102 protein-coding genes are annotated in these 101,990 nt (G+C 61.0%); 50 read left to right on the top strand and 52 right to left on the bottom strand.

The window, feature by feature from the left end; all coding sequences use genetic code 11:
- The 4 genes from BMX62_RS04450 to BMX62_RS04465 form a co-directional block, all read right to left on the bottom strand.
- On the bottom strand, window positions 1–419 hold a 419-nt coding region (locus BMX62_RS04450), incomplete at its 3' end, for an RNA-guided endonuclease InsQ/TnpB family protein (protein ID WP_143339658.1).
- Window positions 420–694: 275 nt separating this feature from the next.
- Window positions 695–1,018, bottom strand: coding sequence for a type II toxin-antitoxin system HicB family antitoxin (locus BMX62_RS04455; protein WP_090204884.1), 324 nt, complete (start codon window positions 1,016–1,018; stop codon window positions 695–697).
- Window positions 1,015–1,263 (bottom strand): toxin HicA, encoded by a 249-nt coding sequence (locus BMX62_RS04460; RefSeq protein WP_090205170.1) that lies wholly within the window; start codon window positions 1,261–1,263, stop codon window positions 1,015–1,017. The genes BMX62_RS04455 and BMX62_RS04460 overlap by 4 nt, the downstream gene beginning before the upstream one ends.
- Before the next feature lie 122 nt (window positions 1,264–1,385).
- Window positions 1,386–2,516: a transposase gene (locus BMX62_RS04465; protein WP_090204887.1), complete on the bottom strand. Its 1,131-nt coding sequence runs from the start codon at window positions 2,514–2,516 to the stop codon at window positions 1,386–1,388.
- Window positions 2,517–2,611: 95 nt separating this feature from the next.
- On the opposite strand from BMX62_RS04465, the gene BMX62_RS04470 reads away from it, so the two are divergent.
- Entirely contained in the window at window positions 2,612–3,088 is a 477-nt protein-coding gene (locus tag BMX62_RS04470; protein ID WP_090204891.1) for a zinc ribbon domain-containing protein, read from the top strand.
- Between the two features lie 19 nt (window positions 3,089–3,107).
- On the opposite strand, the gene BMX62_RS04475 is transcribed toward BMX62_RS04470, so the two are convergent.
- Window positions 3,108–3,959 (bottom strand): universal stress protein, encoded by an 852-nt coding sequence (locus tag BMX62_RS04475; RefSeq protein ID WP_090204895.1) that lies wholly within the window; start codon window positions 3,957–3,959, stop codon window positions 3,108–3,110.
- 19 nt (window positions 3,960–3,978) lie between these two features.
- Window positions 3,979–5,472: a SulP family inorganic anion transporter gene (locus BMX62_RS04480; RefSeq protein ID WP_090204899.1), complete on the bottom strand. Its 1,494-nt coding sequence runs from the start codon at window positions 5,470–5,472 to the stop codon at window positions 3,979–3,981.
- Window positions 5,473–5,800: 328 nt separating this feature from the next.
- Here BMX62_RS04480 and BMX62_RS04485 point away from each other — a divergent pair, with 328 nt between their 5' ends.
- The 6 genes from BMX62_RS04485 to BMX62_RS04515 all read left to right on the top strand — a co-directional run bounded on the left by BMX62_RS04485 (window position 5,801) and on the right by BMX62_RS04515 (window position 13,662).
- Window positions 5,801–6,088 (top strand): transposase, encoded by a 288-nt coding sequence (locus BMX62_RS04485; protein WP_238375850.1) that lies wholly within the window; start codon window positions 5,801–5,803, stop codon window positions 6,086–6,088.
- 263 nt (window positions 6,089–6,351) lie between these two features.
- Window positions 6,352–6,726 carry a type IV pilin protein gene (locus tag BMX62_RS13235; RefSeq protein WP_090204903.1) on the top strand — a complete coding sequence of 125 codons (375 nt, stop codon included), beginning with the start codon at window positions 6,352–6,354 and terminating at the stop codon, window positions 6,724–6,726.
- 148 nt (window positions 6,727–6,874) lie between these two features.
- Window positions 6,875–7,402 (top strand): type IV pilus modification protein PilV, encoded by a 528-nt coding sequence (gene pilV / locus BMX62_RS04500; protein ID WP_238375851.1) that lies wholly within the window; start codon window positions 6,875–6,877, stop codon window positions 7,400–7,402.
- Window positions 7,403–7,431: 29 nt separating this feature from the next.
- The gene (locus tag BMX62_RS04505; protein WP_090204906.1) at window positions 7,432–8,493 is read left to right on the top strand and encodes a PilW family protein; all 1,062 of its coding nucleotides are present in this window, start codon (window positions 7,432–7,434) and stop codon (window positions 8,491–8,493) included.
- A gap of 15 nt (window positions 8,494–8,508) precedes the next feature.
- The gene (locus BMX62_RS04510) at window positions 8,509–9,021 is read left to right on the top strand and encodes a pilus assembly PilX family protein (protein WP_238375853.1); all 513 of its coding nucleotides are present in this window, start codon (window positions 8,509–8,511) and stop codon (window positions 9,019–9,021) included.
- Between the two features lie 54 nt (window positions 9,022–9,075).
- The gene (locus tag BMX62_RS04515) at window positions 9,076–13,662 is read left to right on the top strand and encodes a pilus assembly protein (protein WP_090204913.1); all 4,587 of its coding nucleotides are present in this window, start codon (window positions 9,076–9,078) and stop codon (window positions 13,660–13,662) included.
- A gap of 55 nt (window positions 13,663–13,717) precedes the next feature.
- Here the strand turns inward: BMX62_RS04515 and BMX62_RS04520 are convergent, their stop codons facing one another.
- From BMX62_RS04520 to BMX62_RS04545, 6 genes are all read right to left on the bottom strand, one after another.
- Window positions 13,718–14,266 (bottom strand): GspH/FimT family pseudopilin, encoded by a 549-nt coding sequence (locus tag BMX62_RS04520; protein WP_090204916.1) that lies wholly within the window; start codon window positions 14,264–14,266, stop codon window positions 13,718–13,720.
- Between the two features lie 69 nt (window positions 14,267–14,335).
- Entirely contained in the window at window positions 14,336–16,516 is a 2,181-nt protein-coding gene (locus BMX62_RS04525; RefSeq protein WP_090204921.1) for a type IV pilus secretin PilQ, read from the bottom strand.
- Window positions 16,517–16,534: 18 nt separating this feature from the next.
- The gene (locus tag BMX62_RS04530) at window positions 16,535–17,083 is read right to left on the bottom strand and encodes a pilus assembly protein PilP (RefSeq protein ID WP_090204926.1); all 549 of its coding nucleotides are present in this window, start codon (window positions 17,081–17,083) and stop codon (window positions 16,535–16,537) included.
- Window positions 17,076–17,678, bottom strand: coding sequence for a type IV pilus inner membrane component PilO (locus tag BMX62_RS04535; RefSeq protein WP_090204929.1), 603 nt, complete (start codon window positions 17,676–17,678; stop codon window positions 17,076–17,078). Before BMX62_RS04535 ends, BMX62_RS04530 begins: the two co-directional genes overlap by 8 nt.
- On the bottom strand, window positions 17,675–18,244 hold the full coding sequence (locus tag BMX62_RS04540) for a PilN domain-containing protein (RefSeq protein ID WP_090204932.1): 570 nt from the start codon (window positions 18,242–18,244) through the stop codon (window positions 17,675–17,677). The genes BMX62_RS04535 and BMX62_RS04540 overlap by 4 nt, the downstream gene beginning before the upstream one ends.
- A complete protein-coding gene (locus BMX62_RS04545) occupies window positions 18,244–19,305 on the bottom strand; it encodes a pilus assembly protein PilM (RefSeq protein WP_090204935.1) in 1,062 nt (353 codons plus the stop codon). The genes BMX62_RS04540 and BMX62_RS04545 overlap by 1 nt, the downstream gene beginning before the upstream one ends.
- Before the next feature lie 191 nt (window positions 19,306–19,496).
- Between BMX62_RS04545 and BMX62_RS04550 the strand changes: the two genes are divergently transcribed.
- Both BMX62_RS04550 and BMX62_RS04555 read left to right on the top strand, forming a co-directional pair.
- A complete protein-coding gene (locus BMX62_RS04550; protein WP_090204940.1) occupies window positions 19,497–21,851 on the top strand; it encodes a penicillin-binding protein 1A in 2,355 nt (784 codons plus the stop codon).
- A gap of 47 nt (window positions 21,852–21,898) precedes the next feature.
- The gene (locus BMX62_RS04555; RefSeq protein ID WP_338011470.1) at window positions 21,899–22,471 is read left to right on the top strand and encodes a hypothetical protein; all 573 of its coding nucleotides are present in this window, start codon (window positions 21,899–21,901) and stop codon (window positions 22,469–22,471) included.
- Window positions 22,472–22,503: 32 nt separating this feature from the next.
- Here the strand turns inward: BMX62_RS04555 and hemE are convergent, their stop codons facing one another.
- Both hemE and rpsU read right to left on the bottom strand, forming a co-directional pair.
- Entirely contained in the window at window positions 22,504–23,571 is a 1,068-nt protein-coding gene (gene hemE, locus BMX62_RS04560) for a uroporphyrinogen decarboxylase (RefSeq protein ID WP_090204943.1), read from the bottom strand.
- Between the two features lie 351 nt (window positions 23,572–23,922).
- The gene (gene rpsU / locus BMX62_RS04570; protein ID WP_008931893.1) at window positions 23,923–24,138 is read right to left on the bottom strand and encodes a 30S ribosomal protein S21; all 216 of its coding nucleotides are present in this window, start codon (window positions 24,136–24,138) and stop codon (window positions 23,923–23,925) included.
- A 157-nt stretch (window positions 24,139–24,295) separates the two neighbouring features.
- Here rpsU and tsaD point away from each other — a divergent pair, with 157 nt between their 5' ends.
- Window positions 24,296–25,309: a tRNA (adenosine(37)-N6)-threonylcarbamoyltransferase complex transferase subunit TsaD gene (tsaD, locus tag BMX62_RS04575; protein WP_090205182.1), complete on the top strand. Its 1,014-nt coding sequence runs from the start codon at window positions 24,296–24,298 to the stop codon at window positions 25,307–25,309.
- Window positions 25,310–25,332: 23 nt separating this feature from the next.
- On the opposite strand, the gene plsY is transcribed toward tsaD, so the two are convergent.
- Entirely contained in the window at window positions 25,333–25,932 is a 600-nt protein-coding gene (gene plsY, locus BMX62_RS04580) for a glycerol-3-phosphate 1-O-acyltransferase PlsY (RefSeq protein WP_090204951.1), read from the bottom strand.
- A gap of 140 nt (window positions 25,933–26,072) precedes the next feature.
- Here plsY and bioH point away from each other — a divergent pair, with 140 nt between their 5' ends.
- The 3 genes from bioH to rpoH all read left to right on the top strand — a co-directional run bounded on the left by bioH (window position 26,073) and on the right by rpoH (window position 28,706).
- The gene (gene bioH, locus BMX62_RS04585; protein ID WP_238375854.1) at window positions 26,073–26,846 is read left to right on the top strand and encodes a pimeloyl-ACP methyl ester esterase BioH; all 774 of its coding nucleotides are present in this window, start codon (window positions 26,073–26,075) and stop codon (window positions 26,844–26,846) included.
- The gene (bioC, locus tag BMX62_RS04590) at window positions 26,839–27,705 is read left to right on the top strand and encodes a malonyl-ACP O-methyltransferase BioC (RefSeq protein WP_090204957.1); all 867 of its coding nucleotides are present in this window, start codon (window positions 26,839–26,841) and stop codon (window positions 27,703–27,705) included. The genes bioH and bioC overlap by 8 nt, the downstream gene beginning before the upstream one ends.
- Window positions 27,706–27,848: 143 nt before the next feature.
- Window positions 27,849–28,706, top strand: coding sequence for an RNA polymerase sigma factor RpoH (rpoH, locus tag BMX62_RS04595; protein WP_090204961.1), 858 nt, complete (start codon window positions 27,849–27,851; stop codon window positions 28,704–28,706).
- A 17-nt stretch (window positions 28,707–28,723) separates the two neighbouring features.
- On the opposite strand, the gene ftsX is transcribed toward rpoH, so the two are convergent.
- The 3 genes from ftsX to ftsY are packed head-to-tail and all read right to left on the bottom strand — an operon-like array spanning window position 28,724 to window position 31,340.
- Window positions 28,724–29,683 carry a permease-like cell division protein FtsX gene (gene ftsX / locus BMX62_RS04600; RefSeq protein WP_090204964.1) on the bottom strand — a complete coding sequence of 320 codons (960 nt, stop codon included), beginning with the start codon at window positions 29,681–29,683 and terminating at the stop codon, window positions 28,724–28,726.
- Complete coding sequence (ftsE, locus tag BMX62_RS04605) at window positions 29,680–30,348, bottom strand: cell division ATP-binding protein FtsE (protein WP_090204967.1); 669 nt, start codon at window positions 30,346–30,348, stop codon at window positions 29,680–29,682. Before ftsE ends, ftsX begins: the two co-directional genes overlap by 4 nt.
- A gap of 8 nt (window positions 30,349–30,356) precedes the next feature.
- Entirely contained in the window at window positions 30,357–31,340 is a 984-nt protein-coding gene (ftsY, locus tag BMX62_RS04610; RefSeq protein WP_238375862.1) for a signal recognition particle-docking protein FtsY, read from the bottom strand.
- 440 nt (window positions 31,341–31,780) lie between these two features.
- On the opposite strand from ftsY, the gene BMX62_RS04615 reads away from it, so the two are divergent.
- The 4 genes from BMX62_RS04615 to BMX62_RS04630 are packed head-to-tail and all read left to right on the top strand — an operon-like array spanning window position 31,781 to window position 35,987.
- Window positions 31,781–33,160, top strand: coding sequence for a M16 family metallopeptidase (locus BMX62_RS04615; RefSeq protein ID WP_090204973.1), 1,380 nt, complete (start codon window positions 31,781–31,783; stop codon window positions 33,158–33,160).
- Window positions 33,161–33,199: 39 nt separating this feature from the next.
- Window positions 33,200–34,525: a M16 family metallopeptidase gene (locus tag BMX62_RS04620; RefSeq protein ID WP_090205185.1), complete on the top strand. Its 1,326-nt coding sequence runs from the start codon at window positions 33,200–33,202 to the stop codon at window positions 34,523–34,525.
- A complete protein-coding gene (gene rsmD / locus BMX62_RS04625) occupies window positions 34,525–35,109 on the top strand; it encodes a 16S rRNA (guanine(966)-N(2))-methyltransferase RsmD (protein ID WP_090204976.1) in 585 nt (194 codons plus the stop codon). Before BMX62_RS04620 ends, rsmD begins: the two co-directional genes overlap by 1 nt.
- Window positions 35,106–35,987, top strand: a complete 882-nt coding sequence (locus tag BMX62_RS04630) for a fructosamine kinase family protein (protein WP_090204979.1) — start codon at window positions 35,106–35,108, stop codon at window positions 35,985–35,987. Before rsmD ends, BMX62_RS04630 begins: the two co-directional genes overlap by 4 nt.
- Here BMX62_RS04630 and fis read toward each other — a convergent pair whose 3' ends face one another.
- From fis to uvrD, 12 genes are all read right to left on the bottom strand, one after another.
- On the bottom strand, window positions 35,988–36,242 hold the full coding sequence (gene fis, locus BMX62_RS04635; protein ID WP_090204983.1) for a DNA-binding transcriptional regulator Fis: 255 nt from the start codon (window positions 36,240–36,242) through the stop codon (window positions 35,988–35,990).
- Window positions 36,239–37,228 carry a tRNA dihydrouridine synthase DusB gene (gene dusB, locus BMX62_RS04640; RefSeq protein ID WP_090204987.1) on the bottom strand — a complete coding sequence of 330 codons (990 nt, stop codon included), beginning with the start codon at window positions 37,226–37,228 and terminating at the stop codon, window positions 36,239–36,241. Before dusB ends, fis begins: the two co-directional genes overlap by 4 nt.
- 74 nt (window positions 37,229–37,302) lie before the next feature.
- Window positions 37,303–37,935: a DUF3426 domain-containing protein gene (locus BMX62_RS04645; RefSeq protein ID WP_162273492.1), complete on the bottom strand. Its 633-nt coding sequence runs from the start codon at window positions 37,933–37,935 to the stop codon at window positions 37,303–37,305.
- A 163-nt stretch (window positions 37,936–38,098) separates the two neighbouring features.
- Window positions 38,099–38,986, bottom strand: coding sequence for a 50S ribosomal protein L11 methyltransferase (gene prmA, locus BMX62_RS04650; protein ID WP_090204993.1), 888 nt, complete (start codon window positions 38,984–38,986; stop codon window positions 38,099–38,101).
- Window positions 38,986–40,332: an acetyl-CoA carboxylase biotin carboxylase subunit gene (accC, locus tag BMX62_RS04655; protein ID WP_090204996.1), complete on the bottom strand. Its 1,347-nt coding sequence runs from the start codon at window positions 40,330–40,332 to the stop codon at window positions 38,986–38,988. Before accC ends, prmA begins: the two co-directional genes overlap by 1 nt.
- Before the next feature lie 26 nt (window positions 40,333–40,358).
- The gene (gene accB / locus BMX62_RS04660; protein WP_090204999.1) at window positions 40,359–40,838 is read right to left on the bottom strand and encodes an acetyl-CoA carboxylase biotin carboxyl carrier protein; all 480 of its coding nucleotides are present in this window, start codon (window positions 40,836–40,838) and stop codon (window positions 40,359–40,361) included.
- 6 nt (window positions 40,839–40,844) lie between these two features.
- Window positions 40,845–41,288 carry a type II 3-dehydroquinate dehydratase gene (aroQ, locus tag BMX62_RS04665; RefSeq protein WP_090205002.1) on the bottom strand — a complete coding sequence of 148 codons (444 nt, stop codon included), beginning with the start codon at window positions 41,286–41,288 and terminating at the stop codon, window positions 40,845–40,847.
- A gap of 247 nt (window positions 41,289–41,535) precedes the next feature.
- Complete coding sequence (locus BMX62_RS04670) at window positions 41,536–42,111, bottom strand: TlpA family protein disulfide reductase (RefSeq protein WP_090205005.1); 576 nt, start codon at window positions 42,109–42,111, stop codon at window positions 41,536–41,538.
- 2 nt (window positions 42,112–42,113) lie between these two features.
- Window positions 42,114–43,907, bottom strand: coding sequence for a protein-disulfide reductase DsbD (locus BMX62_RS04675; protein ID WP_090205008.1), 1,794 nt, complete (start codon window positions 43,905–43,907; stop codon window positions 42,114–42,116).
- Window positions 43,904–44,224 (bottom strand): divalent-cation tolerance protein CutA, encoded by a 321-nt coding sequence (cutA, locus tag BMX62_RS04680; protein ID WP_090205011.1) that lies wholly within the window; start codon window positions 44,222–44,224, stop codon window positions 43,904–43,906. Before cutA ends, BMX62_RS04675 begins: the two co-directional genes overlap by 4 nt.
- A gap of 13 nt (window positions 44,225–44,237) precedes the next feature.
- Window positions 44,238–45,320, bottom strand: coding sequence for a TRAP transporter substrate-binding protein (locus BMX62_RS04685; protein ID WP_090205014.1), 1,083 nt, complete (start codon window positions 45,318–45,320; stop codon window positions 44,238–44,240).
- 23 nt (window positions 45,321–45,343) lie between these two features.
- A complete protein-coding gene (uvrD, locus tag BMX62_RS04690; protein ID WP_090205017.1) occupies window positions 45,344–47,536 on the bottom strand; it encodes a DNA helicase II in 2,193 nt (730 codons plus the stop codon).
- A 140-nt stretch (window positions 47,537–47,676) separates the two neighbouring features.
- On the opposite strand from uvrD, the gene BMX62_RS04695 reads away from it, so the two are divergent.
- The 8 genes from BMX62_RS04695 to BMX62_RS04730 all read left to right on the top strand — a co-directional run bounded on the left by BMX62_RS04695 (window position 47,677) and on the right by BMX62_RS04730 (window position 59,259).
- Window positions 47,677–50,508 (top strand): 2-oxoglutarate dehydrogenase E1 component, encoded by a 2,832-nt coding sequence (locus BMX62_RS04695; RefSeq protein WP_090205019.1) that lies wholly within the window; start codon window positions 47,677–47,679, stop codon window positions 50,506–50,508.
- A gap of 93 nt (window positions 50,509–50,601) precedes the next feature.
- A complete protein-coding gene (gene odhB, locus BMX62_RS04700) occupies window positions 50,602–51,903 on the top strand; it encodes a 2-oxoglutarate dehydrogenase complex dihydrolipoyllysine-residue succinyltransferase (RefSeq protein WP_090205022.1) in 1,302 nt (433 codons plus the stop codon).
- A gap of 87 nt (window positions 51,904–51,990) precedes the next feature.
- Window positions 51,991–53,439 carry a dihydrolipoyl dehydrogenase gene (gene lpdA, locus BMX62_RS04705; RefSeq protein WP_090205024.1) on the top strand — a complete coding sequence of 483 codons (1,449 nt, stop codon included), beginning with the start codon at window positions 51,991–51,993 and terminating at the stop codon, window positions 53,437–53,439.
- Between the two features lie 173 nt (window positions 53,440–53,612).
- On the top strand, window positions 53,613–54,626 hold the full coding sequence (cysP, locus tag BMX62_RS04710) for a thiosulfate ABC transporter substrate-binding protein CysP (protein WP_090205027.1): 1,014 nt from the start codon (window positions 53,613–53,615) through the stop codon (window positions 54,624–54,626).
- A gap of 86 nt (window positions 54,627–54,712) precedes the next feature.
- Window positions 54,713–55,567: a sulfate ABC transporter permease subunit CysT gene (gene cysT, locus BMX62_RS04715; protein ID WP_090205031.1), complete on the top strand. Its 855-nt coding sequence runs from the start codon at window positions 54,713–54,715 to the stop codon at window positions 55,565–55,567.
- Window positions 55,564–56,445, top strand: a complete 882-nt coding sequence (gene cysW / locus BMX62_RS04720; RefSeq protein ID WP_090205033.1) for a sulfate ABC transporter permease subunit CysW — start codon at window positions 55,564–55,566, stop codon at window positions 56,443–56,445. Before cysT ends, cysW begins: the two co-directional genes overlap by 4 nt.
- A 45-nt stretch (window positions 56,446–56,490) precedes the next feature.
- Window positions 56,491–57,600 (top strand): sulfate/molybdate ABC transporter ATP-binding protein, encoded by a 1,110-nt coding sequence (locus BMX62_RS04725; RefSeq protein ID WP_090205188.1) that lies wholly within the window; start codon window positions 56,491–56,493, stop codon window positions 57,598–57,600.
- Window positions 57,601–57,921: 321 nt separating this feature from the next.
- A complete protein-coding gene (locus tag BMX62_RS04730) occupies window positions 57,922–59,259 on the top strand; it encodes a serine hydrolase domain-containing protein (RefSeq protein ID WP_238375855.1) in 1,338 nt (445 codons plus the stop codon).
- A gap of 7 nt (window positions 59,260–59,266) precedes the next feature.
- On the opposite strand, the gene BMX62_RS04735 is transcribed toward BMX62_RS04730, so the two are convergent.
- Window positions 59,267–59,731 carry a YbjN domain-containing protein gene (locus tag BMX62_RS04735; RefSeq protein ID WP_090205036.1) on the bottom strand — a complete coding sequence of 155 codons (465 nt, stop codon included), beginning with the start codon at window positions 59,729–59,731 and terminating at the stop codon, window positions 59,267–59,269.
- Window positions 59,732–59,966: 235 nt separating this feature from the next.
- On the opposite strand from BMX62_RS04735, the gene BMX62_RS04740 reads away from it, so the two are divergent.
- Entirely contained in the window at window positions 59,967–60,908 is a 942-nt protein-coding gene (locus BMX62_RS04740; RefSeq protein WP_090205039.1) for a sodium-dependent bicarbonate transport family permease, read from the top strand.
- Window positions 60,909–60,912: 4 nt separating this feature from the next.
- On the opposite strand, the gene BMX62_RS04745 is transcribed toward BMX62_RS04740, so the two are convergent.
- The 4 genes from BMX62_RS04745 to BMX62_RS13240 form a co-directional block, all read right to left on the bottom strand.
- Window positions 60,913–61,389, bottom strand: a complete 477-nt coding sequence (locus tag BMX62_RS04745) for an NfeD family protein (protein ID WP_090205042.1) — start codon at window positions 61,387–61,389, stop codon at window positions 60,913–60,915.
- A gap of 13 nt (window positions 61,390–61,402) precedes the next feature.
- Window positions 61,403–62,350: an SPFH domain-containing protein gene (locus tag BMX62_RS04750; protein ID WP_238375856.1), complete on the bottom strand. Its 948-nt coding sequence runs from the start codon at window positions 62,348–62,350 to the stop codon at window positions 61,403–61,405.
- Between the two features lie 71 nt (window positions 62,351–62,421).
- Window positions 62,422–63,714 (bottom strand): META domain-containing protein, encoded by a 1,293-nt coding sequence (locus BMX62_RS04755; protein WP_162273493.1) that lies wholly within the window; start codon window positions 63,712–63,714, stop codon window positions 62,422–62,424.
- 251 nt (window positions 63,715–63,965) lie between these two features.
- Window positions 63,966–64,094: a hypothetical protein gene (locus BMX62_RS13240; protein WP_274377154.1), complete on the bottom strand. Its 129-nt coding sequence runs from the start codon at window positions 64,092–64,094 to the stop codon at window positions 63,966–63,968.
- Here BMX62_RS13240 and BMX62_RS04760 point away from each other — a divergent pair.
- Window positions 64,081–64,281, top strand: a complete 201-nt coding sequence (locus BMX62_RS04760) for a TOBE-like domain-containing protein (RefSeq protein ID WP_162273494.1) — start codon at window positions 64,081–64,083, stop codon at window positions 64,279–64,281. The genes BMX62_RS13240 and BMX62_RS04760 overlap by 14 nt on opposite strands.
- Window positions 64,282–64,408: 127 nt before the next feature.
- Window positions 64,409–65,353 carry a sodium-dependent bicarbonate transport family permease gene (locus BMX62_RS04765; RefSeq protein ID WP_090205056.1) on the top strand — a complete coding sequence of 315 codons (945 nt, stop codon included), beginning with the start codon at window positions 64,409–64,411 and terminating at the stop codon, window positions 65,351–65,353.
- A gap of 9 nt (window positions 65,354–65,362) precedes the next feature.
- Here BMX62_RS04765 and BMX62_RS04770 read toward each other — a convergent pair whose 3' ends face one another.
- Together BMX62_RS04770 and gorA are read right to left on the bottom strand one after the other, a co-directional pair.
- A complete protein-coding gene (locus BMX62_RS04770) occupies window positions 65,363–66,655 on the bottom strand; it encodes an ATP-binding protein (RefSeq protein ID WP_238375857.1) in 1,293 nt (430 codons plus the stop codon).
- The gene (gene gorA, locus BMX62_RS04775; protein WP_090205060.1) at window positions 66,652–67,998 is read right to left on the bottom strand and encodes a glutathione-disulfide reductase; all 1,347 of its coding nucleotides are present in this window, start codon (window positions 67,996–67,998) and stop codon (window positions 66,652–66,654) included. The genes BMX62_RS04770 and gorA overlap by 4 nt, the downstream gene beginning before the upstream one ends.
- 98 nt (window positions 67,999–68,096) lie before the next feature.
- Between gorA and ubiA the strand changes: the two genes are divergently transcribed.
- On the top strand, window positions 68,097–68,969 hold the full coding sequence (ubiA, locus tag BMX62_RS04780) for a 4-hydroxybenzoate octaprenyltransferase (protein WP_090205197.1): 873 nt from the start codon (window positions 68,097–68,099) through the stop codon (window positions 68,967–68,969).
- On the opposite strand, the gene BMX62_RS04785 is transcribed toward ubiA, so the two are convergent.
- On the bottom strand, window positions 68,970–69,683 hold the full coding sequence (locus tag BMX62_RS04785) for a ComF family protein (RefSeq protein ID WP_238375858.1): 714 nt from the start codon (window positions 69,681–69,683) through the stop codon (window positions 68,970–68,972). It lies immediately after the preceding gene.
- 106 nt (window positions 69,684–69,789) lie between these two features.
- On the opposite strand from BMX62_RS04785, the gene bioB reads away from it, so the two are divergent.
- From bioB to BMX62_RS04800, 3 genes are all read left to right on the top strand, one after another.
- Window positions 69,790–70,749 (top strand): biotin synthase BioB, encoded by a 960-nt coding sequence (bioB, locus tag BMX62_RS04790; protein ID WP_090205063.1) that lies wholly within the window; start codon window positions 69,790–69,792, stop codon window positions 70,747–70,749.
- A 24-nt stretch (window positions 70,750–70,773) separates the two neighbouring features.
- Window positions 70,774–71,916 carry an 8-amino-7-oxononanoate synthase gene (gene bioF / locus BMX62_RS04795; RefSeq protein WP_238375859.1) on the top strand — a complete coding sequence of 381 codons (1,143 nt, stop codon included), beginning with the start codon at window positions 70,774–70,776 and terminating at the stop codon, window positions 71,914–71,916.
- 174 nt (window positions 71,917–72,090) lie between these two features.
- The gene (locus BMX62_RS04800; RefSeq protein ID WP_090205069.1) at window positions 72,091–72,972 is read left to right on the top strand and encodes a dihydroorotate dehydrogenase electron transfer subunit; all 882 of its coding nucleotides are present in this window, start codon (window positions 72,091–72,093) and stop codon (window positions 72,970–72,972) included.
- Window positions 72,973–72,983: 11 nt separating this feature from the next.
- On the opposite strand, the gene BMX62_RS04805 is transcribed toward BMX62_RS04800, so the two are convergent.
- From BMX62_RS04805 to BMX62_RS04815, 3 genes are read right to left on the bottom strand one after another with little or no spacing between them, the layout of a single operon-like run.
- Entirely contained in the window at window positions 72,984–74,180 is a 1,197-nt protein-coding gene (locus tag BMX62_RS04805; protein WP_090205072.1) for a PilT/PilU family type 4a pilus ATPase, read from the bottom strand.
- 24 nt (window positions 74,181–74,204) lie between these two features.
- On the bottom strand, window positions 74,205–75,371 hold the full coding sequence (locus BMX62_RS04810; protein WP_090205075.1) for a PilT/PilU family type 4a pilus ATPase: 1,167 nt from the start codon (window positions 75,369–75,371) through the stop codon (window positions 74,205–74,207).
- Window positions 75,372–75,399: 28 nt separating this feature from the next.
- On the bottom strand, window positions 75,400–76,434 hold the full coding sequence (locus BMX62_RS04815; RefSeq protein WP_090205078.1) for a type IV pilus twitching motility protein PilT: 1,035 nt from the start codon (window positions 76,432–76,434) through the stop codon (window positions 75,400–75,402).
- A gap of 34 nt (window positions 76,435–76,468) precedes the next feature.
- Here BMX62_RS04815 and BMX62_RS04820 point away from each other — a divergent pair, with 34 nt between their 5' ends.
- Genes BMX62_RS04820 through cysQ form a run of 5 tightly spaced genes read left to right on the top strand, consistent with a single transcriptional unit; the run spans window position 76,469 to window position 80,040 of the window.
- Window positions 76,469–77,224: a YggS family pyridoxal phosphate-dependent enzyme gene (locus tag BMX62_RS04820; protein WP_090205203.1), complete on the top strand. Its 756-nt coding sequence runs from the start codon at window positions 76,469–76,471 to the stop codon at window positions 77,222–77,224.
- A gap of 38 nt (window positions 77,225–77,262) precedes the next feature.
- Complete coding sequence (gene proC, locus BMX62_RS04825; protein ID WP_090205205.1) at window positions 77,263–78,090, top strand: pyrroline-5-carboxylate reductase; 828 nt, start codon at window positions 77,263–77,265, stop codon at window positions 78,088–78,090.
- 9 nt (window positions 78,091–78,099) lie between these two features.
- Window positions 78,100–78,651, top strand: coding sequence for a YggT family protein (locus tag BMX62_RS04830; RefSeq protein ID WP_090205081.1), 552 nt, complete (start codon window positions 78,100–78,102; stop codon window positions 78,649–78,651).
- 27 nt (window positions 78,652–78,678) lie between these two features.
- Window positions 78,679–79,221, top strand: coding sequence for an ADP compounds hydrolase NudE (gene nudE / locus BMX62_RS04835; RefSeq protein ID WP_090205084.1), 543 nt, complete (start codon window positions 78,679–78,681; stop codon window positions 79,219–79,221).
- Window positions 79,222–79,224: 3 nt separating this feature from the next.
- Window positions 79,225–80,040 (top strand): 3'(2'),5'-bisphosphate nucleotidase CysQ, encoded by an 816-nt coding sequence (cysQ, locus tag BMX62_RS04840; protein ID WP_090205092.1) that lies wholly within the window; start codon window positions 79,225–79,227, stop codon window positions 80,038–80,040.
- 5 nt (window positions 80,041–80,045) lie between these two features.
- On the opposite strand, the gene ppsR is transcribed toward cysQ, so the two are convergent.
- The gene (ppsR, locus tag BMX62_RS04845; RefSeq protein WP_090205096.1) at window positions 80,046–80,861 is read right to left on the bottom strand and encodes a posphoenolpyruvate synthetase regulatory kinase/phosphorylase PpsR; all 816 of its coding nucleotides are present in this window, start codon (window positions 80,859–80,861) and stop codon (window positions 80,046–80,048) included.
- Window positions 80,862–80,949: 88 nt separating this feature from the next.
- Window positions 80,950–83,331, bottom strand: a complete 2,382-nt coding sequence (ppsA, locus tag BMX62_RS04850) for a phosphoenolpyruvate synthase (protein ID WP_090205099.1) — start codon at window positions 83,329–83,331, stop codon at window positions 80,950–80,952.
- Window positions 83,332–83,459: 128 nt separating this feature from the next.
- Between ppsA and BMX62_RS04855 the strand changes: the two genes are divergently transcribed.
- Genes BMX62_RS04855 through BMX62_RS04870 form a run of 4 tightly spaced genes read left to right on the top strand, consistent with a single transcriptional unit; the run spans window position 83,460 to window position 87,472 of the window.
- Window positions 83,460–84,425, top strand: coding sequence for a LysR family transcriptional regulator (locus BMX62_RS04855; protein ID WP_090205102.1), 966 nt, complete (start codon window positions 83,460–83,462; stop codon window positions 84,423–84,425).
- A gap of 33 nt (window positions 84,426–84,458) precedes the next feature.
- Window positions 84,459–84,974, top strand: coding sequence for an ATP-dependent zinc protease family protein (locus tag BMX62_RS04860; protein WP_476588295.1), 516 nt, complete (start codon window positions 84,459–84,461; stop codon window positions 84,972–84,974).
- A 15-nt stretch (window positions 84,975–84,989) separates the two neighbouring features.
- Window positions 84,990–86,519 carry an inactive transglutaminase family protein gene (locus tag BMX62_RS04865; RefSeq protein ID WP_090205105.1) on the top strand — a complete coding sequence of 510 codons (1,530 nt, stop codon included), beginning with the start codon at window positions 84,990–84,992 and terminating at the stop codon, window positions 86,517–86,519.
- Window positions 86,516–87,472, top strand: a complete 957-nt coding sequence (locus tag BMX62_RS04870) for an alpha-L-glutamate ligase-like protein (protein WP_090205108.1) — start codon at window positions 86,516–86,518, stop codon at window positions 87,470–87,472. Before BMX62_RS04865 ends, BMX62_RS04870 begins: the two co-directional genes overlap by 4 nt.
- A gap of 351 nt (window positions 87,473–87,823) precedes the next feature.
- Here BMX62_RS04870 and BMX62_RS04875 read toward each other — a convergent pair whose 3' ends face one another.
- Window positions 87,824–89,392, bottom strand: coding sequence for an ATP-binding protein (locus BMX62_RS04875; RefSeq protein WP_090205112.1), 1,569 nt, complete (start codon window positions 89,390–89,392; stop codon window positions 87,824–87,826).
- Between BMX62_RS04875 and BMX62_RS13360 the strand changes: the two genes are divergently transcribed.
- From BMX62_RS13360 to BMX62_RS04895, 5 genes are all read left to right on the top strand, one after another.
- Window positions 89,391–89,597, top strand: coding sequence for a transposase (locus tag BMX62_RS13360; RefSeq protein WP_202906203.1), 207 nt, complete (start codon window positions 89,391–89,393; stop codon window positions 89,595–89,597). The genes BMX62_RS04875 and BMX62_RS13360 overlap by 2 nt on opposite strands.
- A 432-nt stretch (window positions 89,598–90,029) precedes the next feature.
- Entirely contained in the window at window positions 90,030–90,227 is a 198-nt protein-coding gene (locus BMX62_RS12605; RefSeq protein WP_238375860.1) for an NAD-dependent epimerase/dehydratase family protein, read from the top strand.
- Between the two features lie 85 nt (window positions 90,228–90,312).
- Window positions 90,313–91,080, top strand: a complete 768-nt coding sequence (fnr, locus tag BMX62_RS04885) for a fumarate/nitrate reduction transcriptional regulator Fnr (RefSeq protein ID WP_090205116.1) — start codon at window positions 90,313–90,315, stop codon at window positions 91,078–91,080.
- An 80-nt stretch (window positions 91,081–91,160) separates the two neighbouring features.
- Entirely contained in the window at window positions 91,161–92,462 is a 1,302-nt protein-coding gene (locus BMX62_RS04890) for a GGDEF domain-containing protein (protein ID WP_090205119.1), read from the top strand.
- Between the two features lie 34 nt (window positions 92,463–92,496).
- Entirely contained in the window at window positions 92,497–92,973 is a 477-nt protein-coding gene (locus tag BMX62_RS04895) for a phasin family protein (protein ID WP_090205122.1), read from the top strand.
- 33 nt (window positions 92,974–93,006) lie between these two features.
- Here BMX62_RS04895 and BMX62_RS04900 read toward each other — a convergent pair whose 3' ends face one another.
- Genes BMX62_RS04900 through BMX62_RS04910 form a run of 3 tightly spaced genes read right to left on the bottom strand, consistent with a single transcriptional unit; the run spans window position 93,007 to window position 96,185 of the window.
- Window positions 93,007–93,765: a sulfite exporter TauE/SafE family protein gene (locus tag BMX62_RS04900; RefSeq protein ID WP_090205125.1), complete on the bottom strand. Its 759-nt coding sequence runs from the start codon at window positions 93,763–93,765 to the stop codon at window positions 93,007–93,009.
- Entirely contained in the window at window positions 93,752–94,738 is a 987-nt protein-coding gene (locus tag BMX62_RS04905) for a DUF1028 domain-containing protein (protein ID WP_090205131.1), read from the bottom strand. Before BMX62_RS04905 ends, BMX62_RS04900 begins: the two co-directional genes overlap by 14 nt.
- A 4-nt stretch (window positions 94,739–94,742) precedes the next feature.
- Complete coding sequence (locus tag BMX62_RS04910; protein ID WP_090205134.1) at window positions 94,743–96,185, bottom strand: putative nucleotidyltransferase substrate binding domain-containing protein; 1,443 nt, start codon at window positions 96,183–96,185, stop codon at window positions 94,743–94,745.
- Between the two features lie 146 nt (window positions 96,186–96,331).
- Between BMX62_RS04910 and BMX62_RS04915 the strand changes: the two genes are divergently transcribed.
- Together BMX62_RS04915 and BMX62_RS04920 are read left to right on the top strand one after the other, a co-directional pair.
- Window positions 96,332–97,048: a cytidylate kinase-like family protein gene (locus BMX62_RS04915; protein ID WP_090205137.1), complete on the top strand. Its 717-nt coding sequence runs from the start codon at window positions 96,332–96,334 to the stop codon at window positions 97,046–97,048.
- Window positions 97,045–97,509: a F0F1 ATP synthase subunit epsilon gene (locus BMX62_RS04920; RefSeq protein WP_420795806.1), complete on the top strand. Its 465-nt coding sequence runs from the start codon at window positions 97,045–97,047 to the stop codon at window positions 97,507–97,509. Before BMX62_RS04915 ends, BMX62_RS04920 begins: the two co-directional genes overlap by 4 nt.
- On the opposite strand, the gene BMX62_RS04925 is transcribed toward BMX62_RS04920, so the two are convergent.
- The 4 genes from BMX62_RS04925 to BMX62_RS04940 all read right to left on the bottom strand — a co-directional run bounded on the left by BMX62_RS04925 (window position 97,506) and on the right by BMX62_RS04940 (window position 99,911).
- Complete coding sequence (locus BMX62_RS04925) at window positions 97,506–98,489, bottom strand: M14 family metallopeptidase (RefSeq protein ID WP_090205144.1); 984 nt, start codon at window positions 98,487–98,489, stop codon at window positions 97,506–97,508. The two genes, BMX62_RS04920 and BMX62_RS04925, sit on opposite strands and share 4 nt — an antisense overlap.
- Window positions 98,490–98,517: 28 nt before the next feature.
- A complete protein-coding gene (locus BMX62_RS04930) occupies window positions 98,518–99,024 on the bottom strand; it encodes a DinB family protein (RefSeq protein ID WP_090205147.1) in 507 nt (168 codons plus the stop codon).
- Window positions 99,025–99,040: 16 nt separating this feature from the next.
- Entirely contained in the window at window positions 99,041–99,433 is a 393-nt protein-coding gene (locus BMX62_RS04935; RefSeq protein ID WP_090205150.1) for a DUF3775 domain-containing protein, read from the bottom strand.
- Between the two features lie 70 nt (window positions 99,434–99,503).
- Window positions 99,504–99,911: a thioredoxin family protein gene (locus tag BMX62_RS04940; protein ID WP_090205156.1), complete on the bottom strand. Its 408-nt coding sequence runs from the start codon at window positions 99,909–99,911 to the stop codon at window positions 99,504–99,506.
- A 199-nt stretch (window positions 99,912–100,110) separates the two neighbouring features.
- Here BMX62_RS04940 and BMX62_RS12885 point away from each other — a divergent pair, with 199 nt between their 5' ends.
- Together BMX62_RS12885 and BMX62_RS04950 are read left to right on the top strand one after the other, a co-directional pair.
- The gene (locus tag BMX62_RS12885; RefSeq protein ID WP_162273495.1) at window positions 100,111–100,407 is read left to right on the top strand and encodes a PepSY domain-containing protein; all 297 of its coding nucleotides are present in this window, start codon (window positions 100,111–100,113) and stop codon (window positions 100,405–100,407) included.
- Between the two features lie 5 nt (window positions 100,408–100,412).
- Window positions 100,413–101,132 carry a response regulator transcription factor gene (locus BMX62_RS04950; protein ID WP_090205162.1) on the top strand — a complete coding sequence of 240 codons (720 nt, stop codon included), beginning with the start codon at window positions 100,413–100,415 and terminating at the stop codon, window positions 101,130–101,132.
- Here the strand turns inward: BMX62_RS04950 and BMX62_RS04955 are convergent.
- Window positions 101,129–101,788, bottom strand: a complete 660-nt coding sequence (locus BMX62_RS04955) for a YiaD family glycine zipper/OmpA-like lipoprotein (protein WP_090205166.1) — start codon at window positions 101,786–101,788, stop codon at window positions 101,129–101,131. The genes BMX62_RS04950 and BMX62_RS04955 overlap by 4 nt on opposite strands.
- Between the last annotated feature and the right edge of the window lie 202 nt (window positions 101,789–101,990).

A 101,990-nucleotide genomic window follows, 5' to 3' on the forward strand; every position in this document is an offset into this window, starting at 1 on the left:
CTTTTCAGTGTGCCCTCGACCTTCCGGTGCACCCTGGCCCTGATCGGTCCAAGCTTGGGCACCTTGATCCAGTCGTCGCCGGCCTTGACGCCGACGCAGTGATAGCTGGACTGTTTGCCCCGCTTGCTCTTGAAGCGCGGATAGCCGGCCTTCTGCTGGGGATCGAAGAAGCATTGGAAGGCATGATCCAGGTTCAGGCACGCCTGCTGGAGGGCCATGGAATCCGCGTCTTTGAGCCAGCCATACTTGCGCGATTTCTTGGCGACTGGCAACAGCTTCTTGATGTCGTGTTTGGCGCTCAACGACTGGCCGTGGTATTGGTAGCGATGAGATATGATGCGAAGGCCGGTGTTATAGACAAAGCGCACCGCGCCGAACTGGTAGTTCAGAAATGCCGCCTGTTCGGTCGTGGGGTAGATGCGTAATCTTTGTGGCCTTCAGCATATCAGTGCTCACTGCTACAATAGCCATAGATTAATAGCTATAACGGGGGATTTCAAGTGAGTGCGGATGCAGTCTACCGACGAGGGCGGCACAGCGTCACAACGTTGAAAGCCTATGTTCAGGGGCAGAAGACACAAAAATAGGGCCGCTTGCGCGGCCCCCGCTGACCTCCCCGCCCGAGTGGGCGAGGGTTCACGCGGTTTTTTGCTGAGTATCCTTTAGTCCTGCCTCAGTCGGGGGTAGTTGACCGTTAACCAGCCAGTTTGGCGCTGGCCAGGCGATTGAGGCTCACGCCCTGCTCTGCTGCCATCAACACAAGCTGTCGGTGCAGCTCAGGCGGTATGCGCACCCGAAACTCACCGCTATAACGCCGCTCTGCCAAAGGCTCTGGTACCGGTTCACCGTTTGCCTTAAGGTCTGCGACCACCTCGGCAACCATGCGCCTTACACCGCTCAGTGCCGCCTCAGGCGTCTCTGCCAGCCAGCTCAGTGAAGGGAACTCCACACACAAGCCCACATGTTCTGCATCCTCAGGCGACCACGTCACCCGATAGGTGTAATGATCCAAACTCATCTGTGATCCTCCAGTTTGTCGATCGCCTTCAGTACCTGCCGTACCTGATACGCCTTGGCTTTACCGCCGGCATCCTGGATGTTGACACGCGGATCACCCGGCCAGGGCGTCTTGAATATCAGATGGCTAGTACCCGATTGGCGCGGCTCGCCAAAATAGGTCATGCAGACCTTGCGTAAATCGGCAAAACGAACGTTGGCCGGCTCTCTTCGTAGCCGTTCGAGTATCTTTTCGATGGATGCCATTTCTCGGAATGGTTCCATTATTGGAACCTTATGTCAACCCCTCCCCTATCCCTTGGTTTGCTTGGTTTGCTCGTTTATCTGGGCGCTCGCTCTGGCTGGCTTCAGTCGTCCCATGGTTTTAGTTAGCCAACAGCCTGCACCACCACCTGCCGCTCAAACACCCGCCGGGCCGCCCCCATTCCGCGCAGAAACTTCGCCTGGCGGCAGGCTGCATGTTCCAGCAGTTTCGCCGGCTTGCCCACGGCATGGCCGAATGCCTGCAGCAGACAGTTACCATGAGCAATGAAAGCCTCTGCATCCATGCCCAGACGATCCAGCAATTTAGGCGTCTGCTCCGGCATGTATCCGCGTTTGGTGGGATGCACACACCGGCCCAGTGTCTCCACCAGTTCCAGATAATCCCCCCAGGCAAACGGCACCGCCCAGGACTCCTGCCCGGTGGCATCAAAGGGCATCAGGGGTGCCATAGCAAGAGACGCCAACTTGTGCTCACAGCGCAACCCATCGCGCCAGTGCGGAATATTGGCCCCAGCCTCCTTGGGCGCCATGGCCTTGTCCCCCTGGACCGGAGGCTTGACCAATGCCGCCTGCATTCGAGTCTCGGCCTTGTCCGGACACAAACGCGCCTCCACGCTGGTGTATTCGCTGGTTTCCGGAGTATTGGCAATCCCGGCCCGGATGGGATTGAGGTCCACATAGGCCATGGCACTCAAAATGGCCTGCTCATCCAGCAAGGCTTGGCTCTTGAAGCGCCCTTCCCAGAACCGACCCCGAACCCCGTCCTCGGCATTGGCCTTGCGGGCAATGGTCTCGTTGAGCACCCGCATGAACCAGGACAGATCCGCCAGCCGGGAGCGATAGATACCCGCCCACTCCTGAACCTGAGCCAGTTCAGCATCGTGGAGGGTATCCCGTTTCTGTGGGTCCAGATACCGCTGTACCGCCAGAGGCCCGGAGAACACGCCAGTCCAGCGGCGCAACACCGCCTCATCCGACCAGCCCTGAGCGCGGCTCTGATCGATTCGCAGCACGATGTGATAGTGGTTGCTCATCACCGCGTAGGCGGCCACGTCAATGGCAAAAACGCCACACAACTGCCGAATCCGGGCCTCGATCCAGCCCCGACGATGGTCGAAGTTCTGGCCGGTGTGGTGGTCCTGTCCACAGAGGAAAGCGCGGCGGACACAGCGCGACACCACGTGGTACCAGGGCGTGTCGGTGACGGACACCAGTTCTGAGCGGGGGCGTGTCATGGGGCCAGTGTCTCAGAGAGGGCCGGGAGGGTCAATGAAAAATGGGTGTCCTTTACCCTCCACTTTACCTCTTCCCTTGGGAGGGTCAATGAAAAATGGGTGTCCTTTACCTCTTCTGTGAAAAATGGGTGTCCTTTACCTCTTCTGGTCAGTACAAAAAGGGCTTGAACCGCAGCATCCTCGATGCCGCTGGCGGGGCCTTCCATCAATTGCTCAGGTATAAAGCGGAAGAGGCTGGGACCTGGGCGATGGAGGCTCCGACGCGGCATCTCAAGCCCTCGCAGACCTGTCAGACCTGGGCGATGGAGGCTCCGACGCGGCATCTCAAGCCCTCGCAGACCTGTCACGCCTGCGGGCGGCAGGAGAAGAAGCCGCTCGGCCAGCGGCGTCATGAGTGCCCCTGTGGCGCGTCCTGCTCGCGGGACGAAAACGCCGCTCGGGTCTTGATGAACTGGGCCAAGCAGCAGTTATCCGGTCGGGAACCTGGCCGATGCGTGGAGGGCGGTAAGACCGAATCATCCCCGGATGATCCGGCACGCCCCGTGAAGCGCGAAACTCACGCCATAGCCTGAAAGGCTTGGCGGGAGTAGTTCATCGCAGGATGATCAACGGAATCGGCGACCGCATGATCATGTTGGTGGTGGTGCTGCCCACAAACCAGCGCCGCAGCCGGGAGTGGCCGTAGGCCCCCATGGCCAGCAGATGGATGTCGTGTTCCTGGCGGTAGGCGCAGACCACTTCCGTCACATCACCGGTGCGGATCTGCCCGCGCACATCGAAGCCATTTTGAGCCAGCATGCCGCGGGCGTTGTCCAGGCGTGAGCGGTTTTCCTGATTGTCGTCGCCCACCATCAGAATATGGGCCTCCAGTCCCTTGAGCAGGGGGCTCTCGGAGACTTTTTCCACCACGGTATGCGCCGTGGCGCTGCCATCGTAGGCGATCAGGAAACGCTCCGGCTCCCGGTATTCCAGAGGGGCCACCAGCACGCCGCGCTTCAGGGTTCGGATGATGCTCTCCAGGTGGCTCCCCACATGCTGTTTGAGCATGTCCCCATCCTTGCCCTGCTTGCCTACCACGACCAGACGAGCCTCCTCCTGGATATTGTCCAGGGCCGCGGTGACGCCATCATTGCGCAGCAGGCTGCCGGGGTCGGCGACGCCATGGGCGCGAACCCGTTCCAGCGCATCGGACAGGATGGCGCGCCCCTGTTCCCGCAGCAGCTTGCCGCGCTGCTCCTCGGCCTCCACCATCTGTTCCAGCAGGGCCTCCCGACTCCCCAGGCTGAGGTTGCCGCTCAGGTCCCGCTTGGCGTCCGCATGAGGGTTGTGGATCACATGCAGCAGGGTGAGTGGCGAGTTCATGCGCCGGCTCGCCCAGGCGGCGTAATCACATACGGACAACGACGAGCGCGAGCCATCGATACAGGCAATGACCTTGTTCATAGGGGCATCCTCCAGCAGGTTAGTGGCCCATGAGCCGGTCAGCGGCATCGGCCTTGTCGTGTGCGGCGTGACGGTCGACGATGGTGGCGGTGGCCTCATTCATGCCAATGATCTCCACCTCGACACCCTCACGGCGGAAGTTGATGACCACGCGGTCAAGGGCGGCCACGGAACTGATGTCCCAAAAATGTGCACGGGACAGATCGATGGTCACCTTATCCAGATCCTCCCGGAAATTGAACGCTTGCATGAACTTCTCCGTGGAGGCGAAGAAGACCTGCCCATACACGCGATAGGTGCGGTGCAGGGTGTGTTCATCCGGGCGGGTGTCGGTGTCGGCGCCCACGAACATGAACTGGCTGACCTTGTTGGCGAAGAACAGGGCTGCCAGCAACACGCCCGACAGCACGCCCAGAGCCAGGTTGTGGGTGAACACGGTGACCGCCACGGTGGTGATCATGACGATGTTGGTGCTCAGCGGGTGGCGCTTCATGTTCTTGATGGAGGTCCAGCTGAAGGTGCCGATGGACACCATGATCATCACCGCCACCAGCGCGGCCATGGGGATGATGCCCAGGATTGGGCTGAGAAAGACCACCATGATGAGCAGATAGATGCCCGCCATGAAGGTGGATAATCGCCCCCGGCCACCGGATTTGATGTTGATGACCGATTGCCCGATCATCGCGCAGCCCGCCATGCCGCCGAAGCTGCCGGCAACGATATTCGAGATGCCCTGGCCCTTGCACTCGCGGTTCTTGTCGGTGCGGGTGTCGGTGAGGTCATCGACGATGTTCTGGGTCATCATGGATTCCAGCAGGCCCACCACGGTCAGTGCCAGGGCGTAGGGCAGGATGATCCACAGGGTTTCCAGGTTCAGCGGGATGTCCGGCCAGAGGAAGACGGGCAGGGTGTCGGGCAGTTCGCCCATGTCGCTGACGGTGCGGATGTCCAGATTCAGCAGCCAGGCCAGCAGGGTGAGTACCACAATGGTCACCAGGGGCGAGGGGATGGAACGGGTCAGGTAGGGGAACAGATAGATGATGGCCAGCCCCAGGGCAGTCATGGCGTAAACATGCCAGGTGACGCCGGTGAGTTCGGGGAGTTGCGCCAGGAAGATCATGATGGCCAGTGCGTTGACGAATCCTGTCATCACCGAGTTGGAGATGAAGCGCATGTAGCGCCCCACCTGCAGATAGCCTGCGATGATCTGCAGTATGCCAGTCAATATGGTAGCGGCCAGCAGGTATTCCAGCCCATGTTCCTTCACCAGGGTGATCATGAGCAGGGCCATGGCTGCGGTGGCCGCCGAGATCATGCCGGGTCGGCCGCCGGTGAAAGCGATGACCACCGCGATGCAGAACGAGGCGTACAGACCCACCTTGGGGTCCACGCCGGCGATGATCGAAAAGGCAATGGCTTCCGGGATCAGGGCCAGGGCAACCACCAGGCCAGAGAGCATGTCACTGCGTATATTGGAAAACCATTCCTGCTTGATGCGGGTGAGGTTCATGGATGATGTCCTGTCATTACGAATTCGTTGTCGGCCTGGCCCGGATCATTGCCAAATGACGTCACGCGGCCCCGTCTGTGATGATTGGGGCCGTGAAGTACGCGGCTGAAACGGTTTTGCAAGGGCGTTTCTTCGGGGGGGGGGGGGCGTTGCCCAAGCGTAGCCGGAATCCTGGGGATCCTGTGTTCCAGCGATGATCCTCAGGGAATGCCGTGGGGAGGCCAATGAAAAAGGGGCAGTAGTCTACACTGCGGGCAGGGCCTTGGCCAGCTTGTCAAGCCTTGCAATCGGGTGAGTGAGGCCTGATTTTGGTCCCGCTCACTGAAACGTGGGGAAGCTGGACTACAAGGCCAAGGAGCAGGGCAAGCATCTGGTCAAGATCGACCCGTGGTTTGCCAGCTCCAGGACCTGCCATGTCTGCCAGCACAAGGGGGACGCCATGCCGTTGAACGTCCGGTCGTGGGCGTGCCCGGCCTGCCACACACAGCATGACCGAGATATCAACGCGGCGCTGAACATCAAGCATCAAGGCATAGTGAAGTTGAAGGCGGAAGGGCTGTCCGTCTCTGCCCATGGAGGCTTGCGTAAGCCCGGCACATCGCCGGCTGCTGCCTGAGAAGTGGGAAGCCTCGCCCGTGGCGCGTCAGCGCTTAGGGCGGGGAGCAGTCACCACAGCGAGTTGACGGGACAGTTTGGCAGCATGCCCGCTCTGGATACCCACCTTGGACCCAGTCTCGAAGAATTTTCGAAGGCCTTTGTGCTGGAAGCTCTTGATCACGCCCCTGGATGAAAAGTTGAAAAGTGGGCATCCTTTATTCTTTAATCATTTGTCCCTCAGTCCACCCGCACTCCCTTCCAACCAAGACGGTGATTTATCCCATGCGCAGAATCGGTTATAGATCGAATGGCTTCACCTTGATCGAGGTGATGATCGTCGTCGTCATCATTGGCATTCTTGCTGCCATTGCCTATCCTTCATACCTTCGCTATATCGAGCGCTCTCACATTTCCGAAGGCAGGGCCGCATTGCTACAGGCGGCACAATGGATGGAACGCCGGTACACCCAGGACAACCGCTACCCCGCTGACACAGACTTTCCAGCGCATTTCAACAACGACTACTACACGGTTGCCGCCGTAACCACTGCATCCACATACACCCTGACTGCCACCGCCAAAAAGGCCGGCACAAGGTGCACCGAGATGACCATCAACCAGACCGGTGTCACCACCCCCAGTGACTGCTGGGATTGAGAGGGCATGCCCATCGGCGAATATGGGTCGAAAAATCTTCCAGTCCTCCCGGTTTGGTCTACACTCGTTGGAACGAAAAACTTTTTAGCACTGCCGGTGGCGCACTCATCCACCGGCAGTGCTGGATGGTGCGATAAGGACCAACGTCTTGAATCGGAAAATATTTCACCGTTTCGGCCCCTCCCTTAGCCAGCGCGGCGTGACGCTGCTGGAGGTGCTGATTGCCCTGGTGGTGCTGTCCATCGGCCTGCTGGGATTGGCGGCCCTGCAGGCAACCGCTCTGCAGCATAACCATAACGCCGCGGTGCGATCCCAGGCCACCAACCTGTCCTATGACATCCTCGACCGCATGCGCGCCAACCGCGCTGCCGCCCTGGCCGGAGCCTATGCAATGACCCTGGATACCGGTCTTGTTTGCAATCCTGCCCTGAATCCTTCCGCCGGTACCCTGGCCCAGCGGGATCTGGCCCAATGGCAGAATCAGGTGGCCTGTCAACTGGCCGCCGGCGCTGCGGCAATCTCTCCGGTGACGAATAACACCGTGACCATCACCCTCTGCTGGCGTCAGCGCCTGTCCGACGAGGCGGTGGCAGAGGAGGTGGACGAGGATGCCCAACCGGATCAGGCCTGCAGTGATCAGGGCCTGATCAGCTTTGTGTACAGCACCCGGCTTTAGCCGGTGTGATCGAATACCCCGGAGGGGTCATGGTTCACCCTGCATGCCCAAACATCCTGTCCCAGACGCCCCATGTCCGCCGGTCGGGTTTCCCTCGTCGTGGAGCCGGGCAATCGGGCCTGTCCCTGGTGGAGTTGATGGTTGCCATGGTCATTGGGCTGATCCTGGTGGGGGGGGCGATCCAGATTTTTTTGGGTACCAGTCAGACCTATCGGTTGACCGAAAGCCTGTCCCGGATGCAGGAGGACGGGCGTTTTGCGCTGGATCAGTTGAATCATGATCTGCGGCATGTGGGGTTTCGTGGGGGCTGTCAGGGAGAAATCCAGAATCTGCTGGATGAGGATGACAGCAAGTATGACGCCAGTTTTTTTGACCTGGACGATGCCATCGAGGGATGGAACGGGGTTAAGGGAAAGGCGCCTGATGATTATGTGGCAGGTACGGACGTGTTTGTGATCAAGCATGCAGCGAATATCACTGGATTAGCTGCAAGTGGAAATACAGGACAAAATTCTGCAAACATCAATTTGCAAAATAAAAACAGCGGTGTCCCACAGGGTACCATCGTAGTAGTGGGAGATGCCGAAAGTTGCGATATGTTTCAGAATACTGCTAATGAAAATGCAGGCAACCTGAATCGAGGCGCAGGCGGAGCCGGTATCTCGCCAGGAAATAAAAAAGGGAATCAGGAGTTCAGCAAAGCCTATTCTGGTGACCTGAATATTTTTACCATCACCAGCCACCTCTACTACATCGGCACCCAAAATGGCCAACGGGCCCTGCGCCGGGTGAGCTATGATCGTGGCTTTACCGTGACACCGCCCAATGATGAAATCATCCTCGGCGTATGGGACATGCAGATCACCTATCTGCTCAGAAACGGCACTGAATATGTGGATGCCGATGCAGTGGGAAACAACTGGAGAGACGTGATCGCCGTGCGGGTCAGTCTGCTGCTACACAGCGAGCACAACAATCTGGCCGATGCACCGATGGTCCTGCCCTACAACGGCGCCGCCTTCACTGCTCCCGACCGCCGTTTGTATCAGGTCTTCACCACCACCGTGGCCCTGCGCAACCGTTTGCCATAGCTTAGGACTCACTCCATGGCCCGCCTCCCTTCCAGCCTGTTGAACCGGATAATGCCAGGGGATTCCCTGCGCATCCGCCCGCCCCAAAAACAACGGGGCACTGCCCTGGTCATTTCCCTGATCTTTCTTTTGATGATGACCATCCTCGGTGTCAACGCCATGCGCGATACCACCCTGCAGGAACGCATGGTGGGGAATATGCAGGATCGTAATATGGCGTTTCAGGCCAGTGAGGCTGTGTTGCGTGTAGGGGAGGCATGGATAAGAAATCAGGAAGCGCTTGATGATGATGACTTGGGGCAGGCTCTGTCAGATCCAGCCGCTTGGGATGGCAAAAATCCAACTGGCACCATGCCAATGGAAGAACTTGCGGAAGATCCGGTATTCCATGTTGGCAAGCCTCGTATCATCCTTAACGACCCGGCAGATCCAGCCGGTGGTGTGCACGCCATTTATACGGTCGTCTCCAGAGGGGTTGGGCGCTCGGAGAATACAGTGGTAATTATTCGAACGCATTTCAGGCCCTGACGCCAGGTATTTCAAGGCTGATTTTATTGGAAGTCAATTCAAAAGGTGGGCTTCATGCTGACTTTAAAACACCGTCGCGCCGCTTTCCGTTTCACCAGTTTATTTTTTCTGGCGGTTGTTTTTTCATTTGGTGCAGGAGCACAGCTTTCGGCCAATGTGAATATTTCTCAGATTCCTCTACTGGTGAGTCAGTCCGTTCAACCTCTTGTCATGCTGAACATGTCCAACGACAATCAGCTTTATTTTCATGCTTACCCGGATTACGCCGATCTTACAGGTGACGGTGCTCCCAATACCACCTATGCCCATGAGGTAGATTATTTTGGGTATTTTGATGCTTACAAGTGCTACAAGTATGACAATGGAGTGTTTGATCCAGTTGCCCTGACAGCAGACAAATACTGTACTGGAGAGCAATGGAGCGGCAATTTTCTCAACTGGCTGACCATGGCCAGAATTGATGTGGTAAGAAAGATTCTTTATGGTGGCTATCGTTCCACGGATGATGCCAATGAGACGATTCTTGAGCGTAGTTATCTTCCTAATGATGCCCATGCTTGGGTGCGATACTATGATGGGGAAGATATCGAAAAATTGACCCCCTTTTCCTTGCCTTTAAGGACAGTCAGTGAGAGTTCCTCAGTTATTACTATTCCTGCGGGGGATCGTAATAGTGCCGATCATCGCAGAACCTTTTCTACTTCATGGGCGAGCAATGAGAAGGTGCAAATTGGTGATCAAATCATCATAAGAGATCGTGAAGACCCGGATAATAAATGGATGGAAGGTGTGGTCCGAAGTAGAACTGGAGGCAATGTCGAGATTCAGGTTACTGCCAGTTCAGGAAGTGGTGCAACCGGCAATGACTGGGAACTATTTAATGACTCCCGTCGGGGTGTGAGTTTTTGTAATACAACTGTTGGAACCGGGTCATCACAAAATATTAATACCCCTCCGCTTTTGCGTGTAGCGCGTGGAAATTACAGCCTGTGGACAGCCAATGAGCGATGGCAATGTCGCTGGAGTGGTGAAGCAAGCAGGGGAAGTCATAATGGGCTCAATGTGGCTGGTTTGCAGTCTGATAACGCCAATACCTATTCTTCATCGGGGTTATTTGCTAACTTCCGCAACCCGATACGCAATGATGTGCAACTGGGTTCGGGAGATTATCATGTCAGACTGCGCGTCTGTGTTACCGAATTACTTGGCGCCGAGGATTGTAAGCAATACCCATCGGGTAGCAATAAGCCGATAGGTCTTTTACAAAGATATGGCGAAGACGGTAGCATTCTTTTTGGTTTGATGACGGGTAGTTACAGTAGAAATCTTTCCGGTGGCACCTTGCGCAAGAATATAAAAAGCTTTGCTGATGAAATTGATGCCCAAACCGGACGGTTCATTGTTCCCTCCGATGGCGGCTCCATTATCAGATCACTCGATGCGTTGCGTATCTATGGCTATAATCACGGTACTGGTGTATATGATGGTGCAGGAGATAGCTGTGGTGTTGGTGTTCAAAAAAGTCAGATGACGGATGGTAAATGCATGAGCTGGGGTAATCCCCAAGCCGAGATATTTCTGGAAAGTCTGCGCTACTTTGCAGGGAAACCCATGACCTCGGGTTTCCATGTATCGGGCTCGGATAAATTATCCAACCTGCAATCAGAAACCTGGGTTGACCCCCTGAATGATCATAACTGGTGTGCCGCATCCAGTATCATCAACTTCAATGCCAGCGTCTCCTCTTTCGACGGTGACCAGTTGGGTGGTTTTTCCTCATTACCGGGGGCCGGTGACGTCAGTGAGTGGACCGATAAGGTGGGTAAAGGCGAAGGATTGCATGGTCAGCAAAGATTTTTTGGCGGTAATAATGCCTTGTGCACCGCTAAGCCCATTGGGGTACTGTCTGACGTATCTGGGCTGTGTCCGGAAGCCCCCAATCAGGATGGTACGTTTCATATCGCCGGACTGGCACACTACGCCTATACGAAAAGCATTCGTACCGATCTGCGAGATCACGAGGGAAACGCCCCTGACACTCATGTCAAGACCTATGGTGTGACCTTGGCACCGGCGGTGCCTAGAATCAATATTCCCAGACCTGGAGAAACCGAGACAGCAGTCACGATACTGCCCGCCTGCGAAAACAAGGGTGATGGCGGGCTACGCTGTGCGCTCTCGGATTTTCGTATCGTTGAGCAGGATATTGAGAAAGGGACCGGCAGATTTTTCATTCAATGGGATGTTCATGAATGGGGAAGCGACTTTGATATGGATATCAACGGTACCCTGTCCTATGTCATTACGGAAAATGAAATCACAGTAACAACCAATGCCTGGGCCCAGTCCAGCAGTCGTCCTGCCGGTTTTGGCTATATTATCAGCGGTACTACTCAAGATGGCTATCATGCTCACTCCGGAATAAATGATTACACCTATGTAGACCCTACGGGTGTTCTTGGTTGCAATAACTGCGGAGTCGGTGATCCAGAAACATCCGTGACCTACACCTTGGGTGGCGATACTGCCAAATTACTGCGTGAGCCTTTGTTCTATGCGGCTAAATGGGGCGGTTACCACAAAACTGGTGGTATGACATTTCCTGATGATGTGGCTTCTTGGGACAGAACCGGGGACGGTCTGCCGGATAATTATTTCTTTGCCATTGATCCGGCTAGATTGGCAGAGGGTCTGACACAAGCCTTTGATGCCATTGCTCAGGCGGCCACAGCAACCACCTCAGCTGCAGTCAGTTCTCCACATCTGCTGGATGGAACTCTTGTTTTTGTTGCAGGCTTTGACAGCACGGACTGGTCGGGCGAACTCAAAGCCTATGCACTGAACGCCGATGGGAGTCGCGGACAGGAGGCATGGAATGCAGCAACTCGTTTGTCCAGCAATAACACCCGTGCCATTTTCACCACCCAAAGGGATTCAATGTCCAATATCAGTACCAAGGGCGTGATCCTGAATCTTTCCAGTCTTCATCCGAATCAGCAGGACGCCATCAATCATAACCCAGGTGGTGATGCCGGACTGGCTGAAGAGCGTCTTGGCTGGATTAGAGGCAATGATAACGCTGATCAAAGTTTCAGGCAGCGCCCTCATAGACTGGGTGATATCGTCCATTCCAATCCTCAGTTTATTCGGCAGCGTTATGAAGGTTTTTCCCGCATTCTGGGAGCACCTTCGCTGCGGGACATAAAGCCTGTCATTTACGTTGCCTCCAACGGCGGCATGCTCCATGCCTTTGATGCCGATACAGGTGATGAGCTGTTTGCCTTCATGCCGGGAGAGTTGCTGCTTCCCGAGGCTGGAGAGACTTTTTCTCCCATGAGTCGTCTTATGGAAAAAGACTATCAGGAGAATCGCCGTTTCTATGTGGATGGTACTGTCACCGTCGAAGAAGCCCTGATCAATAATAACTGGAGGCGGATATTGGTGGGCACCATGGGGGCCGGAGGGCGTAGTGTTTTTGCGCTGGATGTTTCCGACCCTGGAAAATTCAATCAGGATCATGTGCTTTGGGAGTTTTCCCATGAGCAGTTGGGATATGGCGTGACTGAGGCAAGGATTGCCAGAATGGGAGATGGAAGTTGGGTCGCCATTTTCGGTAATGGCTATAACAGTAAGGATCACAAGGCCGTACTTTTCATCGTCAATCTTGAAACTGGAAATTTGGTCAAATTGATAGACACTGGGGAGGGTAGTACAAGCCAGCCCAATGGCCTTGCACCGGCGGCATGGACCCATTGGCCCGAATCAGAACTGAAGGCGCAGTGGATTTATGCTGGTGATCTGCTCGGCAATCTTTGGCGCTTTGACGTGACTCATAATAATTCAAATAATTGGAAAGCTGAAAAAATCTTCGCGGCAGGGCCGTCACAGCCAATCACATCGGGGCTGCTCCTGACGGCAGTACCAGACCATGATGGGCTGATGATAAATTTTGGTACCGGCAGCTATTTCCGGGTAGAGGATGGTCTGGATATACCCAGCACACCCCATCAGAGTCTTTACGGTATTCTGGATCGTCCCCAGGATAATAAAACCACCAGCGTGGTGACCAGGTCGAACGACCTGATCGAGCAAAAGATCGAATTTCAGGGCGAAGCCACCTTTACACGGGAGGATGATCGACAGGTAACCCATACCATTCGCATCCTTTCGGATGAACCGGTGGATCTCACTCAAAAACGGGGTTGGTATATCGATTTGAATCAGGTTGCGGGTGAGCGTGTCATCAATAAACCAACGCGCCGCGGAACGAGGGTACGATTCAGTACGCTGATTCCGAACCCGGATGCCAATCCTTGCTCTCCGTCAGCTGATGGATTCTTTATGGATTTCAATTTACGCACGGGGGGCAGAGAGGAAGACCCGGTATTTGACTTTACAGGGGATCTGGCATTTGATGATGCTGATAAGTTCTTGAAGGATAGCAATGATCCGGGATCATTGGTCGCACCTAGTGGTGTTGGCGGTCTCACCAAAGGGGAAACCATATCAGCCACACGGATTACGGATGATGGTGGTGTCGAGTTGCCTATTCCCGGCGATGGTGCTCCCCCTGATGATTTGCTTCTGAAGGGTGACCCGTTGTTTTCAAGTGGCCGCCAGTCCTGGCAGCAACTCCGCTAAGAGCGGCGGCGATGGGCACTTTGGCGTGCCTGTCGCCGCGTTCCTCTTTCCCCCTTCAGCAGTTACCTTTTTCCAGGCGCACATTGCCGCTGGCCACCACCTCCAGGGTACGACTCTGACCCTGCTTGCACCCCTTGATCTTGAGCGTGAAACTGCCAGCGGTGGTGGCGTCGCCCCGTCCGGAAAAGGTGATCCGGTTGGGGCCTGTGAGTGTATCCACGGTGCCAGGCGGGGCGTTCCAGATCCTGAGTACATTGTCATTGCTGCCGCCCTTGACCGTGCCGCTGCCCGAATCCACAAAAGCCACCCAGGCGTTGTCCTTCCAGTTGGTGGTGCAGGTGGGGATGGTGGCCTCGGGGTTGGCAGTTGGGCAGAGGCTGACGGCCTCACCCCGGCGCACGGCTTCATTGCGGGTGAAGGTGAGGGCATTGAGCAGGGTATTGGCCTGGGCGGCGGTGCGGTTATTGACGATCATGGTCTGAAAGCTGGGTATGCCGATGGTCAACAGAATGGCCAGCAGGGCGACGGTGATCATCAGTTCGATGAGGCTGAAGCCTCGGGGGGCGTGAATCGGTGGCCGGGGATGGACCATGAGGGGCGACATGACTGACTCCAGGGGATTGCGGCTCCAGGTATGGCAGCCGGGAGTGGAAGCCCGGCTGCCGTAGAGCCTTTAGGGGTTGAGGGTAGATTCCTCAATCACTCGGGGAGTGACAAAAATCAGTAATTCGTTCTTTGTTGAATCACTTCTTTGTTGCCTGAAAAGATGACCTAAAACGGGTATGTCTCCTAGCAGTGGAGTCCTGGCGGAGCTTCTGATGTTCGCTGTCTCATAAACGCCGCCCAATACTACAGTTTCACCATTTCTTACAAAAACCTGCGTTTCAACTTCATTTTTATTAATGGCAAATCCATCTGGTGTGATTTCACCTCGACTATCTTTGCTAACTTTGATATTAAGAATTATATTTCCGTTAGGAGTGATTTGTGGCGTGACTTCGGTGATTAGCTTTGCATCCCTGAAAATCACGTCAGGCGTCCCATCAGTGCCAACAGACTTGTAAGGGATTTCTTCGCCTTTCTCTATTCTTGCCATTTGCCCATTGGTGGTAATGACTCTTGGGCTAGAAACAATCTCTCCACGTTGCTCCTGCTGCAATGCTAAAAGCTCTAAGTCCAGTAATATATCTGGTCTTAAAATGGAAAAACCAATACCGCTTGTAGCTGCTTCCGATGTGGGAAGATTAATATTTAATCTACTATTTAAATCTGGAAAACCACCTAGAGGAAAAGCACTCCCCGTTGCATTGAGATTGCCCATGGCACTGCCAATCATGTTGTCAGCTGCATTTAGTCTCCCTCCGGTGGTAGCAATAGTATTACCCCTCTGTCTTGCCCCTGTTACACCAAATCTTGCACCTAATTCACGCGCAAAAGAATCTGAGGCAATCACAATCCGCGTCTCAATCAGCACCTGTTGCACCGGAATGTCCAGGGAATTGACCAGCCGCCGAACCTGCTCCAGCTTCTCGTTGGTATCCTGCACCAGCAACGTGTTGGTGCGGTTATCCACGGTGATGCTGCCCCGTTCCGACATAAACCGGCCACGATCACCACTGATGATCCCCGCCACATCTTCCGCCCTGGCATAATTCACCTGAATGAACTCCGCCCGCAGGGGAGCCAGTTCCCGCACCTGCTGCTGGGCTTCCAGCTCCTGGCGCTCCCGGGCGGCAATCTCCGTGGCCGGGGCCACGAAGATCACGTTGCCCGCCTGGCGCATGGCCAGCCCCTTGGTCTTGAGGATGATATCCAGCGCCTGATCCCAGGGCACATTACGCAGACGCAGGGTGATATTGCCGGTGACCGAGTCGCTGACTACCACGTTGAGATCGGTAAAATCGGCAATGAGCTGCAGCACGGAACGGATTTCAATATCCTGAAAATTCAGGGACAGCCGCTCCCCCACATAGGTAAACCGCTCCCTGGCCAGCGCCTCCCGCTCCTCCCGGCTCAGGGGCTTGACCTCCACAATGTAGGTGTTGTCGCTTTGGTAGGACAACAGATCGTAATCCCCAGACGTGGTCACGGTGATGCGGACCCGATCCGTTTCCCGCAGGGTGTCGATCATCTGCACCGGGGTGGCAAAGTCGGTCACGTCCAGGCGCCGCTCCAGGGCTTCGGGCAGATGGGCACGATGGAAAGAGACTTCGATACGGTTGTTCTGCTCCCGAATGTCCACGGGGGTGCGGGGGTCTGCCAGGGTGATGATCACCCGACCTTCACCTTCCGGGCCGCGACGAAAGTCCACATTGTTGATGGATCGGGGATGATCCCCCCGCTGGACCGGGGCTTCACGGCTGGGCAGGGCACTGGCCACGCTGGTGCCGGTGTAGGGCGCCGCCACGGGTACACCGCTGGGACTGAGGGTCAGGGTGAGGGTGTTGCCTTCCCGCTCGATGTCATAGCCCATCATGCGCACCAGATTGAACACCACCCTGGTGCGTCCGCCGGCCTCCACGGCGTTGACCGACTGGGTCAGCCCCAGGTTGATTTGCTGGGTGCGCTGGGCCAGGGCATTGCGGGTGTCTTGAAAATCCAGGGCAATGCGGGCCGGATTATCGATGGTAAAACTCATGGGCTCTGGGGCCGGGCCAGAAAAGCGCATCACCACCTGTAGCCGGTCGCCGGGCAGGGTGCTGTAAATCAGCTGTTCCAGTGCCTGTTCTTCCTGGGCAATGGCGGTGTGCCAGGGCAGCGCCAGCAGGCACAGCATCAGCAGTGGTCCCAGGCTGCGCCAGAATGGCGTCAGTGGTGGCCGGGACGGGGTGAGTCGCAAGGTGCGCGGTGTCATGATGTGAAATCCTCTTGCCTATTCCGAGAGCGCAATGGCGCCACTGCGTTCCATATAGCCGCCAAACCCGTCCGGTACGATTTCGGTGATCTGGATGCCCGTGGGGGTGATCCGGTCGATGTGGCCGTGGTTCTGCCCCAGGTAGTTGCCTTCGGCCACCTGCTGGATGGTGCGATCCGGGGTCCGGATCAGGGCCCATCGGATACCGCCCTGTTCCAGGGTGCCCACCATGCGCAGGGTATCCAGGGGGAATTGTTCCAGGTATTCCCGGGTGCGGGTACGGTCGATGGTGACGGTACTGGTGGTGGAAACTTCCGGTTCATCGGCCCGAATGGCAATCACGGTGCGATCAAAGGGGTCTCGTTCGTGGCCGGGATAGGTGAATGTCTCGTGGGGGACGATTTCCGGGATGGGTTCGATGGCACCACCGGGACGTTGCTTGACCTGTTCCACATAGTGTCTCAGATCGGAGAGGTCTCCGGTACAGCCAGAAACCCCCAGGATGGCCAGCAGCAGGGCAGTGGCTCTGGGGGGGATGCGGTGTTGGGATAGGCAGCGATCAGCCATCGGAACCTTCCAGGTAGCGATAGGTTTTGGCGGTGGCCTCGATGGTCAGTCGGTGGCTGCCCTGATCGGGACGCAGGTTGATGTCATGCAAGGTGACGATCCGGGGCAGGGCGGCCACGCCACTGGTGAAATGGGCCACCTGTTCATAATTGCCCTTCATCCGCAGCCGGATAGGGTTTTCTGCATAAAAACCCCGTCGGACTTCGTTGCCGGGACGAAACAGTTCGATTTCCAGCCCGGCAGACAGGGCGGTCTGGGAAACGTCCACCAGCAGGTTGGGAATTTCCGTCTGGTTGGGGAGTTGCCGCAGCAGGGTGCCGAAGTTGCGGCGCATTTCTTCCAGTTGTTCCTTATGGGCGTCCAGGTTGGCGGCCCGGCGCTGTTTGGTTTCAAACTGCTGCCGCAGGGGCGGTTCCCTGGCCTCCACCTGGTGCAGGCGTTCGATCTGGTCCTTGATGAAGAACCAGTAACCGCCGCCCAGCAGCAGGGCAGAGAGCAATACCAGCACCATGACACGTATCGGCAGGGGGGCATTGCCGATATTTTTGAGGTCGATATTGTTGAGGTCGTTGAAATCAAAATTGCCGGCTTTCATCGGCTGCCCCCTGTCGGGGTGGTGCGAGGGGTGACCAGGCGCACGGTGAGGCGGAAGTCACTCAGGCGTACCCCTGATTGCACTTGGGTTTCGACCACTTGCAGGTTGGGGTCGGAAAACCAGGGGGAGGCTTCCAGATTACGCATGTAAATGGAGACCCGGGCGTTGGATTCGGCTCGGCCAGCAATCTCCAGGGTATTGCCCCGCTGGGTGACTGCAGTCAGGTAGACGCCGTTGGGCAGGGTGGTGACCAGTTCGTCAAACAGCCGGACCACCGTTGGACGGGTGGTTTGCAGTTCCTGAATGATGTTCATGCGGTCCACCAGGGCGCGGCGGGTGGCTTCCAGGTCCTGAATTTCGGCAATTTTTCGGTCCAGAAGGCGGATTTCATTCTGCAGGAGCTGGTTGCGTTGCTGCTGGTGGTCAATGAGGCGTTCCACGTAGGTATGGGCCAGGAATACTGCCACCAGGCTGGCCAGCATCACCAAGGCGGTGATGGTGTTGAAGTTTTTTTGCCGTTCCTTGCGCCGCTCTTCACGCCAGGGGAGCAGGTTGATGTGGGTCATCAGTCAAAACTCCTCATGGCAAGGCCGCAGGCAATCATCAGTGCCGGTGCGTCGTTACTCAGGCGCTTGAGATCGACGCGAGGATGCAGGGTCATGTTGGCGAAGGGGTTGCCCACCTGGGTAGGGGTGCCCAGGCGGGATTGAATCTGCTGGTCCACGCCGGAGATGGCGGCGCAGCCTCCGGCCAGGATGATCCGGTCGACCTGTGTATCACCGTTGGTGGCATGGAAATACTGCAAAAAACGGATGATCTGCTGGGTCATGGTCTCCTTGAAAGGCGCCAGGGCATTGGGGACATAGCTGTCCGGCAGGCCACCGATCTTCTTGGCCCGACCGGCTTCGTCGTAGGAAAGGCCAAATTGACGCATGATTTCCTCGGTGAGCAGCTTGCCTCCGAAGGGCTGTTCCCGAGTGTAGATCAGCTTTTGCTGCTGCAGAATATTGATGGCGGTCATGGTGGCCCCCACATCGACAATGGCCACCAGACCATCCGGGTCCATGTCGGGTGTCTGTTGTGCCAGCAGGGGGTAGGCGTGTTCGGTGGCGTAGGACTCCACATCCATCAATTGAGTCTTGAGTCCGGCCATTTCTGCGGCGGCCTGTCGCATTTCCACGTTTTCGCTGCGGGAGGCGCAGAGCAGGACTTCTATCTGGGCCGGGTTCTTGGGGGCGGGGCCGATGACTTCGAAGTCCATGTGGACTTCTTCCAGGGTGTAGGGGATATACTGGTCGGCTTCAAGCTGGATCTGGGCTTCCAGGTCCTCTTCCTTGAGGTTGGCGGGCAGGGTTAATGTTTTGGTGATCACTGCTGATGAGGGCACGGCCAGGGCGCAGATCTTGGTGCCGGTGCCTATGCGGCGGTGGGCGGCCTTGATGGCCTGGCCTACGGCTTCCACATCCTGAATGGCTTTTTCCATGATGGCGCCGCCGGGCAGGGGTTCGACGCTATAGCCTTCCACCCGATAACCTTGACCTGATCGGGAGAGTTCCACCATCTTGATGCAAGTGGAACTGATATCGATTCCTATCAACGTGGGGCGTTTGCGGGCGAATCCTATCACGGTAACCCCTTGGGATTTATTGCAATGCTTGGGTAGGGTGACTTATGGTTTTTCATCGGAAATACTAGACCTAACTTCGGGCAAATACTACCTTAGCTCTGGCCCGATTCGTCATCATTGGATCACGGCGATCATACGGGCCGCTTTCCTTTCCATGTCGGGCGCGTTATCTGGCCTGCGGGCATATTGTCATGCGTTTTTTGATTAAATCCCTTGTGTTTGGCCTGATGGCCGTTTTCGGCGTGTTCACCCTGGGGGTGCTGTTCACTGCCGCGGCCTATGTGTATCTGGCGCCTCAGATGCCGGATGTGGAGCAGTTGCGGGAGGTGCAGTTGCAGGTTCCCCTGCGGGTATTGAGTCGTGATGGGCAGTTGATGGCGGAATATGGTGAGCAGCGGCGGGAGCCGGTGACCATGGAGGAGGTGCCGGAGCTGGTGCGGCTGGCGTTTTTGGCGGCGGAAGATGATCGGTTTGAGACCCATCCGGGGGTGGATTATGTGGGCCTGATCCGGGCGGCCATGAATCTGCTGGCGACTGGCGAAAAGACCCAGGGGGGCAGCACCATCACCATGCAGGTGGCGCGTAACTTTTTTCTTAACCGGGAAAAGACCTATACCCGGAAACTGACGGAGATTTTCCTGGCCATCCGCATCGAGCGGGAGCTGACCAAGGACGAGATTTTGGAGCTGTATCTGAACAAGATTTTTCTTGGCCATCGGGCCTACGGGGTTCGGGCCGCTGCCCAGGTGTATTACGGGGTGGATCTGCATGAGCTGACCTTGCCCCAGATTGCCACCATTGCCGGTCTGCCCCAGGCACCGTCCCGCGCCAATCCGGTGACCAATCCGGCCCGGGCAGTGGCCCGGCGCAATTATGTGCTGGGGCGGATGTATGAGCTGGGTCATATTGATAGGGCGACATTTGAGGCGGCCAGGGAAGCGCCAGAGACTGCCCGGTTGCGGCGTCCGGTGATACAGGTGGATGCGGCCCATGTGGCGGAGCTGGTGCGTCTGGAGATGTTGGACCGGTTCGGTGAAGCGGCCTATACCGAGGGTTATCGGGTTTATACCTCGGTAGACCCAACCCTGCAAGGGGCTGCCATTGATGCCTTGCGTTCGGGGCTGATGGCCTATGACCGCCGTCATGGGTATCGGGGACCGGAGGGGGAAGTGGATCTGGACCGCCATCCCACCGATGAGGCGCTGGATCGGGTGTTGGCGCAATACCCCAGGGTGGCGGGCATGTTGTGGTCGGGGGTGGTGACGGCGGCAGACCCGGAGCAGGCCACGGTATATCTGGGGCGGGGAGAGCGGAAGGTGCTGGACCGGGAGGCGGTGGCCTGGGCCAGACCCTATCTGGCCCTATCCCGTCGGGGTCCGGCGCCCCGGACAGTAACCGATGTTCTGGCACCGGGTCAGGTGGTGCGTCTGTTGCAGACGGCTGATGACCGCTGGGTGCTCAGTCAGGTGCCGGCGGTGGAGGGGGCGATTGTGGCACTGGATGCCCAGGATGGGGCGGTGCTGGCCCTGGTGGGTGGATTTGATTTTTTCCGCAGCAATTTCAACCGGGCCACCCAGGCCCAGCGTCAGCCGGGTTCGGCGTTCAAGTCGTTCATTTATTCGGTGGCTCTGGAGCATGGACATTCTCCCGCCACGATGATCAACGATGCGCCTATCGTGATTGAGGATATCTCCTTGCAGGGGGAATGGCGGCCCCGCAATTACAGTGGCCGTTTCTATGGTCCTACCCGTCTGCGGGAGGCTTTGGCCCATTCCCGTAATCTGGTGTCCATCCGGTTGCTTGATGATGTGGGGGTCAGTCGGGTGCATGGGGAATTGACCCGGTTCGGGCTGGACCCGGCCCGGCATCCTCGCAGTTTGTCCATGGCCCTGGGCAGTGGTTCGGTCACCCCTCTGGAACTGACCCGGGCCTATGGGGTGTTTGCCAATGGGGGGTATCTAATCGATCCGTGGATCATTGAGCGGGTGGAAAATGCAGCAGGAGAGGTGGTGTTTCTCAATGTGCCGCAACAGGTCTGTCAGGCCCCTTGCGAGACATCGGCCCCCCGGACCATTCCCGCCAGCAATGCCCATCAGATGTACAGCATGTTGCGTGAGGTGGTGCAAACCGGCACGGGCCGCCGCGCCCGCGCCCTGGGTCGGGAAGATGTGGCGGGCAAGACCGGCACCACCAATGATTTGCGGGATGGCTGGTTTGCCGGTTTTGCCGGGGATGTGGTGGCAAGCGCCTGGGTGGGGTTTGATCAGTACACCTCTTTGGGACAGCGGGAAACCGGCGGGTCCACGGCGTTGCCCATCTGGGTGGATTTCATGGCTGAAGCACTCAAGGGACAACCTCAACGGCCCTGGGCACCTCCGGCGGGGATGATCACGGTGCGGATTGATGCCGATACGGGAGGGCGGGTGACCAGCCGCACCCAGCGGACCCTGTTTGAGGTATTGACACCGGCTCAGGTGCCACCGGAACCCTTGCCGGATGCATGGGGTCCGGGCAGTGGCGAACTGGCGCCGGAGAACATTTTCTAAACCGGCTGGGTAACCCGTGGGTGGCTATATTGAGTATGGATAGTCGTATGCGACAGATGATCGCTGAGGAAGCGGCTCGCATCATTCTGGACGAAGGGGTGCTGGATTATCGCCTGGCCAAGCGCAAGGCGGCGGAGCGGCTGGGGGCGGGTCAGACCCGGAACCTGCCCAGGAATGCAGAGATTGAAGTGGCGGTGATGGAGCGTCAGCGTCTGTTTGAGGATGACGCGTCACGGCTTCAGTTGCGGCATTTGCGGCAGGTGGCGGTGAAGGCCATGCGGATGCTGGCGTCTTTCAATCCCCGTCTGGTGGGGCCGGTGCTGGCGGGGATCGTCAATGGTCGGGATGAGCTGACCCTGCATCTGTTTGCCGACAGTCCGGAGGAGGTCATTTTCTTTTTGCAGGATCGGGGGGTGACCTGGCGGGCAGATGAGCGTCGGTTGCGCAATGGACAGGGGTATGTGTTTTATCCCTGCATCGAGTTTGGCGCAGAAGGGGTGGACGTGGATCTGGTGGTGTTTCCGGTGGACGGGATTCGTCAACCGCCGTTGAGTCCGGTGGATGGCCGGCCAATGAAGCGGGCAGAGTTGAAAGTGGTGGAGCAGATGCTGGAGGGGTGAGGGCTGGCCTCACCCCGTCCTGATCAGCCTGATCAGCCGGCGTGGTACTGCTTGCCGTCTTCGTGCACCGTTTCCACCAGAGCGGCCACGTTTTCCGGGTCGATCTTGGGATGGATGCCGTGGCCCAGGTTGAACACATGGCCGTTGCCATGACCAAAGCCCGCCAGCACCTTTCTGGCTTCTTCCCGTACCTTGTCGGGGGAGGCATACAGCACCGCCGGGTCCAGATTGCCCTGCAGGGCCACCCGGTCACCCACCCGCTTGCGGGCATCGGCGATGTTCACGGTCCAGTCCAGACCCAGGGCATCGCAGCCGGTGTCGGCCATGATTTCCAGCCACTGACCACCGCCCTTGGTGAACAGCACCACCGGCACCTTGCGGCCTTCGGCCTCGCGGGTCACGCCTTCGACGATGCGCTGCATGTACTGCAGGGAGAACAGACGGTAGTTCTCCGGGCTCAGGGAGCCGCCCCAGGTGTCGAACACCATCACGGCCTGGGCGCCGGCGGCGATCTGGGCGTTCAGGTAGGCCACCACGGTGTCCGCCAGCACGCTCAGCAGGTGGTGCATGGTGGCCGGGTCGTCGTACATCATGCCCTTGATATGGGCGAATTCCTTGGAGGAGCCGCCTTCCACCATATAGGTGGCCAGGGTCCAGGGGCTGCCGGAGAAGCCGATCAGGGGCACCCGGCCATCCAGTTCCTTGCGGATCAGGCGCACGGCGTCCATCACGTAGCGCAGCTCGTCTTCCGGGTCCGGCACCCCCAGGGCGCGGATGGCGGCGGCGTCCTGGACCGGGCGTTCGAAGCGGGGGCCTTCACCTTCGGAGAAATACAGGCCCAGGCCCATGGCGTCCGGAATGGTGAGGATGTCGGAGAACAGGATGGCGGCATCCAGGGGGAAGCGATCCAGCGGCTGCATGGTGACTTCGCAGGCCAGTTCCGGGTTTTCGCACAGGCCCATGAAGCTGCCGGCCTTGGCCCGGGTGGCGCGGTATTCCGGCAGGTAGCGGCCGGCCTGGCGCATGATCCAGATGGGGGTCGTGTCCACGGGTTCGCGCAGCAGGGCCCGCAGGAGTCGGTCGTTTTTCAGTTGGCTCATAGTTCTCGATGCACATGGAGTTAAACCCCCGATTATACGAAGGCTTGTCCGTGTACGTATATGGATGGAGGGGGGTTTAACCGGGGCCAGGTCATGAAAACGGCCGATGTGCCGGTCCGTGCCGACGTTATTTTCCGGCAGCTTGGCTTTTTCGGGGGCCGCATGGATTCCCGCTTTCGCGGGAATGACGGGCCTGATGGCTTTGGGGCATCGACGCGGGAATGAATCGATGGCGTTGATGCTCCAGAAACGGGGCTCTTTAATTACCGTCACTCCCGCCGCCGTCATCCCCGCGAAAGCGGGAATGACGGGCCTGATGGCTTTGGGGGGAGCTGACGATGCGAAGAGGACTTAGTACAGACGCTCGCGGCGGCTGATTTCCTTCGAGAGGCGCTTCATCTGACGCTTCACGGCAGCAGCAGCCTTGCGCTTGCGCACTTCCGTGGGCTTTTCGTAGAACTCGCGGCGGCGCACTTCGGTCAGTACACCGGCCTTTTCGCAGGTGCGCTTGAAGCGGCGCAGGGCAACTTCGAAGGGTTCGTTCTCTTTTACTCGCACATGGGGCATAAAATCGTTACCGTCCGTCAATCAGTTCACAGGTTCAGGGGACACACAGCTACTCCACCTCCGGCGGAGAATCGCGCATTATAGAATGGCACCGATCAAAAACCAAAGCCCCATGAGTGAAATGCGCCCGAAAAAATCTGTTGATGCCGAAACGCCCCTGTGTGTCCTGGGGATCGAGACCTCTTGTGATGAGACCGGGGTGGCAGTGTATGACTCCCGCCGGGGGCTTTTGGCCCATGCCCTGCACAGTCAGGTGGCCCTCCATGGGGAGTATGGCGGGGTGGTGCCGGAACTGGCCTCCCGCGACCATGTGCGCCGGGTGTTGCCGCTGGTGCGTCAGGTGATGGGGGAGGCCGGGATCAGCGGCGATGACCTGGACGGGGTGGCGTTCACCGCCGGGCCGGGGCTTTTGGGGGCGCTGCTGGTGGGGGCGTCGGTGGCCCGCAGCATGGCCTGGGGCTGGGGGGTGCCGGCGGTGGCGGTGCATCACATGGAGGGACATCTGCTGGCGCCCCTGCTGGAGGCACCGGCGCCGGCGTTTCCCTTCGTGGCCCTGCTGGTGTCCGGTGGGCATACCCTGTTGGTGGATGTCCGGGGGCTGGGGCAGTACCGGATTCTGGGGGAGAGTCTGGATGATGCGGCAGGGGAAGCCTTTGACAAGACGGCCAAGTTGCTGGGGCTGGGGTACCCCGGTGGTCCCGCGCTGGCGCGGCTGGCGGAGCAGGGAGATCCGGGGCGGTTTCGTTTTCCCCGGCCAATGACCGATCGGCCGGGGTTGGCGTTCAGTTTTTCCGGTCTCAAGACCCGGGCCTTGACCACGCTGCGGGACGGTCCCCAGGATGCCCAACTGGATGCGGATGTGGCGCGGGCATTCGAGGATGCGGTGGTGGATACCCTGGTGATCAAGTGCCGGCGGGCGTTGCAGGCGGTGGAGGCGCGGCGTCTGGTGGTGGCCGGTGGGGTGGGGGCCAATCGGCGTTTGCGGGCGGCGCTGGCGGAGATGGTGGCCGAGGAAGGCGGGCAGGTGTTCTATCCGCGCATCGAGTTCTGTACCGACAACGGGGCGATGATTGCCCTGGCCGGGGCCTTGCGCCTGGCCGCCGGCACCCGGTGCGGGCTGGAGATCCCGGCCCGGGCCCGGTGGAGCCTGGAGGAACTGATGCCGGTATAGTCGCCGGGGCTGTTTCAATGGCCCTAAGGCTGCTTTTTCTGTCCGATCCGGGGTTCCGTCCTGTTCATGATGCGGCGGATGTTGCCGGCGTGTCGCATGTAGATGAGGGCCATCATGAAGCAGGCCGCGATGGTGACCCAGGCATCCCCCAGAATCAGCGCCACCCAGATGGGGGCGGCGGTGGCGGCGGTCAGGGCACCGATGGACGAGGTGCGGGTGATGGCGGCGGCCAGCAGCCAGGTGGCCAGGGTGCAAAGGCCCACGGCCCAGTGCAGGCCCAGCAGGACCCCCAGGCCGGTGGCCACCCCCTTGCCGCCCCTGAACTGGTGAAACACCGGGAACAGATGGCCGAGGAAGGCGGCCAGGGCCACCAGGGCCAGGGCAAGACCTTCCAGCCCCAGGGCCAGGGCGATCCATACCGGGATCACCCCCTTGAGAAGGTCTCCCGTCAGGGTGATGATGGCCGCTTTTTTGCCGCCGGAGCGCAGCACGTTGGTGGCGCCGGGGTTGCCGGAGCCTTGGGTGCGGGGGTCGGGCAGGCCCAGTAGCTTGCAGGTGATGATGGCGGTGGAGAGGGAGCCGATCAGGTAGGCGGCAATGGTCAGTATGATGGGCAGCAACATGGGGGGGCGTATCCTCTCCGGCCTGTTGGGTCGGGCGGTTGGGTTTGCCGCGCATGATAACCGAGAACATGCCCCAAAGCCCCTCCCCCCTTGTGTGAGCGGGGTTGGGGTGAGGGCAAGATAACCCGAAGGAGGGGTGAGTGACTGTTGCCTTGACAAGCCATTTCCAGGGTCACGGCCCGAGCCTGACCCTGATCCACGGCTGGGGTCTCAATGCCGGGGTCTGGGAAGAGCTGGCCTGCGCCCTGGCCGATGATTTTCAGGTTTGCCGGGTGGATCTGCCCGGCCACGGCGCCGCCGCCCATGAGACCCGGCTGGGGGATCTGGATACCCTGGCGGATCGCCTGGCCGCCACCCTGCCGATGGCTGGGTCCACTCTGGTGGGCTGGTCCCTGGGTGCCCTGGTGGCCCTGCAGGCCGCGGCGCGCCATCCCCAGCGGGTTCACCGGGTCATTCTGGTGGCCGGTACCCCGCGCTTCGTGCAGGCCCCGGACTGGCCCCATGCCATGGCCCTGCCGGTGCTGGATGCCTTTGCCCAGGGGCTGGCCGCCCAGTACCGGGTGACGTTGAATCGGTTTCTGGCGTTGCAGTTTCACGGCCTGCCCGATGCCCAGGGGGCCTTGAAGACCCTGCGGGGCCGTCTGCTGGATGGCCCACCCACCCCCGAGGCCCTGACCGAGGGGCTGGCGTTGTTGCGGAACATGGACCTGCGCCGGACCCTGGCCACGCTGCCCTGTCCGGTACATGCCGTGTTCGGGGAGTACGATACCCTGGTGCCCGCCGCCGCCGAGACGGCGTTCAAGGCATTGCGGCCCGCCTTGGGCACCGCCGTGATCAAGGGCGCCGGCCATGCCCCGTTCCTGTCCCGACCGGCCCGGTTCGAGGCCGTTCTTCGGAGTTTTTTGCATGACTGATCCCTCTCCATACCGCGTGGACAAGCAGCGGGTACGCGCCACCTTCGACCGGGCCGCGCCGTCCTATGACGAGGCGGCGGTGTTGCAGAAGGAGGTCTGCAGCCGGTTGCTGGAGCGTCTGGCGTGGATCCGGCTGCAGCCGGCATGGGTGCTGGATGCGGGCACGGGCACGGGGCAGGGGTTGCGGGGACTGCGGCAACGGTATCGGCGGGCGCGAGCGGTGGGGCTGGATCTGTCGCCGTCCATGTTGCGGCAGGCGGGCAAGGGGGGCGGCTGGTGGCGCAAGCCGGGTCTGGTGTGCGCCGATGTGGAGGCGCTGCCGTTTGCCGATGCCCGTTTTGATCTGATCTTTTCCAGCCTGACCATCCAGTGGTGCAATGACCTGGACCGGACCTTTGCCGGATTCCGGCGGGTGCTGGCCCCCGGTGGGCTGCTGATGTTCACCACCCTGGGGCCGGATACCCTGCATGAGTTGCGTTCCGCCTGGGGGGCGGTGGACGGCCATGCCCATGTGAATGCCTTTTTTGACATGCATGACGTGGGGGATGCCCTGGTGCGGGCCGGATTTGCGGACCCGGTGATGGATGTGGAGCGGATCACGGTGACCTACCCCCGGATGGGGCGTCTGATGCGGGATCTGCAGGCCATCGGGGCCACCAATGCCCTGCTGGGCCGGGGGCGGGGGCTGACCACGCCGTCCCGGTTGCGGGCGGCGGAGGCGGCCTATGAGCCGTTCCGCAATGCCCAGGGGGTGTTGCCGGCCACCTATGAGGTGATCTATGGCCATGCCTGGGTGACCGGGGCGCCGGCACCCAGTCCGATGCCGGCGCGGGGAGTGATCCCCATCGCCCGGAAATAGGCGCCCCTCTCCCCCGGCGTCCAGGGGAGCGGCCCCAATCTGCGACGCCCGGACCGGTGGAACTCATCCCGACTGTTAGCACTCCAACCCCGCGAGTGCTAAACTCGCCGCATTCCGCTTGGTATTGGGGAGGATCGCAATCCATGACAACCGCACTGACGCCTGCCGCCCATCGTCTTGCCGTCCCGGTCGGGGACCTGGACAGCTACATCACCGCCGTCAACCGGCTGCCGGTGCTGGAGGCCGAGGAAGAGCAGACCCTGGCCCGCCGCCTGCGGGATGAACAGGACCTGGAAGCCGCCCGCAAGCTGGTGATGCACAATCTGCGGTTCGTGGTGCATATCGCCCGCGGCTATTCCGGCTACGGCCTCAACCTGGGCGATCTGATCCAGGAAGGCAACATCGGCCTGATGAAGGCGGTCAAGCGCTTTGACCCGGACATGAACGTGCGCCTGATTTCCTTTGCCGTACACTGGATTCGGGCCGAAATCCATGAATTTGTGCTGCGCAACTGGCGCATCGTCAAGGTGGCCACCACCAAGGCCCAGCGCAAGCTGTTCTTCAACCTGCGGAGCGCCAAGCAGCGGCTGGGCTGGTTCAGTCAGGAGGAGGTGGACACCGTGGCCAATGACCTGGGGGTGTCTGCCAGGGAAGTGATGGAAATGGAGTCCCGTCTGGCGGGACGGGATGTGAGTTTTGATCCAGAGCCGGCAGAGGATGATACCTATACGGCAGCCCCGGCAGAGGTGCTGATGGACCAGGAGGGCGACCCGGCCTTATTGATGGAACAGGCGGATTGGGGAGATTATCACCAGCACCGCCTGAAGCAGGCGCTGGCGGCCCTGGATGACCGCAGCCAGGCCATTCTGGCCCGCCGCTGGCTGGCAGAGGAGAAGGCGACCCTGCATGAACTGGCAGCAGAACATGGGGTGTCAGCAGAGCGGATTCGTCAGTTGGAAAACAACGCCATCCGCCGGCTGCGACAAACCCTGGTGGCTTGACCCAAAGCCGTCCCCTTTCACCGGGGTTCGATGTCCTGCAAATGCTGGTTTACCGTGATCCATGACCCCACCAGGCCCAGCAAGGCACCCACCCCCAGCAGGGTTAGGGTGCCTTGCAGCCCCAGCCCCTGCAGCGCCCATTCTCCACCATAAAGCCGGGACAGGGTGTGTACCGGCCCGGACAACAGCAGCAGGGTCACCGTGACAATCGCCACCGCCACTGCGGCCCCCCCCAGACCCAACCATAGCCCCCCGTAGAGAAAAGGCCGCCGGATGAAGGCATCAGTGGCCCCCACCAGTTTGGCCACTTCGATTTCCTCCCGCCGGTTTTGTACATCCAGCCGGATGGTATTGCCCACCACCAGCAACACCCCCAGCCCCAATAGCAGGGACAGTACCACAGTGGCCCGCTGCAGCATGTCCATGATGGCAAACAGCCGCTGCATCCATTGCAGGTCCAGCAGCGCCAGGGCAACTTCAGGTCTTTGTTCCAGGGCACTGACCAGCATCTCCAGGGCGGTGGTGGCCCGGTGGTCCAGGGCCGGCGTCACCACAATCACCGGCGGCAGGGGATTGTCCTCCAGAATGTCCAGCGCCCCATCAAAACCGGAATGGGCGCGAAACTCCGCCAGGGCCTCACTTCGGGTGATAGGCAGCGCCTCGGCCACATCGGCACGCTGAGCCAGTTGAGCCGCCAGAGACGGTACCTGTTCGTCGGTCACCGTCTCTTCAAGAAAGACTGAAATCTGCGCCGTCCGGGACCAGTCCGGGCTGAGTTGTTTCAGGTTGCCCAGAGCCACATGAAACAGGGTGGGCAAGGTCAGGGCGGTGGCAATCACCAACAGGGTCAGGGTGCTGGAGAAGGGGGCGCGGTGGAGTTTGCCCAGACTGAAAATCAGGGCGCGCAGGTGGTTGATGGCATAGGCCCGGAAACGGGCATTGACCGGCGGCTGTTCCAGCCTGCGTTGTCCGCTCATGGTTCCAGCGCCCGCCGCTGAAGTTGACCTTCGTGCAGGTGTACCGTGGGTTTGCCCAGGGAAGAAATCAGATCCAGGTCATGGCTGGCAATCAGCACAGTGGTACCCACCTGATTGAAACGCAGGAATAACTGCATGATTTCCCGTGACAGATGGGGGTCCAGATTGCCGGTGGGTTCGTCGGCCAGCAGGATGGCAGGCTTGTGGACCACGGCCCGGGCAATCCCCACCCGCTGCTGCTCGCCAGTGGACAGGGTGACGGGTTCGGCCTGCTCCTTGTGCAGCAGACCCACCTTGTCCAGGGCTGCGCGAACACGCCGGGCAATTTCCGGCTGTCGGTAACCCTGGATCACCAGGGGCAGGGCCACATTGTCAAACACGCTGCGATCATGGAGTAAATGATGATCCTGGAAGATGATACCGATCCGCCGCCTGAAATAAGGCACCTGCCGGGCGGACAGGACGGCCAGATCCTGACCATTGACCAGAATCTGGCCGCGACTGGGGCGTTCGATCAGGGCGATGAGCTTGAGCAGGGTGCTCTTGCCGGCCCCGGAATGGCCGGTGAGAAAGGCCATTGCCCCCCGGTCCAGGCTCAGGCTGACCCGGGCCAGGGCTTCATGGCCATTGGGATAACGCTTGCTGACATTGCGCAGTAGGATCATCTTGAGACCTAGTCCCGATCCGACAGCAAGGCCCTGGCAAAATCTTCGGCATCAAACGTCCGCAGATCCTCGATCTTTTCTCCCACACCGATGAAGCGCACCGGCACCTTCACCTGATCGGCAATGGCAAACAGGATACCGCCCTTGGCGGTGCCATCCAGTTTGGTGACGGCAATGCCGGTCAGGCCCATGGCCTGATGGAACTCTCTGGCCTGATTGAGGGCATTTTGACCCGTGCCGGCATCCACCACCAGCAGCACTTCATGGGGGGCATCCGGCACCTGACGCTGGATCACCCGTTTGACCTTTTTGAGTTCATCCATCAGGTTGGACTGGGTATGCAGGCGTCCGGCTGTATCGGCAATGAGCACGTCCATGCCCCTGGCCCTGGCGGCCTGGAGGGCATCGAAAATCACCGATGCCGAATCTGCCCCCTGTCCCTGGGCAATGACCGGCGCCTGATTGCGTTCGCCCCAGGTTTGTAACTGTTCCACGGCGGCGGCCCGGAAGGTATCGCCGGCGGCCAGCATCACCGACTGGCCCTGTTGACGCAGGTGATGGGTGAGCTTGCCGATGGTGGTGGTTTTGCCGGCCCCGTTGATCCCCAGCACCAGGATCACATAGGGTGTCTTTTCGGCGTCGATCTTCAGCGGCTGTTGTACCGGCTTGAGCACGTCCACCATGGCCCCTTCCAGGGCCTTGACCAGGGCGTCTGCGTCCTTGAGTTCCTTGCGGGCCACCCGGCGGGTGAGTCCATCCAGAATGGTTTCTGTGGCTTCAATGCCCACATCGGCCATGAGCAGACGGGTTTCCAGCTCTTCGAGCAGTTCGTCATCGATGGTCTTTTTGCCCAGCACCAGCCCTGCCATACCCTCGGTGAGGGTGGAGGAGGTTTTGGACAACCCTTTGCGCAGGCGGGAGAATAGTCCTTTTTTTGAGGTGTCGGTGTCCTTGTCCCCGTCGCTGTCGGCCTTGTCACTGTCAGCCTTGATCGGGGCTGTTGCGGCAGGCTTGTCCTCGGCCACAACCGGGGCGGTCAGGGGCGGTGCCGGGGGCTTGGCCGGGGCCGCAGGGGCCACGGTGGATGCCGGGGGCCTGGGTGGAGCCGCCGGGGCCACGGTGGGTGCCGGAGGCTTGGCTGGAGGGGCGTCCGCTGTGGGCGGTTTGGGGACAGGCTCCGGGGGAGATGCCGCCGGGGGAGAATCCGGTGATGGCCCTGACCCTGCCTTGGCGGATTTTTCGGAACGGGTATCCTCGGGCGCCTTGATGATCTCCAGGCCCTCGATGATCTCCAGGGATTCCACGGACTCAGCGGCCTTCTGAGGCGGCTGATCGACAGGTTTTTTCTTCTTGCGGAAACCGAACATGCGCTGATGGAGTCTACGGTGATGTTCAAGAGCCCACATCCTACCACTGAGGGACGCTTGCTGAAATGAAACATCAAACGCCTTGGATCAGTCTGTTATTGGTACTGCTACTGTTACCCGGTGGGTTATGGGCCACCGAAAGCAGCCCTGTACATGAGTTCATGCTGGATAACGGCATGAAAGTGCTGGTGCTGCCGGATCGACGGGCGCCGGTGGTGGCGTCCATGGTCTGGTACCGGGTGGGTTCCGGTCACGAACATGGGGGTATCACCGGCATTTCCCATGCCCTGGAACATATGATGTTCAAGGGCACCCATGCCCATCCTGCCGGGGAATTTTCCCGCATCATCGCCAGCCTGGGCGGGCGGGAAAATGCCTTTACCAGCCGGGACTACACCGCCTATTTCCAGCAACTGGCCGCCGAACATCTGGAAACGGCCCTGAAGCTGGAAGCGGACCGGATGCAGCATCTGGCCTTGCCGGAAGATGAATTTATCCAGGAGATGCGGGTGGTGCGGGAGGAACGGCGGCTGCGAACCGAGGACAACCCCAACGCCCTGACCTTTGAGCATTTCAATGCCGTCGCCTGGCTCAACAGCCCTTACGGTATTCCCATCATCGGCTGGATGGGGGACATCGACGAATACACGGTGGCCGACCTGCGGGACTGGTATGACCGTTGGTATGCCCCCAACAACGCCATCCTGGTGGTGGTGGGCGATGTGGAGCCAGAGGCTGTACACCATCTGGCCAGCACCCATTTTGGCCCGATTCCGGCCCGGGATCTGCCGGTGGTGAAATCCCGCACCGAGACCCCGCAACGGGGGGAACGGCGGATCACGGTCCGGGCACCGGCCCAGGTGCCCTATCTGCTGATGGGCTACAAGGTGCCGGTGATCATGACTGCCGAGGAAGACTGGGTGCCTTATGCCCTGCAGGTGGCCGCCGGCGTGCTCAATGGAGGACAAAGTGCCCGCTTTGCCCGGGAGCTGGTGCGGGAGCGGGAACTGGTGGCTTCTGCCAGTGCCGGATATAACCCCCTATCACGGCTCGATAACCTGTTCGTGCTCAGCGCCACCCCTTCTGCCGGGGTGGATCGGGCCGAGGTGGAAGCGGCCCTCACCGAGTCCCTGGAGCGACTCAAGGACGAGCCGGTCAGCGCCGCCGAACTGGAGCGGGTGAAGGCCCAGGTGGTGGCCCGGGAGGTGTATCGCCGGGATTCCATCATGGGACAGGCCATGGGGCTGGGGATGCTGGAGAGTGTGGGATTGTCCTGGCAACTGGGGGACGAGTTTGCCGAGCGCATCCGGGCGGTGACCCCGGAGCAGGTGCAGGCGGTGGCCCGGCGCTATTTTGACGTGGACCAGCGCACGGTGGCCTGGCTGGACCCCCTGCCCATCGACCCGGACAATCCGCCGGGGTATTTCGACGGCCATCTGCGCTGATGGTCTGATTCGCCCATTTTGAAGGAAGGCATGCTCAACATGACGACATTTTCCTCTCTGCCCCGTCCCGGCTGGGGACTGTGCCTGCTGGCCCTGCTGGTCACCCTGACCACTCCGGCGGCCGCCACCACGGTCCAGCATTGGGAAACCGACAACGGCCTCCAGGTCTATTTCGTGCCATCGCCGGCCTTGCCCATGGTGGATATCCGGCTGGTGTTCAATGCCGGCAGCGCCAGAGACGGGGATCATCCTGGCCTGGCCCGCCTGACCAACACCCTGTTGCGGGATGGTGCCGGGGATTGGGATGCCGATACCATCGCCCAGCGGTTGGAGGAGGTGGGCGCCCAGTTGAGTACCAGTTCGGAACGGGACATGGCCATCCTCAATCTGCGCACCCTGACCGAACCGGACTGGCTGGAGACGGCAGTGGAGACCCTGGTCACTGTGGTTGGCCAGCCGACATTGACGCAGCGGGGTCTGGATCGAACCCGGCGTCAGGCCCTGGTGGCCCTGCAGGCCCAGCAGCAAAATCCAGGGGCCATAGCCAGACGGACCTTCTTCGAGACGGTGTATGCCGGACATCCCTATGCCCATCCCCCTCTGGGCACTGAGGCGGGATTGGCCGGCATCACCCCGGCGCATCTGAGCACCTTCCACCAGACCTACTACGTGGCCCGCAACGGCATCCTGGCCCTGGTGGGCGGGCTGGACCGGGATCAGGCCGAGGCCCTGGCGGAACGCATTGCCGCTGCCCTGCCAGAAGGTGAGCCAGCCCCGGCGCTGCCCCAGGTGGCCCTGCCCGAGGCGGAGCAGACCATCCGGGTGCATTTTCCCTCCGAACAGGTCCACATCTTCATGGGCCATCCCGGTATGATCCGGGGGGATGAGGACTATTTTCCCCTGTATGTGGGCAACCATCGCCTGGGTGGGGGCGGGTTCACTTCCCGGCTGATGGATGAAGTCCGTACCCAGCGGGGCCTGGCCTATAGTGTTTATAGCCACTTCTCTCCCATGGCCGCAGCGGGGCCGTTTTTGATGGGCATGCAGACCCAGGTGACCCAGGCGGACGAAGCGGTGGCGGTGATGCGTCAGACGTTGGAGACGTTTGTGGCCAGCGGCCTGGATGAGGATGAACTCAAAGCAGCCCAGGCCAATATTGTGGGCGGTTTCCCCCTGCGCACCGCCAGCAACTCGGGCATTTTGGACCATGTGGCCATGATGGGATTTTACCGATTGCCGCTGGATTATCTGGACACCTTTACCGATCAGGTGGAAGCGCTGGACCCGGTCACGGTGAATGAAGCCTTTGCCCGCCGGGTAGACCCCACCCGGCTGGTCACGGTGATCGTCGGTGGGACCGACTGATGGGAGCCCGTCCGGCAAAACATCCCCGACCCGGTGCGCCGGGTCGGCTGCGCATCATCGGGGGGCAATGGCGCAGTCGGCGTCTGCCGGTGCCCGATGGCCCCGGCCTGCGGCCTACCCCGGACCGGGTACGGGAAACCCTGTTTAACTGGTTGCAGCCGATGATCAGCGGCGCCCGCTGTCTGGATCTGTTTGCCGGCAGTGGTGCGCTGGGATTTGAAGCCGCTTCCCGGGGGGCGGCCACAGTGGTGATGGTGGAGCGGGACGGGCGGGTAGCGGCCCATCTCAAGACTCAGGTGACGGCATTGGGGGCGGCCCATGTGGAGATTCTGGCCCGGGATGGACTGACCTATCTGGCCACCTGTGATGATGGGTTTGACCTGGTGTTTCTGGACCCCCCCTATGGTAAGGGGCTGCTGTCCGGGTGTCTGGTTCATCTGAGCCGCCCTGGTCTGCTGCGGCCTGGTGCCCGTGTTTATCTGGAACAAGCCCTGTCAGAACCAGCACCGGAACTGCCGACGGGGTGGACCGTGGTGAAAGAAACCCAGGCCGGCGAAGTGCTTGGCCGGTTGGTGGCCACATGAGCCTGTGGCCCGCCCTGTGTGATGAAATTACCCGTGCCACTGGCCGCCCCTTCCGGCTCCAGAACCGGCGGGGCGCTGCCGGAGGCTGTATCAATGAAACGGCCCTGCTCCAGGGGCAGGACGGTCGCCGCTTTTTCGTCAAGCTCAATGATCCCCAACAGGCTTTCATGTTTGCCGCCGAGGCAGAGGGTCTGCTGGCCCTGAGGGCACCGGGCGCCATCCGGGTGCCTGAACCCCTATGTCATGGGGTGGTGGCGGGGCGCAGTTTTTTGGTGATGGAACATCTGCCCCTGGGTGGTCCCTCCCATCCTGCCCGGTTCGGGGCGCAACTGGCGGCCCTGCACCGGCATACGGCCCCCCGGTTTGGCTGGCACCGGGACAATACCATCGGCAGTACGCCCCAGATCAATACCTGGTGCGACGACTGGGTGAGCTTCTATCGGGAGCATCGACTGGGTTTCCAGATCCGGCGGGCGGCCCAGGGCGGGGGGGGAACCGGGTTGATCGACGCCGTGGAGCGGCTCATGGCGGCATTGCCGGCATTGTTTTCCGGTTACCAGCCGGTGGCTTCGGTGCTGCATGGGGATCTGTGGAGCGGTAACCACGATACCGACCAGCAAGGCCAGCCGGTGATTTTCGATCCGGCGGTGTATTACGGTGACCGGGAGGCTGACGTGGCCATGACCGAGCTGTTTGGAGGCTGTACCCCGGCGTTTTATGCCGCTTACGATGAGGCCTGGCCCCTGGACCCGGGATATCGGGTGCGGCGGGATATGTATAACCTGTATCACCTGCTCAATCACTTCAATCTGTTTGGCGGCGGTTATGCCGGACAATCAGAGCGGGTGGCCCGACGGTTATTGGCGGAAGCGGAATAATTAATTGACCAGCCCGTATTGCCGCAGCTTCTTGCGCAGGGTACCCCGGTTAAGCCCCAGATACTGGGCGGCGCGGCTCTGGTTGCCGTCACAATGTCTGAGCACAGAGGCCAGCAAAGGCCGCTCCACTTCCTCCATCACCAACCGATACACGTTGTCCGGTTCATGGCCGTCCAGATGGGCAAAATAGTCCTCCAGCGCCTGATGCACTGCCCGGGCCAGGGTTTCACTGTCTGCTTTGATGCCATGGGTCATGCTGCAGCACCCTGCTCCCCACGGGGAAGTGACCGAAAATACTCGCTGATCTGTGCCCGCTGGGTGGCGCCGTCCGGGGCGCCCAGGATACGCGGACGCCATTGGGCAATACCGGGGCGATCATGCAGATACCAGACGATATGCTTGCGGGCGATACGTACCCCCAGCCTTTCTCCATAGAAGTCATGGATATGGGCCAGATGGGTCTGTATCAGGGCATGAACCTGGGCAGGATCGGGATCGGGCAAGTGTGCTCCGCAGGTCAGATACTGGTGGATCTGCCGGAATAGCCAGGGGCGTCCCTGGGCACCCCGGCCAATCATGAGGGCATCGGCACCGGTCATCTCCAGTACCCGACGGGCCTGTTCAGGGGTGCGGATGTCGCCGTTGGCGATGATGGGCATGTCTACTGCCGATTTGACCTGGGCAATGGCCGCATAATCCACGGTGCCTTTGAAGCCACAGGCCGCGGTACGGCCATGAACCGTCAGGGCCTGGATACCCTGGTCCTGGGCCAGTTGGGCAATGTGGGGGGCATTGATATGTTCCCGGTCCATGCCCAGGCGAATTTTCAGGGTGACCGGAACCGATACGGCGGCAACGATGGCCGCCAGAATCCGCGCCACCCGTGGCGGGTCTGCCAGCAGGGCGGCACCGGCACTGCGGTTGATCACCTTGCGGGCAGGGCAACCCATGTTGATGTCGATGATCTGGGCACCCTGGTCCACGGCAGCCGCCGCCGCTGCCGCCATCATGGCAGGATCATGGCCCACGATCTGAACGCTACGGGGGCCGATTTCCCCATCCTGGTCCAGACGCAGGCGGGATTTGGTGCGCTGCCACAGGCGCATGTCCGCGTGTACCATTTCCGAAACCGCCAGACCGGCCCCCTGGGTGCGGCACAGGTGACGGAACGGGCGGTCGGTGATCCCTGCCATGGGCGCCAGAATCAGTGGCGGGTCGATACTATGAGGGCCGATATACATGGGTCTTGAGGGGCTGCCTGATGTGCGCTGAAGGTGCCATCATACCCACGGGATTGAGACTGATGAACCTACACTTACTGGGTGAGTAGACGAAACTGGTAAGACACCGCCTCTGGCGCGGGGTCTTCCAGTTCCAGCCGGATATCCGCTGGCTGCCCCGGCGGCATCAACCCCTGGGCAGGCTGTAGCAGGTAATGGGCCGAGGACAGCCGCCGGGCCGCCACGGGCTGACCCATGGGGTCCATCAAGACCACCTCCAGGATTGGCCAGGGTTGGGGAAAATCGGCCCGGTTTTTCAGTTGGCCAGTTACCATCAGGGCATCGGGGCGGGTGGGGTGGCTATGTACCTCCCGGCTGATCAGGTGCAGGGCCTCGGGGTCAATGGCCGGCGAAAGTGAACAGCCTGCCCAGTCGCAGCCCAGACGAACCCAGGGTTCCAGATCAGGATGGGCCAGTAACCATTCCCGCTGCTGGTAGGCCAGTTGCCCTATCAGAAGCACAATCAACCACAAGCAGGCCAGCTTCCAGACCAGGGTGTTCCCCCGGACTGGCGGCAAGGGCTGGGGTCTGGTCAATTCCTCCCGCAGTACCGGGGGCACGGTGGGGGGGAGCGGAGGCGCCGATGACCGTAGGGATGCCAGGGTGTCATCGACGGCAGCAGCACCGGAGTCTGCCCCCTCCGGCACCCCAAAAGCCTGCAGATTCAATTTTTGAGGCCGTTCCCCCAAGGGGCTGTGGGGTTCCGGAGGGGTGGCGTCAGCGGGGGATGACAGCTTCTGACCACAATGGGGGCATGAGGCCGTTTCCGTTTGCCCGCAGGTTGCGGGGACGAGGTGGGGATGCTGGCAATGGGGGCAGTTGGGCATGGCATCAGACCACGGGGTGACGCCGAACCCCCTGCAGCAGGGTCCAGCCGTCCAACTGGTCGGCCACACTCATTTCAAACCAGGGCTCATGGGCAGAAGCCACTTCATCCGCCTGACGGTCCAGTAAACCGGCGAGGATGATCCGTCCTCCGATCCGGGTGCGGTGACCCAGGGCCGGGGCCAGGGCAATCAGGGGGCCAGCCAGGATATTGGCCATGGTCAGGTCGAAGCGGATCTCGTCCGGCAGGGCATCGGGCAATACCGCCTGCAGTCGTTCCGGGGGGATGTGGTTGCGCTGGGCATTCTCCCGGGTGGCGGTCATGGCCTGGGGGTCGATGTCCACACCCCAGGCATGGCGGGCGCCCAGGGCCAGGGCGCCGATGGCCAGGATGCCGGAGCCACAGCCGTAATCCAGTACCTCCTGATCCACGGGGGCGTGGCGGTCCAGCCAGCCCAGGCACATGGCGGTGGTGGGATGGGTGCCGGTACCAAAGGCCAGACCGGGGTCCAGACGGATGTTCACCGCCTGGGGGTCCGGGGTCTGGTGCCAGGTGGGTACGATCCACAAACGCTCCCCGAAACGGATGGGCTTGAAGTCATCCATACAGGCCCGCACCCAGTCCTGATCTGGCAGCACCTCGTGGTGGATACACTCCGGCGCAAGGCCCAGCGTCCGGGCCAGGGCGGCGGTGAGGCCAGGGATATCGGCATCGGCGGCAAACAGTCCGGTCACCAGGGTATCCGGCCACAGGGGGGTTTCCCCCGGCAAGGGTTCCAGCAGGGGAAAGTCCCCGGCATCCCGCAGCATGACCGAAACTGCCCCCAGGTCCAGCAGGGCGTCTTCCACGGCGTCGGTCTGCTGGGCCGTGGCCGGAAGGGTGATCTGGATCATCAGCTCTGCGCCTTGAGTTTCTTTTCCAGGTAGTGAATATCCGTACCACCCTGCTGGAAAGCCACATCGTTGATCAAATCCCGGTGCAGGGGGATATTGGTCTTGATGCCTTCAATCACGATCTCCGACAATGCCCCACGCATGCGGGCCAGGGCAATCTCCCGGGTGGCCCCATAGCTGATGAGTTTGCCGATCATGGAATCGTAGTAGGGGGGAACCTTGTAGCCGTTATAGATATGGGTATCCACCCGGATACCCGGACCACCGGGGGCATGGTACTGGCTGATGGTGCCGGGAGAGGGCATGAAGGTGGCCGGGTCTTCGGCATTGATGCGGCATTCGATGGAATGACCTTGCAAGATGACCTGATCCTGGGTGAACCCCAGGGGTTCGCCGGCAGCGACCCGAATCTGTTCCCGCACGATGTCGATGCCGGTCACCATCTCGGTCACCGGATGTTCCACCTGCACCCGGGTGTTCATTTCGATGAAGTAGAACTCCCCATCCTCGTAAAGAAACTCGAAGGTGCCCGCACCCCGATAACCGATCCGGCGGCAGGCATCGGCGCAGCGTTCGCCGATGGCCCGGCGCTGTTCCTCGGTGATGCCGGGGGCGGGGGCTTCCTCGATCACCTTTTGGTGACGGCGCTGCATGGAGCAGTCCCGCTCCCCCAGGCTGACGGCCTGGCCGTGCGTGTCGGCAATCACCTGAATCTCCACATGCCGGGGTCGCTCCAGATATTTCTCCATGTAGACGGTGGGGTTGTTGAACGCGGAAGCCGCCTCGCTGCGGGTCAGGGAAATGGCGTTGATGAGGGCGCCATCGGCGTGAACCACCCGCATACCCCGGCCACCACCGCCGCCGGAGGCCTTGATGATCACCGGATAGCCGATTTTGCGGGCCAGGGCCAGATTTTCTTCTGGATCATCCCCCAGGGCGCCGCCGGAACCGGGGACGCAGGGTACACCCGCGGCGATCATGGCCTCCTTGGCGGAGACCTTGTCCCCCATCAGGCGGATGGTCTCGGCCCGGGGGCCGATAAAGGCAAAACCGCTGGATTCCACCCGTTCGGCAAAGTCGGCATTTTCCGACAAAAAACCGTAACCAGGATGGATGGCCTCGGCATCGGTCACTTCAGCGGCGCTGATGATGGCGGGAATATTGAGATAGCTGTCCATGGAACGGGCCGGACCAATACACACCGACTCGTCCGCCAGACGCACGTGTTTGAGATCCCGGTCCGCTTCGGAATGTACCGCCACGGTCTTGATGCCCATTTCACGACAGGCCCGCAGGATCCGCAGGGCGATTTCACCCCGGTTGGCAATCAGTATCTTGTTGAACATCTGTTTATCTGGCCCCTGGTGGTTGTTCAGTCGATGATGAACATGGGTTGACCGTATTCCACCGGCTGCCCGTTTTCCACCAGAATAGCCTTGATCACGCCCGTTTTGTCGGCCTCGATCTGGTTGAGCATTTTCATGGCTTCGATGATGCACAGGGTATCCCCTTCCTGCACCGATTGGCCCACCTCCACAAACGCCCGGGCGCCGGGAGTAGGGGCGCGGTAGAACGTGCCCACCATGGGGGCAGTGACCTGATGGCCGGGAGGCAGGGCAGGCCGGGTTTCCGCTGCCGGTGTCGGTGCCGGCGGGGAGGAGGTGGGTGCCGATGGGGCAGCAGGTGCGGCGCCAGGGACCATGTATTGCTGGGGTGGCATCATGAAGGTGGTCCCGCTGTTGGGCGCGGCCCGGGTGATGCGGACGGACTCCTCACCTTCTTGAATCTCGATCTCGTTGATGCCGGATTCCTCCAGCAATTCGATCAGTTTCTTGATTTTTCTGATATCCATGGCGTCTCAGTTTCGGTGGGTCAGTTGCATGGCGGCCTGTAGCGCCAGCCCATACCCCTGGGGGCCCAGGCCGATGATCACACCGGCGGCCACATCGGACAGGTAGGAATGGTGGCGGAAGGACTCGCGGGCAAAGGTGTTGGACAGATGCACTTCAATGAACGGTATGGCCACGCCCAGCAGGGCGTCACGCAAGGCGATGCTGGTATGGGTGTAGGCACCTGGATTGATCAGGATGCAATCCACCCCCTGATGACGGGCGGCGTGGATGCGGTCGATCAGGGCGTGTTCCCCGTTGGACTGAAAGGCGTCCAGATGGTGACCTGCCTGTCGGGCCTGTTCGGTCAGGGCCTGGACGATGTCATCCAGGGTCTGGCGGCCATACACATCGGGTTCTCGGGTACCGAGCAGGTTCAGGTTGGGACCGTTGAGCAGCAGGAACTGGGCCATGGGCTTTACAACATCGCAAGGAGTGAAAAATGCCGGGCCTTGCGGGGTGAAAACCGCGGTCAGACGCAGGAAAAATGAATACCCCCAAGGTGCAGGGGATTGTGCCTGATGGTTGGGGTGGTGTCCAGAGGATATGCCGGATCAGGGTGTTTTTGCCGAAGTTTCCTGCATGTTCTCATACTTTTCCGACAGTTTTCGTGGGATGCTTGATGTCCTGGGGCGCAGGATCGGCCTGTGGTTGATGTGGCTATAGCAACGGCTGCAGTTCCCGCTCCAGGGTCGCCTGGGTCAGTTCACCGGCATGGATATAGCGGATATGGCCCTCCCGATCCAGCAGCACACTATAGGGCAGACTGCCGAAACGGTTGCCGTAGCGATGGGCCACGGCCATGGCGTCATCTTCGCCGATCAGCACGGGAAAATTCACGCCATGGGTGTCCATGAAATCCTGGACGGCCTGAGGTTCATCGATGGCCACCGCCACAATGGTAAAACCGGCAGCGGCATGGGCTTCCTGCATCGCCACGAAGGTGGGCATTTCCTTGCGGCAAGGGGGGCACCAGGTGGCCCAGAAGTTAATCAGCACCACCTGCTGATCCCATTCGGCGATGGTACGGGTCTGGCCCTGCATGTCGGGCAGGACAAAATCGGGGCGGTACTGGCCCAGCATCCCGGCTCCGGTCAGTTCACTGTTGGCCGTTCTGTCGGAGGAAAACAGACCAAGCCCAAAACCGGCTACAGTGCCAAAGCCCAGGATCAGCACCAGCAGCAGGACCGGTAACAGGTAACGGAACGAGACAACATTGGATGGAAACCGGGGCATATCTAAAAATGGTCCAGAGTCTGTTGCAGATGGTGGCTAAAACGGCGGGCGTTCATGTAGCCCACCACCCGCGCTTGATGGATTTCCTGTCCCTGCTCATCATAAAAGACCAGCGCCGGCGGGCCAAACAGGTCAAAGGCTTGCAGCAACGCCCGGTGATCGGCGGTGTTGTCCGTGACATCGACTTTGAGCAGGTGCACCTGGGACAGGCGCTGGGTCACGGTGCTGTCCTGGAAGGTGGTGCGTTGCATCCGTACACAGTCCACGCACCAGTCGGCATAGAAGTCCAGCATCACCGGCTGACCCCGCTCCCTGGCCTGGGCCAGTTCCCGTTCCAGATCCGCCAGGCTGTTCACCGGGCGAAATGGCAGCGGGTGAACCGTGGCTGAACTGCCGATGGTGATGCCGCTCAAGGGGCGCAGCACATCCCGCCCGCCGGTGGCGGCGCCGACCATCACCACCATCCCGTAGATCAGGATCACCAGACCCAGCCCCTTCCACAGCGCCCGCCAGAGGCCAGCCTGCCTGGGCAGGGGCTTTACCGCGATCATGTAGATGGCAAAGCCCATGAGCAGGGTCGCCCACAGGAACAGGGTCACCCCGGGTGGTGCCACCCGCTCCAGCAGCCAGATGCCCATGGCCAGCAGCAGCACGCCGAACACCACCTTGACCGTATCCATCCAGGCCCCGGCCTGGGGCAGCAGTTTGCCGGCAGAGGTGCCGATGATCAGCAGGGGCAGGCCCATGCCCATGCTCAGGGAGAACAGGGCCAGGCCGCCGAGTACCGCATCGCCGGTCTGGCTGATGTAGAGCAGGGCGCCCACCAGGGGGGCGGTGACGCAGGGACCGACGATCAGGGCCGACAAAAAGCCCATGATTGCGGCACCGATGAGGGTACCGCCCTGTTGTTTGCCGGACAGGGCAGAGAGCCGGGTCTGGACGCCGGAGGGCATTTGCAGGTCATAAAAGCCGAACATGGACAGGGCCAGGGCGATGAACACCACCACAAAGCTGCCGATGATCCAGGGGTTCTGGAACGCGGCCTGCAGGTTGGCCCCCGCCAGGCCAGCAAACACGCCGGCCACGGTATAGGTCAGCGCCATGGCCAGAACGAAAACCAGGGAGATGAAGAAGGCCTTGCGGGTGGTGAGATCCTTCTGACCGACGATGATGTTGGACAGAATCGGGATCATGGGCAGCACACAGGGGGTGAACGTCAGTAACAGACCAAAACCAAAAAATGCCAGGACCACCAGCCAGAGGCGCCCGTCCGCCAATTGGGCAGCAATACGGTCCTGCTCGGTGATCCCTGTTGGAGGCTTCAGGGCCTGGGGGCCACGGATATCGGTCAAATCCAGGGTGACGGTTTGAAAATGGGGGGGATAGCACACCCCGATATCGGCACAGCCCTGGGAGCGGGCCTTGAGGGTCAGGGTGTTGGGGGCATCCTCATCCCGCAGCAGGGGGATATGAATGGAGATATGGTACCGATAGGTTTCCACCTGGCCGAAGAATTCGTCTTCCTTGATGACCCCGGCGGGTCGGCGGGGTTCTCCCAGGGTGATGCCTTCGGTCTGGGACTCGAACTGAAACTGGGCGCCATAAAGATAGTAACCGTCAGCAATACGCCAGCGGGCCACCGCCGTGTACTCGTCCTCCAGATAGGCGTCAAAGGCAAAGGCCCGGTCCGGTGGCAGGAGTTCGTTGCCTCCACTTTTACCGAACAGGGCCAGGGCGGGGAGGGCGGGCAGCAGCAGTGCCAGTAACAGCAAAAATACCAGTGAGCGTCGCATCATGAGTCGGTGTTATCGTCGATCCAGCGCAGGTAGCCTTCCAGGCCATGGGTGATTGGAACCGCGATGATCTCCGGAAGTTCATAAGGATGCAGGGTCTGGAGGGTTCTTTGCAGGGTATCGAGGCAGTCGGCCCGGGACTTGATCAGCAGCACATGTTCGCTATCTTCCTGAACGTCATCCTGCCAGACATACACGGAAGTCGCCGCCGGCAGGATGGTGACGCAGGCCGCCAGCCGGCGCCGGACCAGTTCGCCGGCAATCTCCCGGGCGCGAACAGAGTCATTGACGGTGGTGAGGATCAGCAGCTTGTCGCTCATATCAAAAACTCAGTCAAATTGCGTTAATTTCCTTCCAGCGGACCATGTCCGACTGAAACCCCATATAGGCGGCATGGACCCGGCGGATAAAAGGGTCGTCCTCTGCCATGGCCACCAGCAGGTCCTGGGTCAGACGGCGCAATTTGTCCAGTACCGGGGTCGGGAATCGCTTCAACTGAACACCATGCTCACTCACCAGCCGGTCCAGAGTCTGTTGATTACGGGCCAGGAACGTTTGCAGCATCTGTTCGCCAGCCAGCCGACAGGCCTGGGCCACCGCCACCTGAAGATGCTGGGGCAGGACTTCGTAGGCGTCCCGGTTGATCAGGGCTTCCACCTGAAACCCCGGAGCCTGCCAGCCCGGATGATAGTAATAGGGCGCCTGACGATGTAGCCCCAGCGCCATGTCTTCATAAGGCCCCATCCACTCGGCAGCCGCCAGTTGCCCCGCCGCCATGGCTTCTGGTAAATCATCACCGGGAAGATGAATCACCTGGGCACCGGCACGACGCAGGACTTCCCCCCCCAGTCCTGCAGCCCGAATGGGCAGCCCCTGAAGGTCTGCCAGGGTTTGAATGTCATGCTGGAACCAGCCGCCCATCTGGGCGCCGGTATTGCCACAGGGAAAGGGGATAACATCAAACGGGCGGTACAGATCCCGCCAAAGCTCCAGACCGCCGCCTTCGTGTAACCAGGCCTGGGTCTCCAGGGCATCCATTCCAAAGGGAACGGCGGTGAAAAACTGGGCAGCGCCACTTTTACCCTGCCAGTAGTGGGCAGCACCATGACCGATCTCGGCAGCCCCTCGGGACACTGCGCCGAAGATTTTAAAAGGAGAGACCAGGTCATCCGCTGCAAAGATGCGAACCTGAATCCGGCCCTCGGACAGTTCGTGAAGCATCCGGGCCAGCAATTGGGCACCGCCCCCCAGTCCGGGAGAGTCATGGGGCCAGGCGGTGACCATCCGCCAGTGAAAGCGACGCCCCGTATCCGGCGCCGAAAACTCGGTACCCTGGGGGACGCCACAACCGGTCAGGACGCCGCCGGTGGCCAGGGCGGTAAGGGCAGCTTTGCCCAGGAAATCCCGTCGATGCATGGATGACCTCGGTGTTGTATGCGCTAACTCAAGATGGGCTCAAGTTTGGCAAAACCCACCACCAGCCACTTGCTGCCCTGGCCAGCAAATCGCACCTGTACCCGGGCTGATTTACCCTGCCCTTCCAGGTCGGTGATTATCCCTTCGCCAAATTTGGGATGACGTACCCGGTTACCGATACCCAGACCGTCTGCTGGTGCCGGCCCCCGGAAGGTGGAGGATTTTCTCTGGCTCCGGCCCGGAGTTGGGGCCAGGGGGCGGCGGATCATGGCCTTGGGACGGACATCTTCCAGTAGCTCGGTGGGTAATTCTCCGATAAAGCGGGAGGGGGTGTTGTAGGTTTCTCGACCGTGAAGCCGACGGGTTTCCGCATAACTGATCACCAACTGGCGACAGGCGCGGGTGATGCCCACATAGGCCAGTCGCCGCTCTTCTTCCAGACGGCCAGGTTCCTCCAGGGACATGCGATGGGGAAATAATCCCTCCTCCATGCCCACCAGAAATACCAGCGGAAACTCCAGTCCCTTGGCTGAATGCAGGGTCATCAACTGAACACAGTCTTCCCAGGGGTCTGCTTCCCCTTCCCCCGCCTCCAGGGCGGCATGGGCGAGAAAGCCGGTCAGGAGGGGCATCTCGTCCCTGGTTTCACGGTCGGGTGCAAAGCCCTTGGCGGCGCTGATCAGTTCGTCCAGGTTGTCCAGCCGGGTCTGGGCCTTTTCCCCCTTCTCCCGGGCATAGTGTTCCCTCAGACCGGAATGGGCCACCACCTGTTCCACCTGTTCGTGGAGTTCGATGCCCTGACAGGCCTGCTCCATGGCGTCAATCTGTTGTATGAACCCCCGCAGGGCATTACCGGCACGGGGCGTCAGGCGGCCCTGGGACAGCAGCTGTTCAGCGGCGGCCCACAGGCTGCTGCCCTGTTCCCGGGCCTGCTCCCGGATCAGGGCCAGGGTCCGCTCTCCCAGCCCCCGGGCCGGCTGGTTGATGATCCGCTCCAGGGCGGTGTCATCCGCCCGGTTTTCCACCAGGCGCAAATATCCCAGGGCGTCCTTGATTTCCGCCCGTTCAAAAAAGCGCAGCCCACCATAGACCCGGTAGGGTATGCCGGCCTGAATCAGCATCTCTTCAAGGACCCGGGACTGGGCATTGGAGCGGTAGAGAATGGCCGCATCCCGACAGGCCTTGCCCGTGGCCCGCCAGGCCAGAATCCGGTCGCGCACGAAGCGGGCCTCTTCGTATTCGTTGTAAGCCGCATAGAGGGTGATGGGTTCACCGGGAATGTCCTGGGTCCATAGTTCCTTGCCCAGACGCTCGCCATTGTTACGGATCAGGGCATTGGCGGCCTGGAGGATATTTTGGGTAGAACGGTAATTTTGTTCCAGACGCACCGTGCGGGCGCCGGGGAAGTCGCGGCAAAATTTCTGGATATGTTCAATACGGGCGCCCCGCCAGCCGTAGATGGATTGATCATCATCGCCGACGGCAAACACCGGTGTGCGGTCCCCTGCCAGCAGTCGCAGCCAGGCATACTGGATGGCATTGGTATCTTGAAACTCGTCCACCAGAATGTGACGGAAACGATGCCGATAATGTGCCAGCAGATCCGGGTGGTCCCGCAGCAGTTCCAGACAGCGCAGCAGCAGTTCGGCAAAATCCACCACGCTGGCGCGACGGCAGGCGGCTTCGTAGGCGCTATAGATACGGATCATCTGCCGGTTCACCGGATCGCCGGTGTCCTGCAGGTGTTCGGGCCGTACCCCTTCGTCCTTGCGGTTGTTGATGTACCACTGCATCTGCCGGGGCGCCCAGCGGTCCTCATCCAGTTCCAGTGCCTTGAGTACCCGCTTCACCAGTCGCAGCTGGTCTTCTGAATCCAGGATCTGAAAGGCTTCCGGCAGGCCGGCCTCCCGCCAGTGAATCCGTAGCAGGCGATGGGTCAGGCCGTGGAAAGTGCCCACCCACAATCCCCTGGGTGGAATGCCCAGCAGGCTTTCCAGGCGTCCGCGCATTTCACCGGCGGCCTTGTTGGTGAAGGTCACGGCGAGGATACTGTGGGGTGAAAGTCCTTCTGCCTGGATCAGCCAGGCCACCCGATGGACCAGAACCCGGGTTTTGCCACTGCCGGCACCTGCCAGCACCAGCAGAGGACCACAGGGACTACCCACCGCTTCGCGCTGGGCTTCGTTGAGAGATTCAAGCAGGGGAGCAGCATCCATCCGGGGGAGTCTATCAAAACCCGTGGCTGGGTTGACCCTCTTGGATAGAATGTCGAAAAGGTCTACATATATTAGGGCGACAGCAGCAGAATCGCCCGGATTATAAACTTACGCTATTCACGCCACCAGCGGATGCGCAGATGACCAAAGCGACCCAAGCCCGCGACATGCAGGCTCAATGGAATACCTCCCACCTGGATGCCGGGAACGCCGCCTACCTGGACCAGCTCTACGAGACCTACCTGGAAGACCCCTTGCAGGTATCACAGGCCTGGCGAAGCTATTTCGAGGACATGACCCGGGCTGGCCGGGAACCCCAGATCATCCATAGCCGGGTCCGCGAGGAATTTCGCCAGATGGCCGAGGCCGGCACCCAGCGCGGCCTGCCCATGGGCAGCCTGGAGCACGAACGCAAACAGGTCCGGGTGCTTCAGTACATCAATGCCCATCGCTTTTTGGGGCATCTGCAGGCGGACCTGGACCCCTTGGGCCTGCATGAAGCCGCCAGCACCCTGCCGGAACTGACCCTGGAACACCATGAGTTGTCGGAAGGCGACCTGGACACCGTCTTCAACACCGGCTCCCTGTTCGGTCCCAGTGAAGCCTCCCTGCGAGAGATTACCCGCATTCTCAAGGGCACCTATTGCAAAACCCTGGGTGCCGAATACATGCACATCACCGAGACCACCGAAAAACGCTGGCTACAGGAACGCCTGGAGCCGATGCGCGGCGAACCCGGCTTCACCGCCGACCGCAAGCGCTACATCCTCGACCGCCTCACCGCCGCCGAAGGCCTGGAACGCTACCTCCATAACCGCTATGTGGGCCAGAAACGCTTCTCCCTGGAAGGGGGCGAGAGCCTGATTCCCATGCTGGACGAGCTGATCCGGCGCGCCGGTGAGCAGGGGGTGCGGGAGATGGTCATGGGCATGGCCCATCGGGGCCGCCTGAACGTGCTGGTGAACATCCTGGGCAAATCCCCGGCGGAGCTGTTCCAGGAATTCGAGGGCAAGGGTCGCCGCCATCCCGGCACCGGCGACGTGAAATACCACATGGGTTTTTCCTCCGACATCCAGACCCCCGGCGGCCCCATGCGCCTGGCCCTGGCCTTCAACCCCTCCCACCTGGAAATCGTGGGACCGGTGGTGGAAGGCTCGGTGCGCGCCCGGCAGACCCGCCGCGACGACCGGGACGGGGACGAGGTGCTGCCGGTGGTGATCCACGGCGATGCCGCCTTTGCCGGTCAGGGTGTGGTGATGGAAACCCTGAACATGTCCCAGACCCGGGGTTTCTCCACCAAGGGCACGGTGCATATCGTCATCAACAACCAGATCGGTTTCACCACCAGCACCCTCAAGGATGCCCGTTCCACCCCCTACTGCACCGACGTGGCCAAGATGGTGAACGCCCCCATCCTGCACGTGAACGGCGATGACCCGGAGATGGTGCTGTTTGCCACCCGGATCGCCCTGGATTACCGGATGACCTTCAAGCAGGACGTGGTCATCGACCTGATCTGCTATCGACGCCATGGCCATAACGAGGCCGACGAGCCTTCCGCCACCCAGCCCGTGATGTACCAGCGCATCAAGTCCATGCCCACCACCCGTGCCCGCTACGCGGAGCGACTGGAACAGCAAGGCATCCTCGACGGGGAAGAGGCCCAGGCCATGGAAGCCGCCTGCCGCGCCCGTCTGGACGCCGGGGCCAGTCTGATGCCCTTTGTGATCGACAAATCCGAAGCCTTCTACGACAAGGCGGTGGACTGGAAACCCTTCATTGACCGGGACTGGCGGGAGCCCACCGAAACCCGGGTCGGCCTGGATACCCTGCGCGGGCTATGGCGACGCATGGTGGAGCTGCCCGAGGGCTTCGAGCTGCACCCCCGGGTGGCCAAGATCATGGACGACCGTCGCAAGATGGCCGCCGGCTCATTGCCTCTGGACTGGGGTTTTGCCGAAATTTCCGCCTACGCCAGTTTGGTCACCGAAGGCTACCCGGTGCGCCTGACGGGGCAGGACAGTGGTCGGGGCACCTTTTTCCATCGTCACGCGGTGCTGTTCAACCAGCGGGACGGCAACCGCTGGATACCGCTGCGCAATCTGGCCGAGCACCAGGAGGAGTTCCTGGTCATCGATTCTTTGCTGTCGGAAGAAGCGGTACTGGCCTTCGAGTTCGGCTATGCCACCGCAGCCCCCAACACCCTGACCCTGTGGGAAGCCCAGTTCGGCGACTTTGCCAACGGCGCCCAGGTGGTGATCGACCAGTTCATCAGTTCCGGTGAACAGAAATGGGCGCGTCTGTGCGGCCTGGTGATGCTGCTGCCCCACGGCTATGAAGGCCAGGGCCCGGAACATTCATCCGCCCGCCTGGAACGCTATCTGCAACTGTGCGCCCAGCACAACATGCAGGTCTGTGTCCCCTCCACCCCGGCCCAGATCTTCCACCTGCTGCGGCGCCAGATGATCCGGCCCTACCGCAAGCCGTTGATCGTGATGACCCCCAAGAGCCTGCTGCGCCACAAGCTGGCGGTGAGTCCCCTGGAATCCCTCACCGAAGGCCATTTCCAGAATGTCATCGACGAGATCGACCCCCTGGCCCCCCAGGAGGTCACCCGGATCGTGCTCTGTGCCGGCAAGGTCTACTACGACCTGCTGGAGCGTCGCCGCGCCGAGGAGAAGCACGGTATCGCCATCCTGCGCCTGGAGCAGCTTTATCCCTTCCCGGAAGAAGAACTGAGCCGGATTCTGGCCCAGTATCCCAACGCCACCGAGTTCTACTGGGTCCAGGAAGAACCCCTCAACCAGGGGGCCTGGTACTCCAGCCAGCATCATATCCGCGCCCTGCTGGGCGAAGACCGCTACCTGCAGCATGTCACCCGGCCCGCCTCCGCCTCACCCTCGGTGGGCCATCTGGACGTTCACGTGAAACAGCAGGACGCCCTGATCGAACGGGCCCTGCGCCAGAACTGACCTGGCCACCACCAGGGCGAGAGACACACAGGGGGCCAACGGATGTGCATCGCATCCGCGTCCCAAGGCCGGAACCATAAGGACACATAAACCATGAGTACAGAGGTCAAAATCCCGCAACTCCCCGAGTCCGTCTCGGATGCCACCATCGTCAGCTGGCACAAGCAACCCGGAGACCAGGTCAAGCGGGACGAGATACTGGTGGACATCGAAACCGACAAGGTGGTGCTGGAAGTCCCCGCCCCCGAGGACGGGGTAATGGGGGAGATCATCGAGCCGGCGGGGGCCATCGTCACCGCGGGGCAAGTGATCGCCCGCCTGGAAAAGGCCGGCAAGGGGGGCAAGGGTGGCGGCAAGAAAAAGGCCGCCAGGAATGACGGCGGCAAGGACACGGAGAAAACCGCGAAGCAACTGGATACCGCCACCGCCGGGCGGGATGCCGCCGATGAGGGGGATGACCCGGCCCTGAGTCCGGCGGTACGCCGCCTGGTCAACGAACACGGCCTGGACCCGGCCGAGATCGAAGGCACCGGCAAGGGCGGCCGCCTGCTCAAGGAAGACGTGCTCAAGTACCTGGAAACCCTGGAGGCAGAGGCCGCCCAGGCACCGGCAGCGCCTGCCACCGCCCCGGAAGCCCAGGCGGCCCCGGCACCCAGCGCCCCGCCGCCGGCCCCGTCCACCGGCCCCAGCGGTGCCCGCCCGGAAAAGCGTGTCCCCATGACCCGCCTGCGGGCACGCATCGCCGAGCGCCTGGTGGAGGCCCAGCAGAACGCCGCCATGCTCACCACCTTCAACGAGGTGAACATGAAGCCGGTGATGGACCTGCGGGCCCAGTACAAGGACCGCTTCGAGAAACGCCACGGCGTGCGCCTGGGCTTCATGTCCTTCTTCGTCAAGGCCGCCACCGAGGCCCTCAAGCGCTTCCCCGAAGTGAACGCCTCCATCGACGGCAAGGACATCGTCTACCACGGCTATTTCGACATCGGCATCGCCGTCTCCGCGCCCCGGGGGCTGGTGGTGCCCATCCTGCGGGATACGGACACCCTCACCATGTCGGAGGTGGAGCGCACCATCAACGACTTCGGCAAGAAGGCCGAGGCGGGCAGTCTGGGCATGGAGGACCTCACCGGCGGCACCTTCACCATCTCCAACGGCGGTGTCTTCGGCTCCCTGCTGTCCACCCCCATCATCAACCCGCCCCAGAGCGCCATCCTGGGCATGCACCGCATTCAGGAACGCCCCATGGCCGAGAACGGCCAGGTGGTGATCCGGCCCATGATGTACCTGGCCCTGTCCTACGATCACCGCATCATCGACGGTCGCGAGGCCGTGCAGTTCCTGGTGACCATCAAGGACATGCTGGAAGACCCGGCCCGACTGCTGCTGGAAGTGTAGGGACCATCCTGAACCATGCCCGTGTGGCGGTCGAGGCCGCCACACGGGCCACATGAACACAAGACAATTAAGATCGGGAGCCAGACCATGGCACAGCAGGACTATGACGTAGTAGTGATCGGCGCCGGCCCGGCAGGCTATGTGGCCGCCATCCGTTGCGCCCAGCTGGGACTCAAGACCGCCTGTATCGACCGCTGGCGGGATGACGCGGGCAAGGAGCGCCTGGGGGGCACCTGCCTGAACGTGGGCTGCATCCCCTCCAAGGCCCTGCTGGAATCCTCGGAACTGTACGAACACACCCGCAAGCACCTGAACACCCACGGCGTGCATGTGGGCGACGTAGAACTGGATCTGGCCGGCATGATGGCCCGCAAGGACCGTCTCATCGGCAACCTCACCCAGGGCATCCAGGGCCTGTTCAAGGCCAACAAGGTCACCTGGCTCAAGGGCCAGGGCCAGCTTCAGGGGGAGCGCAAGGTCTGCTTCACTTCCCACGACGGCAAGGAAGAGATCCTGGAGCCGGAACACATCATCCTGGCCCCCGGCTCCCACTCGGTGGAATTGCCCTGCGCCCCCTATGACGGCAAGTACATCGTCGATTCCACCGGCGCCCTCGCCTTCGACCAGGTACCCAAGCGCCTGGGGGTGATCGGCGGCGGCGTCATCGGCCTGGAGCTGGGCAGCGTCTGGCGCCGCCTGGGGTCCGAAGTGGTGGTGCTGGAGGCCCAGGACCGCTTCCTCTCCTTCTGCGACGACCAGGTCTCCCAGGAGGCCCTGAAGATCTTCGGCAAGCAGGGACTGGACATCCGCCTCTCGGCCCGGGTCACCGACACCCAGGTGGACGAGGACAAGGGCACCGTCACCGTCATGTACGAGGATGAACAGGGCCGTCACGAAGAGCGCTTCGACCGCCTGGTGGTCTGCGTCGGTCGCCGCCCCGCCACCGACGGCCTGGTCAGCGGCCCGGTGGAACTGCTCATCGACGAGCGGGGGGCCATCCATGTGGACGACCACTGCAAGACCACCCTGCCCAACGTCTATGCGGTGGGCGACGCGGTGCGCGGCCCCATGCTGGCCCACAAGGGTTCCGAGGAAGGGGTCATGGTGGCCGAGCGCATCGCCGGCATGGGCACCGCCCTCAACTACGAGACCATCCCCAGCGTGATCTACACCCTCCCGGAGATCGCCTGGGTGGGCAAGACCGAGCAGGAACTCAAGAGCAAGGGCATCCCCTATGCCGTGGGCGTGTTCCCGTTTGCCGCCTCTGGCCGGGCCAGGGCCATGGAGGACACCACCGGTTTCGTCAAACTGCTGGCCCACGCCGACACCGACCGCCTGCTGGGCGCCCATGTGATCAGCTCCCGCGCCTCCGAGCTGATCGCCGAATGTGTCATCGCCCTGGAATTCGGGGCCTCCAGCGAGGATCTGGGCCGCACCGTCTTTGCCCACCCCACCCTCTCCGAGGCGGTGCACGAAGCCGCCCTGGCCACCCTGGGCCATCCCCTGCACATCCCGCCGGGCAAGAAGAAAGGCTAAAAACCTTGACTTTCAGCCAGTGCCCCGTTCCCTCCCCAGGGGAGCGGGGTAGCCTGTTAAATAGTTTAAAGTTATCAAAAGATATTATTTTTATATTTCAAAAGAATTTGCTGGCTGCATAGAATCGTCTCCAGCACGTCATTTTCTTTCCCCTTGACACTGGAGTTCTATTCATGAAGCCATCGTTTTCCCTTTTCTCCGCCGGTGTGATACTGGCGGGCGCCCTGGCGCTCCCGGCCCAGGCCAGTGACCGCATCCTCAATGCCTCCTACGACATCGCCCGGGAACTGTTCCAGGCCATCAATCCGGCATTCATCGAGGACCATGCCGCCGCCACCGGACAGAACATCACGGTACGCCAGTCCCATGCCGGCTCTTCCAGTCAGGCCCGCTCCATTCTCCAGGGTCTGGCGGCGGATGTGGTCACGTTCAACCAGATCACGGACATTCAGGTGCTGGTGGACGGCGGGCTGGTGGCTCCGGACTGGCAGGCGCGCCTGCCGAACCAGGCGTCTCCCTTCTATTCCCTGCCGGCCTTCCTGGTGCGGGCGGGCAACCCGAAGAACATCAGGGACTGGGAAGACCTTGCCGGCGATGGCGTGTCGCTGGTGTTTCCCAATCCCAAGACCTCGGGTAATGGCCGTTATACCTATCTGGCGGCCTGGGGAGACGCCCATCTGCGATTCGAGGGGGATGAGGACAAGGTCCGGGCCTTCATCCAGCGCTTCATCGGCAATGTCCGTGTCTTCGATACCGGAGGCCGGGGGGCCACCACCACCTTTGCCGAGCGCGGCATCGGGGATGTCCTGATTACTTTCGAGTCGGAGGTCAATCATATCCGCCGCGAGCACGGCGAGGATCGCTTCGAGGTGGTCATCCCGTCCCGCAGCCTGCTGGCGGAATTTCCCGTCGCCGTGGTGGACCGGGTGGTGGACCGGCAGAACAGTCGCGCCCTGGCCGAATCCTACCTGCAGTATCTCTACACCCCCCGGGCCCAGGAGATTCTGGCGGGATTTCATTACCGGGTGACCGATGAATCGGTCCGGGCCGCCCACAACGCGGCCTTCCCGGCGGTGGAGCTGTTCACCGCCGAAGACCTTTTCGGCAGCTGGGCCCAGGCCCAACAGAGGCACTTTAGTGATGGCGGTACCCTGGATCAGGCCCAGGCTGCCAGCCGTCGCCGCTGATCCTCCACCGCGGCACCCTGGTGCAGACATGGCCGGAGTGACATCACTCCGGCCCCTTCCTGATTCACCTTCGAGAAAGACACGCCATGCAGCTGTGGACCATTCGACCCCGGGCGCTACGGGTCAAGGGCGTACTACCCGGCTTTGGCCTGACCATGGGCACCACATTGCTGTTCATCAGCCTGGTGGTCCTGTTGCCGCTGTCGGCACTGCTGATCCAGGCCGCCAGTCTGAGTCCCGGCGAGTTCTGGCGCATCATCAGTTCGGAACGGGCGGTGGCCACCTATAAGCTCACCTTGAGTTCGGCGCTCATTGCTTCCATTTTCAATGTATTTTTCGGCCTGTTGCTGGCCTGGATACTCACCCGCTACCAGTTTCCGGGCAGATCCCTGCTGGATGCCATTGTGGATCTCCCCTTTGCCCTGCCCACCGCCGTTGCCGGCCTGTCCCTGGCCTTTCTGTTCACCAGTCACGGCTGGATTGGGCAGTATCTGGAGCCGATGGGCATTCAGGTGGCCTATACCCAACTGGGGATCATTGCCGCCATGGCCTTTACCAGTGCGCCCTTCGTGATTCGCTCGGTGCAGCCGGTACTGGAGGACATGGAACCGGAACTGGAAGAAGCCGCCGCCATCCTGGGGGCAAGCCCGTGGCAGATCTTCCAGGGCATCATCCTGCCCACCATCATGCCCGCCCTGCTGGCGGGATTCTCGCTGGCCCTGGCCCGTAGCCTGGGGGAATTTGGCGCCATTATCTTCATCGCCGGCAACATGCCCTTTGAAACCGAGATCACCGCCCTGCTGATCATGATCCGCCTGGAGGAATACAACTACGCCGGCGCCGCGGCCATCGCCTCGGTGGTGCTGGCGGCGGCCCTGGTCATGCTGTTGATCATCAACCTGCTGCAAGGCCGGATCTATCGCGCCCGGAGCGACTCATGACCCATGCCATCACGCCATCTCCACGCCGGGGCCAACCCTCCCGCGCCATCCGCTGGGGGCGCCGGGGCCTGATTGCCGCCGGTGTCCTGCTGGCACTGCTGGTCATCGTATTGCCCCTGGTGGCGGTTTTTGCCCAGGCCCTGTCCCGGGGCTGGGCGGTCTATGCCGCCAACATCGCCCACCCGGAAACCCTCCAGGCCATCAAGCTGACCGTGCTGGCGGCCGCCATCGCGGTGCCGGTGAACACGATTTTCGGCGTCTGTGCCGCCTGGCTCATCACCCGGTTTCGCTTTCCTGGCCGGCGCCTGTTGCAAACATTCATCGACATTCCCTTTGCCATTTCCCCGGTGGTGGCCGGCGTCATGTACCTGTTGCTCTACGGCACCGGAGGCTGGCTGGGGGCCTGGTTGCATGCCCATGATCTGCAGGTGATGTTTTCGGTCACAGCCATTGTCATGGTCACCGTCTTTGTCACCAGCCCCTTCGTGGCCCGGGAGCTGATTCCCTTCATGCAGGCCCAAGGCACGGAAGAGGAGGAGTCCTCCATGGTGCTGGGGGCCAGCGGCTGGCAGACCTTCTGGCACATCACCCTGCCCAACATCCAGTGGGCATTGATCTATGGCGTGATTCTCTGCAATGCCAGGGCCATGGGGGAGTTTGGCGCCGTGGCCGTGGTCTCCGGGAACATTCGTGGTGAAACCAACACCCTGCCCCTGTATGTGCAGCAGACCTTCGACGACTACAACATTGCCGGTGCCTTTGCCGCCGCCTCCCTGCTGGCCACCCTTGCCATGGTCACCCTGGTTCTGAAGACGGTGGTGGAATGGCGTCGGGACCGTCTGCTGGCCACCCATGAGCGCGGGATCAGCGGCGGATGACGCCGGCCATTGCCCATCAGAGCCCAGGACTTTCCGGATACCCCCATGAGCATTGAAATCGAGCATGTCAACAAGCGCTTTGGTCACTTCGTGGCCGTGGACAATGTCAGCCTGTCCCTGCCCGCGGGTCAGCTCACCGCCCTGCTGGGGCCTTCCGGGTCCGGCAAGACCACCCTGCTGCGGATCATCGCCGGCCTGGAACATGCCGATTCGGGGCGCATCCGTTTCCATGGCGAGGATGCCACCGATGTCCATGTCAGTCGGCGGGGCGTGGGCTTCGTGTTTCAGCATTACGCCCTGTTCAAGCACATGACCGTGTTCGACAACGTGGCCTACGGCCTCACCGTCAAACCCCGGCGTCTGCGCCCTGGCAAGGCGGAGATCCGCAGGCGGGTGATGGAATTGCTGGAACTGGTGCAGCTGGACTGGACTGCCCACCGCCTGCCCTCCCAGCTCTCCGGGGGACAGCGGCAGCGCATCGCCCTGGCCCGCGCCCTGGCGGTGGAACCCAAGGTGTTGTTGCTGGATGAACCCTTCGGCGCGCTGGATGCCCAGGTACGCGCCGAATTGCGACGCTGGCTGCGCCGTCTCCATGACGACATCCACCTCACCACGGTGTTCGTCACCCACGATCAGGAAGAAGCCCTGGAGGTCTCGGATCGAATCGTGGTGATGAATCAGGGCCGGGTGGAGCAGGAAGGCACCCCGGAAGCCGTCTATGATCACCCGGTCAATCCCTTCGTGTTCAGTTTCCTGGGTCAGGTCAACCTGTTTCACGCCCGGGTCCAGGACGGGCAGGCCCGCATCGGCGATCTGGCCCTGCCCATGGCGGCCCCGGACCATCAGCCGGAAGGTGATGGGCTGGCCTATGTGCGTCCCCACGACATCGAGATCCTTGCCGAGGACGACGGACAGGGTGCCCTGGCGGCGGTGATCCAAGGCATCACGGTGGTCGGGCCGACCGCCCGCCTCGAACTCAAGGTGGCGGGCGGCAAGGATCTGATCCATGCCGAACTGCCCAAAACCCAACTCGCCCCCCTGGGCTTGTCGCCAGGGATGAAGACCTGGGTGCGGCCCGTCAACAGCCGGGTTTTTGTGGGGCATCGGAACCAGAATCCCCCCGTGGCGGAGCCCGCCTTGCATCCACGGGATTGATCCCCGGTGTAGCCCGGGGCGGATCGGGGCTGCACCAGGGGACAGGAAAGGCGACTATTTCGTCAGCGCCTCGCCGCGGAACTGAAGCAACGCCGCACGCCACCACTCCAGCAAGCCATGGCCGAAATCGGGAAGCGTGGAGACCGAGGCGCGTTCTTCTCACAAAAAAAGCACGTCAGAAATGATATACACTCCTGTGCCGGAATCATTCAACCAGTCACCCGTGTTGCGCGAGAAGCCCCCGGCCGTGGGGAGGGTGTCAACCGAACCCACCCAGGCAACCCAGCGCCAGCCTGATCAACGCTGTACAGGGAACGCGTCATGTCCAATCCAATCTGTAACGCGCTTGTGGCATTAACACTCGCCCTGGCCTTTTCCGCCGACATCAGGCCGGTGATGGCACAATCCGGCCCACCACTGGACGCCGAGCATTCGGACCCGGGAAGGCTGGGCTGGATGACGGGTTTTCCGCCGCCGCCTGAAAAACTGATCACACACCCCGATTATTTCAGCTTCCCCAAGCTGCGCTGGACGGTGTGCCACATACGCGAGCTACTGCCGACCAAGCAGGTCAGCCGTGGCATCGGCGCGCCGGTGCCACTGACATACGCCCTCGATGACGGCATTGATGCCGTGCGTTTCACGCCACTGGATGGCGATGAACCCATGACATGGAAGGCGTCGCTCTCGGCCAATTACACCGACGGCATACTCATCATCCATAAGGGTCGGGTAGTTTACGAACGGTACTTCGGCTGTCTCGACGAAATGAGCCAGCACGCGGCGATGTCCATGACAAAGTCTCTGACGGGGCTGCTGGCCGAGATCCTGGTGGCGGAGGGAACGCTTGATGATACCGCCAAAGTGGCCACCCTTGTCCCGGAACTCTCCTACGGCGGGTTTGGCGAGGCCACCGTGCGCCAGGTCATGGATATGACAACGGCTCTCGATTACAGCGAAGACTATGCCGACCCCGGGGCCGACATATGGGCCTATTCCGCGGCGGCAAGTCCATTGCCGAAACCCGAGGGGTATGAAGGTCCAAACGGGTATTTCGAATATCTTCAAACCGTTGGGCAGGACGGGATTCATGGACAGACTTTCGGCTACCGGACCGTCAATACGGATGCCCTCGGCTGGATCCTCTCGCGGGTGACGGACAGGAATATCGCGGAGCTGCTGTCGGAACGTATCTGGAGCAGAATGGGCGCGGAGCAGGATGCCTACATGACCATCGACGGCAAGGGCATACCATTTGCGGGTGGCGGGTTGAGCGCCGGTCTGCGTGATATGGGGCGAATCGGCCTGCTGATGCTGAACGGCGGAGAGATCAACGGACAACGGCTGTTTCCCGAATCGGTCGTGGCGAACATCCGCGCCGGTGGCGACAGGGAAGCCTTTGCAAGGGCGGGGTATGCCACCCTTGACGGCGGCAGCTACCGTGGCATGTGGTGGATTTTTCACAACCCCCATGGTGCCTTCGCGGCACGCGGCGTCCATGGGCAGACCATCTATGTGGACCCGACCGCCGAAATGGTGATCGTGCGTTTTTCATCCTTCCCCACGGCAAGCAATGCCGGGATCGATCCGACCTCACTGCCCGCCTATCAGGCCGTGGCCGAGTATCTGATGGGATCCAGCCTTGTGTCCGCGGATTGAACGGCGACTATTTCGTCAGTACCTCGCCGCGGAACTGAAGCAACGCCACACGCCACCAGTCCAGGGTATCGTCCAGGTTGCGCTCGGTCACGCCGAAATCCAGATTCACATTCATCTCCAGCACCGGGTCCCCATCGCCGTCCAGATAGGCCTTGCCGAAACGGGCGGTACGGTTCCAGCGGTTCATGTCTTCCAGCGTGTACTGGCCATTGGTCTGCCAGGCGCTGGTGAACTGAATGTTCTTGCAATCCCGGTTCTCCGAGCAGCCATAGAAGATGATGGCGCAACTCGTGCCGTCAATGCGACCACGGATCATGGGATCGCCCGTGCCGTCGGTAGTCAGGGTTGCCGAGCCATACCCCTGGGCAAGTTGACGGATCTTCTCCGGATTGGTTGCGTCGACAATCTCGGAGGCCGACAGGGGGCCGGCCGCGGCCAGCAGAATGGCGATCATCATCCAGGGTTTCAGCATGCTTCAGTCTCCCTCAAGACGGTTCAAGGACATTGCCATGATTCAGGCCCGGAGCCTGATGACAGGGCCATGCATGGTGGAATTTATACCACTTGCATCCCCGTCTGTCCCCCCCATGGCACCGGGACTTCCGACGCGCCATTCGCGGGCAGCCTGACCGCATGCCCCGAGCACTGGCATCCATCGGCCGTTGGCCTCAGAATTCGGACCAACTCAAGCAACCGCTCATACGCTCATGCCTGATATTGTGGTGATGTTCTTCCTCCTCGGCCTGGTGGCCGGGCTGCTCAAGTCCGACCTGACCATTCCCAAGGCCGCCTACGACACCCTCAGCCTGCTGCTGATGCTCACCATCGGCCTGAAGGGGGGCATGTCGCTCCATGGCAATCTCAGTCTGTCGGTGGTTCAGGATCTGCTGGCGGTGGCGGTGCTGGGGGCACTGATTCCATTGATACTCATGCCGCTGCTGCTGCGGGTGATCCGGCTGTCGGTGGCCGACAGCGCCAGCATGGCTGCCCATTACGGTTCGGTGAGCGCGGGCACCTTTGCGGTGGCCCTGGCCTTTGCGGAGGGACTCCAACTGCCCATCAGCGCGGAGGTCACCCTGTATCTGGTCATGATGGAACTGCCGGCCATCATGGTGGCCATCATCCTCTACCGTCGCTACCGCGGCGCCCAGGCGGCCGCCAGCATGCGGGGACTGTGGCATGAAACCCTGACCAACCGAGGGGTGATCCTGCTGGTGGGCGGGGTGATCATCGGACTGCTCTACGGCCCCCAGGAAGGCGCCGCGGTGACGGACCTGCTCACCAATGCCTTCAAGGTCGTGCTGGCCCTGTTCCTGCTGGAGATGGGACTGACGGCCGCCGAGATCCTGCGCCCCGTTCCCTGGCAACACTGGCGCCTGCTGTGCTTCGCCGTGATCACCCCGTTTCTGCTGGGCGGCCTCGGCCTGGCCACGGGACTGCTGCTGGGTCTGCCCGCGGGCTCCCTGCTGATCCTGGCGGCACTCACCGCCAGCGCCTCCTACATCGCCGCGCCGGCGGCCATTCGCGCCGCCATTCCCGATGCCAACATCGGCCTGGCCATGCTTGCCGCCCTTGGACTCACCTTTCCGGTAAACGTGATCGTGGGCATTCCCCTGTATTATCAACTGGTACGGTGGCTGGGGGCTTGAGTCCTCAACCGGCCGCGGCACCGTCCTCGGTGGGAAGCGGCCTGACGCGCAACTGCATGCCGTCGCGGGCAAAGGCCAGCACCCGGTCCCCGGCCTTCACCTCATCAGGCCCCTGGGCGGCATAGGTGGTATCCCCCACCCTCACCCGGCCCCGACCCGCCACGAAATCCGTGGCGGCGATATATTCCCGGTTGAGCAGGGCATCCATTTCCCGATTCATCACCGGGGCGTCACCCTGGGCCGCCCTGCCCCGCCGCTGCAACCAGAACCCCAGGCCGCAGGCACCGAGCATGGTGATGGAAAAACCCATGAGATGCCAGGCAAAAGCCAGATCCGGCAACAGGGCCACGAACATGGCGGAGATCAGGGCGCCCAGCCCGATCCAGAGCAGGAACACCCCGGGGATCAGGATCTCCAGCCCCATCAGGATCATCCCCGCGATCAGCCAGAACCAGGGATTGGTCAGCAGCGTCTGCAACATCGCCTGCCCTGCCCTATTTACCGGATGAGCCGGAGGTCAGGGCCTTGTTGTCCGCCCCCATCTGCTGCACCAGTTCGGTCACGCCGGCCACGGCACCGGTGATCCCCGAGGCCTCCAGGGGCATCAGGACCAGCTTGGAATTATCGGCCTTGCCGATCTGCTGCAGGGCCTCCACGTACTTGATGCCCAGGAAGTACTGCACCGCCTGAATGTTCCCGGAGGCGATGGCCTCGGACACCACGCGGGTTGCCTCGGCCTCGGCCTTAGCCTCACGCTCGCGGGCCTCGGCCTCCAGGAAGGCCGCCTGACGCTCCCCTTCGGCGCGCAGGATGGCGGCCTGCTTTTCGCCTTCCGCCTGCAGGATCTCCGCCTCCCGCTTGCCGGTGGCCTCCAGGACCTGGGCCCGGCGCTTGCGCTCGGCGGTCATCTGCATGTTCATCGCCTTCTGCAACTCCGGCTCCATTTTCAGGTCGCGGATCTCGATGCGGACGATCTTGACGCCCCAGGGATTGGTGGCATCGTCGACGATGCCCATGAGAACATCGTTGATCTTGCTGCGATTGGACAGGGTATCGTCCAGATCCATGGAGCCGATCACCGAGCGCAGGTTGGTGGTGGTGAGATTGACGATGGCCTCTTCCAGGTTGCGCACCTGGTAGGCGGCGGAGGCGGCATCATCGATGCGGAAAAAGACCACGCCGTCGGCCACCACGGCGGCATTGTCCTTGGTGATCACGGTCTGCGCCGGCACGTCCAGCACCTGTTCCATCACCGTCAGCTTGCGACCGATGCTGTCGATGAACGGCACGATGATGTTGAGGCCCGATTCCAGGGTGCGGGTGTAGCGCCCGAACCGCTCCACGGTCCATTTTTCACCCTGCGGCACCGCCTTGACCGCCTTGGCAATGAAGATGATGGTGACCACCACGATGGTGGTGGCAAAGATTCCAAAGGCTTCCATGGTCATCCCCCAGGTTGTATATGCCGGATACGGGTCAGTATCGCGGATCAAGGCTCAAAACACACCCATGCTCACGGGGAGGCCATCGGCTCGGCATGACCCTTCATCGTCCCCTCCGGCCCGGACAGGACCAGGGCACCGGTGGCGTCGATATCAAACCCGGTGACCGCGGCCAGGATGCGGAAGAAGGTCTGCTCCTGAAGCATCAGCGCCTCGGGGCAGGCCATCAGGGTGGAGGCGGGGTGCTGGAAGGTCAGGCCCTCGCCGGTGAGCGTGAAGCCCCCGTGGTAACGGTTGCAGGAGGCGGTGCCGGCCACCCGGCCGTCCTGGGCAAAAAACTGCAGGGTGATGCGGGATTGATCCACGATCCCCTGACCGTCCAGGTCTTCAATGACCCACTCCCGGTCCGTGAGCAGGGACAGCGGCTCCCCTCCGCAGCCGTTCAGGGTCTCGTCGTCCCACTGCAGGATCACGGTGTAGGGGTGAGGCATGCCGCTCATGCTGTCGCGACAGATATCGGGGGCGACAGCGACCACCAGACGATGCCCGGCATCGGCGGCCCGGAAACGGGTCCGGGGTCCGTCCTGTCCCGTGTGCAGCAGGGGCAGGGTCAGGGTTTGCGCACCATAGCCGGTGACCAGGGTGATCCGGTCCTGCTCGATATCCACGTGCCAGCCCGGCTCCTGACCATAGGCGCGGAAGGGCAGGGAAGGGGGCGGTGTGATCCGGCAGGGCGGCAGTTCCCGCCCCGCCACACTGATCAGGGCCTCGCCGCCCTTTTCATGAATCCAGGTGTCGGGGTCCTCCACGCCTTCAAGGCGAACGCCGGATGCCGCCGGCACCGGCACCAGATCGTGGGCGGTGCCCGACACGATGAGGCGTGGCGATGCGTCCAGCACGACCTGTTCGGGACCGCAGGTGAAATGGGTGCCAAAGCGCGCCGCGGTGAACGGAATCAGACGCAGCGGTCCGGTATCCAGAGTCTTCCCGGTCAGGGACAGCATCAGCGGTTCCGTCACTCGCAACCACTGCCCCTCCAGTTCCACGGCGCCCCGCAGTTCGTGGATGGCCGTCCCGCCCAGGGCGACGGAAGGCAGTTCAAGACGGAAGGGAATGGGGACCTGCCGGCCCTCCAGGTCAAGGCGCTGCTCGATCAGGATCTGCTCGCCGGTTGCGTCAAAGGCACGCACCTCGATGACAGCCACGGCCTGAGGCGGCAGGGCAATGCGCTCCGGATAGGTCAGTTCACCTTGAATGGTAACGGTGCCGTCACCATCCGGGGCGACCGTCCGGGCATCACGACAGCCGGGCAGGCTCACGAGCACGGCCAACAGCAAGATCACCAGGGACACGGGAAGACGCATGGCATGGACTCCTGAGCAGGTGCGATTGACCAGCGTAACCGTTACCCACTCAGGAGTACACAGCCCGAGAGTCATCCACCAGGCCTGGCCGGCAGGTCAGGGGGATCTTCTGAACACGGCATTCCCGCGCACGCGGGAATCCAGTGCCGACTGATGACTCTGGACTCCCGCGTGCGCGGGAGTGACGGCCGGAAGTCCAAAGTAGAGTGACAGGAAGATGCTTGCTCAGTACCTTCCTGCCCCTTCTTCACTCAGTCCTTCTTCGTTACCGGCCCCCGCCGGGTGGTGCCACGGGCCCTTGCCGCGGCGGACTGGGTGGCGGTGGTGCGCTTGGCCTTGGCGGCAGCCACACCGGTCTTGGCGGCGGTGATCCAAGGCATCACGGTGGTCGGGCCGACCGCCCGCCTCGAACTCAAGGTGGCGGGCGGCAAGGATCTGATCCATGCCGAACTGCCCAAAACCCAACTCGCCCCCCTGGGCTTGTCGCCAGGGATGAAGACCTGGGTGCGGCCCGTCAACAGCCGGGTTTTTGTGGGTTCCGGGGCGTCGACCGCCGTAGAAGCATAAAGACATAACTAAAGCAGCATAAAGCCCGGTTTGAGCCGTGGGGAGGCTCAAACCGTCATGGGATACTGGCATCCCTGGGCCATTAGCCTCAGAATTCGGCCCAACTCAAGCAACCATTCAGACGCTTATGCCTGATATCGTGGTGATGTTTTTCCTGCTCGGCCTGGTGGCCGGTCTGGTGAAATCCGACCTGACCATCCCCAAAGCCGCCTACGATACCCTCAGCCTGCTGCTGATGCTTACCATCGGTCTCAAGGGGGGCATGGCCCTCCACGGCAACATCACCATATCGGTGGTGCAGGATCTGCTGGCGGTGGCCATGCTGGGGGCCATGATTCCCCTGCTGCTCATGCCGTTACTGATGCGGGTGGTCCAGTTGCCGGTGGCCGACAGCGCCAGTCTGGCAGGCCATTATGGTTCGGTGAGCGCCGGTACCTTCGCTGTGGCCCTGGCTTTTGCCGAGGGTCTGCAACTGCCCATCAGTCCTGAAGTAACCCTGTATCTGGTGATGATGGAACTGCCGGCCATCATGGTGGCCATCATCCTCTATCGGCGTTACCGGGGGGATCAGGCCGCTGCCAGTATGCGGGGACTGTGGCATGAAACCTTGACCAACCGAGGGGTGATCCTGCTGGTGGGGGGGGTGATCATCGGTCTGCTCTATGGCCCCCAGGAAGGGGCCGCGGTGACGGACCTGCTCACCAATGCCTTTAAAGTCGTGCTGGCCCTGTTTCTGCTGGAAATGGGTCTGACCGCCGCCGATACCCTGCGGCCTGTACCCTGGCGCCAGTGGCGTCTGCTGTGTTTTGCCACATTGGCGCCATTTTTGCTGGGGGGCATGGGGCTGGCCACCGGGATGCTGCTGGGCCTGCCTTCCGGGTCGTTGCTGATCCTTGCCGCTCTGACCGCCAGTGCATCCTACATCGCCGCACCGGCGGCAATCCGGGCTGCCATTCCCGATGCCAATATCGGCCTGGCCATGCTGGCTGCCCTGGGTCTGACCTTCCCGGTCAACGTGATTGTGGGCATCCCCCTGTATCATCAATTGATATTGTGGCTGGGGGTGCCATAGGGGCGGGCATCAGGTGGGCAGACGGACTTCCACTCTGGCACCACCCAGGGTGGAGGTGCCGATGGTCAGGCGTCCCTCGTAGGCATCAACAATGTCATTGACCACCGCCAGTCCGATACCCTGGCCTGGCACCCCTTCATCCAGGCGTCCGCCACGGGCCAGGATCACCGGCACTTGATCCGAAGGAATACCAGGGCCGTCGTCCTCCACCTGCAGGGTCAGCCAGCGCCCCTTCATTGCTGCGGAGACCATGACCCGACTCTGGCCGTATTTCCAGGCGTTGTCCATGAGATTGCCCAGCAGTTCCATCAGGTCGCCTTCGTTGCCCCGAAGATGGCAATCGGATGAGACCCGATCAAACAGGATCACCCCCTTGTCGGGATACACCTTGTCCAGGGTGCGACCCAGGCGCTGGACCACCGGGGCTATGGCCAGTGGCGCAGCCAGGGTTCGATGGCCGGCGGTGGCGGCCCGTCGCAGTTGATAGGCAACAATCCGGTCCATGCGCTCCAGTTGCTCCAGGTCTTCCATGTGCTGCTGCCCGGATCGCTCATGGCCGGATTCCAGGCTTCCCCGCAGCACCGACAGAGGGGTCTTGAGGCTATGGGCCAGATCCGCCAGACCATCCCGGTAACGGGCCAGTTGGGCCCGTTCCTGCCGCAGCAGGTCGTTGAGGCTGTCGGTGAGGGCTTTGAGTTCTACCGGATAGCGGCCCGTCAGGATGGATTGCCGGCCCTGTTCCATGGCCCGCAGCTCCCTGGCCACCCGGCGCAATGGCATCAGCCCCAGGTACAGGGCCAATGACTGGGCTGCCAGCAGCAGCACCGCCAGCCCCGCCAGCCAGCCCCATAAACTGCGCCGATAGGCACCCATCTGATCCTCTAGGGCGGTATGGTCCTCCCGCAGGGTAAAGGTCAAGGGGACCACCCCGGCGCTGGTTTCCCAGTCCACGGTCATGCGGGCCTGGAACATGCGGGTCTGCAAGGAGGGGTCAGATAGCCCCAGGGCCGAGGGAGAACGCCACAAGGTCATCCCCGCCCCATCGCTGATACGGGCGTGGAGTCCTGAGTCGGGCAACATGAGGCGGGGTTCGGGCAGCCGTTCCGGCAGGCTGACCCGGCCATCGGTATCCACTTCTGCTGCCCCCATCAGCAGAAAAAGCTGGGCCTGCAGGCGCTCTTCCAGGGCATGTACCGCACTGTCCCGAAACGCCCGCTCCAGGGCCAGGGCCGTCATCACTGCAAATACCGCCACCATCAGGGCAGCAATCAGACTTACCCGCAGGGTCAGGGAATTGATCACCGCAGGGTCACCAGTTCCTCTGCACTGGTGGGATGCAGGGCTACGGTGTCATCCAGGTCCTGCTTGATGGCGCCCATGCGCATCGCCACGGCAAATCCCTGGAGCATTTCATCAGCGCCTGGCCCGATGATGTGTATGCCCACCACTTTTTCCCGTGCCCCCACGGTAATCAGCTTCATGGCGGTGGGCACCTTGTGATCGGTCATGGCGTGATACATGGATGTGAAGCGGGTGGTGTACACCTTGACCGCACTGCCGTGGGTGGCGCGGGCCTCCTCTTCGGTCAGGCCCACGGTGCCGATGGGGGGATGACTGAAAACCACGGAAGGAATCGTGTCATAGGACAGATGCCGTTCCGGCTGGCCGCCAAAGAGCCGGTCTGCCAGCCGGCGCCCTGCTGCGATGGCCACCGGGGTCAGGGCGGCCCGACCGGTCACATCGCCAATGGCATACACGCCGGCCACATTGGTGTTCTGGAAGGCATCGGTGGGAATGAACCCCTGCTCATCCTGGGCCACCCCAGCCATTGCCAGCCCCAGCCCTGCAGTGACCGGGGTTCTGCCAATGGCCCAGATCACCTGATCGAACATCCCTTCACAGGCCTCCTGATCACAGTGTAGCGCCACCCTGTCCGGGTGGGCGCTGAGCCGGGAGACCTGGGTGCGGGGGAACAGGTTCACCCCTGCTGCCAGCATCTGTTCCATCAGGGTGTCCCGCACCATGGCATCAAAGGCACGCAACAGGGTTTCACCCCGCAAATACATGGACACCTCCGAACCCAGGGCCTGTAACAGGCCCGCCAGTTCGACGGCAATATAGCCTGCGCCCACCACGGCGACCCGCCGGGGCTGGGTCTGGAGGGCAAAGAAACCATCCGAGGTGATCCCCAATGCCGCGCCGGGCAGATCCGGTACCGTGGGCCGCCCCCCCACCGCGATGACCACGTGATCCGCCGTCACCTGCCGTCCGTCCACATCCAGGGTGCGCTCGGCCACGAACCGGGCAGTGCCCTGGATCAGATCAACGCCAGAATCCTTCAGATAGGTGTGATACCAGGTGTTGATATCGGTGATGTAGGCCTCCCTTTTGGTCACCAGTCCGGTCCAGTCAAATCCCTCCCGGGCCAGTTTGAAGCCGTAACCGGCGGCATCCTCCAACCGATGGGCGGTCTCGGCGGCATACCACATCACCTTCTTTGGCACGCAACCCACATTGACACAGGTGCCCCCCAGGGGGCCTTTCTCCACCACGGCACAGCGGGCGCCGTGACGGGCCGCCCGTTCCACCACGGACAGGCCACCGCTGCCGGCACCGATGGCAATGAGGTCGTAATGATCTTGCATGGATGCTCTCCTGCTCCGTTCTGCTTTGCTACACTTTAGCCCCTGGCAGATACCGGACCAAGCCCGCTTTGAAACCCGTGACCCCAGACATCCCCGCCTTGAGTCTGCGTGACAGGCTCGTCCAGTACGCTCTGCTGACCCGGCTGCACCGGCCCATCGGCATCCTGCTGCTCCTCTGGCCCACCCTCTGGGCGCTGTGGATCGCGGCCGAGGGCATGCCCGACCTGCTGGTGCTGTTCGTATTCGTGGCCGGTGTGGCCCTGATGCGGTCCGCTGGCTGTGCCATCAATGACTTTGCCGACCGGGATATCGATGGCCATGTCACCCGGACCCGGGACCGCCCCCTGGCCAGCCGGCGCATCAGCGCCCGGGAGGCGGTGGGCGTGACCGTGGCCCTGGCCCTGACGGCCTTTGCCCTGGTGCTGCTGTTGAACCCCCTGACCATCGCCCTGTCGGTGGTGGCGCTGGTGCTGGCGGTCAGCTACCCCTTCATGAAGCGATTCCACCATCTGCCCCAGGTACACCTGGGGGCGGCCTTTGGCTGGGCCGTGCCCATGGCCTTTGCTGCCCAGACCGGGGAATTTCCGCCGCCGCTGGCCTGGTTGCTGTTTCTGGCCACCATCCTCTGGACCACCGCCTACGACACCATGTACGCCATGGTGGACCGGCCAGATGACCTGAAAATCGGCGTCAAGTCCAGCGCCATCCTGTTCGGCGAGGCCGACCGTTTGATCATCGGCATCCTGCAGGCTTTAACCCTGGTGGCCCTGGCCCTGGTGGGCCTGTTGGCGGGTCTGGGCGGATTGTTCTACCTGGGGCTTGGGATCGCGGCCCTGCTGGCCTGCTATCAGCAGTACCTGATCCGTGACCGGAATCCCAAGGGCTGCTTTGAGGCCTTCTTGAACAACAACTGGTTTGGCCTGGCGGTCTTTGCGGGGATCATTGCCTCCTATCTCTTCAGCGCTGGTTGATCAACCTGCCCTCGCCAGCACCCACACATCCACCCGACCGACACCGTGGGCCTTGAGGGCGGCGGCGATCTCCCGCAAGGTGGAACCGGTGGTCATCACATCGTCCACCAGGGCCACGTGCCCGGCCTCGAAACCCGGCGCCACCCGGAAGGCGCCCCGCAGATTGACCCGCCGTTCGGTGGCCGCCAGGGTATACTGGGGCGGCGTGGCCCGTATCCGGATCACGGCGTCATGGATCAGGGCACAGTTCAGCCGCCGGGCCAGGGGCCTGGCCAGTTCCAGGGATTGATTAAAACCCCGCTCCCGCAGCCGATGACGATGCAGGGGGACCGGGATCAGGCAGTCGGGCATGACCACCCGGGGCGCCAGGACATCGGCCATCAACTGGCCCAGCAGACGTCCCTGGGGCAGGCGGGCACGGAACTTGAAGTCGGCGATCAGGCCATCCACCGGTGAGGTATAGGACAGGGCGGCCCAGGTGGCCTCAAAGGGGGGCGGTCCCCGCAGACAGTGCCCGCAGAAGGGGGCAGGATAGGCCAGGGGCAGGCCGCAGCGGGTACAGGCATGATCGGACACCGGCAATGCCTCCCGACAGGCGGCACACAGGTCCATACCGGCGTGACCTGGCGCTGCGCACAGCAGGCAGGTGGATGGATAGGCGGTTTCCAACAGGCTGCTACGCAGTCCCCAAAGCCAGGAGGGTATCCGGGTCACGATCCTTGTCACCTTTGCAGATTGGATACGCTATATTGCGATCCCCATGCCGAAAAATCAAAATATTTGCCCTGATGGGGCCGCCCAATCTCCAAGGAGCCTGACCATGGCCGAGACACGTCACGACTGGGAGGTGGACGAGATCCTCGCCCTCCTGGAACGCCCTTTCAATGACCTTCTGTTCGAGGCACACACCGTTCACCGTGCCCACTTCAATCCCAACCAGATTCAGGTCAGCCGCCTGTTGTCCATCAAGACCGGCGCCTGTTCCGAGAACTGCGGCTACTGTTCCCAGAGCGCCCACCACGACACCGCAGTGGAAAAGGAGCAACTCATGCCCGTGGCCGAGGTGCTGGCTGAAGCCCGCAAGGCCAAGGATGAAGGGGCCACCCGCTTTTGCATGGGCGCCGCCTGGCGCAATCTCAACGACCACAACCTGGAGCAGATTATCCAGATGGTCAAGGGCGTGCGGGCGCTGGGGCTGGAAACCTGCATGACCCTGGGCATGCTCACCGAGATGCAGGCCCAGCGTCTGAAGGCATCGGGCCTTGACTATTACAATCACAACTTGGACACCTCCCCGGAATACTACGGCGAGGTGATCAGCACCCGGACCTATCAGGACCGTCTGGACACCCTGGCCCATGTGCGCGAGGCGGGCATCAACGTCTGTTCCGGGGGTATTCTGGGCATGGGGGAATCCCGCCGCGACCGGGCCAGCCTGCTGCAGCAACTGGCCAACCTGCCCCGGCATCCGGAGTCGGTGCCCATCAACAACCTGGTGCAGGTGGAAGGCACACCGCTGCATGGGGTGGAACCCCTGGACCCCTTTGAATTCGTGCGTACCGTGGCCGTAGCCCGGATCATCATGCCCCATTCCCATGTGCGCCTGTCGGCAGGCCGCAGCGAGATGAGCGACGAAATGCAGGCCCTGTGCTTCTTTGCCGGCGCCAATTCCATTTTTCATGGCGACAGGCTGCTCACCACCCCCAATGCCACTGAAAGTCATGACGAGGGCCTGTTCCGGCGTCTGGGGCTGACCTTTAGCCACGTTCATGGAGCCTGATGCCCGGTGAGGGATCTTGCCCCTATGCTCCGTCAGCGTCGGGCTGACCATGGTTACCGGCAACGCCGGATACTGGAGGGTCCCCAACAGCCTGAGCAGGTCATTGATGGCCGGCCCGTGCTGGCCTTCTGCGGTAATGATTACCTGGGACTGGCCGCCCATCCGGCCGTCGTTGCTGCTTTCAAGGCCGGCGCCAACCGCTATGGCGTGGGCGCCGGGGCCGCCCATCTGGTCAATGGCCATACCCGCGCCCATCACCGGTTGGAAGAAGCGCTGGCCGCCTTCACTGGCCGTGACCGTGCCCTGCTGTTTTCCACCGGCTATATGGCCAACCTGGGGGTGGCCCAGGCCCTGCTCCGACGGGGTGATCGGGTGTTACAGGACCGTCTCAACCATGCCTCTTTGATTGATGCTGCCCGGATCAGCGGGGCCAGATTGCAGCGTTACCGTCATGGGGATGTGGATGATCTGTCCCGGCTGCTGGCCCAGCCGGCGCCACAGGACACTCTGGTCAGCACCGATGGCGTGTTTTCCATGGATGGTGATATCGCTCCCCTGGCTGCCCTGGCGGATCGAAGCCGTCAGGCCGATGCCTGGTTCATGGTGGATGATGCCCATGGTCTGGGGGTATTGGGTGCCACCGGGGCTGGAACCCTGGAAGCCCTGGAACTGGATCAGACCCAGGTGCCCCTGCTCATGGGTACCCTGGGGAAGGCACTGGGCACTGCGGGTGCTTTTGTTGCCGGCAGTGATGACCTGATCGAAACCCTGATTCAGTCCGCCCGCACCTACATCTACACCACAGCCATGCCTGCCGCCGTGGCGGAAGCCACCCTGGCTGCCCTGGAGGTGGTACACCAGGAGCCGGAACGGCGTGAATACCTGCACCGGTTGATCCGGCAATTCAGGACCGGGGCAGCGGAACTGGGATTGCCATTGATGGACAGCACCACGCCAATCCAGCCTTTGCAGGTGGGCCATACTCTGGCCGCCACCACCTTGAGTGAAGCACTCCTGGCCCAGGGACTGCTGGTGCCGGCCATTCGGCCACCCACGGTGCCACCCAATACCGCCCGGTTGCGGGTGACCCTCAGTGCCGCCCATACCCCAGACCAGGTGGATCACCTGCTGACGGTGTTGGGGCGTCTTTACCGGTCAGATTCATAAATCCAGGCCGCCTCTGGCGGCCATAGGTATCTGGCCAAGGCAGAACCGCGATTTGTTATCATCGGCTTTAACCCAAACTGATACAGGAGGGCGCGACCCCGGCCCCGTGATCGTGCTGTATACGGCAGGTCATCCCGCCCGGTGGTACAGGACGGGGATTGTCGCGCAAAATTGATGAATAAACCCCATCGCGGCACCATCTTTGTGGAAGATGCGCCGATTGTGTCCCATACGGCCCATCCCGGTGATCAGCATATCCTGCGGGTCAAGGCGCCCCAATGTGCGGCCCATGCCCGGCCCGGCTGCTTTGCCCATCTGCAATGTGACCCCCAATTGCCCATGCGCCGTCCCCTGTCGATCATGCAGGTGGACCCCAAGGAAGGCTGGGTCACGTTTCTTTACAAGGCGGTGGGTCAGGGGACGCGCTTGCTGGCCCGGCGTCAGGTGGGGGAAAAAATCAACCTGATGGGCCCCATCGGCAAACCCTTTACCCTGCCCCATGGAGATCGTCCCCGCGCCCTGCTGCTGGGCGGTGGGGTGGGCATCCCTCCCATGGTGTTTCTGGCCGATGTCCTGCGCAAACATCCGGTCAGTGAGCCGTTGGTGATCATGGGCTCGGAAGTCCCCTTTCCCTTCAAGGCAACACCCTCCCGTTTCCTGGTGCCGGGTCTGCCCGACGGGGTGATCGCCGCCATGCCGCTGCTGGAGGATTGGGGTGTGCCTTCCCGGCTCACCAGTCTGGCAGGGATGCCCGGTTGTCATGACGGTTATGTCACGGATCTGGCCCGTCACTGGCTGGAGGCCCTGTCGGTGGAACAGCGGCGCCAGGTCCAGATCTATGCCTGTGGTCCCCATGCCATGTTGGAAGCCTGTGCTGCCCTGGCCCGGGAGTACCATCTACCCTGCCAGGTTTCCCTGGAGGAATATATGGCCTGTGCCGTGGGTGGCTGCGCCGGTTGTGTGGTCAGCGTGCAGACAGATCAGGGCAGCAGCATGAAACGGGTCTGTGTGGACGGGCCGGTATTCGAGGCAGAATCGGTATTTGGCCCAACCTGATCCGGGGGCCATCAATCCTTGACCTGGGTTTCTGACAAAGGACGCAGGGTTTCGTCAAAGCTGCGACGGCCATCGGTCTGCCCCCGCACGGCGGGATCACTGTCGCCGAGCATGGCCAGTTCTTCGTCTTTTTGTCTGGAATCCTGGACCCCGCCGCCAAAGTGGATGCGCCATTCCAGATCCCCTCGGGAGTCGGCTTTGGCCAGGGCTTCGTTCAGGGTTACCAGACCGGCCTTGTAGCGTTCAAACAGGGACTGATCGAAGGTCTGCATGCCCAAAGAGCCGCCCTTTTCCATGACGGGTTTGATGCCGCTGATATCTCCCTTGCGGATCAATTCGGAGATATAGGGGGTATTCACCAGCACTTCCACTGCAGGCAGGCGATTGCCATCCTTACCCTGCAGCAGGCGCTGGGAAATAATGCCGCGCAGATTCAAGGACAGGTCCATGAGGATTTGCTGCTTGGCCTCGGGAGGAAAAAAATTGATGATCCGGTCCAGAGCCTGATTGGCATTCACTGCATGGAGGGTGGTCAGGGCCAGATGACCGGTATCGGCGTAGGCAATGGCGGCCTTCATGGTATTGAGGTCACGCACCTCGCCGATCATGATCATGTCCGGCGCTTCCCGCATGGCTTCCCGCAGGGCATTGTCGTAGGACAGGGTATCAAGCCCCACTTCCCGCTGGCCGATAATGGATTTTTTGTGGGTGAAGCTGTATTCGATGGGATCTTCGATGGTCAGAATGTGACCGCAGGTCATGCTGTTGCGGTAGTCAATCATGGAGGCCAGGGTGGTGGATTTGCCCGAGCCGGTAGACCCCACCACCAGCACCAGACCATTTTCGTACATCACCAGATCCTGGAGCACCGGCGGCAGTTTAAGCTGTTCGATGGTGGGGATCACGCTCTTGATAAAGCGGATCACCATGGACACTTCGCTTCTTTGCACATAAACGTTCACCCGAAACCGCCCCAGGTGTTCCAGGGAGATCCCCAGGTTCATCTCCTTGTCCTGCTCAAAGCGCTCGATCTGATGGGCGTCCATGAGGTCATAGGCCAATTCCCTGGCGGCTCCCGGCTGCAGAGGCTGCCGGTTGATGGGGCGAATCTTTCCCTCGATCTTGATACTGGCCGGAGCGCCGGTGGTGAAGAACAGGTCCGATGCGTTCTTCTGGGCCATCAGCTTGAGATAGGGTTCAATCAGCATGGTCGGTAGGCCGGTGCAGGGGGTTTATTTGAGCAGGCCAGAGTCCTCTGGCTTGGCTTCCATTTCCAGTCCGCCGGTGTCTTCCAGCAGGTTCTGGCTACGGGCATGCTGGCTGTCCAGTTTGATGCGCAAACGCAGATCGTTGACGGAGTCGGCGTTGCGCAGTGCATCTTCATAGGTGATCTGACCGGACTCAAAGAGTTGGAACAGGGCCTGGTCGAAGGTTTGCATCCCTATTTCGTTGGACTTGGCCATCAGGGTTTTCATCTCATGGATTTCCCCTTTGAAAATCAGGTCCGACATCAGCGGGCTGTTGATCATGACTTCCACCGCCGGTACCCGTCCCTTGCCGGTGGCCAGGGGGATCAAACGCTGGGATATCACCGATTTGAGGTTCAAGGACAGGTCCATCAACAATTGCTGGCGACGTTCTTCGGGGAAGAAATTGATGATCCGGTCCAGGGCCTGATTGGTGCTGTTGGCATGCAGGGTGCTCAGACACAGATGGCCGGTCTCGGCAAAGGCGATGGCGTAGTCCATGGTTTCCCGGTCGCGGATTTCTCCAATGAGAATCACGTCCGGTGCCTGGCGCAGGGTGTTTTTCAGGGCAATCTCGTAGCTTTCCGTATCCACCCCCACTTCCCGCTGGGTGACCAGACAACTGGCATGTTGGTGGACAAATTCGATGGGGTCTTCGATGGTGACGATATGGCCGTGGCTGTTATGGTTGCGATATCCCACCATCGCCGCCAGGGAGGTGGATTTACCTGAACCGGTGCCCCCGACAAAAATCACCAGACCCCGCTTGGTCATGGCGATGTCCTGAAGCTGGGGCGGCAAACCCAGATCCTCCAGGGCGGGGATCTTTGAGGTAATGACCCGCAGCACCATGCCGGAACTGCCCCGCTGGGTGAAGGTATTGACCCGGAAACGGGAAAGGCCCGACAGGCTGATGGCAAAGTTGCACTCCTGGGTGCGTTCAAACTCCGCTGCCTGCCGGTCGTTCATGATGGAACGTACCAGAACCTGGGTATGACTGGGCGACAGGGGCTGATCGGTGATGGGGGTCATTTTGCCGTCAATTTTCATCGAAGGCGGCGCACCCACCGTAATGAACAGGTCCGACCCCTTCCTGGCCAGGAGCGTCCTGAGCAGGTCGTGCATGAAGCGTATCGCCTTGTCGCGATCCATAAAAAGACCTCGTTGGGTTCAGCAGGGCCTATAGATTGTTTGGGTTGGCCGCCTTGCGACAGGCTTCTTCCCGCCCGATGGTCCCCCGTTGCAGCAGTTCCTTGAGGCTCTGGTCCAGCGTCTGCATGCCCACCCCCTGACTGGTCTGGATGGCGGAATACATCTGGGCAATCTTGTTTTCGCGGATGAGGTTACGAATGGCCGGCGTACCCAGCATGATTTCGTGGGCAGCACAGCGGCCACCACCGATTTTTTTCATCAGGGTCTGGGAAATCACCGCCCGCAGGGATTCAGACAGCATGGCCCGTACCATGTCCTTTTCTGCGGCGGGGAACACGTCCACGATGCGGTCGATGGTCTTGGCAGCAGAACTGGTGTGCAGGGTGCCAAACACCAGATGCCCGGTTTCGGCGGCAGTCAGGGCCAGGCGGATGGTTTCCAGGTCCCGCATTTCCCCCACCAAAATGGTGTCCGGGTCTTCCCGCAGGGCCGAACGCAGGGCCTGGTTGAACCCCAGGGTATCCCGGTGAACTTCCCGTTGGTTCACCAGGCATTTTCTGGATTCGTGGACGAATTCGATGGGGTCTTCCACCGTCAGGATATGGCCGTATTCGTTGTTGTTCTTATGGTTGATCATGGCCGCCAGGGTGGTGGACTTACCTGAACCGGTGGGGCCGGTGACCAGTACGATGCCCCGGGGATATTCGGCAATGGTCTGGAAAATGCGGGGACAGCCCAGCTCCTCCAGGGTTTGAATCCGGGCGGGAATGGTGCGAAACACAGCACCAGCACCCCGGCTATGATTGAACGCATTGACACGAAAGCGGGCCAGACCAGAGATTTCGAAGGAAAAATCCGTTTCCATCCGTTCCTCGTAGTCCTTGCGCTGCTTGTCGTTCATGATGTCGTACACCATACCGTGGACCGTCTTGTGTTCCAGGGTCGGTACGTTGATGCGCCGCATATCACCGTCCACACGGATCATGGGCGGCAGGCCCGCGGACAGATGCAGATCAGAAGCGCTGTTCTTGACACTGAACGCCAGCAATTGGGTAATGTCCATCCAACCCCCCATGTCAGATCAGGTGATGTACCTCATGGTCGAATATAGCATAGCGCCCTTCAATGCCGTTCCTGCAGATCAGGGTCAGGTATTGCCAAAATCCGGGACCGGGATCTGCGACCGTATTCAGGCCATACATGACCGCATTCACACCAGTGCCCGGCGTTGGGGACGTGCCCCGGAAGAGATTCAGTTGCTGGCAGTGAGCAAGACCCATCCGGCCCAGGCCATCACGACAGCCCTGGCCTGTGGTCAGCGGGCCTTTGGAGAAAACTACGTCTCGGAATTGACCACCAAGGCCCAGGCTCTGGCAGGACAGGACCTGAGCTGGCATTTTATTGGTGCAATCCAGAGCAACAAGACCCGTACTCTGGCAACCATTGCCCAATGGGTTCACGGCGTGGATCGGGTATCCATTGCCCGCCGCCTCAATGATCAGCGTCCCGATGGGTTGCCCCCCCTGCAGGTGTGTATCCAGGTGAACATCAGTGGCGAGACCAGCAAATCCGGCATTGATGACGCCAGTCTGCCGGCACTGGCGGAAACCCTGGCCGAACTGCCCCGGCTGCGACTGCGGGGACTGATGACCATTCCTGCCCCCAGTGATGATTTTGACATCCAGCGGCGGGCCTTTGCCCGGCTGCGCCAGGCCCAGGATGACCTGATCCGCCGGGGCCATGACCTGGACACATTATCCATGGGCATGAGTGATGATCTGGAAGCAGCCATTGCCGAAGGGGCCACCCTGGTGCGGGTGGGAACCGCGATCTTCGGTCGCCGTTCAGGTTAAGATTGCTCCACATCCATCATGCCGCAATCAAAAACATGTTGAACGAAAATATTGCCTTTATCGGCGCCGGTAACATGGCCCGCAGCCTGATCGGTGGCCTGGTGGCGGACGGCTGGGACCCCTGCGCCCTGTGGGCCGCCGATCCCAATGAAGATCAACGCAGCCTCGTCAGCCAACAGTGGCCAAAGGTGCATGTCACCCCAACCAATGAGGAAGCCATCGCCCATTGCGAGGTGCTGGTGCTGGCGGTCAAGCCCCAGGTGATGGCCCAGGTGGCCCGTCCCCTGGCGGCCCAGGTCCAGGCCCGTAAACCACTGGTGGTCTCCATCGCTGCCGGGGTGCCCAGTGAGGCCATCGAGCGCTGGCTGGGAGGGGATCTGGCGGTGGTCCGGGGCATGCCCAATACGCCGGCCCTGGTGGGCAGCGGGGCCACCGGACTGGTGGCCAATGCCAGAGTGAATGAGCAACAGCGGGATCTGGCAGAATCCCTGATGCGTGCGGTAGGCATGACCGTCTGGCTGACGGATGAAACCCAGATCGATGCGGTCACCGCCCTTTCCGGTAGTGGTCCGGCCTACCTGTTCTTGTTTATTGAAGCCCTGGAAGATGCCGGCACCCAACTGGGCCTGCCCAGGGAAACCGCCCGCCTGCTGGCGTTGCAGACGGCCTTTGGCGCCGCCAGACTGGCTCTGGAATCGGACGAGGACGCCGCTACCCTGCGGGCCAGGGTCACTTCCCGGGGGGGAACCACTGAACAGGCCCTGGCGGTATTGGAAGCTGGCGGCTTGCGGGATCTCATGCAGCAGGCCCTGACCGCCGCCCGGAATCGTTCCCATGCACTGGCCGACCAGTTAGGTCGGGATTGAGGATCACCCATGTCATACGCCTTTCAAAATGCCGCCGTCTTCCTGATTGGCACCCTGTTTAGCCTGTATATCCTGGCGTTGATGCTACGCACCTTGCTGGCATTGTCCCGGGCGGATTTTTACAATCCCCTCTCCCAGTTTCTGGTGACCATCACCAACCCGCCCCTGCGGGTTCTGCGTCGGGTGGTGCCTCCCATCGGCCCGCTGGACAGTGCCGCCCTGGTACTGGCCCTGGTGCTCAAAATGCTGGAACTGTTCATCATCGGCGCCATTCATGGCGCGATGATCCCTCCCCTTACCCTGTTGATTGTCAGTATGCTGGCCATTGTGCGGCTGGTGATCTGGATCTATATCATCAGCATCATCATTCAGGCGGTGATGAGCTGGTTCCAGGCCGGTAGCTCGGGGCAGAACCCGGTGGCCGGGCTGGTGTACAGTCTCAATCGCCCCCTGCTCAATCCCATTCGCAAGGTGATGCCCCAGACAGGGATGGTGGATCTGTCGCCCCTGGTGGCCATTATCGGTCTGAATGTGTTGCTGATTTTCATCAGTGCCCTTTAAGGGCAGGATCAACAGGGGGGTTGGCCCATGCCCGAACTGCCCACGATTCTAAATCGCCGTACCGTGGCTCGCAGCCGGCTCTTTCAGGTGGAAGAGGTGGATTTAAGGTTTGCCAACGGGGCGCAGCGCTGCTTTGAACGTCTGGTCAGTTCCAGTCGGGGGGCGGTACTGATTGTGCCCATGCTGGATGCCGATACGGTATTGATGATCCGTGAATATGCTGCCGGCACCCACCGCTATGAACTGGCCTTGCCCAAGGGTCTGGTGGAGCCGGGAGAAGATGTGCTTGAGGCCGCCAACCGGGAGATCATGGAGGAGGTGGGTTACGGTGCCCGCCAGCTCACCCCCCTGACCGCCTTGAGCATTGCACCGGGCTATTTGGGCCATGTGACCCACATCATTCTGGCCCAGGATCTTTACCCGGAGCGCCGGCCAGGGGATGAGCCTGAAGCCATCGAAGTGGTGCCCTGGCGCCTGGGGGATCTGGACAGCCTCATCAGCCGGGATGACTGTAGCGAAGCCCGTTCCATTGCCGCCCTGTACCTGGTACGCGACCGACTCAAGAGATAACCCATGTCCCTGGATGACCTGAACCTGGAATATCTGCTCAACAATGCCTGCCGCATCGCCCGGGAAGCGGGCGACCGGATCATGACCATCTACGGTGAGGCGTTTCAAGTATCACACAAGGCAGACCGCACCCCCTTGACCGCCGCCGATATGGCAGCCCATCGGCATATCGTCGCTGGTCTGCAGGAACTCAATCCCTGTTTTCCCGTATTGTCGGAGGAGTCAGACCGGATTCCCTTCAGTGAGCGCGCCCGCTGGCAAACCTACTGGCTGGTAGACCCGCTGGATGGCACCCGGGAATTCATCAAGCGCAACGGGGAATTCACGGTGAACATCGCCCTGATCCATGACCATGAGCCGGTACTTGGGGTGGTGTCTGCCCCCGCACTGGACCGGCTATACAGGGCTGCCCAGGGCCTGGGGGCCTATTGCCATGCCCCCATGGCAGCCCAGGGGACGCGGATTCAGGTCAATCCAGACCGGGGCACAGCACCGATCATTGTTGGCAGCCGCGCCCACGGTACGGAACGCCTGCAGCAATTTCTCAAGCGAGTGGGCAACCATGAACTGATCAGCATGGGCAGTTCTCTTAAATTTTGCCTAGTGGCAGAAGGCAAGGCTGATCTCTATCCCCGATTTGGCCCCACCAGCGAGTGGGACACCGCCGCCGCCCAGTGTGTGGTCCAGGAGGCCGGGGGGGTGGTCACCGATCTGGAACTGCGCCCGCTGCGCTACAACACCCGCGAAGGGCTGCTCAACCCGGAATTTCTGGTGAGTGCCGACCCGAGTCGGGGCTGGGAAGATTATGTGCCGGATTAAGCGGTTTAGATGCGTCGCATCAACGCGGCCTGCTGCATCAGTTGGGCAGCGATCTCTTCCACAGACATCTGGGTGATGTTCAGGCAGGGAATCCCCTCCCGTTTGAGCATCCGCTCCACGGCCCGGAGTTCCTTGTTGCACTGTTCCACGCTGGCGTAATGGCTGTTGGGGCGCCGTTCGGTACGAATCTGATGCAGCCGTTCCCCGTCCACCGTAAGCCCGAACAACTTTTTGCGATAGGGTTCCAGGGAGGCTGGCAATGTGCCCCGGTCAAAATCATCGTCCGCCAGAGGATAGTTGGCTGCCCGGATGCCGTAATTGAGGGCCAGATACATGCAGGTGGGGGTTTTGCCGGTTCGGGACACCCCCATCACCACCACATCGGCGTTGGGATAATCCCGGGTGGTGGCGCCATCATCGTTCTGGATGGCGAAATGCAGGGCATCCATGCGCTCGGCATAGGTGCGCATATTGCCCATGCCGTGGGAGCGACCGGCCACATGCTGGGCAGTGACCCCCAGCACCTCTTCCAGACGGGGTGTAAAGGCATCGAGGAAATCAAAAATCAGCCCCCGGCAGCGCTCCAGTTCTTCCCGGCGCCGGGTATCCACCAGGGTCGAGAATACCAGAGGGGGTTCGCCGTCACTCTGGGCCGCCCGGTTGATACGCTGCACTGCCCAGTCCATCTTCTCTTTTGAGTTGATAAAGGGCAGGCTAACGGTATTGAAGTGAATCTGTTCAAACTGGGTCAGCAGGGTGTGCCCCAGGGTTTCGGCGGTGATGCCGGTCCCATCGGAGACATAGAAAACAGAGCGGGTCACGGGGAAATCGGGCCTCTTGGGTCACGTCCATGAAAAGCCGGTCGCCCATCTGTCATTCATGGGAGACCGGCGCAAAACGCTACAGACCTCAGGCGTCCTGACGGCCCTTGGCATCCCCGGCCAGACGCAGCCAGGTTTCCACCACGGTGTCCGGGTTCAGGGAGATGGACTCAATCCCCTGGGCCATCAGCCACTCGGCCAGATCCGGGTAGTCCGACGGTCCCTGACCGCAGATGCCCACATACTTGCCGGCCTTGCGGGCCGCCTGAATGGACAGGGCCAGCAGTTTCTTCACCGCCGGGTCCCGCTCGTCGAAGGTGGCGGCCACCAGACCAGAATCCCGGTCCAGTCCCAGGGTGAGCTGGGTCAGGTCGTTGGAGCCGATGGAGAAACCATCGAAGAACTGCAGGAACTCGTCGGCCAGCACCGCGTTGGAGGGGATCTCGCACATCATGTAAATCTTGAGACCGTTCTCGCCCCGCTTGAGCCCCATCTCCGCCAGCAGGTTGATCACCCCCTCGGCCTCGGTCAGGGTCCGCACAAAGGGCACCATGACCACCACGTTGGTCAGACCCATTTCGTCACGGACCCGACGCACGGCACGGCATTCCAGCTCGAAGCAGTCGCGGAAATCGTCGGACAGGTACCGGGAAGTGCCCCGGTAACCGATCATGGGGTTTTCCTCGTCCGGCTCGTAGCGCTCGCCCGCCAGCAGGTTGGCGTACTCGTTGGACTTGAAGTCGGACAGGCGCACGATCACCGGCTCGGGATGGAAGGCGGCCGCCAGGGTGGCGATGCCTTCCGCCAGCTTGTCCACGTAGAAGCTGACCGGGTCCGGATAGCCGGCAAAGCGCCGGGCCACTTCCTCCTTCAAGTCCGCCGGCAGGCTGTCGAAGTTGAGCAGCGCCTTGGGGTGTACACCGATCATGCTGTTGATGATGAACTCCAGACGGGCCAGACCCACCCCGGCATTGGGGATATTGCGGAAATGGAAGGCGCGACCGGGGTTGCCCACGTTCATCATCACCTTCACCGGCACCTCGGGCATGGCGTCGGTACGGGTACGCAGCACCTCGAACTCCAGCTCACCCTTGTAGATGCGGCCTTCGTCGCCTTCGGCACAGCATACGGTCACGGCATCCCCTTCCTTGAGGCGGGCCGAACCATCGCCGCAGCCCACCACTGCCGGGATGCCCAGTTCACGGGCGATGATGGCGGCATGGCAGGTGCGGCCACCCCGGTCGGTGACGATGGCGGCGGCCCGCTTCATCACCGGCTCCCAGTCCGGGTCGGTCATGTCGGTCACCAGCACATCACCGGGCTGCACCCGGTCCATCTCGTCCAGATTCATCACCACCCGCACCTTGCCGGCGCCGATCTTCTGGCCGATGGCCCGACCCCGCACCAGCACTTCGGTTCGGGGGGAGCGGATGCGATAGCGCTCGATCACCTGACCGTCGGCCCGGCTCTCCACGGTTTCCGGGCGGGCCTGCACGATGTAGAGCTGACCATCCACACCATCCAGGGCCCATTCGATGTCCATGGGACGGCCATAATGTTTCTCGATGATCATGGCCTGACGGCTCAGGGCTTCCAGCTGGGCGTCGGTGATGCAAAAACGCAGCCGGTCCTCTTCGCTCACCTGGACGGTGCGGGTAGACTGGCCGTTTTCGCCAAAGACCATCTTGATGGCCTTGCTGCCCAGATGACGGCGCAGTATGGCGGGCCGCCCTGCCTCCAGGGCCGGCTTGTAAAGATGAAATTCGTCCGGATTGACCGAACCCTGGACCACGGTTTCCCCCAGTCCCCAGGAGGCGGTGACGAAAACCACGTCACGAAAACCGGATTCGGTATCCAGGGTGAACATCACGCCGCTGGCGCCGACGTCGGAACGGACCATGCGCTGGATACCGGCGGACAGGGCCACCTCGGCATGATCAAACCCCTGATGTACCCGATAGGAAATGGCGCGGTCGTTGTACAGGGAGGCAAATACTTCGTGGATGGCCTTGAGCACACCATCCAGGCCACTGACGTTGAGGAAGGTTTCCTGTTGCCCGGCAAAGGAGGCATCCGGCAGGTCTTCTGCGGTGGCAGAAGAGCGCACAGCCACGGTGAATTCACCTTCGGTCTGGGCCACCATGGTGTTCCAGGCTTCGGTGATGGCCTCGTTCAGGGCCGGTGGAAACGGGGTTTCCACCACCCAGCGGCGGATCTGGGCACCGGCTTCCCGCAGGGCACCGATGTTGTTCACATCCAGATTGGCCAGCAGGCCGTTGATGCGGTCTGCCAGGCCATCATGCTGAAGAAACTCGCGGAAGGCATCGGCGGTGGTGGCAAATCCCCCCGGCACGCGAACCCCGGCTTCGGACAGGCCATGAATCATTTCGCCTAGCGAGGCGTTCTTGCCCCCCACACGGGGGACGTCGTTCATTCCCAGATCCTGAAACCAGATAACGTACTTATCCATACTCCTGCCCTATGCATGCGTGAAACGGCAATTGTAGCCGGGACCATGGCCTCAAGACGAGTATTCGGCGAAGCTATCGGCCCCAGGAGAAAAATTCTGGCCTTCAATACTAACACCGGGGAAGATTCATGGGGGCTGTCCAGCATCATCTCTACTACAAACAAAATCGCCTCAAGCAGCTGCGGGCTTTTTGCCGGGCGGCGCGACTGGGGAGCATTTCCACCGCGGCAGAATCCCTTTGCCTGAGCCAGCCAGCGGTTTCCCTGCAAATCCAGGCGCTGGAACGGGAGTTTGAAACGGTTTTATTCGAGCGGCGCGGCCCCCAGATCCGGCTTACCCCGGAAGGGGAAACCCTCTACAAGCTGGCTGATCCGCTGGTGGAAGGCATTGATCGGCTCAAGGAAACCTTTGCCGCCAGCTTTGGCCGGCTCGAATCAGGCGAACTGAATGTGGCGGCAGGGGAATCCACCATTCTCTACGTATTGCCCGAACCATTGCGCCAGTTTGCCGAGGTGTATCCCCATATCCGTATCAAGCTGCACAATGTGACCGGACGGGATGGTCTGGCCATGCTGCACCGGGATGAAGTGGATTTTGCCGTGGGTTCCATGCTGGAGGTGCCCGAGGGCATCACCTACCAGCCCATCGTCACCTACCATCCCAAGTTGATCACCCCCAAGGACCATCCCCTGACGACTCTGGGCAAGGCTGTTGAACTGGAGGACATCAGCCCCTATGGGCTGATCCTGCCGCCCCGCCATCTATCCACCTGGCGCATCGTGGATCTGGTATTTCGCCAGCATAATGTGGGTTATCACGTCTCTTTGGAGGCCGGTGGCTGGGAGGTCATCAAAAAATACGTGGCCCTGGGCCTGGGTATTTCCATTGTGACCGATGTCTGCCTGACAGGCCGGGAGGCGCTGGCAGCCATTCCCCTGGACCGGTTCTTTCCGGCCCGCAGTTATGGGGTGGTGCAGCGTATTGGCCGCCATCTGTCCCCCCAGGCCAAACGGTTTATCACCATGATGGAAGCGGCCCATGCAGGTCCGAAAATGGGGTCCTCATCACCGTCAGGGCGGGGTGAGGAGGTTTAATATGGCGCATCGTCAATATGTCAGGAGACCATCATGGATTTTTTCCTCCGTACTGCGTGGGTTGTCCTGTTCTGGCTTTTAATCCCCACATGGGCCATGGCGGCTCAGCAGGATCGTCCGGCCCCTGAGGTGATCATGGGCTGGGTGGAACGGGTGGATATCTTGCCCGAAGGTATCCAGCTCAAGGCCAAGATGGACACCGGTGCCACCACTTCCTCCCTCAACGCTCTCAACAAGCAGTTCTTTGAGCAGGATGGCCAGGAATGGATCGCCTTTGACATCGTAGACCCGGAAAACGAGCAAAACACCATCCGCATCAAACGGGAAATCACCCGATATGTGCGTATCATCCGCCACGACGGCAACCATCAGCGCCGCCCGGTGGTGCGTATCGGTCTATGTATGGGAGACATCTACCGGGAAGCGGAAATGAGCCTGATCGACCGCAGTGAACTGACCTATCAGGTTCTGGTGGGGCGAAACCACATGGCAGGGGCGATTTTGGTGGACTCTGCCCGTACCCACACCCAACGGCCAGCCTGCCCATAATCAAAGGATTTGTCGATGCTCCAGCGCTTCCACCTGCCCCTGCTGATCCTGCTGCTTTGTGGAGCCAGTCTGGGTCTGTTTGTGCACAAGGTCCATGGCCTGGGTTTTCCCCTGCTGCCCGCCCAAACCACCGACAGCTGGATTGTAGAAGCCAGGATCAGTTTTGAACCCACCGGTGGACCGGTCACTGCCCGGGTTTTTGTTCCCGGCGAACCCCGTCATCTGGTGCTGCTGGACGAACATTTCATTTCCAGGGGATATGGCCTGACGACAGACCAAGCTGGAGACAATCGGGAAGCGGTCTGGACCACCCGGCAGCCCAGTGGCCGTCAGACCCTGTATTACCGGGCAACGGTGGCCCAACTGGAGCGGGAACGGCAGGGGTCAGTGGTGCCCTATCCTGGCCCGGTGAATCTACCGGACCTGGAAGAACCTTATCGCTCTGCTGCCGAGGCCGTGGTCCAGCGGGTACGGGAACGCTCCGCCGACATTACCAGCTTTGCCACGGTGCTGATTCGGGATATGAACAACACCCTGGACGAAAATATGGCCCTGTTCGTCTCTCGCAACCACACAGACCGGGACCGGGTCCAGACGGCTGTTCAGTTGCTGGCCGGTGCCCGTATTCCGGCCCGCATGGTGCATGGCATTCCCCTCACTGACCGTGCCCGCGACCTTCAGCCCCAGGTCTGGCTGGAAGTTCACAACACCCGGGAATGGGTAGCCATCAATCCCAACACCGGCGCCGTGGGCTATCCCCCCAATTTTTTGGTCTGGTGGCACGGGGATCAAGACCCGGTACGTTTGCAACGGGCCCGCAATCCCCAGATCAGCTTTGCCGTCACCCGGAATATTCAGGATGCCGTGGACGTGGCCCAGCAGCGGGCCGAATTGATGGACTCCAGGGCGGTGGACTTTTCCCTGTTCGGCTTGCCGATTCAGACCCAGAACATGTATCGGGTGCTGCTGCTGGTACCGGTGGGTGCCATGATCATTGTCCTGCTGCGCAATGTGATCGGGGTTCAGACCTTTGGCACCTTCATGCCTATTCTCATCGCGCTTTCTTTTCGGGAGACCCAGTTACTGGGAGGGGTCATCCTGTTCACCCTGATCGTTTCCCTGGGACTGGCCATCCGGTTTTATCTGGAGCGCCTCAAACTGTTGCTGGTGCCCCGGCTGGCGGCGGTGGTCATGGTGGTGATCATGCTCATGCTGATGCTCAGCATCCTCAGTCATAACCTGGGCATCGAACACGGGCTGGCCATTGCCCTGTTTCCCATCGTCATTCTGGCCATGACCATCGAGCGCATGTCCCTGGTCTGGGAGGAACATGGTCCCGCCGATGCCATTCGTCAGGGTATCGGCAGTCTGGCTGTGGCGGTGGTGGGTTATCTGGTGATGATCAATCCCTATATCGAGCACCTGTTTTTTGTATTCCCCGAGTTGCTGTTGATTGTGCTGGCCATGACCCTGCTGCTGGGCCGCTATACCGGCTATCGGCTCTCGGAGTTGCTGCGCTTTCGGGCCCTGAGGGGTCACCCATGAAGTGGTTCATCAGCCCGAAGGCACTGCGACGGCGCGGGGTCGTCGGCATGAACCAGCGCAATGCCCAGTTCATTGCCGAACTCAACCCCCGTCGCAACTATCCTCTGGTGGACGACAAACTTCTGACCAAGAAACTGGCTCTGGATGCGGGTATTGCGGTGCCCGAACTCTACGGCGTGATCGAGACCAACCACGACATCCGCAACCTGGCCAGGATCGTGGGCGAACATGATGACTTCGTTATCAAGCCGGCCCACGGCTCCGGCGGCAACGGCATCGTGGTGATTCTTGGCCGTCTGCAGGGGCAGTTTCGCAAGGCCAGTGGCCAGATCATCGATCAGGCCGGGATGGCCCACCATGTCTCCAATATCCTCAGCGGCATGTACAGTCTGGGGGGGCGGCCAGACAAGGCAATGATCGAATATCGGGTGCACTTTCATCCCATGTTCGAGGGTATCAGCTTCCAGGGGGTGCCGGATATCCGCACCGTGGTGTACAAAGGCTATCCGGTGATGGCCATGGTGCGATTACCCACCCGGGACTCCGACGGCAAAGCCAACCTGCATCAGGGGGCCGTAGGGGCGGGTATTGACATGGCCAGCGGATGTACCACACGGGGAGTGTGGCGCCATCAGATCATCGATCTGCATCCTGATACCGGCATGCCCATTGGTGGGCTGCATATTCCAGGATGGGACCGCCTGTTGGTGCTGGCGGCTGAATGTTTCGAACTGACTGGCCTGGGGTATCTGGGGGTGGATCTGGTGCTGGATCGGGACCGGGGACCGCTCATACTGGAACTCAACGCCCGCCCCGGTCTGGCAGTGCAATTGGCCAATGACAGCGGCCTGGGTCAACGTATCGCCCTGATCGATGCTGCCATTGGCAAAAACGGCCAGCCCACGGCCCCGGCATCGGCACGGGCAGCCTTTGCTCAGGCCCGCTTCCGATGAACATCCCGATGTCCCGATCTGGACCAAAACCCATCCCGATGTTCTGGCCGGTCGCCGCCGGAGCTGTAGCTCGCAGGAATATGCCGCTTGCGGCCACATTCACCCGGACAATCGGCCCAGTCAAAGCCGATTTGCCTGCCAAGGCGCCAATATCGGTGGATTGGCGAGATGGCCGTCTCGCCAAGGGCTGCTGTAAACCGGCCTAATGTCGGGGATAGGCATTGTCTCGCCCCACGACAAAGCCTGTGACTTCAGTCGCGGGTTGTTTACCGAACTGCGGCGTAAAGCCCCCGGATTTATCCGTGGGGAGGCTCAAGTATTGGTTGTCTGGTGGGCTGCGGTGATTCGCCGTCAGGCCGTTTCCACGTCGAATGCCACGATCTGCCGCTTTTCCCGGGAGAACTCCACGCCGATCAGGTGAATGGGTTTGCCGGTGGCCCGGTATTTGTCGGCATAGCCCTTGGCTTTGATCTGCTCCAGGGCCCTCCCTTCGGGCAGCTGCTCCACCACCTTGAATTCGAACAGGTAAAGATGGCCACCGAAGTCGACGGTCATGTCCACCTTGCCGTGGTGGCTGGCGTCTTCCACCGTGACCTGAACCCCCAGGGCGGCGAAGTGGCTGTAGAAGACGCTGGCGTAGTGGCCTTCGTATTGGGCAATGGGATTGTTGCGGTACCAGTCGTGGGGCAGGCCGGCGTAGAGGGCCTTGAGATGGGCTTCCAGGCCGGCCAGGTCGGCAGCCTTGAGCAGGCGCGGCAAGCGGATGACCACATCATCGAAGACGGCATGGCTGACGCCCAGCGCCGGCAGCAGGGCCTCATTGAGGCTGATTTCCACCTCCTGGTTGGGCAGGCCCAGTTTGTAGAGGGGCCGGTTGGGGACTTCTTCGTGGATGTCCTTGAGGGTGAGGTAGCCGGTCTGGAACAGCAGGGCATCGGTGGAAATGTCATCCACATCAAAGCGGTTGAGCAGGGCCGGTCGGCTGTGCCAGGCGGTGAGCTCGGGGGTGAAGACGCCACGTTCCTTGAGCAGGTTCACCAGAAAGGTGGGCGTGGCGCTCTCGAACCAGTAGGGACCAAACTCACGGTTCTGGAGCAGTAGCAGCGCATCGAAGGGGTTGTAGACCGATGCGACCTTCTGTCCGCCCCAGCGGTAGCCGTTGTACCACTGGCGGATGGCCTCCCGGTCCAGGCCGGGTAGCTCGGGAGCGAATACTGTGTCGATGTCGTCATCAGTATAGCCGCAGATCGTTGAATACTCGGGTAGCAGTGTGATGTCCCTTAAGTTGTTCAGTCCCGAGAAAAGACTGACCTTGCTGAATTTGGAGACACCGGTGATCAGCGCCAGATGCAGGTGGGGGTCGGCATCCTTGATCACGCTGTAGAGGTTTTTGAGACCTTCGCGCAGTTCGCGGGCACGGTCCGGTTCCAGGATGTTGTCCAGGATGGGTTTGTCGTACTCATCGATCAGCAGCACGACCGGCTGGCCCGTTTCCTGGTGGGCGAGTTCCAGCAGGTCGGAGAACTCGCCGGGAATATCCGTCTCGGGGCTGATGGCCTGGGTGAAACGCTCGCGCTCCTTGCGCAGTTGGTGGCGAATGCGCCTGTCCAGCTCCTCCCGGGTGCGCATTACGCCGCTGCCGAAGCTCAGATGAATCACGGGGTGGGTCCGCTGCCAGTTCCAGCGGTCGTGGATATGGAGCCCCTCGAAGAGGGCTTGGTGACCTCCGAACAGGCAGCGCAGGGTGTCCAGAAGCAGGCTTTTACCAAAGCGTCGGGGGCGGGAGAGGAAGTAGTAGCCGCCGATCCCGGCCATGGACTCGATCAGAGGGGTCTTGTCGACGTAGTAGTAGTGGCCCTTGCGCAGTTTTTCAAAGGACTGGATGCCGATGGGGAGTGTGAGGGGGTGATGGTTAGCCATGCCTGGCCCTCCGGGAATAGGTCTTGTGCTGGTGGCAGTCTATCATGGCCCCGGTGGTGGTCGTTGTTGCCACTGCCACTGTCATCGTCATCTGTTCTGGCACCGCGCTTACTATGCTGGCTCTGTCGGTGGAGCATCCCTGGAGACGGTTCAGGCCTATATGGAATCCCAAGGCACCAAGCCCCTCAAAAGAAACCCCGCTTGACCCCCTCCTGGCTACTCATCTGCCTCACCTGGGCTTGATAGTCCGCTGCAGCCCCACTCGGGGCGTTGGCGACCTTGCTGATGGTGAAAAGGCAGGGTTGCCTTCGCCTGAAAGTGCTTTATAGCGTCCTTTGGGGGTGCTAGATAAAGGGATAGGTGGAGATGGCCATAGTGGCTGGTGAATGAGTGGAAGGTGGCTTTTTGGGGAGGAAAAGTGATACTTGTGCGATCATGGACACCAAGCACCGAAGGAGGAACTTTCTGTGGACCAAGCTAACCCCACACTGGATGATGTCTGGCGGCTGTTTTACGACACCGACCGCAAGATTCAAGAAGGGCGTCCTGCCCATTTACAAGGACCATCGGGTGATGGGGGCCGTGGCGGGGATGGTGGTGGAAGACAAGGTGGCCGGTGGCGTGGTAGTACATCATCATGCTTCTTATTGCAGGCGGTGCCGGCTATATTGGCCCCCACGTGGTCAGGCCTCTGGTTTGTGCCGGACACACGTTGATTGTGCTGGATAATCCCTTCACCCGTTATGGCGAATTGATGGCGGGAGATCTGGCCGATACCTGGTTGCTGGAGCCGCTGCTTCAGGCAACACCATGGCGGCGTCGGGCTTGTACCTGACATCATTGCTCAAGTATTTTTAGGCCGTGCTCCCACACTGCAAGGCCCATGCCTGCAGCTCCCACGGCTGTTTCAAGGTGAATCCATGTCCTCGACCAACGTGACGAACATCAAGGCACTCAAGCAGGCATGCAAGACCTGCGGCCTGCGTGATCTGTGTCTGCCCCTGGGGGTTGCCACAGAAGATCTGTCCTTGCTGGAAGGTATCATCAGCCGCAAACGGCCATTACAGCGTCGTGACGTGATCTATCAGGCCGGCGATCCCCTCACTTGCCTGTACGCAGTGCGTACCGGCTCGGTCAAAACCTTTGTCCTGACCAATGACGGCGAAGAACAGGTGACCGGTTTTCATCTGCCCGGCGAACTGCTGGGGCTGGATGCCATTAACGATGGCACCCACCCCTGTACCGCTCTGGCCCTGGAGACGGCCAGTGTCTGTGAAATTCCCTTTCATCTGCTGGAAGAACTGGCTGGACGCACTCCCCGTTTGCAACACCAGTTGCTGCGCATCATGAGCCGGGAAATCCAGACCGATGAGCATCTGATGACCCTGTTGGGACATCGCGCCTCCGATGCCAGGCTGGCGGCTTTTTTGCTGAATCTGTCCCGTCGTTTCGGGATGCGGGGGTTCTCCCGCCATGAATTCAATCTCACCATGTCCCGTTGCGAGATCGGCAATTACCTGGGGCTGGCAGTGGAAACGGTCAGCCGGATGCTCAGCCGGTTCCAGGATCAGGGACTGATTCAGGTGCAACGCAAGTTCATCATCATCCTCGATGTGGACGGCCTGCGGGAGATTGCCGGCGTTCATGGTCATGAATCACGCCAGTCGGAACAGGTCTCCGGCAGTTAATTGGATTGAGAATACTCGCTTGGACGTGACTTTCCTCCTCCACGGTCGTAGTCTCTGGGCAAACCCTTATTGACTGCACCATGTCCCTGGACTCTCTCAAAGCCCTTGTCCCCATCCTGCTGGTGCCTCTGACCCTGGCTCTGGGTATGGGGGCAGCGATCCAGGGGGAATGGTTGCCCCCCCTGTCCCAGGGATTGCTGGAGACCCTGCCCTGGCTGATGGGGGTGCTGGCAGGGGTGCTGGCCCTGATTTATGGCCGTACCCGTACCCTGATTGCCGTCATTCTGGTGCTGGCGGTTTATCTGGGCAGCATGTTTCAAATTCGCCCCATGGCCATGACGCCGGAGACAGACCTGATGCCGGCCCTGGGGTATGCCTTGATGACCTTGCTGGTGCCTTTGGCTTTCATGGCCAATGCCTTATGGACCGAGCGCCATCATCTGATGGTGGATCTGCTGCTGCGACTGGGGGTTTTTGGCATCGTGGCCGGGATGGCGCTGCTGATCGCCGCTGGTCATCCAGAGGGTATGGCCAGGGTAGTGCTGACCACCCATTGGCCTGCCGTCCATTGGGACGGCTACAAGATGCCCCAGCTTGCCTTCTGGAGCCTGCTGGTGAGCCTGGGGGTCATGGGGTTTTGCCTTATGCGTCACCCCGGCCCCCAGGGTATCGGTCAGTGGATCGCCCTGGCCGGAATCGGCTGGATGCTGCCACAACTGTTTCACCCCTATGCGGTGCCCCTGTTCACCACCACCTTGTTGCTGATCCTGGCCATCGCCGTGGTGCATGAATCCTTTCAGATGGCTTTTCGTGACGACCTCACCGGCCTGCCCGGTCGGCGCGCCCTCAATGAGCGGTTACAGCGCCTGGGGCGGCGCTATGCCATTGCCATGACCGACGTGGATCACTTTAAAAAATTCAATGACACCTACGGTCACGACCTGGGTGATCAGGTGCTGCGGGTGGTGGCTGCCCAATTGCGGCGAGTGGGCGGAGGGGGGCGGGCCTACCGCTATGGAGGAGAGGAATTCACCATCGTTTTCCCTGGCCGGACGGCTGCCCAATGTGTGACCCATCTGGAGGCGGTTCGAAAGGCCATTGAAACCTATCAGATTGCCATTCGGGATACCCGGACCCGACCCGATAACCACCGGGATGGCAAAACCCAGCGAGGACGGGGTAAGGTCAGCACTGTTTCCGTGACCATCAGTATGGGGGTGGCTGAACGTACCGCCGATTATCCAGACCCGGAACAGGTGATCAAGGCGGCAGACCAGGCCCTGTATTCAGCCAAGGCGGGAGGGCGCAATCAGGTATGTGTGGCTCCAGACCCACGTCTGGCACTGCCCACCATTACGGACGCCAGCAATCCTTTGCGCTAAGCTTAATGCACAACCACCACAACAGGAGATCTTCATGTCTCAGGATAAGCATCCCTTCGATGTCTCCGAGCTGACCCGGCTCATGGACCCCCAGCGTTACATGGATCAGATGAATGAATTGATGCGACAGTTCAAGATGCCCAACGTGGATATGTCCGCCCTGATGGAACTGCAGCGGAAAAACGTGGAGGCCATGGTTGCCGCCAACCGCACCATGATGGAAAGCAGCGAAGCCCTGATGAAGCGCCAGACGGAAATGCTGACCCAGGCCATGAATGAAGCCACAGAAATGGCCCGTACCATGGGATCGGCCAAGCAGGACGATCTGCCCGCCAGGCAGGTGGACATGGTGGGCCAGGTCTACGACCGGATGAGTAGCCACACCCGCGAAACCTTTGAATCCATGCGCTTGGCCCAGGAAGCGGCCCTGGAGCGGCTGGATCAGCGTTTCCGGGAACTGCTCGAAGAACTCAAGGACATGTCCCTCAATCAGAATCAGGACAAGGGCTAAAATGCCTCCCCCGGCATCAGCCGGGGGATTTTTTTAGTTCAACGCCCGCAGAAACTGGACCACCAGCAGGATGCTCAGTACCCAGAGCAGCCCCTTGAGCCAGCCCCGGTAGGTGTCTGCCGCCACCCGCTCCCGCAACCACATCCCACCCCGCAGGCCGATCAGGGCCGTAATACCCAAAGGCAAAGAGAGCAGCAGCAGGTTGGGTCCAAGCATACCCAGCAGGGCGAAGGTGACGGCCTGGGTGCCCTTGCCCAGCAAAAAACACAGATTGATGGCCTGAACCAGCACCACGGGGGCCAGCCGCAGTTCCAGAAAATAGATCATCATCACCGGCCCACCTACATTGACTGTCCCTCCCAGCAGCCCTCCCAGCAGGCCCGCTCCGGCTCCACTGGCTTTGGGGTGACGACCGATCCAGTTCCAGTTGATGCGCTTGATCTGGTCCGACAACAGATAGAGCACCACCGTGGCGGCCAGCAGCAATCGGAAGGGGTTGGGGTCCATGGCCACCAGCACCAGAGTACCCAGGGCAGACCCCACCAGCATCCAGCCCGCCACCGGCCAGAATCGGACCACGCTGTCCAGCCAGTTTCCCCCCCGGATCAAACTCCAGAGGTTGACTGCAATATTGGGAGCCAGAGTCAGCAAAATGGCGGTCTTGACATCGGTGACCAGTGCCAGGATCGGGGTGGCAATCATTGGAAATCCCAATCCAAAAGCACCGTGAACCAGACCGGCAACCAAAGTGACCATCAAGCCAATAAGGATTTCTTCGCTACCCAGTGTCATGATCGGAATGGTCTGGCGTCGGGGGGGCAGGGGGCATGTCGCCCCGGGAGGATAACAGTCGCGCAATCAATGCCGGATCATCGGGTAAAAACCGGCTTTTTGCCACCCGGATCAATAACAGGGACCAATGGGGGGCGCGGTGGAACAGGGCATTGAGCAGAGCCTCGGCCTGGGCCTCATGGCCGGCGTTGATCAGTGCCACTGCCCGCCAGAACACCAGTTCGTCCTCATCTGGCGCCAGGGCCTCGGCCTGAGTAAAGGCCCGGATGGCCTGATCATATTCCCCATGCCGGAGGTGATGTCCGCCCAGGGTATTGAACGTGTAGGCAGCCTTGAGAGTGACCAGACGTCGCAGCTCCCGCACCGGTGTGGGGTGATCCTCCACCCGCAGGTCCAAAATCATGTCCTGGGCCGGATCACCGGTGGCCGTGCCACTCACCACCATGATGGCCGCAGAGCGCCGGCCCCGCAGGTCGCCACCCTGGGCCTGAGCCGCTTCCAGTGCGGCCAGAAGACGCTGGGGGAAATCACCCTGGGCCGCTTCGTAAGCCCGGCCCATGGCGTCCCAGGTGCCGTCCTTGAGCAACATGTTGCCCAGACAGGCATATTCATCCCCCAGACAATGTCCCGCCTCGTCAATACATAAACTGCCGGTATGGGCCACCACATCGCCCTGGGTATCGATCATCCCGGCCTGCCGGTAATCCATGTGATGATCCTGTGCCAGCAGCCGCCGCAGGGCTGCACCGGCACTGGCGCCCTCCTGCATCAAACGGGGGCCTTCGGTGGCATAGATGAGGCTGGCAAAGGATTGAATGGTGCCCGCCCCCACCCCGGCCCGTGCAAAGGGGGCCACACTGCCCACGGCAAAGTGATGGGACTGTACCGCCACCCCCAGTTGATCCTGAACCGGGTCACGGGCCACGATGGAGTAGGTGGCCACGGGCGCAAAAGCAGGCAAGGATGGCGCCATCAGGTCAGCGCAGCAGGTTGAGGTTGAAATGGGCGCTGATAAAACTCTGAAACTTGGCCACGTCTTCAAAGGCGATTTTGAGCTTCACCTGCTCCATCTGGCTCATTTGCTGCAAAGCCACACAATTATTCGGTGGCTTGCCCTGTTCCACCGCCCGTACCTGGGCGCGCAAGCGCATCAATACCAGAAAATCAAAACTTTCCTGCAGGTCTTCGGCCTGATCGGGTTTAATCACACCCTGCCGGGTCAGGGCCTGAAGGCGTTGGTGGGTGCCCCCATCGAGGGCATTGAGTTCCAGAGCCAGGGCTTTGATGCCATCGGTCAGTGCAAAGATGCCGCCCTTTTTCAGGTCCACCTCCCCCCTGATGGCCCCTTGAGTGCCGGTCTTGATTTTGCCCAGCCAGCCCAATGGGGGCCTAAAGCGCAGCATGTTTTCTGCCATGCGCATGATAAACAGCCGGTTTTCCGCCAGGCGGTGATAAATATGGGCCTTGAGCTTGCGCTCCAGGGTGACATCGCCGTGGAGTGTGCGAATATCGGCGAACATGCTCACATTGGGGATGTTTTTCGGGCTGGGAGTGATCAGCCACCGATCCAGTTCCCGGTACCATTCCGACAGACTGCGTCGCCAGGCAGAATGACTGGCCATGATGCCACCGGGGCAGGCGGGAACGCCGATGTCGATGAGTTGCTCGATGAGTACCTGGGAGAAGGTTTCGATCCTGGCAATGTCTTCTGCCGAAAGATCATCGTCATAGACAATGGCATTGTCCTGATCGGTGGACAGGGTCTGTTCGCAGCGTCCTTCGCTGCCCATCACCATGAAGGCAAATCCCTTGGGCAGATCAGGGCATTGAGCCTGTCGCACCAGATGGATCAGCCGCAGCAGAATCTGGTCGTTGAGATGGGCAATGAGCTGCACCAGGTCCTGCACCCGGGTGGTGGTGCCGCTCAGTCGCACCACCAGGTCCTGGATACGGGCATGGAGTACCTTGAGGTCTTCGACGGAGCGGGCCTTTTCAATGTCCCGGACCAACTGATGGGGCGAGTGACTTTGCATACGCAGAATATCCGTGTCGGTGATGATACCGTTGAGGGCGCCATCATCGCCCACCACCACCAGGCGGTGAATATGTCGCCGTGACATGCGATAGAGCGCTTCATAAAGCACGTCTTCTTCGCGGATGGTGGTCAGGGGTGAGTTCATCACATCCGCCACCTTGAAGGTAGCGGGATCCCGGCCCGACGGCACCACCTTGTTGCGCAGATCCCGATCCGTGATGATCCCGATGGGCGCGCCGGCATCATCACAGACCACCACGCTGGAGATATTCTTTTCCTTCATGATCTTGACCACATCCACAAGTCCTTGATCGGGATGGCAGGTCACTACCTGACGTTGGCAGATGTCACCCACAGGACGAAAAAACTGGTTCTCGTCGTTCATAATATTGCATATTCCTTTGCCGGCTGACCGGCAGTCTGGCACAGGACCGGGTCCGGGCGGGTGCGCAGTTGGAGTCGGTTTCCTGAACCCGCCGGGGTCCGGATGATTTAACATGGGGGCCTGTTCGCTGACTGCACAGGTGCCCCATGCCTTACGATGTGAATGATCTCATCCAGCGCTATATACGGTCACAGACCTACGGCAATGATTCCACGAATTCAGGCCGGGACCGAATCGGTCCGCCCTTGATCGCCCTGTCTCGTGACTATGGGGCGGGTGGCGAGGATATCGCAAGGATTCTGGCCCAGCGGCTCAAGGTATCCTACATTGACGATGATCTGCTCGACCGGATGGCCAAACACACGGAGCAGGACCGGGATCTGCTACGCAAGCTGGACGAAAGGGTCTCTGCCTGGAAAACCACCTGGATCTATTCAGTCATCTCCGGTGATGCCTATTTCATGAGTACCTACCGCAAGGCCCTGGTCAATGTCCTGCTGGCCATCTCTGCCGAGGGTGGGGTGATCATGGGGCGGGGCGCTCATGTGTTCTTGCGGGATCGGGGGGCCTTTCGGGTGCGGATCTGTGGCTCTCCCCTGTATTGTGCCCGGCGAGTGGCCGAACAGGAAGGACTCGACGAGGAGGAGGCCAGGGAAAAGGTGGATACCATCAATCAGCAACGCCAGCAGTTCCTCTGGAGCCTGATCCAGCGACGTACCAACGACCCTGCCCAATTTGATTTGACCATCAACACCGATAGACTCCACGACTGGGACAAGGTGGCTGCCCTGATTCTGGGGGCGATGAAGGACGCCGGCCTGTCATCCCAGGGGGGGACCATCAGAGGACATCATAGACTGTGAGCGTATCAAGAATGCCCCGTACCCAGGCCACCATGAGGCTGGACATCGTCAGCGCCGAAGGTCAGCTCTATGCCGGCGACGTACATCAGGTATGCATTATGGGCGCCAAGGGTGAACTGGGTATCCTGCCCCGTCATTCTGCCCTGCTGACCACGATCCGTCCTGGTGTGGTGCGCTTCATTCCCGTGGGCACCGATGAGGAAAATTACCTTTATGTCTCCGGCGGTATGCTGGAGGTTCAGCCTCACGGGGTGATTGTGCTGGCAGATCTGGCCATGCGCTGTGAGGACATTGACGAGCAGGCCGCCCGTGAGGCCAAGCGGCGAGCGCTGGATATGATGCAAAACAGTGTGCTCTATACCGACCGGGATGAGGCCCAGGCAGTGCTGTTGCAGGCCATGGCCCAACTGGCGGTGGTGGATAACACCCGCAAGAACCGCAAGGCCCGCAAACGCGCCTAATTCGATGGCGCCAGCCGGAAGCTGGGTTCAGCCCGGTAGAACCATTCGTTACCTGGCAGGGCATTGGGGTTGGGAAAGACAATAAAGCCATCTGCCGGGGCCAGCACCGGAGTGCCATCGTGGCGGCGCCCGATTTCATCCCCGGTGTGGATGGGATCAAAGCTGGTCCAGTCACGGCTGAAATGGTCCTGGGGGTGGTTACGGTCGATGACATCCACCAGTTTGAGCACCTGGGGATGAGACACCGGTGCGGGCAGGGGCAGGCTGTCTACCAGGTGCAGATGGGCCAGGGTATTGAGAATGGCCTGATGGGCGACATGTGGGGCGTCCGGTGCCTCGTGCTGGCCGCATTCCAGGGTCAGGGCATAGCCGCCCTGGGCACGCATGAACTCCGTGGTCCCAATGCCATAGCCAGGATCAGTACCGAGCATCTGCGCTCGCAGGTCGGGGTTGGGGTGACGCAGACGGCGAGCCACACCCAGGGCGTAGGTCTCCAGCCAGCCCTCCACGATACGCCGTGCCCCCAGGCGTCGGGCCAGGGCCTCTTCCTCCGCCGCCTGGGTGAATGGCTCCAGTTCACCGGTATTGTTCGGGGGGCCGAGCATGACAAAGGGTTCCCCAGGGGTATGAAAGGAATGCAGGTCCAGCAATACATCATGTCGCGCCAGCAGGGGTCCCAGACGATTGGCCAGATGATCTTCAAAATCCACCGGTGGATCGCTGATGCGGAAATTGCGATTGAGGTTGCGTTCTCCCATCCGTTGCCGGCGGCTGAAGGCCAGGGGATTGGCAATGGGAACAAAGGTCACCAATCCCCGGTTCAATATCAGTTCACCGCTATCCAGGGCCGCCATGACCCGTTCGATACCCAAGGTGCCGCAGGTCTCGTTGCCATGCACTGCCCCCAGTACAATGAGCCGCACCCCAGAGTTCAGGCCATGGTAGGTGATGGAGCGGATCAGGGTCGGATGGTGGGACATGGCAAGTACCTGCAAGGAAGGCAGAAAGTCAGTCGATGATGCCAGGCATGGCACCGATGTCCAAAGTGCCGATGGATACATCCAGTTGGGACAGCAAAACGGTCATGCGTCCCCGTTGCAAGGACTGGTTGTGGAACATGCCAAGCAGGCAGTCCCCTACCAGCAGGGTGTATTCCCGCTGATCCCGGTCATGGCGGAAGGTGAGGGGGCGATCCAGATTGGGAGGCGCCAGATTCTGCACAAAGTTGATGATTTCCCCATCGGTACGCTGACGCTCGGCGCACAACAGCGCGTAATCGGTATAGAGCATCTGATCCGAGGCACGGTGAATATGGGGTCGATTGAGCATATGCCCAAGCCAGACCCGGTCCTGTAACAGCGCCTGGTTGAGCAGGTTGTGGAGGGACCAGGGGCGCGGCCCCGGTATTTCCCGCTTGCGATCCTCGTCCCGCAGATCGTCGCACCAGTCCAGGATCCGCTGATTGCACCAGCGATTGAAACGGGCCTGCAGGCGCAGGCTGTAGAGGATATCCATGGCAAATCGGGGCGTTTTACCCTTCGTCCTCACAGGAATGGCCCAGCATGGCCAGGCCCTCGGCCAGATAATCGGCCCCCATGGGCGTGGCCAGCAGATAGTCGGCGGTACGGGGGGTCCAGTTGTCTCTGGCTTCCTGCAGGGCCAACTCCCATTCATCCTCGGTATAGTCACCCCGCCCCATCCACATCAGGGCCACCAGATTGGCCTGCAGTTCCGGTTCCAGTTCGTCGATGGTGTTTTTAAGTTCCAGGTACACCGGATTGTCCGCATGCTCGGCCAGTGCCTCATCAATCCAGTCATCGTTCTGGTTATCGGGTTCCTCCGGCAGCATCACATCTTCCTGGGCATGGAACTCCCGGGCGTGACTGACGATCCCGCAAACGAACCGGGGGTTGAGCTGCAACATGACGGGCCTCCTCCACAAGATAATAGGGCTGATCATAACGGATCACGGCCGGAATCACAGGGGGCAAGCATCAGGCCAACGGGTTTGAGTCGCCAACAAAAGCGCGGACCACGGCTTCGTTGCGGGTGCCCATCAGTACCTTTTCAATCCGGCCATCATGGATCCGCATCAGGGTGGGTGTGCCCATGACCTTGAAGCGCCGGGCCATGTCGGGACGGCGACTGACATCAATACCGATGATATCGGTGCGCTCGGCCATGAGGGGATCAAGGACGGCTGACACCTGCCGACACATCCCGCAGCGGGGGCTGTGGAAATAAAAATACAAGGTCTGATGGCCCCTGTGCGTCTCGTCGAGCAGATCGGTCAGGTCCGGGGCCGGTCGCCCCTGCATACCACGGGTACGATAAACCAGAGCGAACTGTCCCAGCAGGAACAGGGTGATGAGACTGACAATGATCCAGCCGATGCTATCCATACCCCCTGTATACCTGATTCCTGTCCCCTTGACGAGAGGGGCAACCCGGTTCAGGCCCGGTTCAGCCCGGCTGTGGTTCCATGATGTTGTGTCCCCGAAGGGGCTTGCCCATCGCCGTTCGCGCCTTTCCATCCCTGTTGTTGGTACACTCCCCATCATGCTACAAGGAACCCGCCCTGTTTTTGTCAGGTTCCCGGTCATGGCTCCGGGAGTCTGGCTGTGCCTGATCCTGATGCCGGCGTCGCCAGCAGCGGGAGGGATGCCATCGTTGGATACGCCTTGCGCTTCTGGTCTGCTGCTGGCCCAGGAACAACCACAACCGCTCTCCCTGGATGATGCGGTGGCACGGGTGCAGGCAGCGCTGGGGGGGCGGGTACTGGCGGCAGAAACCCAGTATCGGGAGGATGGCCGCCAGGTGCATCGCATCCGTATCCTGACCGAGGATCAGCGGGTGCGGAACATTCTGGTAGACCCCATGACCGGCGAATGGCAATAGCGGTCATGCGTGTGATGATCATTGAGGATGAATCTCCCTTGCTGGCCCGGCTCAAGGCCCGGCTGGAGCAGGAAGACTGGATGGTGGACACCAGTACCGACGGCGCTGATGGACTCTATCGGCTGCTGGAATATCCTGCAGATGTGGCGGTGGTGGACCTGGGGCTGCCGGAGTTACCTGGGCTGGAGGTGATCCGTCGGGTACGACTTGCAGGCCGGCGGTTGCCCATTCTCATTTTGACCGCCCGGGACCATTGGCAGGAAAAGGTAGAAGGGCTGGAAGCCGGGGCCGACGATTATCTGGTCAAGCCGTTTCACATGGAAGAACTGATCGCCCGTCTACGGGCCTTGACCCGTCGGGCAGCAGGACGGCCAGATGGGCGACTGGTTCTGGGGCCACTGGTTGTGGATACCCAGGCCCAAAGCGTGATCATGGCCGGACAGGCCGTGAATCTGACCACGTTCGAGTATCGCCTGCTGGAACATCTGGCCCGGCATCCTGGTCAGGTGATGTCCAGACAGAACCTGACCGACTATCTGTATCCCCATGATGAGGACCGGGACAGCAATGTGCTGGAAGTGCTCATCGGCCGCCTGCGTCGCAAACTGGACCCAGCGGGACACCATGGCCCCATCGAGACCCTGAGGGGACGGGGCTACCGGCTGACCCTGGCAGAAGGGCAAGACAATGGCCGGCCCGAAGACAGGCCGGCGGATTATCGTTAGAGGGTCAGAGGGATCAGGGTCAATTCCACCCGCCGATTGAGGGTCCGGCCATGGGTGGTACTGTTGTCCGCCACGGGCTGATGGGGACCAAACCCGATGGTATCGAGCCGGACCCGGGAAATGCCCTGACCTTCCAGATAGCGGGCCACACTATCGGCCCGGCGTTGGGACAGTTCCATATTATGCTGCACACTGCCAGTGCTGTCTGTATGGCCAGCTACCTCGATGGCGGTCTGGTCATATCGCCGGGCCACCTGGGCTACGGAGTTGAGCACTTCGTAAAATTCCGGCTTCACTTCTGCGCGATTGACATCGAAGGTGATGTTGCCAGGCATGTTCAGCACCAGATGATCTCCCACCCGGGTGACACTGACGCCGGTGCCCTCCAGTTGCTGCCGCAGTTCCAGTTCCTGACGGTCCATGTAATTGCCCACGGCAGCACCAGCCAGAGCGCCGACACCGGCGCCGATCATGGCCCGCTTGGTGCGGTCACGACGGGTGGTGACATTGCCGATGACCGCCCCGGCAGCGGCGCCAACGGCGGCGCCCTTGGTGGCGGCGCTGACCTTGCGTTCACCAGTGTAAGGGTCCAGGGTGGTACAGCCCGCCAGCACCATCACGGTGGCCAGGGGCAGGATCAACAATAATTTACGCATGAAATACCTCAATCTAAAGTTTCCGAGTTTTGATATGCGGCCAGCCAGACATAAGGGTGTATTTGGCGAGGAAAGTCGATGTTTTGGTTATAAGCAAAGCGCGCCCAGCAATATCGTCGCGACATTAGCGATTGCTAATATAGGGATTGGATAAAGGAGTTGGAGGAGGCAAAAAAAAGCCAGAAAAATTTGCAAAAACAGT

The sequence above is a fragment of the Ectothiorhodospira magna genome (assembly GCF_900110965.1).
GTDB lineage: Bacteria > Pseudomonadota > Gammaproteobacteria > Ectothiorhodospirales > Ectothiorhodospiraceae > Ectothiorhodospira > Ectothiorhodospira magna.

Excerpts from the sequence above, each read along its gene's own strand:
- BMX62_RS04455 (WP_090204884.1), bottom strand. The coding sequence starts at position 1,018 with ATGAGTTTGGATCATTACACCTATCGGGTGACGTGGTCGCCTGAGGAT.
- BMX62_RS04460 (WP_090205170.1), bottom strand. The coding sequence starts at position 1,263 with ATGGCATCCATCGAAAAGATACTCGAACGGCTACGAAGAGAGCCGGCC.
- BMX62_RS04465 (WP_090204887.1), bottom strand. The coding sequence starts at position 2,516 with ATGACACGCCCCCGCTCAGAACTGGTGTCCGTCACCGACACGCCCTGG.
- BMX62_RS04470 (WP_090204891.1), top strand. The coding sequence starts at position 2,612 with ATGGGTGTCCTTTACCTCTTCTGTGAAAAATGGGTGTCCTTTACCTCT.
- BMX62_RS04475 (WP_090204895.1), bottom strand. The coding sequence starts at position 3,959 with ATGAACAAGGTCATTGCCTGTATCGATGGCTCGCGCTCGTCGTTGTCC.
- BMX62_RS04480 (WP_090204899.1), bottom strand. The coding sequence starts at position 5,472 with ATGAACCTCACCCGCATCAAGCAGGAATGGTTTTCCAATATACGCAGT.
- BMX62_RS13235 (WP_090204903.1), top strand. The coding sequence starts at position 6,352 with ATGCGCAGAATCGGTTATAGATCGAATGGCTTCACCTTGATCGAGGTG.
- BMX62_RS04505 (WP_090204906.1), top strand. The coding sequence starts at position 7,432 with ATGGTTCACCCTGCATGCCCAAACATCCTGTCCCAGACGCCCCATGTC.
- BMX62_RS04510 (WP_238375853.1), top strand. The coding sequence starts at position 8,509 with ATGGCCCGCCTCCCTTCCAGCCTGTTGAACCGGATAATGCCAGGGGAT.
- BMX62_RS04515 (WP_090204913.1), top strand. The coding sequence starts at position 9,076 with ATGCTGACTTTAAAACACCGTCGCGCCGCTTTCCGTTTCACCAGTTTA.
- BMX62_RS04520 (WP_090204916.1), bottom strand. The coding sequence starts at position 14,266 with ATGTCGCCCCTCATGGTCCATCCCCGGCCACCGATTCACGCCCCCCGA.
- BMX62_RS04525 (WP_090204921.1), bottom strand. The coding sequence starts at position 16,516 with ATGACACCGCGCACCTTGCGACTCACCCCGTCCCGGCCACCACTGACG.
- BMX62_RS04530 (WP_090204926.1), bottom strand. The coding sequence starts at position 17,083 with ATGGCTGATCGCTGCCTATCCCAACACCGCATCCCCCCCAGAGCCACT.
- BMX62_RS04535 (WP_090204929.1), bottom strand. The coding sequence starts at position 17,678 with ATGAAAGCCGGCAATTTTGATTTCAACGACCTCAACAATATCGACCTC.
- BMX62_RS04540 (WP_090204932.1), bottom strand. The coding sequence starts at position 18,244 with ATGACCCACATCAACCTGCTCCCCTGGCGTGAAGAGCGGCGCAAGGAA.
- BMX62_RS04550 (WP_090204940.1), top strand. The coding sequence starts at position 19,497 with ATGCGTTTTTTGATTAAATCCCTTGTGTTTGGCCTGATGGCCGTTTTC.
- BMX62_RS04555 (WP_338011470.1), top strand. The coding sequence starts at position 21,899 with ATGCGACAGATGATCGCTGAGGAAGCGGCTCGCATCATTCTGGACGAA.
- hemE (WP_090204943.1), bottom strand. The coding sequence starts at position 23,571 with ATGAGCCAACTGAAAAACGACCGACTCCTGCGGGCCCTGCTGCGCGAA.
- rpsU (WP_008931893.1), bottom strand. The coding sequence starts at position 24,138 with ATGCCCCATGTGCGAGTAAAAGAGAACGAACCCTTCGAAGTTGCCCTG.
- plsY (WP_090204951.1), bottom strand. The coding sequence starts at position 25,932 with ATGTTGCTGCCCATCATACTGACCATTGCCGCCTACCTGATCGGCTCC.
- bioC (WP_090204957.1), top strand. The coding sequence starts at position 26,839 with ATGACTGATCCCTCTCCATACCGCGTGGACAAGCAGCGGGTACGCGCC.
- rpoH (WP_090204961.1), top strand. The coding sequence starts at position 27,849 with ATGACAACCGCACTGACGCCTGCCGCCCATCGTCTTGCCGTCCCGGTC.
- ftsX (WP_090204964.1), bottom strand. The coding sequence starts at position 29,683 with ATGAGCGGACAACGCAGGCTGGAACAGCCGCCGGTCAATGCCCGTTTC.
- ftsE (WP_090204967.1), bottom strand. The coding sequence starts at position 30,348 with ATGATCCTACTGCGCAATGTCAGCAAGCGTTATCCCAATGGCCATGAA.
- BMX62_RS04615 (WP_090204973.1), top strand. The coding sequence starts at position 31,781 with ATGAAACATCAAACGCCTTGGATCAGTCTGTTATTGGTACTGCTACTG.
- BMX62_RS04620 (WP_090205185.1), top strand. The coding sequence starts at position 33,200 with ATGACGACATTTTCCTCTCTGCCCCGTCCCGGCTGGGGACTGTGCCTG.
- rsmD (WP_090204976.1), top strand. The coding sequence starts at position 34,525 with ATGGGAGCCCGTCCGGCAAAACATCCCCGACCCGGTGCGCCGGGTCGG.
- BMX62_RS04630 (WP_090204979.1), top strand. The coding sequence starts at position 35,106 with ATGAGCCTGTGGCCCGCCCTGTGTGATGAAATTACCCGTGCCACTGGC.
- fis (WP_090204983.1), bottom strand. The coding sequence starts at position 36,242 with ATGACCCATGGCATCAAAGCAGACAGTGAAACCCTGGCCCGGGCAGTG.
- dusB (WP_090204987.1), bottom strand. The coding sequence starts at position 37,228 with ATGTATATCGGCCCTCATAGTATCGACCCGCCACTGATTCTGGCGCCC.
- prmA (WP_090204993.1), bottom strand. The coding sequence starts at position 38,986 with ATGATCCAGATCACCCTTCCGGCCACGGCCCAGCAGACCGACGCCGTG.
- accC (WP_090204996.1), bottom strand. The coding sequence starts at position 40,332 with ATGTTCAACAAGATACTGATTGCCAACCGGGGTGAAATCGCCCTGCGG.
- accB (WP_090204999.1), bottom strand. The coding sequence starts at position 40,838 with ATGGATATCAGAAAAATCAAGAAACTGATCGAATTGCTGGAGGAATCC.
- aroQ (WP_090205002.1), bottom strand. The coding sequence starts at position 41,288 with ATGGCCCAGTTCCTGCTGCTCAACGGTCCCAACCTGAACCTGCTCGGT.
- BMX62_RS04670 (WP_090205005.1), bottom strand. The coding sequence starts at position 42,111 with ATGCCCCGGTTTCCATCCAATGTTGTCTCGTTCCGTTACCTGTTACCG.
- BMX62_RS04675 (WP_090205008.1), bottom strand. The coding sequence starts at position 43,907 with ATGATGCGACGCTCACTGGTATTTTTGCTGTTACTGGCACTGCTGCTG.
- cutA (WP_090205011.1), bottom strand. The coding sequence starts at position 44,224 with ATGAGCGACAAGCTGCTGATCCTCACCACCGTCAATGACTCTGTTCGC.
- BMX62_RS04685 (WP_090205014.1), bottom strand. The coding sequence starts at position 45,320 with ATGCATCGACGGGATTTCCTGGGCAAAGCTGCCCTTACCGCCCTGGCC.
- uvrD (WP_090205017.1), bottom strand. The coding sequence starts at position 47,536 with ATGGATGCTGCTCCCCTGCTTGAATCTCTCAACGAAGCCCAGCGCGAA.
- BMX62_RS04695 (WP_090205019.1), top strand. The coding sequence starts at position 47,677 with ATGACCAAAGCGACCCAAGCCCGCGACATGCAGGCTCAATGGAATACC.
- odhB (WP_090205022.1), top strand. The coding sequence starts at position 50,602 with ATGAGTACAGAGGTCAAAATCCCGCAACTCCCCGAGTCCGTCTCGGAT.
- lpdA (WP_090205024.1), top strand. The coding sequence starts at position 51,991 with ATGGCACAGCAGGACTATGACGTAGTAGTGATCGGCGCCGGCCCGGCA.
- cysP (WP_090205027.1), top strand. The coding sequence starts at position 53,613 with ATGAAGCCATCGTTTTCCCTTTTCTCCGCCGGTGTGATACTGGCGGGC.
- cysT (WP_090205031.1), top strand. The coding sequence starts at position 54,713 with ATGCAGCTGTGGACCATTCGACCCCGGGCGCTACGGGTCAAGGGCGTA.
- cysW (WP_090205033.1), top strand. The coding sequence starts at position 55,564 with ATGACCCATGCCATCACGCCATCTCCACGCCGGGGCCAACCCTCCCGC.
- BMX62_RS04725 (WP_090205188.1), top strand. The coding sequence starts at position 56,491 with ATGAGCATTGAAATCGAGCATGTCAACAAGCGCTTTGGTCACTTCGTG.
- BMX62_RS04730 (WP_238375855.1), top strand. The coding sequence starts at position 57,922 with ATGTCCAATCCAATCTGTAACGCGCTTGTGGCATTAACACTCGCCCTG.
- BMX62_RS04735 (WP_090205036.1), bottom strand. The coding sequence starts at position 59,731 with ATGCTGAAACCCTGGATGATGATCGCCATTCTGCTGGCCGCGGCCGGC.
- BMX62_RS04740 (WP_090205039.1), top strand. The coding sequence starts at position 59,967 with ATGCCTGATATTGTGGTGATGTTCTTCCTCCTCGGCCTGGTGGCCGGG.
- BMX62_RS04745 (WP_090205042.1), bottom strand. The coding sequence starts at position 61,389 with ATGTTGCAGACGCTGCTGACCAATCCCTGGTTCTGGCTGATCGCGGGG.
- BMX62_RS04750 (WP_238375856.1), bottom strand. The coding sequence starts at position 62,350 with ATGGAAGCCTTTGGAATCTTTGCCACCACCATCGTGGTGGTCACCATC.
- BMX62_RS04755 (WP_162273493.1), bottom strand. The coding sequence starts at position 63,714 with ATGCGTCTTCCCGTGTCCCTGGTGATCTTGCTGTTGGCCGTGCTCGTG.
- BMX62_RS13240 (WP_274377154.1), bottom strand. The coding sequence starts at position 64,094 with ATGCCTTGGATCACCGCCGCCAAGACCGGTGTGGCTGCCGCCAAGGCC.
- BMX62_RS04765 (WP_090205056.1), top strand. The coding sequence starts at position 64,409 with ATGCCTGATATCGTGGTGATGTTTTTCCTGCTCGGCCTGGTGGCCGGT.
- gorA (WP_090205060.1), bottom strand. The coding sequence starts at position 67,998 with ATGCAAGATCATTACGACCTCATTGCCATCGGTGCCGGCAGCGGTGGC.
- bioB (WP_090205063.1), top strand. The coding sequence starts at position 69,790 with ATGGCCGAGACACGTCACGACTGGGAGGTGGACGAGATCCTCGCCCTC.
- bioF (WP_238375859.1), top strand. The coding sequence starts at position 70,774 with ATGCTCCGTCAGCGTCGGGCTGACCATGGTTACCGGCAACGCCGGATA.
- BMX62_RS04800 (WP_090205069.1), top strand. The coding sequence starts at position 72,091 with ATGAATAAACCCCATCGCGGCACCATCTTTGTGGAAGATGCGCCGATT.
- BMX62_RS04805 (WP_090205072.1), bottom strand. The coding sequence starts at position 74,180 with ATGCTGATTGAACCCTATCTCAAGCTGATGGCCCAGAAGAACGCATCG.
- BMX62_RS04810 (WP_090205075.1), bottom strand. The coding sequence starts at position 75,371 with ATGGATCGCGACAAGGCGATACGCTTCATGCACGACCTGCTCAGGACG.
- BMX62_RS04815 (WP_090205078.1), bottom strand. The coding sequence starts at position 76,434 with ATGGACATTACCCAATTGCTGGCGTTCAGTGTCAAGAACAGCGCTTCT.
- BMX62_RS04820 (WP_090205203.1), top strand. The coding sequence starts at position 76,469 with ATGGTCGAATATAGCATAGCGCCCTTCAATGCCGTTCCTGCAGATCAG.
- BMX62_RS04830 (WP_090205081.1), top strand. The coding sequence starts at position 78,100 with ATGTCATACGCCTTTCAAAATGCCGCCGTCTTCCTGATTGGCACCCTG.
- nudE (WP_090205084.1), top strand. The coding sequence starts at position 78,679 with ATGCCCGAACTGCCCACGATTCTAAATCGCCGTACCGTGGCTCGCAGC.
- cysQ (WP_090205092.1), top strand. The coding sequence starts at position 79,225 with ATGTCCCTGGATGACCTGAACCTGGAATATCTGCTCAACAATGCCTGC.
- ppsA (WP_090205099.1), bottom strand. The coding sequence starts at position 83,331 with ATGGATAAGTACGTTATCTGGTTTCAGGATCTGGGAATGAACGACGTC.
- BMX62_RS04855 (WP_090205102.1), top strand. The coding sequence starts at position 83,460 with ATGGGGGCTGTCCAGCATCATCTCTACTACAAACAAAATCGCCTCAAG.
- BMX62_RS04860 (WP_476588295.1), top strand. The coding sequence starts at position 84,459 with ATGGATTTTTTCCTCCGTACTGCGTGGGTTGTCCTGTTCTGGCTTTTA.
- BMX62_RS04865 (WP_090205105.1), top strand. The coding sequence starts at position 84,990 with ATGCTCCAGCGCTTCCACCTGCCCCTGCTGATCCTGCTGCTTTGTGGA.
- BMX62_RS04870 (WP_090205108.1), top strand. The coding sequence starts at position 86,516 with ATGAAGTGGTTCATCAGCCCGAAGGCACTGCGACGGCGCGGGGTCGTC.
- BMX62_RS13360 (WP_202906203.1), top strand. The coding sequence starts at position 89,391 with ATGCCTGGCCCTCCGGGAATAGGTCTTGTGCTGGTGGCAGTCTATCAT.
- BMX62_RS04875 (WP_090205112.1), bottom strand. The coding sequence starts at position 89,392 with ATGGCTAACCATCACCCCCTCACACTCCCCATCGGCATCCAGTCCTTT.
- BMX62_RS12605 (WP_238375860.1), top strand. The coding sequence starts at position 90,030 with ATGCTTCTTATTGCAGGCGGTGCCGGCTATATTGGCCCCCACGTGGTC.
- fnr (WP_090205116.1), top strand. The coding sequence starts at position 90,313 with ATGTCCTCGACCAACGTGACGAACATCAAGGCACTCAAGCAGGCATGC.
- BMX62_RS04890 (WP_090205119.1), top strand. The coding sequence starts at position 91,161 with ATGTCCCTGGACTCTCTCAAAGCCCTTGTCCCCATCCTGCTGGTGCCT.
- BMX62_RS04895 (WP_090205122.1), top strand. The coding sequence starts at position 92,497 with ATGTCTCAGGATAAGCATCCCTTCGATGTCTCCGAGCTGACCCGGCTC.
- BMX62_RS04900 (WP_090205125.1), bottom strand. The coding sequence starts at position 93,765 with ATGACACTGGGTAGCGAAGAAATCCTTATTGGCTTGATGGTCACTTTG.
- BMX62_RS04905 (WP_090205131.1), bottom strand. The coding sequence starts at position 94,738 with ATGGCGCCATCCTTGCCTGCTTTTGCGCCCGTGGCCACCTACTCCATC.
- BMX62_RS04910 (WP_090205134.1), bottom strand. The coding sequence starts at position 96,185 with ATGAACGACGAGAACCAGTTTTTTCGTCCTGTGGGTGACATCTGCCAA.
- BMX62_RS04915 (WP_090205137.1), top strand. The coding sequence starts at position 96,332 with ATGCCTTACGATGTGAATGATCTCATCCAGCGCTATATACGGTCACAG.
- BMX62_RS04925 (WP_090205144.1), bottom strand. The coding sequence starts at position 98,489 with ATGTCCCACCATCCGACCCTGATCCGCTCCATCACCTACCATGGCCTG.
- BMX62_RS04930 (WP_090205147.1), bottom strand. The coding sequence starts at position 99,024 with ATGGATATCCTCTACAGCCTGCGCCTGCAGGCCCGTTTCAATCGCTGG.
- BMX62_RS04935 (WP_090205150.1), bottom strand. The coding sequence starts at position 99,433 with ATGTTGCAGCTCAACCCCCGGTTCGTTTGCGGGATCGTCAGTCACGCC.
- BMX62_RS04940 (WP_090205156.1), bottom strand. The coding sequence starts at position 99,911 with ATGGATAGCATCGGCTGGATCATTGTCAGTCTCATCACCCTGTTCCTG.
- BMX62_RS12885 (WP_162273495.1), top strand. The coding sequence starts at position 100,111 with ATGGCTCCGGGAGTCTGGCTGTGCCTGATCCTGATGCCGGCGTCGCCA.
- BMX62_RS04950 (WP_090205162.1), top strand. The coding sequence starts at position 100,413 with ATGCGTGTGATGATCATTGAGGATGAATCTCCCTTGCTGGCCCGGCTC.
- BMX62_RS04955 (WP_090205166.1), bottom strand. The coding sequence starts at position 101,788 with ATGCGTAAATTATTGTTGATCCTGCCCCTGGCCACCGTGATGGTGCTG.